The sequence below is a fragment of the Rhodanobacter sp. C01 genome, assembly GCF_002001045.1.
Classification (GTDB): domain Bacteria; phylum Pseudomonadota; class Gammaproteobacteria; order Xanthomonadales; family Rhodanobacteraceae; genus Rhodanobacter.
In genome coordinates this window covers 230,687-346,029 of the sequence record NZ_MUNR01000011.1, presented here as the reverse complement: position 1 = coordinate 346,029, position 115,343 = coordinate 230,687, and the positions used below count along the sequence as shown (strand labels likewise).

The following is a 115,343-nucleotide window of genomic DNA, read 5'->3' as shown; positions in this document are numbered from 1 at the left end:
CACCCACAAGCCCAGCCAGATGCTTGGGGCGGTCTCCAGATGCTGCATGTCGGACCCCGGCCCGTACGACATGACCGTGCTCGGCGTCATGCCGTCGGCGCGCGCGCTGAGCAAGGGCATGAACACCGCGTCGCCCATGCCGTAATTGCGCCCGCTCAGATGTAGCGCATAGAAGCGCGGCTGCGGCGCCCACGGCCGCAGCACGCCGATGATGCGGAAATCACGATCGTCGATGTGGATCGTACGCCCCACGCTGTTCGCTCCTCCGAACAGCTTGTCGTTGAGGAAACCTGCGATTACCACTACCTGCTCACGGCTTTCATCGTCCGCCGAAGCCCAGCCGGCGCCGTACTGGAATGGCGCGTCGAACATCGGAAAGAAGTCGGCCGTGGTCATCACGCCATGTGCATAAAACGGCTTCCCGTCCTGTGCCTGCGGCGTCACCTTGACCTCCGACATCGCCATCACCGCCTGCCGCTCCGCCTTGCGGGCATGCAGCAGATTCATGGCATCGACGTAGCTCATGAGCCACGGCAACTTTTTTCCGCTGCGCGAGAAAGGCTGGTCCTTCGGATAGGGATCGAGCTGCGGATAGAACAATTGCGTGCTCTTCTGCGGCAGCGGATCGCCCGACAGCAGCTTGAGCACGGTCAGCGTGGTTATCGTGGCGCCTATGCCAAGTGCCAGCGCCAGCACCATCAATGTGGTGAGCACCTTGTTGCGCCTGAGGCTGTGCAGGGCTAGATCGAGATAGTAGGCGAACATGGTTGATCCTATGCGTTGTAGCGCAGGCTCTTCCCAAGCGCCGGGAGGAGCAATATTTCAAACATCACACCGACCGCGTTGCCACTACCGGCGGCACCGCCGCCGCACGCAGCGCCGGACCGAGCACGGCCAGCTGACCCAGTCCCCACAAGATCAAGGCACCGATCGGCAGGTAATACAGCGGCAGCCGCGGCAATTCGTAGTGCTTCATCAACAGCAGGTTCAGCGCGAACGCCAGCAACATGCCCAGCACGATGCCGAATGTGACGATCAGGAAATTCTCGGTCTGGAAATAATTCAGGATGTCGGCGCGGGTGGCGCCAATCGCGCGACGGATGCCGATCTGCTTGCGTCGCTGCGCCACCCAGAAGCTGACCAGGCCCACGATGCCCAGTGCCGTCACCAGCAGCAACGCGATGATCACCCCCACCAGCATGCCGACCATGGCGCGATCCTGGCGAAAACTGTCTGTGCGAAGGTCACTCAGAGTTTTGCTGCCCTCCTCGTCGAATACGGCATCCGGGGCGATCTTCGCAATGGTCGTGCGGGCATCGCGCAATACGCGGGATATGTCCTTCGGATCGGCGCGCAACAGATAACTGCCGGCGAGGTATTTGCCGGGAAGTGCCGGCACGAAGATCGACCAATCCTTGCTGTCTCCCTGCCAGTTGGATGGGTCTGGCCGGACCAGATGATCGATGACGCCCACCACGCGGTAATGCCACTTGTCCAGCCAGAAGTCCTTGCCCAGTGGATCGGTACCCGGCCATAAATGCTCAGCGAGTGAACGGGTGATCTGTACGGATGCATCGGTCGGCATCAGGCCTTCGAAAGTCCGAAAATCATCCACTTGGGGGGCACGACCCGACGTCACATGCAGGCCCAAAGCCTGCATGCTGCCCGGACCACCGACGTAGAACTCGACCACCCCGCCAAAGTGCTGGCCCGCCATATCCAGCGTGATACCCGCGGTACCTCGGCGTGCACCGAACGGGATGGAGTTCAACACGCTAACCGACTGCATGCCGGGAATACTGCGCAGGCCAGCCAGAACACGCGCATTCAGATCGACTGCATGACTGTCCTCATAACCAGTCAACTGCACCGTTGCCAGTGCGGTTTCGTCCACGCCGCTCACCACGTGCAGCAGCGCGACCCTGTTGGCAATCAGGAAGCAGGCGTTGCACAGCACTGCACAGGCAAGTGCGATTTCCAGCGCAACCAGCATGGTGGCAAGACGATGGCGTCGCAATGCAGCAAGAATGGGGCGAATTTGCATGCTCGTGCTCCCTTACAGTGTCTTCAACTGCAGCGCGGGCGCAATGCGACTCGCTCGCAGCGCCGGCAATGCACCAGCCAGCAGGCTGACCATGATGGCCAGCACGAACGTGGCGAAAAACATCGGAGCATCCAGATGCGCGAGATCCGCATACGCGGATGGTTGCCGACGCACCAGCCACAGCCCGGTCAGCGTGAGCAACCACCCACCGATGCCGCCGAGCAGACCGATCAGGCCAGCTTCGACCAGACATTGCGCGAATACCGCCCTGCGGCTGGCGCCCAGCGCCCGACGCACACCGATCTCACCGCTGCGACGAAGAAATTTCGCCAGCAACAGGCCGACCGTGTTGAACAAACAGATGGCCAGAAAGGCGAATGCCAACCAGGTTTGCAGGTGCACGTCACTGGGCACGACATGATTGAAGTCCAGCCATTGCATCAGCGAGCGCAGGCGGGTGTTGTCGGCATGGGTGATACGACCTAGCGCCTTCTGCTGCGCGGCATAACCCGCCAGGAAGCTGCGATAGTCAGCTACCTTCGCGGCACCGCCCAGTTCAACCCACAGCCTGATCCATACGCATGGCGCATTCTGCAGATGCCCCGGCGTGTCAGGCATATGCCAGCAGGTGAATTGCCAGAAGTTGCCATCGTTGATCTCGAGACCACTGGTGAAGGGCGTAAACACATCCTCCGGCTTGGTATAGAAATCGTCCGTCTGGCCGTTTGCGAAGCGTCCGCCCGCCACCATGTAGAACTGCGGCGAGGGTCGCCATGGCTTCAGTACGCCAACGATGCGCACGTCGGTATCGCGCAGGCGAAGCGTGTGTCCCACACTGTTCGTGCCGCCGAACAATTTGTTGTTGAGATCGGCCGAGATCACGGCCACGCGCGCGTGCTTCGCATCGTCATCCGCACTCCAGCCGCTGCCGTACTGAAATGGCACGTCGAACATCGGGAAGAAATCCGATGTAGTGGAAAGCATCATCTCCATCAGCGGCGGCAAGTTCACTTCCGGCGCATGCACCTTGAGCTTGCTATCCACGACGAGTGTCTGCCGATCCGCGCGATGCGCACTCCAGAGATCCACTGCCGAGCGATAGTCCATCACGTCCAGTGGCTCGGCGTGGCTGTAATCGTTGGTCGGATCAGCATCCACCTGTGGATAGAACAACGTACCGCTCCTGCCCGGCAGCGGATCACCAGACAGCAGATGCATCACCGTCAACGTGGTCATGCTGGCACCGATGCCGACCGCAATGGCAAGCACCATCAGTGCCGTAAGCACCTTGTTGCGCTTCAGGCTGCGCACCGCCAGATCCAGGTAATAGGCAAACATGCATCAAGCTCCCTTCACGGAATGCATCACACTGACCTTGTCGCCACCACCGGTGGCACCGCCGCAGCGCGCAGCGCAGGGCCTAGTACGGCGAGCTGGCCGATCAGCCACAGCAGTACCGCGCCCACCGGGAAATAGATGCCCGGCAGCCGCGGCAATTCGTAGTGGCTCATCAGGAACAGGTTGACGCCGTAGGCCAGCACCATGCCCAGCGCGATACCGAACGTGGCCAGCACGAAATTCTCGGTCTGGAAGTAGTGCAGGATGTTGCCGCGGGTGGCGCCCAGCGCGCGGCGCACGCCGATAGTTCGGCGGCGCTGCGCCACCCAGAAACTGGCCAGCCCGACGATGCCCAGTGCGGTGACGATCAGCAGCGCCACGATCACCCCGACCAGCATGCCGGCCATCGCACGGTCGTCCTGGAAAAACTTCCGGCGTACTTCGTCGAAGCTGCGCTGCATGGTCACCACACGCTGCGGGTCGACTTTCTTCAGTGCGACCAGCGCGGCGGCCAGCACGTTCGCGCGATCTTCCGGTCGCGCGCGGATCAGGTAGCTCAGATCCTTGTCCGCCCCCATGCGCAACGGCACGACCATGCTGTATTGCGCCTTGGCCTGGTCGTAGGCATTGGGCCGCGCCAGGCTGTCCAGCACACCAACCACGCGCAGGCCCACCGTGGGCGTGAGATAGATGATGCGGCCCAGCGGGTTCTGTCCCGGCCACAGCCGTTCGGCCAGAGTCTGGGTGATCAAGGTCACATGCGGCAGGCTCTTGCTGTCACCTGTACTGAGCCCCTTCAATGCCGCCTCCACATCGACAAAGTCATCGGACTGCAGATCGCGCCCGGACACCAGCCGCGGACCCAATGTCTGCACCAGGTTTTCACCGAAGTAGGTGGTGGCGTTGAGCGTGCGTTCGGGTTGCGCCGGATCCAGCCGGATATTGCCGTTCGACGACGAGTTGCCAAACGGCACTTCGTTGGACGAAGCCACCGAGAGCACGCCAGGCACCTGCCTGAGTGCTGCCATATCCTCTGCCAGGCGGGCATAGGGATTGGATGGTGAGGTCACATCGGCCACCTGGATCTGCAGTAGTTCGTGTTCGGCCACGCCACTTGGCATGTCCATGCGCTGCAGGCGCTGGCCGATCAGGAACACCGCATTGCAGACGATGGCGCAGGTCAGCGCGATTTCTAGGATCAGCAGCCAGGAAGTCAGCTTGTGTCGGCGCAGCGTGGAAAGGATCGGAAGAATGTCCATGGCTCGCCTCAGTTGCTCTTCAGTTGCAGGGCAGGCGCAATCTGGCAGGCGCGCCAGGCGGGCAGCAGGCCGGCCAGCAGCGTGGCGCATACTGCCAGCACGAAGGTGATGAACAACATGCTCAGGTCCAGGTGCGCCAGCGCGGCATAGTCCGAAGGCCGCTGCCGCACCAGCCACAAGCCGAACATCGCCAGCAGCAAACCACCGCAGCCACCGACCAGACCGACCACGCCGGATTCGATCAGCAACTGCGCGAACAGCGCTCGCCGCGACGCCCCCAGCGCGCGACGTACACCCAACTCGGCCGCACGGCGCATGAACTTGGCCAGCATCAGTCCCACCGTGTTGACCAGGCACACCAGCAGGAAGCCGAACGCCAGCCCGTTCTGCAGGCGCACGTCGTCGGGCACGACCATCTGGTAGTCGAGCCACTGCATCACGTTACGCAGGCGCACGTTCGGTGCACGCTGGAAACGGCCCAGCGTCTTCTGATCCTGTGAGTAGTGCGTCAGGAATTCCTTGTACGCGACTGCTTTCGCGGGACTGTCCAGTTGCACCCAGAACTGCAGCCACACGCACTCATCCGATGGCAGGATGTTGTCAGTACCGCCACCACCGTTCCCCCAGCAATCATTGGAGCCGCTGCGACTCAGGTGCAGATCAAGCATCGTCTGCAACGGCACGAACACCTGCTCGCTGTAGGCGTAGGAACCCGTGTTGAGATCATAGAAATGCGGGTTCGGCTGCCAGCTGTCCAGTACGCCCACGATGCGGAAAGAGGTACCCGCCATGCGCAGTGTGCGACCCACGCTGTTCTCTCCGGCAAACAGCTTGTCGTTGAGCGCTTTTGCAATCACCACCTGGCGCGCCTTGGCGTCGCCATCCGCTTCGGTCCAGCCGCGGCCGTACAGGAACGGTGCGTCGAACATCACGAAGAAATCCGCCGTGGTGTAACGCGCGTCGACGTAGAACGGATCAAGCGAAGACTGTTCGGGCTGGAGTGGCACCGATCCGCCGGCCATCAGCGCCTGATGATCCGCGCGCACGGCATGCAGCAGGTTCAGACCATCGATCAGGGTGACCTGATCCGGCGGCTCCTTGCTTGGGGACATGCCCTTGATGTCCTGTGGGTCGACCTGCGGGTAGTACAGCTGCGCGCTCTTGCCCGGCAACGGATCGCCGGACAGCACATGCAGCACGGTCAGCGTGGTCATGCTGGCGCCGATGCCCAGCGCGATCGCCAGCACCATCAGCGCCGTGAGCGCCTTGTTGCGCCTGAGACTGCGCAGAGCCAGATCCAGATAGTAGATAAACATGCTCGGACTCCCCTTGCATCCCGCCTCCCGCAAAAGGAGGCGGGTCCAAAATCAAACTGCCCGTGTCGCCACCACCGGCGGCACGTTGGAAGCGCGCCGGGCTGGTACGAACACCGCAGCCTGCCCCAATGCCAGTACCGCCAGCACGCCGACAAGCACATAGATCACCGGCATGCGGTCCATCTCGAAGTGGGTGATCAACCACAGATTGAGACCGATCGCGAGCAGGATGCCGATCACGGCGCCAATGCCGGCAATCAGCAGGTTCTCGAGCTGGAAGTAATGCAGGATGTCGATCTTGCGTGCACCCAATGCGCGCCGCACGCCGATCTGCCGCTGTCGCTGACCGACCCAGAAGCTGGTAAGACCAACAATGCCGGCGGCCGTGATGCTGAGCAGAATCAGGCAGACCACGCTCATCAGTATCGCCATCCCCAGGTCGGCTCGATAAGCATCGGCACGGATATCCACGAAAGAGCGCACACCTTGCTCATCATCGATCACGCGCATGGGATTGACCGCATACAGTGCGGGCCGTACGGCGCGCATCGCCGCTTCCAGTCGCCCCGGTTTTGCACGCACCACGGTGCGCGAGAAATTCGCATCCTGCCGGACCGGGAACAGGGCCGAATACCAAGTGAGGCTGCTGCCTGCGGTATCGACTGCGCTCTGCAGTCGCGCGACCACGCCGACAACGGTGGTTGGCGTGCCGCTGCTGTCGAGATAGATCACCTTGCCGACGGCGTCGCCCTGCGGAAACAGTTTGTCTGCCACCGGTTTGGTGACGATCGCGAGCACTGGCTCGCCCTGGTCGCGCATTGGCTTGTGCTGGACATCGGCGGCGGTAAATGCACGACCCGCGACCAGCTTGAGGCCGAGGGTCGACAACGCCTGCTCGTCGCCATAGTAGTAATTCGCGTCTATGGTGTCCTTTTGCTGCAGGGGCTTCAGCCCGATCCCTCCGACCGAGCCGGAACGAAGCAATGGCAGCGAACGGATCGGCGCCGCCGAAGCCACGTCCGGCAGGTTGCGCAAGGTGGCCAGATCCGTTTGCTGCATGCTGTCGAGCTTTTCCAGGCCACCCGGATCATCGGCACTGGGCGCACTCACCCACTGCTGTGTGATCAGGAACAGGTCGTTCTCTTCGTGCATGCCAGTGGGCTGGCTCACCCGCTCGATACGCTGGCCGATGATGAAGATCGCATTGCAGATGATCGCAAGGGTCAGCGCGATCTGCAGCGCGATCAGCACCACGCCAGCCTTGTGCTTGTGCAAGGCCGCGATGATCGGATGCACGGTCATGCCGTGCACCGTGGAGCCTGTTCAAGGAAATAACCGTACATGCATCCATTACTCCTGCACATGAAACCCACTTCTGTCAGTGACAGAAGAGAGAAGGGTTGTCATCAAACTGCCCGTGTCGCCACCACCGGCGGCACGTTGGAAGCGCGCCGGGCCGGCACGAAGACCGCGGCCTGCCCGATCGCCAGCATCGCGAGCACGCCGGTCAGCACATACAACGCCGGAATGCGCGTCATTTCGTAATGCGTCATCAGCCAGATGTTGAGACCCACAGCGAGCAGCACGCCCAGCACCACGCCGACGCCGGCAATCAGCAGATTCTCGATCTGGAAGTAGTGCAGGATGTCGATCTTGCGGGCGCCGAGGGCACGCCGCACGCCGATCTGCCGATGGCGCTGGCCGACCCAGAAACTGGTGAGCCCGACGATGCCGGCTGCGGTGACGCAGAGCAGGATCAGGCAGACCACGCCCATCAGGATCGCCATGCCGACATCGGCCCGGTAGGCACTGGCGCGGATGTCGGCGAAGGACTTGACGCTGTCGTCGTCGAGCACGCGCATCGGGTTCACCCCATACAGTGTGGCCGGCACGGCACGCATCGCGGCATCGAGCCGGCCGGGCTTGGCCCGCACCACGTATCGCGCGAAGTTCGAATCCAGTCGCGTCGGCACCAGGGTCGAATACCAGGTGAAATCATTGCCCCAGCTGCCGCTGGCTGGTATCTGCATGCGCTCGACCACGCCGATGATGGTGCTCGGCGAGCTGCTGCCATCCGAGTAGATCACCTTGCCTACCGCGCTGCCCTGCGGGAACAGCTTGTCGGCAAGCGCCTTGGTGACGATGATGACTGGACGGTCGCGCTGATCGCGGGCGCCCTGGTGCTGCACGTCTGCGGCAGTAAACGCGCGTCCGGCGACCAGGCGCAAACCCAGCGCGGGGAACACCTGATCGTCTGTGAAGTAATACGCCGTACGCGTGCCGCTCTTGTCGCCTAGTTGCTGCCCGGGCTTGATCGACACCGAGCCCGTCCACGAGGAATTGAGCAACGGTATCGAATTGCTCGGCGCCACCGAGGCCACGTCGGGCAGGTTGCGCAATGCGGCGAGGTCTTCGCGCTGCATCACGTCGAGTTTTTCCACGCCAGCAGGATCGTCCCCGCCGGGCGCACCCACCCATTGCTGGGAGATCAGGAACAGATTGTTTTCGTCGAGGCCGGTCGGCCGGTTCACTCGTTCGATACGCTGGCCGATGATGAACACCGCATTGCAGACGATCGCCAGGGTCAGCGCGATCTGCAGCGAGATGAGGACGACACCGGCCTTGTGCTTGCGCAATGCCGCAAGAATGGGATGCATTGTCATGAGGGTTTCCTCAATTACTCTTGAGCTGCCACGCGGGTTGCACACGTGAAGCACGGAAAGTGGGATAGAGCCCGGCCAGCGTGGTCGCGATGACAGCCACCAGCAAGGTGATCAGCAGCAGTGAGATGTCCACCCGTGCCAGCGCGGCGATGTCCTTCGGCAATACCCAACCCACGCTGGCCACACCGACACCGGTCAGCAACAGGCCCAGCACGCCGCCGGCCAGGCCGATCATGCCGGCCTCGACAAGGAACTGCGCATAGATCGCCATGCGCGGCGCCCCGAGTGCGCGCCGCACGCCGATCTCGCTGCTGCGACGCAGGAATTTCGCAAGCAGCAGGCCCGCGGTATTGACCAGGCATGCGAGCAGCAAGCCCAGTGCCACCAGCAGCGACACCTTGGTATCACTGGGCACCACGTGCTGGTTGTCCAGCCACGCCGGCAGGTCGCGTAGACGGTTATTCGGCGCCCAGCCAAAGCGACCGGACTGCTGCGCGTCGTGCGCATAGCCATCGAGATACTGCTTGTAGGCGATTACCGCCGCCGCGTCGTCCAGCTCGGCCATGTAGGCGATCCACACGCAGGCGGAATGTTGCAGGCCGACGAAGCCCGATTCAGTCGGTACCGCGTTGCAATTGGTATTGCCGTCGTTGGGAATGCCTACCGAGATGGCCCGCTGGAACGGCAGGAACACATCCTCGACACCGGTGGAGAACCCACCGCTGTTGACCACATCGAAGAAACGCGGCTGCGGATTCCAGTCGTTCAGCACGCCAACCACACGATAATCCTTGCCCTCGACGTTGACGGTCTTGCCCACGCTGTTGCTGCCGCCGAACAGCTTCTGGTTGAGCTTGCTGCTGATCACCACCACCGCGGCGCGCTGTGTGTCGTCGTCGGTGCTCCAGCCGCTGCCGTACAGGAACGGCACATCCAGCATCGGGAAGAACTCGCTGTACACCGCGTGGCCGCTGACATTGATCGGATGCTTGCTGGCATCCGCCGGCACGATCGACGGGGAAATCTGGTACATCGCCGACTGCAGCCTGGCACGGTGATCACGCATCAGGGTGACCGCATCGTTGTAGTCCATCGCATCCGGTGGCTCGCCATCGCTGCCGCGCCCGTTCGGCCCCCACATGTCGATCTGCGGCACGAACAGCTTCGACGACTTCCACGGAATCGGATCCCCGGATACCGCACGGAACACCGAGTATGTGGTCATCGATGCCGCCACGCCGAACGCGATCGTCAGCACCATCAGTGCGGTCAGTCCGGGGCTGCGCTTCAGGCTGCGCAGGGCCAGTTCCAGGTAGTAGGTGAACATATCAAGGAGCTCCATCGATTGAACCGACTGACACTCTCAGCGGTGATTTCTTTTGTCGTCATTCCGGCACGAACCGGAATGACATCGCTTTTTCTTCAGACGCTCACACCGAACGCGTTGCCTCCACCGGCGACACATGCGAGGCGCGCAACGCCGGCGCCAGCACCGCGCCCTGACCGAGCAGCAGGAGCATGACCACACCAGCCAGCACATAGGCCAGCGGCAGCCGCGACATCTCGACGTGCGCGATCATCCAGAGGTTGATGACCAGTGCCAGCACCGCGCCGATCAGCACACCCATCGCCCCGATCAGCAGGTTCTCGGTGAGGAAATAGTTGAGGATGTCGTTACGCGTCGCGCCCAGCGCACGGCGAATGCCGATCTGCCTGCGCCGCTGACCAACCCAGAAGCTGGTGAGGCCCACGATGCCCGCGGCGGTGATCGCCAGCAGCACCACGCTGATGATGCCCATCAGGATCGCCATGCCGCGGTCGCTGTCATAGGCACGTTCGCGCACCTGGGCAAAGCTCAGTACGCCATTCTTGGGGTCGATGATGCGCATGCGGTTCTGCGTGTACAGCGCCGCGGGTGCCTCGCGCATCGCGGCAGCCAGCTGGCCCGGTTTGGCACGCACGATGTAGATGATGCCTCGTGGCATGTCCAGGCGTTGCGGCCACAGCATCGACTGATAGGCATAACTGTCAGACCAGGCATCGATGCCTTGCCGCTGCAAACGATCAACTACACCGATAATGGTGCTGGGCGTCGATGTCATCGCATAGAGCGGCTTGCCCAGTGCCGAACCGTCCGGATACAGACGTTCGGCCAGCGCCCTGGTCACGATGACCACCGGCGAAACCGAGTACTGATGCAGTCCGACGCTGTTGACTTCGTCAGCCCTGAAATTACGCCCGGCGACCAGCTGCAGACCCAGCGTGTCGATCAGATGCTCGTCACCCAGATAGACGGCCGCATCTGTGGTCTTCTCCGTCTGATCCGGTGTCAGCGTGATGAAGTCGTCCCAGCCGCTGCCCTCCAAAGGGTAGGCATTGGAAGGCGACGCATCCCGCACACCGGGCAATTGCCGCAATGCGACGAGGTCAGCCCGGATCTGCGCATCGATCTGCGGGTTGGACGTCTGGCCTGCCCACTGGTTCTCGATCACGAACAAGTTGGCTTCATCGACGCCGGTGGGTTCGGACAGATGTGCCAGTCGCTGGTGAATGATGAACAGCGCGTTGCACACGATCGCCAGGGTCAGCGCGATCTGCAGCGCGATCAGCACGGTGCCGGCCTTGTGACGGCGCAGTGCGGCGAGGATGGGTTTGATATGCATGTTCAGGGCCCTCCTCTAGTTGGACTTCAGTTGCCAGGCTGGCTGAACCTTCGCAGCACGCCAGGCGGGATAGAACGCCGCTGCCACGGTGGCGAGGATGGCCACGACCAGGGTCAGTCCCACCAGCGAGAGGTCCAGATGCGCCAGCCGCGCGATCTCAGGGGGGAACAACAGGCCCACGCCGGACACACCCAACGCGGTGAACAACAGGCCCAGCACGCCGCCGGCGAGACCTACCGTGGCCGCTTCGATCAGGTATTGCGTGTAGATCTCCCGGCGCGAGGCGCCCAGCGCGCGACGCACACCGATCTCGTTCGCGCGGCGCAGGAACTTGGCCAGCAACAGACCGATGGTGTTGACCAGGCAGATCGCGAAGAATCCAAGCGAGACCAGCAGCGCGATGCTGCTCTCCGACGGCACCACGTGTTCGTAGTCGAGCCACTGCATCACGTCGCGCAGACGCACGTTGGGCGCCCAGGCAAAGCGCCCGGCCCGCTGCTGGTCGGCGGCATAGGCTTCGAGGAAACTGCGGTAGCGGGCAACCTCCGCCGCACTGTCCAGTTCCACCCACGGGCTGACCCAGACGCAATTGCTCTGCAGCCAGTCGTTGCGGTTCGTGAAGGTCAGCGAGCCGCGGCAGCTGTTGTTGCCTGCCGTATCAATCTGCAGATCCAGCGCACGGGTAAACGGCAGGTAGAAATCGGTGGGATCGGAGAACGGGCCGCTGCCGCCGAACAACGCGAAGAAGCGCGGCCGCGGGTTCCAGTGTCCGGTCACGCCGACGACACGGTAATCGTGTCCTTCCAGGGTAACTTCACGCCCCACGCTATTGGCACCGTCAAACAGCTTCTGATTGAACTCCGCACTGAGCACCACCACCGCTTCGCGTCCCTGGTCGTCGGCCGTGTTCCAGCCGCTGCCATACAGGAACGGCACCTCGAACATCGGAAAGAAGTCGCCATACACTGCATAGCCGTTCGCCGCGATCGGCAGACTGCGGTCACCACCAGGCAATACCGACAGTTGCACCGGATACAGCAGCGTCTGTCGCTTCGCCTCGTGCGTGCGCATCAGGGCCATGGCGTCAACATAGTTCAGCGCTTCGGGCGGCTCGCCCTTGAGGTTCTGCTGCGGTCCCCAGCTGTCAACCTGCGGCGTGAACAGCTGCGCGGACTTGTCCGGAATCGGGTTGCCCGACACCGCCCTGAACACCGACCAGGTGATCATCGACGCAGCCACGCCGAAACCGATCGCCATCACCATCAGTGCGGTGAGCGCAGGATTGCGCCGCAGGCTGCGCAGACCCAGTTCAAGGTAGTAGCCAAACATGGCTCATGCCTCCGCGTGGGTGCCGATATTCAGCGCGCAATGCGTTGCTGGATGGACTGGTCTTCATTGCAGCAACCGGTTGATGTCTTCCAGGTCGTGGATGTCCACACTGCCCGCCACCTGCTTGAGCAGCAGCTTGTTGAGGATGAACTGGTGACGCACGACGATGTATTCGGTCTGCACGTTCGCCAGCTGCTCGATCGCGAACACCACGTTGGTGAGGCTCTGCGTGCCGATCTCGTAGCCGGCGCGCATTGACGCCAGCGACTTGCGGCCCGCTTCCACCGACGTGCGCGCCGCTTCCACCTGTTCGATGCCGTCCATCACCAGGTTGTAGTAGTTGCTGGCATCACGCGCGGCCTGCCGGCGCTGACTCTCCAGCGTGCCCTGGTCCTCGTCGCGCTGGGCAATCGCCTGGCGCACCTGCGACTGGGTAAGGCCACCACTGAAGATCGGCACATTCAGCGTCAGCCCGATGGTGGTCACGCCCGGTCCGTAGGAGGCCGCACCCGGCACCGCGCTGGACCAGGTGCCGAATTTTCCGTATTGCACGGTGGCGTTTAGCGTGGGCAGGTGTCCGGCGCGTGCCGCCGAAACCTTGTGTTCGTCGGCCGTCACTGTGTAGCGCGCGGCAAGGATGGTGGGATTGCTCTCCATCGCGGCGTCGACCCAGGCTTTGGCGTCGGCCGGCACAGGCGCCTGCATGGGCAGGTCTTCGCGCAGCTTCTTCAAGGTGCCGGTCGGCTTGCCGGTGATCTGCTCCAGGCCGTGCTGCGCATCCTTCAAGATGTCCTGCGCGGTGATCCGCTCGGATTTGATATAGAGGTAGTAAGCCTGCGACTGGCTCACGTCGGCCGCCATGGCCAGACCATTCTTGAAGCGCGTGCTGGACTGGTCGAACTCCTGCTTGTAGGCGTCCTCGTAGGAGCGATAGACATCCAGGTTGTCCTGTGCGACCAGCACATTGAAGTAGGCCGTGCAGACACGCGCGTAGAGGTTCTGCAACGCCGCCTGGTAGGTCTGGTCGCCCGAATCCCTGGTGGCCCGTGCCGCCTGGAGGCTGGCGATGGCGGACAGGTTGATGATGGGCTGGCTGAGCGTGCCGCTGAGGTCACGCTCGCGCGTGTAGCCGGTCGCGCCGGTGTCCACGATATTGCCATTGGAGCTTGTCACGGAGCCGTTTCCACCGCGGATCTGCTCCAGCCCCAGGCCCACCGACAGCTGCGGCAGCAGGGCCGAGCGCGCCTGTGGCACGTTCTCGGCCACCACCAGGCGCGCCGCATCGGCGGTACTCAGCACCGGATCATTCGCGATGGCCTGCTGGTAGGCATCCATCAGGTCCTCGGCATGGCCCGGCAACGGCGCCAGGACCATGCAAAGCAGCAGTGGCAACAACTTCACTCGCATGAAAGGTTCTCGCAGTCGATGAGTGGCTCGGCGTACACGGTTGCCTCAGCCCGAATGGGCTTCGCTGTGCAACTGCGCGGCGGCGTGGAAACGCGGGTCTTCGGACAGCTCCACCACCTGGCCGTCGATGATGTGCACGTTGCGCTGGGCGCGTGCGGCCAGTTCCGGATCGTGCGTGACCATCACGATGGTGGCGCCTTCGCGATGGATGTCCTCGAGCAGTTCGAGCACGCTGCGCGCCATCTGCGTATCCAGGTTGCCGGTCGGTTCATCCGCCAGCAGCAGGCGCGGCGAACCGGCCAGCGCACGGGCAATCGCCACGCGCTGTTGCTGACCACCGGACAGTTCGGCCGGGTAATGCTTGGCGCGCGACGCGAGACCGACGCGCTCGAGCGACTCCATGATGCGCTGCTTGCGCTCGGCGGCCTTCATGCCGCGATAGCGCAACGGCACTTCGATGTTGTCGAACACGTTGAGGTCGGGAATCAGGTTGAAGGCCTGGAAGATGAAGCCGATCTTCTCGTTGCGGATCTTCGAGCGGGCGTTGTCATTGAGGTTGCTCACCTCGATGCCGTCGAGGTGGTACTCGCCACCGCTGAAGGTTTCCAGCAGACCGGCGATGGTCAGGAAAGTGGTCTTGCCGGAACCGGACGGACCGGTGACGGCGACGAACTCGCCTTCCTTCACGTCGATGTTGAAATCGCGCAGCGCATAGGTCTCCACCACTTCAGTGCGGTAGACCTTGGACAGGTGGGTCATCTTCAGCATGGTTGTTCCTCGGTGGTTGGAATCGGAAATCGGGAAAACGCCGATCTGGTGTCACTGCACAAATCAGTTGCTGATCGCGACCGTCTGTGCGTTCTTGAAGCTGTCAGTACCCGAGATGACGATGCGGTCGCCTTCCTTCAGGCCATCGAGAATCTCCACCTTGTCGATGCTGCTGGCACCGACGCGGATCGGGGTCTTGGTGGCGATGCCGTTGCGCACCACGTAGGCATAGCTGCCGCCGGATTCGTCGACGAACGAGCCGCGCTGCACGGTCAGCACGTTGTCGCGCTTGTCCAGCAGCACGCGCACGGACAGGCGCTGGTTCTGGCGCAACTGCTTCGGGGTCTGGCCGTCGAAGCGCAGCCGCGCCGCCACTTCGCCATTGACGACTTCGGGCGAGATTGCGCTGACCAGACCCTTCCAGACATTGCCGTTGCCGCTGATCTCGCCGGACATGCCGATGCCGAGGTCGCGGGCGAAGCTCTCGGGCACCTGCATCTCCACCTGCAGCGCGGACAGGTCGATCACGCTGAGCAACTGGGCATCCTTCGCGACGGTGGCGCGTTCGGCGATGAACAGCTGGCCGACCTGGCCATCCACCGGCGACTTCACGTTGAGGTCGTCGACCTGGCGTTGCAGGTCCTGCACCACCAGCATCTGGTTGTCATGGGCCAGTTTCTTCGACTGGATGTTGAACTTCAGGCTGTCGTTGTTCATGCCCAGATCGGACTGGGCATGCGCCAGCGTGATGCGCGCCTTTTCCAGCACATCCTTGGCCTGGTCGACCTCGATGCCCTTGGCCGCGCCTGCGGCGAACGCCTTCTGCGTGCGGTCCAGCGTGGTTGCCGCACTCTTCTCGTCGATCTGCGCGTTGTCGTACGCCTTCTGCAGATCGCTGCGCTTGGTGCGTGCATCGACCTGCGCCTGCAGATAGTCGACCTGCATCGCATCGGCCTTGGACTGCTCCTGTGCCAGCTTGTTGTGCAGCTCCGGGCTGTCGACCACGGCGAGCACCTGCCCCTTCTTCACCGTGTCGCCTGCATGCACCTGCAGCGTCACTGCGCCACCGTAGGTGGCGTACAAGGTGGGACTGACCGCCGCAACCACCTTGCCTTCGGCAGCGATGTCGCGCACGAACGGACCACGTTCAACGGTGGCAAACGCCAGCCGAGAACTGCTGACCGAAGCGGATGCGGAAAACAGCCTGCCAATGCCCGGGGCCAGCCATGCCAGCAGTCCCAGCACGGCAATGCCGACGCCCAGCAGGATCAGCCGGCGCTTGCGGTTGGGTTTGACCTCGACTATGCGGTCTTGTGCAGAAGTATCGCGAATCATCATGCCGTTCCTGGCCGCGGACAGCGCGGTTGCACAGAGGTCTTTGCAATCCGTATGCCAGCCATGAATCATCGTGGATATCACAATATTTTCAATAACTTGACCTGACTGTCTCAAGCAGATCGAGTGTCCGCGGACAATCCACGGACAAACGGACAGGACACCGCAGGCGGTCACGACCGCTGGTCCGGAAATCGCCGCATGGCAGGCGTCCTTGCCAGCCACACATATCCGCGCTTAACGTTCCGCAAGTTCAATGACTGGACGCTCCATCGTGCGCAACTCATGGATTACCCGCCGCCGCTCGCTGATGCTGCTTTTGATGACCTTGTCGCTCCTGCTCGGCAGCGCATGCAGCGCACAGGCCACGGATGCCTTCGTGGTGATTTCCGGGGGAGGCAATCCGGCCAGCAACCACTATTCGCAATATCTGCAGGCACGCGCCTATGTGACTTATCTGCGTGCGCACTATCCGCACAAGTCGATCTGGACGTTCTTTGGTGCGGGCAACCAGAGCGGGAAGCCCCCTGTGCTGTTTGATGTCGAGCAGACCGGCAAGGACGAGAAAGGCCGCGACATCACCACCTGGATGGCCGGCGCGCTACCGGACAATCGGCCTGCCCGGCACGATGAGATCGCACGCGCCTTCCGCGACGAGATTCTTCCCGCGGTCAAGCAGGGCGGCACGCTTTATCTGTTCGTCGGCGACCACGGCGGCCCCTCGGCAGACTCGCCCGGCGAAAGCATCATCAGCTTGTGGGGCTGGAACCGTGATCCGACCATTCCCTACGGCTGGCGCGACTACCGCTACTCGGAAACCCTGGGCGTCGCCGAACTTCGCCGCTGGCTGTCTGCGGGCCTCGGCCGAGGATGGGTGGTATTCGTCATGAGCCAGTGCTTCTCGGGTGGCTTCCACTACCTGGGTCTGCCACGCGAAGAAGCCGCCGACCCGGCGTGGTTCGCCAAGCCGCCCGGCTGGGCCCGCCCGGTCAGCCATCCCTCGAGGTTGCCAACCACCGCAGGCTTCACCGCGACGGACGATCAATCCTTCGCCTCGGGCTGTACGTCCGATGTGTCGGCGGATCGATGGGCAGGCTATGAGCGTTACATGCCGGAAAACCTGACCGGCCTGGACGTATTCACCCTCAAGCCCGGCAAGCTGCCGATGCGTGCATCGTTTTACGACGCTCACGTACAGGCCGTACAGGTCGATCAGACAATCGACAAACCACGCTCGACCTCGGAGCAATACCTTGCGGACTGGGCGCAGACGATCGAACGCATGGAGCGTGCGCCCGACGTTGCCGCCACGGTCAAGCCAGCGCTGGCGCATTTCCGACAGGCGATGGACGGTGCAGCTCCGCAGATCGCCGATGCGGCGCTGCAGGCGCGCGCCGAGGAATTTCGCCACTACGCGGAACGCATGATGCAGGCCAATCCGAACCTGAAAGATCTGCTCCATGCCCCGCAGAGTGGACTCGAATCAGCGATACGACCGCAGCCAACGCGCTCACCCAGTAGTCGTGCACGTAGATATCCCGACGGCGATACCAACGCGGAGATGAACGATCAGATGCTGATTGGCAGTCTCTGGGGCAAGACGATCGAGCCGGCATGGCAGCACGCGCTCAGCATAGGCGAGTTGTCGAAACTGCCCGCGCCAGTGCAGGCGTACGAGCGCGACCTGGCGAATTTCCGGGAAGCAGCCACAGCAGCGCGGAGCATGGGCGATGAGTCCGCGACCAACCCGGCCAGCGCGATCGATCCGGATTTGTTCGCCTACTACGAAAGCGGCTATGCCGACCCGGCGACCTTCGATCCGGCGCGGGCAAAAGTTATCGCCAGCTGGGACGGCCGTCGCTATCAGGCGATCCTGGCCTGGGCGAAAAAATCCGCCGACGAAAAAGTCAGAGCCGCCGCCATCGTCGTGCTGGGTTTGATGCCAGACTCCTCATCCGATAGCGATGAAGATGAAACAGCACCCGCGCAGGCAGGCAAGCAGCCACCGCCGAAACCGCCAAGGCCCGGCCGCGACATTGCGGCGGCGCGCCTGCTGCTGTATCGGCGGGTATTGGCAAGCTGGCAGTTTTTGCTGGAAATGAAGCATAAGCCTGCACTGGAGCAACTTGCCGCGCTCATCGAACTCGAGCGCACGCCGTTGCCTGCACCCGCACCATAAGGCCCGGCATGCCGATTGCTGCTGCGTCGCCCGATCCGGCGCCGCGCCGGATCGGGCGAGGCGCCATCATTACGCTGCTCCCTGCAACACGATCGCTTCGGCCTGAGCAATCCTTTTCGCCATCTGCCGTCCCAGATTTGAAATTGCCTGCGGTTGCGCTGCTTCCAGCACGCTCAAGCCGGCCAGTTCACGATGACGGAAGGAAACCAGACGTGCCTCGCCCGGTTGGAAGCTGCGATACCCATGCAGCAGCATGGTCGGCGCTTCCATGTCGGCCAATTGCAGCAAGGCGTCCCATGCCAGGTAGTCCGTGTCGGGCAGCAAATGCAGGCGCGCATGCAGCTGGCCCTGGTCGTCCATACATTCCAGCCATTCGCGCGGGCCATCCTCGGTAATCGCGCTGGCCGCGGCAAGCGAACGGGTTAACAGCAAGGGCGCCAGCTCACGATGTGCCAGCAGAACACCGCTGATGCAGGACTCCGTGGCCAGCGCGGTCGGTCGCCTGGGCACGTAAAGCACGCAACCGAGCAAGGGCAACTGGCGTACCAACCGCTCTGGCGACATGCACAACCACCGGCGCTGTGCTGGCACAGCGCGGCAGGAATGGCAGATCAGCGACGACGTTGAAGTGAACCAACCAAACACAGGCACCTCCGAGACGGAGCCCGGCTGGCGCCCGTCAGGCAGCGCTGGCGAAAGGCAGTAGGGAAAGCACAAGCAAGACGGACATCTATCGCGCATGCGACCTCTTTAGTCCGCCCGCATGGCGCATTTACTTGGTCAGGATCAGCTTGTCGTTGCGGGTCAGCCGCAGGTGGTACTCGCCACCCTGGTGCTGGATCACCAGCTCGCGGCCACCAGCCAGCAGCGACTGGCTGGTGACATGCCGCGTGGCCGCTGCGATGCCCGGCGCGGATGCGGACCGGCGCCGTGCTGCCAGAGCTTGCAATGATGGGGTCAGCGAGAGAACAGACGTCGACATGGCGGATTCCGCAGGAAGTGGGCGACGTTCAAATAATAATGATTCTCATTTAACTGTCAACCATCCCGTGCGATGCCCTGCTCCAGCCGCTCAATCCGCAGCGCCGACCACCTGCAGGATGCGCCGCGCGATGCCGGCGTCCAGCCGTGGCAAAAGATCCAGCGCCGCCAGGTTCTGCTCCAGTTGTTCGCGCCGGCTGGCCCCGAGCATCACCGTCGAAACATGCTCGTTGAGCAGGCACCAGGCAATCGCCAGCTGCGCCATGCTGACGCCGAGCTCGTCGGCGATCAGCTGCAGGGCACGCACCTTGTCGATGCGTTCGCTGCCATGACCCAGCACACTTTCGCGCAGCCATTCGTAGCCCGGCTGGGTCAACCGCGAATCGGCCGGCACGCCGTCGTTGTACTTGCCGCTGAGCAAGCCCGACGCCAGCGGCGACCAGATCGTGGTGCCCATGCCATAGGCGGCATACAGCGGTGCATATTCCACTTCGACCCGCGAGCGATGCAGCAGGTTGTACTCCGGCTGTTCCATCACCGGCGCGTACAGGTGATTCTCCCGGGCGATCCGATGCGCCTCGTGTATTGCCTCGGCTGGCCATTCGCTGGTGCCCCAGTACAGCACCTTGCCCTGACGAATCAGCGTATCCATCGCCGCCACGGTTTCCTCGATCGGCGTATCCGGATCGGGACGATGACAGAAATACAGATCCAGATAGTCGACACGCAAACGTTGCAATGCCTGCGTACAGGCCTCCATCACGTGCTTGCGCGACAGCCCGCGCTGGGTCGGCAGCGGTTTGTCGTACGCGCCGAAGAACACCTTGCTGGAGACACAGTAACTGTCGCGCGGAAAACGCAGATCGGCCAGCACATCGCCCATCACCTGTTCGGCCACGCCGTTGTTGTAGGTCTCGGCATTGTCGAAGAAGTTCACCCCGCGATCATGCGCCAGCGCGAGCAGGTCGCGTGCCTGGCTGCGTCCTACCTGCTTGCCGAAGGTGACCCAGGCGCCAAACGACAACGCGGAAAGTTGCAGGCCGCTACGGCCAAGACGACGGTAAAGCATGGGGCTGCTCCGATGACGGGGAAGACAGCCAGCATGCCAACAGTTGCGTCGCCACGTCCAATCCTTGCGCTGAAGGCAGCTGTCGCTGCCTACGCATCGGCGTAGTCTTGGGTTTTCTCTCGCGCCGGAGTCCGTCATGTCCTCGATCAAAGGCTGGGCCGTCAGCGCCGCCGGTCGACCCCTCGCACTGACCACGTTCGACGTGGGTCCGCTCGGGGCCGAGGAAGTCGAAGTGGCGGTGGACTACTGCGGTATCTGTCATTCTGACCTGTCGATGATCCACAACGAATGGGGCAATGCACGCTACCCGTTCATTCCCGGCCATGAGGCGATCGGCCGGGTCACCGCGCTGGGCGCACAGGCGAAGGGATTGAGCATCGGCCAGCGCGTCGGCATCGGCTGGACTGCCGAGAGCTGCATGCACTGTCGCCAGTGCCTGTCCGGCGACCAGAACCTGTGCGCATCGTCGGTCGCCACGATCGGCGGCCACCATGGCGGTTTCGCCGACAAGATGCGTGCGCACTGGGCGTGGACGATTCCGCTCCCCGACGGCATCGACCTGGCCAGCGCCGGTCCGTTACTGTGCGGCGGCATCACCGTGTTCAAGCCCTTCCTTGCTTACGACATCAAGCCCACGGCACGGGTCGGCGTGGTCGGCATCGGCGGCCTCGGCCACATGGCCATCAAGTTCGCCGCGGCATGGGGTTGCGAGGTCACGGCATTCACTTCCACCGCCGCCAAGGCCGACGAGGCACGCGGCTTCGGTGCGCATCACGTCGTGGCCAGCCGCGACTCAGCCGCAATCAAGGCGATCGCCGGCACGCTCGACCTGCTGTTGGTGACTGTGAACGTACCGATGGATTGGAACGCGCTGCTCGCCACGCTGGCGCCAAAGGGCCGCATGCATGTGGTCGGCGCCGTGCTGGAACCGATCCCGGTGCCCGCGTTCTCGCTGATCGTCGGCCAGCGCGACATCTCCGGCTCACCCACCGGCTCGCCGGTGGATATCGCCACCATGCTGGCCTTCGCTGCCCGTCATGACATCCGCCCACAGGTGGAAATGTTCCCGATGGCCAAGGTCAACGAGGCACTGGCCCATCTGGAAGCCGGCAAAGCGCGTTACCGCATCGTGCTGGACGCTGCTCGCTGAGCGCAGCGAGCAGCGCCTCTTCGTGCAGAAAACATTGCGCCCGCTACGAAACGGAGCGCAACCATTGATTGAAAAAGCCAGAAGCCAAGTCTCGTATTCCTTGCTGCTGTATCGATAAAGATCGACGCGCTTCGCTCCATGGATGATCTATCGTAATGCCGAGGTGCGGCCTGCCCGTACTGGCCAGCAACGCCGCCAATCAACGCTCCAATGCGCCGGCATGAAGTTGTCGCGCCCCCATTCCGAGAACTTTCCACGAACTTTCGAGTCGATACACACCGTATGCCCGCTAGCTCTCGCCGAGCGGGGTCCGCCAAGGGGAGAACGATCTTGAACAGAAAGTCCTGTGACGTAGGTCGTGCCGCCATGTTCGCGGCATTGATCAGTGTTGTTTCGATGGCTGCCGCTGGCGACGTGGTGCCTCCGCAGCGCATCCCCGACAGCTACGCGCAACCGGGCACACTGGTGCCACTCGCCCGGGGGCGTCAGCTCAATCTTCGTTGCACCGGTAGCGGCCCGCGGACGGTGATGCTGGAAGCCGGCTCGCATACCGACTCGACCACCTGGTTCCGACTGCAGCCGCTGCTCGCGGCTTCCGCCAAAGTGTGTTCGTACGATCGGGCCGGTTACGGTTTCAGCAGCGCAGGCCCCCTGCCGCGCGATCTCGACGCCGACGTATCCGACCTGCATGACCTTGTACACCACGCGGGCTTGAAGACACCCCTGGTCCTGGTGGGTCAGTCGCTGGGCAGCAATATCGCTCGCCGCTATGCCCAACAGTATCCGGCGGACATCAGCGGCCTGGTGCTGATCGATCCGCCCGCGCAGGACATCGCCGCGTTCGCACCCGATTGGGCCAGGGACGAAACGGCGATGAATGCGCGGCGCTTCGATTTCATCCGGCAATGCGAGGCCGGCGCCGAGAAGCATGCCCTGGCATCACCGCCACCCGAACTCAGAAGCTGTGTGGCAGGCGGCAATCCGCTCGCCAGCGACAAGGTCAATGCCGCGACCGCCGACTACAAGTCCAAGCCGGCGTTCTGGCGTACCTTGCTGTCCGAGCTGCAAGACAATGACGTGGCGTTTGGCCAGCCCGTATCGCCCGATGAAAAGCATGGCTCGTTACCCTTGGTCGTGCTGACCGCGGCCAATACCTACGCCGAGGCTCCCCAGGCGGTACGCAAGTCACTGGAGGCTGCTCGCAACCTGACCCAGGCGAAGATCGTTGCCACGTCCACGCGCGGCGAACGGCTGTCAGTGGACAACACTTCCCACGATATCCAGTTGGACCAACCGCAGATGGTCGCGGAAGCTGTCATCAAGGTGTTGCACCAGACAGGGACGGTGACCACCAGGTAAACGCGGAGCGGATCTGCCTCAGTGTGTCAACGACAGCGTCAGCCACAGCACGACAGCAGCAAAGACACCGGCGACCACATCGTCCACCATCACGCCCATGCCACCCTTCAGATGCCGATCCAGCCAGCTGATCGGCCACGGCTTCCACACGTCGAACAGGCGAAACAGCACGAAACCGGCCAGCAGCATCCACCACGAGAATCCGCTGGCCGGCAGCAGCGCAGGCAGCAACAGCGGGATCAGCGCGATCCACTGGCCGATGAATTCGTCCCACACCAGGCTGCGGTGATCGTCGACGCCGAGCGCACGACCAGCCACGTTGCAGGTCCACACGCCGATGGCAAAACCGAGCAGCAGCACAGCCAGATAGATCGGCAGCGGCAGTTCGCGCAGCAGCAGCCATGGCAGCAACGCCGCCAGCGAACCGAACGTACCCTGCGCCACTGGCGTCAGACCCGAACCGAAACCGCAGGCCAGCCAACCCGCTGGCGTAGCCAGCAACGCGCGGCGCTGTTCACCGCTGAGAGTCTTCTTGGCACTCAAGCGAAATGCTCCCAGCCGGATCGATCCATGTTCAACCAATCGCCGTCCGAGCCACGCACACGCACACCGCTGCCGTCCACGATGCGGCCAATCCGTGTCACGCCACAACCGAGCCGTGAGAGATCCGCCTGCACGTCGGCCAGTCGCTGCGCCGGCACGGTGAAGCACAATTCGTAATCGTCGCCACCGCTGAGTGCGAAGTGCAACGCCGTCGCGTCATCGTGCAGGTCCAGCAACGCCGACGAGCGCGGCAACAACACCGCCTCAATCTCCGCGCCGACACCACTGGCCGTGCAGATATGGCCGAGATCGGCGAGCAGGCCATCGGAGATATCGGCGCAGGCACTCGCCTGCCCGCGCAACGCGGCACCGGCAGCCAGTCGCGGCACGGGACGATTGAGCCGTTCGATCAGGAATTCGCGCAGGTTACTGCGCGGATCGTCATCGCGCCACGGATGCTGCAGGGCGTGCAGCCCGGCGGCGGCATCACCCAGCGTGCCGGTAACCAGCACCGCGTCACCCACGCGCGCACCGGCACGCGTGAGCGCCTTGGCCGGCGGCACGAAGCCGTGTACCGCCACGCTGATGCATAGGGGGCCGCGGGTGGTGTCGCCGCCAACCAGGGCAAGCCGGTGCGGCTGTGCCAGCTGAGCGAAGCCGTCGGCAAAGCCTTCGACGAAAGCGGCATCGGCCGCGGGCAGCGTCAGCGCCAGCAGCGCCCAGGCCGGGCTCGCACCCATTGCAGCAAGATCAGACAGGTTCACGGCCAGCGCCTTCCAGCCGATATCGGCAGCAGCCGTACCGCACGGGAAATGCACGCCTTCGACCAAGGTGTCGATCGCCACCGCCAGCTCCTGTCCGGCTGGCATCGCGAGCACCGCCGCGTCGTCGCCGATACCTAGCCGCACATCGTCACGCGGTTGCGCCGTGCGGCGACGGATCAGTTCAATCAGATCGAATTCCATCAACGGATCGCCCGATGAGATGCTGGCTAGCGGGTAAAAACGAGGGTGGGACTGTCGTGGTAGACGGTCTGCTGCCACAACCGGAACCCGGCTTTTTCGGCGACCCGGATCGATGGCAGGTTCTCGGGCGAGATGATGCACACCACGCGCAGCTCGGGGCGATGCGCCTGACTCCAGGCCGTGATCGCCGCCACCGCCTCGCTCGCATAGCCGTTGCCATGCGTCTGCGGCGCCAGCACCCAGCCGAATTCCAGCATGCCCTGCAGCGACGGCTGCATGTCACGCCGAAAATCGGCAAAGCCAATATCGCCGATATAGCGACCGTTGTGCTTTTCCTCGACCGCCCAGTAGCCGTAACCGAGCAGGCTCCACAGCCCGACGTACTGCAGCAGACGCTTCCACACTTCCTCGGCCGTGGACGGGCGGCCACCGATGTAACGGACCACCTCGGGATCGGACCAGATCGCTGTACAAGCAGCATGATCTTCCGCGCGATGCGCGCGCAGCCGCAGCCGCTCGGTCTCGATCACCGGCACCAGTCCAACCGACAGTGAGCCGGCCACGGCCGAAGACATCAGCCCCGCTTCTCGACGGTACGCAACTCGGCGGCCAGCTTGTCCAGCACGCCGTTGACGTAGCTGTGGCCGTGGTCGGCGCCGAAGCGCTTGGTGACCTCGATCGCCTCGTTGATGATCACGCGGTACGGCACGTCCGGACGGAACTTCAGCTCATACGTGGCCAGGCGCAGTGCCGCGCGCTCGATCGGATCGATCTGCGCCACTTCACGGTCGATGTGCGGGCGCAAGCTGGCGTCGAGCGCATCAACGTTGCGCTCCACGCCGTGCAACAGGTCCTCGAAGTATTCGAGGTCGGCCACTTCCATGTCCTGCTCGTGGCGGAACTGATCGATCACCGCGTTCATGTGGCTGCCGCTCAGCTGCCACGCGTACAGCGCCTGCAGCGCGCGGCGACGGGCGCGCGAACGCGCGGCGAGGTCGATCCCTTCGGGACGCTGGTTCATCACAGCTTCCCGTACAGGTTGACCATTTCCAGCGCAGCGATCGCCGCGTCGGCACCCTTGTTGCCGGCCTTGGTGCCCGAGCGCTCGATCGCCTGCTCGATGCTGTCGGTGGTCAGCACGCCGAACGCCACCGGTACGCCGGAGCTGTACGCAGCCTGGGCCAGGCCCTTGGCGCACTCGCCGGCGACATAGTCGAAATGCGGGGTGGAGCCGCGGATCACCGCGCCGAGCCCGATCACCGCGGCGTACTTGCCGGAGTTCGCCAGCTTGTGTGCGGCCAGCGCGATCTCCCACGCGCCCGGCACGCGGATCAGATCGATCGCGTCATCCTTCACGCCATGACGCACCAGGGCGTCGCGGGCGCCGGCCACCAGCGGCTCGACGACGAAGCCGTTGAAACGGCCGGCGACGATGGCAAAACGGCCTTTCGGCGTGGCGAAATCGCCTTCGATGATCTTCATGGATTGCAGTTCCTGTGGGCGCAAGCCCATGCGGGCCAGCTATTTTACGGGTTTTCGAGCGGGCTGGCCGGCACCGGTCGGTCGAGATGGGGATAACCATGGAAATCCAGCCGGGCCTGACCACCGGATACGCGCAAGCGCGCCGGCACGCCAAACGGCAACGTGAACTTGTCCGGCTCGTGGCCAAACGGCAGGTTGGCGATCACCGGTACCCGGGTCAGCTGACTGATCTGGGCAAACCCGGCGGCGAGGTCGTAACCGTTGTCGTAGGTACTGGGTCGGCACGCGCTGAAGTCGCCCAGCAGCAGGGCGCGCTGCCGATCCAGCACGCCGGACAGGTGCAGCTGGTACAGCAGCCGCTCGATCCGGTACGGCGGTTCGCCGACGTCCTCGACGAACAGGATGCCGCCGTCGATCTTCGGAAAATACGGCGTGCCAAGCAGGCTGCAAAGCATCGCGAGGTTGCCGCCCCACAGCGGTCCTTCGACATCCAGTTCCGCCTCGCCGCCCGCGTTCCAGCTTGCCGTGGCTTGCGACGTGGTAACCGTGCGCCAGAAGTGCTGCCAGGTGAAATCGCTGAAGGCCGCGGCGCCGAAGTCCGGCCCCAGCATTGGGCCGCCAAAGGTGACCAGCCCACTTTGTGCGTACAGTGCCATCTGCAGCGCGGTGAAATCACTGTGGCCGACCAGCACAGTATTCGTGCCGCTGAGGCACTCGTGCAAGGCAGCGTAATCGATGTACTCCAGCAGCCGCGTGGCGCCGTAACCGCCGCGTATCGACAACGCGATATCCGGCAACTGCTCACAGGTCGCCAGTGCATTGAGATCGGCGACACGCTGTGCGTCACCACCGGCATAGCGAAGCTCGGTGCGTTCGAGCACATCGAGTCCACTCACGGCACAACCTGCCGCCTGCAGCCGCTCGACGCCGCGCATCATTGCAGCGCGGTCGTGCGGGTAGCCGGAAGGAGCGATCAGGCGAATGGCGATATCGGACATGGCGCGTCGTCAGTGATGGGAAAGCGTGAGTATGGATGGCCGTAGTGGCTTGGCCGTGGCAAGGCCATGTTCGACACGAGGCTACACGTACTCGACCACTTCCAGATCGAACCCGGCCAGACCCACCAGTTTGCGCGGTGTACCCAGCACGCGCAGCTTGTGCACGCCCAGGTCGGCCAGCATCTGCGCGCCGAGACCGAGCTGACGCCACTCCTGTTGCTGCGCCTCTTCCGGCGCCTGCGTGCTGGGCTGGCGGTTCAACCGGGCCAGCAAGGCTTCCGACGTATCCTCGCCGGACAGCACCAGCAGCACGCCGCGATCCTCGTCAGCGATGCGACGCAGCGCCGAGGTCACGGTGAGGCCGAGGTCATCGCGCTTGAGATGCAGCACGTCGGACAACGTATTGCGCACATGCACGCGCGACAGCACCGGCGCACCATCATTCACCTTGCCGCGCACCAGCGCGTAATGCAGTCCATAGCGGATCGCATCGCGATAGGCGATCAGGCGGAACGGGCCGAACTCGGTTTCCACCTGTTCCTCGTGGACGCGCTGCACGGTCTTCTCGGTTTCCAGCCGGTAGCGGATCAGGTCGGCGATCGAACCGATCTTCAGGCCATGCTTGGCCGCAAAGATTTCCAGCTCGGGACGGCGTGCCATCGAGCCATCCTCGTGCAGCACTTCGATCAGCACCGCCGCCGGCTCCAGCCCGGCCAGTGCGGCCAGGTCGCAACCCGCCTCGGTATGCCCGGCGCGGGTCAGCACACCGCCCGGCTGCGCCGTGAGCGGGAAGATATGGCCGGGCTGGGACAGATCCTGCGGCTTCGCATCGGCCTTCACCGCTACCTGGATCGTGCGCGCGCGGTCATGCGCCGAGATGCCGGTGGTGACGCCCTCGGCCGCCTCGATCGAGACGGTGAAGTTGGTGTGGTAGGCCGAGGTGTTGTCGCTGACCATCGGGCGCAGACCCAGCTGGCGCGTGCGCTGCTCGGTCAGCGTGAGGCAGACCAGTCCGCGCGCCTCGCGCACCATGAAGTTGATGTCTTCCGGTCGCACCATCTGTGCGGCCATGATCAGATCGCCCTCGTTCTCGCGATCCTCGTCGTCGAGGATCACCACCATGCGACCGGCGCGGATGTCTTCGAGAATTTCGGGAATGGTGTTGAAGCTCATGGGCAAGGTCCAGGAAACGGGGGAATAGGGGAAATCGTCATTCCGGCGAAAGCCGGAATCCAGTGACTCCGGCACATCGACCAAGGCACTGGATTCCAGCTTTCGCTGGAATGACGGTAGAGGAGTTCACGCGAAGCCGTGCTGCTTCAGAAATGCCTCGTCCAGCCGCGGCGTCTCGCCGCTGGAAAGCAGCCGTTCGATATAGCGCGCCACCACATCCACCTCGATGTTCACTGCATCACCGACGCGGCGCACATGGAACGCAGTGTGTTCGACCGTATGCGGAATCAGGTTGACGCCGAAGCGATGACCCGCAACTTCGTTGACAGTGAGGCTGGTGCCGTCGATGCAGACCGAGCCCTTGGCGGCGATGTAGCGCGAGATCGACGCGGGCACCTCGAACGTCCAGCGCTGCGAGCGGCCATCCGGGGTGATCGACACCACCTTGCCGAGACCGTCGACATGACCCGACACCAGATGGCCACCGAGACGATCAGCCAGGCGCAGCGCCTTCTCCAGGTTCACCGGGTCACCAGCCTTCAGCTTGCCCAGCGAGGTCAGCGACAGCGTCTCGTTGGAGACGTCCGCACTAAAGCCGCGCGGCTCCAGCGTGACCGCGGTGAGGCAGACGCCGGATACCGCGATCGAATCGCCGAGCTGCACATCGGTGAGATCAAGGTCGGCCGTATCGACGGCCAGACGCACATCGCCGCCACGCGGCTCGAGGCGCGCAATGCGACCCACGGACTGGATGATGCCGGTAAACATCAGCACGCCTCCGGCAGGAGGGCGATGTTCCGCATGAACAAGCTCGATTTCATGAAACGTTTCCCGCGTTGAACAACAAGCGAAAAACGCCCCAAGGCATGAGGCCGGCGCGCAGCCGCAAAGCCACGCATCCGACCGTCTTCTCTTTATCCGGACTGTGAGGAAACTGTAGCCAGCTTCCAACCGTCGGCTCCGGCATCTGACCGGATCTGCTGACCCTTGGCCCCTGCTCCATGACGGATCGTTCATTATGGGCCGGACCAAGGCGCTCGCGGGCTCGTTGTCGGGGATGAACCCTTCAACCTACCGCCGGTGGGGAATTTCGCCCCGCCCTGAAGACGCTATGTGGTGTTTGCCGGTTTGGCCGGCTGACGCAGTCTAGCACCGACGCACGAGCTGGCTGGCGACGTACACCGAAATGCAGCGTTCACCGCCGCATACAGTCGGCGCTCAGAGCGGGCGCAGGCGCAGGCGCCAGTCGTGGTCAAGCTGACGCTGCTCGACCGGCTGCAGTTGCCAGCAGCTCGCCATGTCACTGAGCGTGGGCAGCTGCAGCAACGGGCGGGCGCTGTCGCCCAGCAGCAGGGGTGCCACATACAACAGCAGCTCATCCGCCAGACCGGCGGCAAACAATGCACCGCAAAGTGTGGGGCCGGCCTCGACATGCACTTCGTTGCAGCCGCGTCCGGCCAGCAGCGCCAGTACGGCACGCAGATCGAGCACCTCACCGGACGCAGGTACCGCCAGGCACTCGACACGTTCGAAGCGTCGGTCCGCACAAAATGCCGCCGCAGCATGCAGCACCAGCGTGGGTGCCGAGCCATCCAGCACGTGGTGACCCGCCGGAGTGCGCAGGCCACGGTCCAGAATCACGCGCAGTGGCGGCATGAACTCCTCGTCACCGGACAGGCGCACGGTGAGTCGCGGGTCGTCGGCCAGTACCGTGCCGCTGCCGCTGAGGATCGCCGAGCTGCGTGCACGCCAGCGCTGCACATCAGCGCGCGCCGCTTCACCGGTGAGCCACTTCGATTCGCCATTGGCCAATGCCGTGCGGCCGTCCAGGCTCATCGCCAGTTTCAGCCGCACCCACGGCCGTGCACGCTCGATCCGGCTGAAGAAGCCGATATTCAGCTCACGCGCCGCTTCGTGCATCAGGCCAACGTCGACCACGATGCCGGCCGCACGCAGTTTGTCGATGCCACGCCCTGCCACCTGGGGGAACGGATCATCGACGGCGACTACCACCCGCCTCACACCAGCAGCGATCAGGGCATCGGCACACGGCGGCGTGCGCCCGTGATGCGCGCACGGCTCGAGTGTCACGTAGGCGGTCGCACCGCGCGCGCGATCACCCGCCACACGCAGCGCGAACACTTCCGCATGTGGCTCGCCGGCACGCTGGTGCCAGCCTTCGCCGACGATTTTCGCGCCATGTGCAATCACGCAACCCACGCGCGGATTGGGCTGGGTGGTGAACAGGCCGCGTTCGGCCAGCCGCAGTGCCTGCGCCATATGCGCGTGATCAAGCGCCGAGAAGGCGGCCACGTTCATGTGCCGGATTCCAGCTCAAGATGAATCTTCTTAGGCGTGACACGCCGCCATGCATCGCGCAACAACTGATTCACCCAGACCTCTTCCATCGCGGCGATACGTACATGCGTCCAGCCATGCTTGCCCCAGCTCGGGTCGGGCTCGAACAGATCGCCGGCCGACATGCGCAGCACATCGAGTTCGTCGAGGGAAAATTTGAAAATGGCGCGATCATCGCGACGGGAAAACTGCGCGAAGATCTTGCCGCGTACACGGAACGATGGCGTGCCGAAGTGATCGACTTCCTCCGCCTGCGGCAGCTGCATGGCAAGTTCGCGGAAGCGATCCAGCGTCACCATGCGCAGTCAGCCCGCGCTCACTTGTCGCGCCTGCCGCCACCCAGCAGCGGCAACTGCATCTCGTCCAGTCCCGGCAGGTCGCGCTCCAGCTTCTCGATCTCCTCGCGGAACGCATGCACGTCCTCGAACTTGCGGTAGACCGAGGCGAAGCGCACATAGGCGACCTGATCGAGATTCTTCAGCTCGCGCATTACCAGCTCACCGAGCTGGCGCGATGGTATCTCGCGTTCACTGCTGCGACGCAGGTCGTTGATGATGGTACGCACCGAGGTATCCACGTCATGACTGGCCACCGGCCGCTTCTGCAACGCGCGCTCGAAGCTCACGCGCAGCTTGCGCTCGTCGAACGCTTCGCGCCGCTCGCCGCTCTTCACGATCGTCGGCAGCTTCAGCTCGGCCGTCTCGAACGTGTTGAAGCGCTCGCTGCACTGCGGACACTCGCGCCGACGGCGCACGGTGCTGCCGTCCTCGGTCAGTCGCGAATCAATCACGCGGGTGTCTTCGTGCTGGCAGAAGGGGCAATGCATGCTCAGTAAGTGTCGATCATCGTCTGCACGAAAGCACGCACCAGCGGCGGCAATCGGCCGTGCAGCGCGCCGCGCTCGTGCTGGAACAGGGTGGCGACGAAGAAAGGGTGACCGTCCAGCTCGATGCCACGCACGTCGCCGGCATCATCCACGGCGTTGATATGCAGCGGGCCATTGGCAAGCGCTTGACGAAAATCAGGGCTCAGGCCGTAGTTGCAGTGATAACCCTCGACGATCGAGATTGCTCCATAGGCCTGCGCCAGCCGCGAACCGGCGACCAGCTGCACCGCATCGGTCACCTCGACCAGCGAACACAGCAGCGGCACGATCACCTGGCGTTCCGCCTGCGGCGCCGTTTCAGCGTGCTCGGCATCGGTCCAGCCCAGCGCATTGCGCGCATATTCGATCACCGCATGCTGGAAGCCGCCGCAGGTGCCCAGGAACGGAACATGCCGCTCACGCGCCACGCGGATCGCGGTGAGCGCACCCTCCATGCTGCAATAAGGGCTGGCCGGCACGCACCAGAGGCCATCGAACTCGGCCAACGCCGCACCGTCACCGACCTGATCGGTCGGCACCCAGGTCGGCTCGATCTCCACGCCGCAGGCATCGGCCGTCATCCCCAAAGCCAGCGGAATGGCGCGATGGGCGACCACATCATCGTTGCGGTCGCCGATCAGTCCGATCTGCAAGGCATGCATGCCGATGGGCTCAGCCGTACACCGGGTACTTCTTGCACTGCGCCGTGACGTTTGCACGCACTTTGGCGATCACCGCTTCGTCGCCCGGCGCATCCAGCACGTCGCAGATCCAGTTCGTCAGCTCGATGCAGTCCGCTTCCAGATAGCCGCGAGTAGTGACGGCCGGCGTACCTACGCGCAGGCCGGAGGTGACGAAGGGCTTGCGCGGATCGTTCGGCACGGCGTTCTTGTTGACCGTGATATGCGCTTTGCCCAGTGCTTCTTCCGCGTCCTTGCCGGTGACGTCCTTGCCGATCATGTCGACCAGCATCAGGTGGTTCTCGGTGCCGCCGGAGACGATCTTGTAGCCACGCTCGATGAAGGTCTTGGCCATCGCCTTGGCGTTCTTCACTACCTGGGTCTGGTAAGCCTTGAACTCGGGCTCCAGCGCTTCCTTGAACGCCACCGCCTTGGCGGCGATCACGTGCATCAGCGGGCCGCCCTGGATGCCGGGGAACACGATCGATTGCAGCTTCTTCTCAATTTCTTCGCCGGCGTCCTTGGCCACGATGATGCCGCCGCGCGGACCGCGCAGGGTCTTGTGGGTGGTCGAGGTAACTACGTGCGCATGCGGCAACGGGCTCGGGTACACGCCAGCGGCGATCAGACCGGCGACGTGCGCCATGTCGACGAAGAACAGTGCGCCGACCGAATCGGCGATCTGGCGCATGCGCGCCCAGTCGACCACCTGCGAATAGGCGCTGAAGCCGCCGACCAGCATCTTCGGCTTGTGCTCCGTGGCTAGGCGCTGCACCTCGTCATAGTCGATCCGGCCATCGGCATCGACACCGTACTGCACCGCGTTGAACAGCTTGCCCGAGATATTGACCTTGGCGCCGTGGGTGAGATGGCCGCCATGCGCCAGGCTCATGCCGAGGATCGTGTCGCCCGGATTGAGTAGCGCGAAGTACACCGCCTGGTTCGCCTGCGAGCCGGAATGCGGCTGCACGTTGGCGTAGGTGGCGCCAAACAGCTGCTTCAGACGTTCGATCGCCAGCTTCTCGGCGATATCGACGTACTCGCAGCCACCGTAATAGCGCTTGCCCGGGTAACCCTCGGCGTACTTGTTGGTGAGCTTGGAACCCTGCGCTTCCATCACGCGCGGGCTGGCGTAGTTTTCCGAAGCAATCAGTTCGACGTGGTCTTCCTGACGCTGACCTTCGTCGGCGATGGCCTTGGCCAGTTCATCGTCATAACCGGCGATCGTGCAGTTCTTCGGAAACATTCGGGCCTCTGCGGGTAACAAGCGGGATGGAGCCGGAAAGTGTAGCTCCGGCGGGTGTTTGCAGCCACCGGCCCGATCCGGGCGTCGATCTCGACCATTATCGAATGACATAATTTGAAATCTGTCATTCCAAGATCTAACATGCCAACTCCCGCACTCCAAGCCCATACCCCAGGACGACTTCGATGAAGCACCGCACCCTTGGCCACAACGGCCCGCGCGTTTCCGCCCTCGGCCTCGGCTGCATGGCCATGTCGGACATGTACGGCATGACCGATCGCAATGAAAGCATCACCACCGTGCACGCTGCGCTGGACACCGGCATCACCCTGCTCGACACGGGCGACTTCTACGGCATGGGTCACAACGAAATGCTGCTTGGCGAGGCGCTTGCCGGGCGGCCGCGCGACAGCTACCAGCTCAGTGTGAAGTTCGGCGCCCAACGCGGCCCCGACGGTGCGTGGCTGGGTTACGACGCCCGCCCCGCCGCGGTGAAGACTGCACTGGCCTACACGCTCAAACGCCTGCGCATTGACTACATCGACGTGTATCGCCCGGCCCGTCTCGATCCCAACGTACCGATCGAGGACACCGTCGGCGCCATCGCCGAACTGGTGCAGGCCGGTTACGTGCGCCACCTCGGCCTGTCCGAGGTGGGCGCGGCGACCATCCGCCGCGCACATGCGGTCATGCCGGTGGCCGACCTGCAGATCGAGTACTCGCTGATCTCGCGCGGCATCGAGGACACCATTCTGTCCACCTGCCGCGAACTCGGCATCGGCGTCACCGCCTACGGCGTACTCTCACGCGGCCTGATCAGCGGCCACTGGTCGAAGGAACGCTCTACCCATGCCGGCGATTTCCGCACGCACTCGCCACGCTTCCAGGGCGAGAACCTGGAACACAACCTGCAGCTGGTCGACGTGCTGCGTGGACTGGCCGAGGCTCGCGGCGTCAGCGTGGCCCAGCTCGCAATCGCCTGGGTGCTGGCGCGTGGCGAAGACATCGTGCCGCTGGTGGGCGCGCGCAGCCGCGAACGCCTGAACGAAGCGCTGGGCGCGCTGCAGGTAACACTCGGCACAGATGACCTCGCCGCGATCGAGCGTGCCGTGCCACCCGGCTCTGCTGCGGGCGACCGCTACGCCGCCGCACAGATGGCGATGCTCGACAGCGAGCGCGACGCGCGCTGAAGCACGCCCCTCCTTTCCGTCACCACCCGAGGAACATCACATGCACGTCATGGCATCACAAGACATGTACGCAATCATGGGCATCAGCGGCCAGGTCGGCAGCGCCGTCGCCAGGCACCTGCTGGACCGCGGCCAGCATGTCCGCGCGATCGTGCGCGACAGGGCGAAGGCGGCGGCCTGGGAAGCACAGGGCGCTGAAATTGCCATTGCCGACTGGTCCGATGCGGGCGCACTGGCTACTGCATTCAACAACGTCGGCGGCGTGTTTGCCATGCTGCCGGCCAACTTCGCGCCCAGCCCCGATTTCGCCGAGTCGCGCGCCCTGCTGCAGACACTCACCACCGCCTTGCTCCGGGCGTTGCCGCCCAAGGTCGTCGCACTATCCTCGATCGGCGCCCAGCACCAGCGTGATCTTGGCCTCATCACCCAGCTGCACCTGCTGGAAGATGCACTCGACGCGCTGCCCATGCCGCACGCGCATGTGCGCGCCGCGTGGTTCATGGAAAACCTGCGCTGGGACGTGGCGCTGGCACAACGCGAGGGACGCCTCGTCAGCTGCCTGCACCCGCTCGATCGCGCGATACCGATGGTCGCCACCGACGACATTGGCCGCAGCATCGCAACCACGCTCACCGAGACATGGCATGGTCGCCGGCTGATCGAGCTGGAAGGCCCCCGGCGTTACAGCCCGCTGGACATGGCACAGGCGCTGGCCGCGGTGCTCGAGCGTGATGTCGAGGCGACCGCGCTGCCGCGTACGCAATGGGCGGCGCGCTTCGAGGCCGAGGGCATGCCGGCCAGTCGTACGGGTCCGCGCATCGCCATGCTGGATGGCTTCAACAATGGCTGGATCGACTTCGAAGGCGGCGCAGTGGAGCACAGGCACGGTCACATCCCGCTGGGCTACGTGGTCGACGAACTCGTCAACGCCAGCCGCGACGTGGTTGAATCCGTGGCATGAACGACTCCGCACTGACCCCTGAACGCATCCTCGCCGCCGCCGAGAATGTGTTGCGACGCTACGGCCCCGGCAAAGCCACCGTGGTCGATGTGGCGCAAGCCTTGGGGGTCAGCCACGGCAGCGTGTACCGCCATTTCGCCAGCAAGGCGGCGCTGCGCGATGCCGTGCTGCGCGGATGGCTGGAGCGCGTCACCGCCCCGCTGCAGGCGATCGCCGCCAGCCGTGCTGCGCCGCCTGCACGGCTGCGCCAGTGGCTGGGCGCGCTGCGCGAGATCAAGCGCGACAAGGTGCTGGGCGACCCCGAATTGTTTGCCACTTACGGTGCGCTGGCCGCCGATGCACGCGAGGTGATCGGCGAGCACGTCGAGCACCTCCAGCAGCAGATCATCTCGATCATCGCCGCCGGCGTAGCCAGCGGCGATTTCCGCAAGGTGGATGCCAGGGCCACTGCGTTGGCGATCTTCGATGCCACCTCGCGTTTCCACTACCCCGGCATGGCCCACCTGTGGAGCGGCCCGGGCGAGGACGCAGCCTTCGCGCAACTGCTCGATCTGCTGCTGGCAGGCCTGGCGCTGGCGCCAGCGCCAGCCAGGCGTCGCAAACCTACCGCCTGAGCTTCGCACAGTCGCTATGATGCCGGCTTTATGCGGCTGCCCAACGGGCGGCTGACGCGACCCATCTTCGAGGAGGTGACCGCATGACGCTGGCTAGTTTGCACCCCACCCGCCGCCGCTGGCGCTGGCTCGCACTGTCCCTGCTGCTCCTGCCCTTTGCCCTCCTCGCCGGAACCGTCACCGGCGTCGGATTCCAGGCTATCCGCATCCACGATCCAGTCAGCGGCGGCTCGATGCCTGGCTACGTGTTCTACCCATCGACCCAGGCCACAGGCACGACCGACGTCGGCCCCTACCACGTCGCCGCCAGCCGCGACGCGCCGGCGATTCCCGGCACCAAGCCGCTGGTGGTGATTTCGCACGGCAACGGCGGTTCCGATCTGGGTCATCACGACCTGGCGACCTACCTGGCGAGCCATGGCTTCGTCGTCGCCACGCTCGAGCATCCCAAGGACAATTTCCACGACACCAGCGGCGTCGGGCATGCGCCAATCCTGGTCGGTCGACCGATCCAGGTGAAGGCCACCATCAGTACCCTGCTTGCGGACTCACGCTGGAAAAGCCTGATCGACGCGAATCGCATAGGCGTTGCCGGCTTCTCGGCGGGCGGCTACACCAGCCTGCTGCTGGTGGGTGCTGTGCCGCAGTTCAAGCGCTTTCTAGACTACTGCCACCGTTATCCGGACGACCCGAACATCTGCGGCGACATGAAGCAGCTCACCGCCGAGGCCGCCAGCCACGGCCAGACCATCGGGCAGTACGCAGCTGCGCTGCAAGACAGTCTCACCCGCTGGGGCAGCACCGCTGATCCACGCATCAAGGCAGCCTTCGTGATGGCACCGCTGAGCCTGGTCTTCGGCCAAGCCGGCGCTGCGGCGATCGACCGGCCGGTCTTCCTCTACTACGGGCAGGATGACCATGTGCTGCTGCCGCCGGAGAATGCCGCACACCTGCGTCCACTGATCCCCACGCTGGCGGGCGTCAGGGTCGTAGCAAAGGCGGATCACTGGGTGTTCCTAAGCCCGTGCTCGCCCGAGCTGGCAAAGGACGCACGGGTCATCTGCAGCGACCCGCCCGGCGTCAACCGCGTTGCGGTACATGCGCAGATCCAGGCCGATGCACTGGCGTTTTTCCGCAAGACGCTGAACGTGCAGACGCCCTGAGCGGAGGCCGCGTAGCGGGCCTTAAGCGGAAGCAGCCACGGCTGACGACCAAACGGGCACAAAAAGTGACGAACGCATGGCGATCAACTCGAAATAATGCAGCCAGTCGTCCGAAAGCCGTCACCGGGGCTAGGCCGTAACCCTCTATAATGCCGGGTTTGATACCCACGCCCTGCGCGTGGCCGCCCACTCGGGCCGGCCACGCGCATGCCCACGGAGCCAGCATGCAATACATCTACACCATGAATGGGGTCAGCAAGATCGTCCCGCCGAAGCGCCAGATCATCAAGGACATTTCGCTGAGCTTCTTCCCCGGCGCGAAGATCGGCCTGCTCGGCCTGAACGGCGCGGGCAAGTCGACCGTGCTGAAGATCATGGCTGGCGTGGATACCGACTTCCAGGGTGAGGCGCGTGCTGCCCCGGGCATCAAGGTCGGCTATCTGGCGCAGGAGCCGCATCTGGATCCGGAAAAGACCGTGCGCGAAGCGGTCGAGGAAGGCGTCTCGGTCATCCTCGACGCGCAGAAGCGCCTCGACGAAGTCTATGCCGCCTACGCCGAGGAGGGCGCTGATTTCGACAAGCTGGCGAAAGAGCAAGGGGAACTGGAGAACCTTCTCGCCGCCAACGACGCGCACGCTCTTGAGCGCCAGCTGGAAGTGGCGGCTGATGCGCTGCGCCTGCCGCCGTGGGAAACGAAGATCGGCCCGCTGTCCGGTGGCGAAAAGCGCCGCGTCGCGCTGTGCCGCCTGCTGCTGTCCAAGCCGGACATGCTGCTGCTCGACGAACCGACCAACCATCTGGACGCCGAGTCAGTGGACTGGCTGGAGCAGTTCCTGCAGAACTATCCCGGCACCGTGGTGGCAGTTACCCATGACCGCTATTTCCTCGAGCACGCCGCCGAGTGGATTCTCGAACTCGATCGCGGCCGCGGCATTCCGTGGAAGGGCAACTACACCGACTGGCTGGAGCAGAAGAGCGAGCGTCTTGCCCGCGAAGAAGCCGCCGAAAAGGGCCGCCAGAAAGCCCTCGCACGCGAGCTGGAGTGGGTGCGATCGGCCGCCAAAGGTCGCCAGTCCAAGGGCAAGGCGCGTATCAACCGTTTCGAGGAACTGAACTCGGTCGAATACCAGAAGCGCAACGAGACCAACGAACTGTATATCCCGCCGGGCGAGCGCCTGGGCCAGGAGGTGATCGAGTTCAAGAACGTCAGCAAGTCGTTCGGCGATCGCCTGCTGATCGACGACCTCTCGTTCAAGGTGCCGCCGGGTGCCATCGTTGGCGTGATGGGTGCCAACGGTGCCGGCAAGTCCACCCTGTTCAAGCTGATCACCGGCAAGGAAGCACCGGACAGCGGCGAGGTGAAGCTCGGCCACACCGTGCAGCTGGCCTATGTGGACCAGTCGCGCGACTCGCTCGATCCGAACAAGAACGTCTGGCAGGAAGTGTCCGACGGTGCCGACATCATCACCATAGGCAAGTACGAGTTGCAGTCGCGCGCGTACATCGGCCGCTTCAACTTCAAGGGCGTCGACCAGCAGAAGATGGTCGGCACGCTCTCCGGTGGTGAGCGCGGTCGTCTGCATCTGGCCAAGACCCTGATGCAGGGCGGCAACGTGCTGCTGCTCGATGAGCCGTCCAACGATCTGGACGTCGAGACGCTGCGCGCACTGGAAGACGCAATGCTGGAGTTCCCCGGCTGTGCAATGGTGATCTCGCATGACCGCTGGTTCCTCGACCGCATCGCCACCCACATCATCGCGTTCGAAGGCGATTCGCACGTCGAGTTCTTCCCCGGCAACTACAACGAGTACGAGGCCGACAAGAAGCGTCGTCTCGGCGATGAAGGCGCCAAGCCGCATCGGGTGAAGTACAAGAAGCTGGCTTGAGAGCAGGAGTGAGGGAAGCGGAATGAGAAGCAAGAGAAGGCGACAGCTTGCAAGCTCTCTCTCACTCCTTTTTCCTCGCTTCTCGACCGGAGATCACGATGCACTTCATGCAGTCATTGCAGCAAGCCTGGAAGAACCACGACTCACTGGTCTGCGTCGGTCTCGATCCGGAACCCTCCAAATTCCCCGCGCATCTGCGCGGCGATCCAGATGCGGTTTTCGAATTCTGCCGCGCCATCGTCGATGCCACCGCCGATCTGGTCTGCACCTACAAGCCGCAGATCGCCCACTTCGCCGCGCTGCGTGCGGAAGACGCGCTGGAACGGCTGATCGCGCATATCCACCAGAAGCATCCGGGCGTACCGGTGATCCTCGACGCCAAGCGCGGCGATATCGGCAGCACCGCACAGCACTACGTCAGCGAGGCATTCGACCGCTATCGGGCCGATGCGGTCACGTTGAACCCATACCTCGGTCGTGACTCGGTGCAGCCGTTCCTCGATCGCGCCGACAAGGGCGTGATCCTGCTCTGTCATACCTCCAACCCCGGCGCCGCCGACCTGCAGGATCTCGACGTGGGCGGCATGCCGCTGTACCAGCACGTGGCTCGGATCATCGCGCGCGACTGGAACAGCCACGGCAACTGCGCCCTGGTCACCGGCGCCACCTGGCCGGAGCAGCTCGGCGAAGTACGCGCGCTGGTCGGCGACATGCCGCTGCTGGTGCCCGGCATTGGCGCGCAGGGTGGCGATGTGGAAGCGGTGGTGCGCAACGGCCGCACGCCTGACGGCAATGGCCTGCTGATCAGCTCATCACGCGCGATTCTCTACGCCGGCAACGGCGAGGACTACGCACAGGCCGCGCGTGCCGCGACACAGGAATTGCGCGACACGATCAATCGCTATCGCGGCTGACTACGGCTTTACTCACCCTGTCGATCGCGACATAGTCGACCCTCGGATCCCCGAGGGCGATGCATGCGCACTCCCGTAAAAAGCGACAGCCCGATCGATCACGCGCGTCGCCGCTTGCTGCACGCAACGGGCGTGTCACTGGCGGCGCTCGCCTGCCCCTTCCCGTTGTTCGCACGCGCCAGCGCCCCCGCTGCGCGCTCGCGCCTGATCCTGCTTGGCACAGCCGGTGGCCCGACGCCCAAAGCGGACCGCTCCGCGCCGGCGAATGCCATCGTGGTCGATGGCGTGATCTACGTGATCGACTGTGGCAACGGCGTCGCACGACAGATGGTGAAAGCGGGGCTCGATCTCGGCGCGACCCGCAACGTGTTCATCACACACCAGCACTCCGACCACAACGCCGACTACGGCAACCTGTTGCTGCTGGCCTGGGCGGGACCGCTGCACAGCCGGGTCGATACCTGGGGACCGCCGCCGCTCAAGGAGATGACGCGGTTGTTCCTGGAAATGAACGACTACGACATCCGCATTCGAATGGCTGACGAGGGTCGGCCACCCCTGGCGCCGTTGATCGTGCCGCATGAACTGGCCACCGCGGGCGTGGTGATGCAGGATGCGCGGGTGAAGGTCACCGCTGCACTGGTGCAGCATCCACCGGTCACGCCCGCCTTCGCCTATCGCTTCGACTGCCCGGATCGCTCCATCGTGTTCTCCGGCGACACGCGGCCATCCGAAAACCTGGTGGCGCTCGCGCGCGGCGCCGATGTGCTGGTGCATGAGGCGATGTACCTGCCAGCACTGGACAAGCTGATCGCCACCGAGCAGAACGCAAGCCGCCTGCGCGAACATCTGCTGGCCAGCCACACCACCACCGAACAGGTGGGCCGCATTGCTACTGAGGCCGGGGTGAAGACCCTGGTGTTGTCGCACTTCGTGCCCGGCGGTTCTCCGCCGATTCCAGATGAGGTGTGGCGTGATGCCGTGACGCCCCACTTCAAGGGGCGCCTGATCGTGGGGCACGACCTGCTGGAAATCTGAAGCTACGCGACTGCAGTCGCCGGATCACTGCGCGAATGTGTTCTGTTTCATATCAGGCATACGGGCATATCCGTCATCCTGTCGCGGTCTTGGCCGCCTGCAGCATCTTCGTCTTCAGATCCAGCGCATCGGCCGCATCCAGCAACGCACGCGCAAAGCTGCGCACCTCGGCCGGGCGCAAGGCATACCAGTTCCCGGTCTTGCTGTCTTCGGCCACGTTGCGACCCGTGCGCGATACGCAGTGGGGCCGGAAGATCACCATCCCGGTCAGCGATTCCGAACTGATATCCGCAGAGACAATCTGCATGTGCGTTTCATCTTCTTTCTTCACCGAACTTCTCCCGGGCGTATAGCCGCCCTTCTGCAGCTTACGCTACCGGGAGTTCCACCGTTGTTGGAGGCGTTGCCGGCGGCTCGGTGTGTGGCTGTTTGGCCAGCTTGCGACGCAGCCAACGCTCGCATGGTGTCGACAGCCAGCGTTCCACTGCCACACCCAGCAGCCAGCACAGGGGCAATACCAGCAGATACCACAGCAAGCCATACCGGTAGTCCGCACCGCTAAGCCTGAACAGCCATACCGCCGGCGTCACCACGAACATGTGCGTGAGATAGATCTCGTAGCTGAGCCGCCCCCACGATCGCAGCCAGTCCAGCGCCCGCCATGGGCGCCAGTCTCCGTGCCGCTGGCGTTGCTCGCAGGCCAGCAGCAGACACAGCGCAGAGAGTGCCAGCAGCAGCATGTAGCCGTCGCGCAGCAGATGCCACATCAACGCCCCGTCGATCGTCGTCGCCACCAGACCGATTGCACCCAGCCATCCCAGCAAGGCGGCAGCGCGCGCTGGCAGCGTGCCGGAGCGCGCTGCCAGCAACGCACCAAGCACGCCGATCGCAATCGCCGACATGCCCGGCAGGTACGCCTTCTCCTGCCAGATCTCGTTGCCGCGCAAGGCGGCATGCGTCCATGGCATCGACAGTGCAAGCAGCCCCAGCAGAGGTACCAGCACCCAGCGCCGACGCGTCAGCAGGGACACCAGCGGAAAGCCGATGTAGAACACTTCCTCGATCGACAATGACCACAGCACGTCCCAGTTGCCTGGCAAGTAGCCGGTGCGCCCTTCGTACCAGTTCAGATGCAGCCCGAGCGCTGCCCAGAGCGCACCCGGCAGCGACTGACCCGGGCGACTGATGGTGTAGTCCGGTACCGCCAGCAGATGCAATACGGCGAGCACGGCAAGCAGCATCAGCAGGCAGGGCACGATGCGGGCGAAGCGACGCGCGTAGAACGCACGCAGGTCGATCCGTTCCAGATCACCCCAGCGTTGCAGCGCATTGCCGGCGATCAGGAAACCGGAGATCACGAAGAACACGAACACGGCTTCATAGCCGTTGTAGTTGAGTCGGCTCAGGAACCAGGGCGGCAGCACATCGGCCAGCGCGGTTTTCTTCAGCGGAATGCGCAGGCCGAGGTGATTGAGGATGACAAAGAGGATGGAAATCCCGCGCAGCAGGTCGATGCCGGGATTGCGGCGCGCCTGCGGGGGCTGCGCGTGTGCCCCGTCAGTCATCGATGGCAGCACGGATTCAATCGGTGACATCGGCCACTCTGTCGTCAAAGAGCAGCATCATCCATGCATCGATGGCCTCGTATCAACGCCTGCGCGCGCGAATCACGCGGTGACTTCCACCCCACGCCAGAAGGCCACGCGGCCCTTGATCTCGCGGGCGGCCTCCTTCGGTGTCGGGTAATACCATGCGGCATTGGCATTCACTTCGCCATCCACGATCACGTCGTAATAGCTGGCCGTGCCTTTCCACGGGCAGATGCTCTGATGATCCGTGGCGCGAAAATACTGCTGACTCAGCGCGTCAGCTGGAAAATAGTGATTGCCTTCGACAACGACAGTGTCATGGCTTTCAGCCAGCACGGTGCCTTTCCAGATCGCTCGCATATCAGTCGTCTCCGATGTCCTGCCCCGGAAACAGCACGTCGGGATAGCCGAACTTGCTGAAATCGGTGATGCGCGAGGGATACAGCCGTCCGATCAGATGATCACACTCATGCTGCACCACACGGGCATGAAAGCCTTCGGCGGTACGCTCGATACGCTCACCCTGCGGATCGATACCTTCGTAGCGGATCAGCGAGTAACGGCTCACCGCGCCACGCAGGCCGGGCACGGACAGGCAGCCTTCCCAGCCCTCTTCCATGTCCTGCGACAGCGGGGTGATCACCGGGTTGAGCAGGATCGTGCGCGGCACCGCCGGCGCATCGGGATAACGTTCGTTGCTGTCGAAGCCGAAGATCACCAGCTGCAGGTCGATGCCGATCTGCGGCGCGGCAAGGCCGACGCCATCGGCAGCATGCATGGTGTCGAACATGTCGGCGATCAGCGCGTCGAGTTCCGCGCTGCCCAGCATCGCATCGGGTACCGGCGGGGCGATGCGCAGCAGGCGCGGGTCGCCCATTTTCAGGATGTCGCGGATCATCGGAACCTCAGCATCGGATAACGTCCATTCTCCTGAATGTGGCTTTCACAGCGTGAATGCAAGCCTTGCGTGTGTCCCCCTCATTCCCGTCTGTGCCGGAATGAGGGGGCAGGGGCAATCCGGCGCTCAGCCGCCGAAGACCTTCTTCAGCAGATCGGTGCTGCGTGCAGCCGGGTTGTGGCGGATCGACTGTTCCTCCTCGCCGATCATGGTGAACAGACCATCGATCGTCTTGCCGGTCACATAGTTGTCCAGATCGATCGGGCTACCACCGCTGCCCGACTTGTGACCGCCACCAAGCGAACCCAGTGAACCGAGTGCCCCGCCGATGCCACCACCGCTGCCGGCGGTGAACTCCTTATATTTCTCGGTGACGCCGACGCTGGCCGTGGCATTGGCCACGATCGGATGGATGCGTGCGGTCAGTGCATCACCGGCGACACGCCTGAAGAAATCGGTGGCCGCATGGTCGCCGCCGGTGAGGATGCTGTGTGCATCACTCAAGGTCATCTTGCGGATCGCATCGCCGAAGATGTCCGCCACCTGCGGCACAGCCTTCTCCGCCGCACGATTCAGGCTCAGCTCGAACGCGTCGACCCTGGCACCCTGTCCCATCTTGCGCGCCAGATTGCCGGCCTGTTCCAGCTTGCCAGGCAATGGGATGCGCACCTTGGCGTTCTTCCAGAAGCCATCGTTGCGGCCGAGGCTGTTGATCGCGTTGGTGGTGCCCTTGGCCAGCGCCTCCTTGAGGCCGGAAGCGATGTCGCTGTTGGGCAGGCCGCTGCCAAGCTGCGAGGAGCTGGACGTCGACTGCCTGGCCTTGTTCAACAGATCCTTGAACTGGCCGGATCCGGCGGCACTGACCGGCAGCGTGGCGGCGACGAGAGCGAAACCGAGCAGACCGTAGCGTACCGTGATGCGCATAGCGAACTCCTTGTACTCGACAGGGAGGGCAGTGTACCCCCGCCGCACTCCGCAGAAATGACAGCTCGCACCGGCCTATTCGACCAATGGCTAATGCCCCGCCGGCCGTTTCGGCATTGACCCTCGTGGCGGACCGGACGACTCTTGCCATATACGTTCGAGGAGAAGCCACCGATGCAAGCCACCATTCCGAAGCCGAGCCCGGCCAGCAAGATCATGTGGGTCGCTCTCGCCATCGTCGGCGCGTTCTGCCTGGGCGTGATTGCGTTGCGCCGCGGCGAACCGATCAACGCGATCTGGCTGGTGGCAGCCTCGATCGCGATCTTCGTGATCGGCTATCGCTTCTATGGCAAGTTCATCGAACACTCGGTGCTGCAGCTGGATCCCTCACGCGCACCGCCGTCGGTGCTTCGCAACGACGGCCTCGACTACGTACCTACCGACAAATGGGTGGTGTTCGGCCACCATTTCGCCGCGATCGCCGGTGCCGGCCCGCTGGTCGGTCCGGTGCTAGCCGCGCAGATGGGTTACCTGCCAGGCACGCTGTGGATCCTGTTCGGCGTGGTATTCGCCGGTGCGGTGCAGGACTTCATGATCCTCGGCCTGTCGCTGCGTCGCGACGCTCGCTCGCTCGGCCACATGCTGCGCGAGGAACTGGGCCCTGTCCCGGGCGTGGTGGCCATGTTCGGCGTGCTGGTGCTGATGATGATCGTGCTGGCCGTGCTGGCGCTGGTGGTGGTCAAGGCGCTAACGCACAGCCCGTGGGGCACCTTCACCGTGGCCGCCACGATCCCGATCGCACTGCTGATGGGCGTGTACCTGCGATGGTTCCGCCCGGGCAGGATCCTGGAGGTGTCGATCATCGGCCTGGTTCTTCTATTAGCCTCGATCTGGTTCGGCAAGACCGTGGCCGATTCGGCCACGCTGGCACCGCTGTTCGACTTCGATGCGAAAGCCCTGGCCTGGCTGCTGATCGCCTACGGCTTCTGCGCCTCGGTGCTGCCGGTATGGCTGCTGCTGGCACCACGCGACTATCTGTCCACCTTCCTCAAGATCGGCACGATCCTGCTGCTTACGCTGGCGATCTTCCTTGCCGCGCCGACCTTGCAGATGCCGGCGGTGACCAAATTCATCGATGGCACCGGTCCGGTCTTCCAGGGCAACCTGTTCCCGTTCCTGTTCATCACCATTGCCTGTGGTGCGGTCTCCGGCTGGCATTCGATCATCGCCTCCGGCACCACGCCCAAGCTGCTCGCCAACGAGAGTCAGGCGCGACTGGTCGGCTACGGTGGCATGCTGATGGAGGCATTCGTGGCGATCATGGCGCTGATCGCCGCCGCGTCGCTGCATCCGGGCGTGTACTTCGCGATGAACTCGCCCGGTGCGCTGGTAGGCACCACCGTCGAACAGGCCGCCAGCACGATCAGCCAGTGGGGCTTCGTGGTGACACCAGACGAATTGCTGCAGACCGCCAGGAACATCGGCGAGAGCACCGTGCTCGGTCGTGCGGGCGGCGCACCGACGCTGGCGGTGGGCATGGCGCAACTGCTGCACAACATCATCCCCGGCGAAAGCATGATGGCATTCTGGTACCACTACGCGATCCTGTTCGAAGCCCTGTTCATCCTCACCACGGTCGATGCCGGTACCCGTGTCGGCCGCTTCATGATCCAGGAGATCGCCGGGCTGATCCACAAGCCGTTGCAGGCCACCGAGTCGTGGGCCGGCAACCTGCTCGCCACCGCGATCTGCGTGGGCCTGTGGGGCTACTTCCTGTACCAGGGCGCGGTTGATCCACTCGGCGGCATCAACACGCTGTGGCCGCTGTTCGGCATCGCCAACCAGATGCTTGCCGCGATCGCGCTGATGCTCGCCACCGTGGTGGTGGTGAAACTCAAGCGTGAGCGCTACGTGTGGGTGCCGGGCATCCCGGCGATCTGGTTGATCGTCTGCACGCTCACCGCCGGCTACGAAAAGCTGGTCGGCCCGATCAGCTTCACCACGGCCGCCAACAAGTATTCGGCCGCGCTGCAGCAGGGCCAGTTGCTGGCCCCGGCCAAGACACCGGCCGCCATGCAGCAGATCATCACCAACAACTACGTAGACATGGCGCTGACTGGCCTGTTCATGGCGCTGATCGTGGCAATGCTGCTGTTCTGCCTGCGTGCTCTGATCCAGGCCTGGCAGACCAGCCACCCGACCGCGCACGAAGAGCCCTACGTGGCACTGGGCAGCGTGGCCGGCTGAGCATGACGTGATGAACGCGACCTTTCAGTCCGTGCGCAAGTGGGCGGTGCAAACCGCCCGCCTGTGCTGCGGCATACCCGACTACGACGCCTACGTGAAGCACCTGCGCGAGCACCATCCCGAACGCAAGGTGCCGAGCTACAAGGAGTTCTTCCGCGAGCGGCAGGAAGCTCGCTACAAGGGCGCCGGCGGGCGTTGCTGCTGATATCCGCGGAATCACCGGCTTGCCCTTGGCGGAGGCGTGGGCTCCGCACACGCAGATCCGCCACGCATTGGCCATTCGCGCGTGGGCGCGCACAATAGGCAGCTTGCCTGCCTGCCCATCCCCCATGTCCGAATCCGACAGCATCACCGCCAGCCTCCCTGTCACCCCGAACACCCTGCCTGCGCAGCGCCATCCCGGGCTGCGCATCATCGCGGTGTACGAGATGATCAAGACCCTGTGCCTGGTGCTGGTCGCCGTCGCGGCGTTTCACCTGGATCACCAGCAGAATTTCGAGCGGCTGGTGCACTGGCTGGAACATCTTTCCCTGGCCGACAGCAACGGCTTGCGCTGGAAACTGGTCGGCCTGTTGCAGGATTTCGGCCCGAGCAAGTTCGTCGCCATCGGCCTGGTCGCGCTGGGTTATGCCGTGCTGTTCGCCATCGAAGGAATCGGCCTGTGGCTGGGCAAGCACTGGGCGGAATGGTTCACGGTGATCGCCACCGGTTCGCTGATTCCATTGGAACTCTACGAGACGCTGCACCGCTTCGGCTGGCTGAAGCTGGCCACTCTGGTCGGCAACGTGGCGATCATCATCTACCTGGTGCGCATCGCGCTGCAGCCACGCGCCGATCGCTGACACGGGTTTAGCCCGTGGCAATGCATCGAACATTCACGGGTCGCAGGCAATCATCGGCTGCACGGTCTCCCGGATCCGCGACGATGCCCAGCACTACCACCAGCACATCCCGAATCGAGCCGCCCGCGAAAAGCACGCGCACGCATGCTGTCGGCTTGCGTGCCATCGCGATCTACAAGGGGGCCAAGTCCGTCGGATTGCTGCTGGTGGCCATCGCCGCGTTTCATCTGGATCACCAGCAGAATTTCGAGCGCATGGTGCACTGGCTGGAGCATCTTTCGCTGGCCGACAGCAACCAACTGCGCTGGCGACTGGTCGACTTGCTGACCGCGATGGGTCCCCGCAAGTTCGTCGCGGTCGGCATCGTGGCACTGGCCTATGCCGCATTATTCGCCATCGAAGGCACCGGCCTGTGGCTGCGCATGCGCTGGGCGCAATGGTTCACTGCGCTCGTGACCGGCTCGCTGGTACCGCTGGAGCTCTACGAGGTCATGCTTCGCTTCAGCGGAATCCGACTGGTCGTGCTGGCGACCAATATCGCTGTCGTCATCTATCTGCTGTACAGCGTCCTGCAATCCGGCGCAACGACGCCCGAGACAGACTGAATGCAGGAGTTCTGCCAGATCGAGCGGTCTCACACTTCGTGATGCACCGCCTCGGCGGATAACGCGACACGCTGCGGCATCAATTCCACCAGATACATCGCCGCGAGAATCAGGCCGCCGCCGAGCAGCATGCGCCAGCTCAGCACGTCACTGCCGAGCATCACCGCAAACACGGCGGCAAATACCGGCTCGGTGGTCATCACGATCGCCGCGCGGGTGGCCGGCAGGTGCGATTGCGCCCATGTCTGCATCAGCATCGCACCGGCGCCGGCGACCAGTGCCATATACAAGACGCCGAACCACGCGTTGCGATCCGGTGGCAACATGGGTCCGTGTGGTGCGGTGGCGAGCAGGCAGACCACGGCAATCGCCACCATCTGCACCGCCGACATGCCGAACGCCTCGCCCTTGCGCGACCACTGACCGAGCCCGACGATGTGCAGGCCGTACAGCGCGGCCGAGGCCAGCGTCAGCCACACCCCGAAATTGACCGAGACGCCATTGAGCGAGAGCAGCGCCAGTCCGGCAGTGGACAACAGCACCGCCAGCCACACCACACCAGCCATGCGTTGACGCAGCAGCAACATCGCCAGGATCGGCGTGAACACCACATACATGCCGGTGGCGAAACCGCTGACACTGGGCGCGATCAGCGACAACCCCCATGTCTGCAGCAGCTGGCCGATGCCGTACACCAGACCCAGCAGCAGGCCACGCGCGATCTGGCGATGACCAAGTCGCAGCACCGGGCGGCCGAACAGCGCCAGCATCGCCAACGCGGCGATCGAGAAACGCACGGCCAGGAAATCCGCCACCGTCATGCGCGTGACCACGTCCTTGATAAGCACGAAGGTCGAGCCCCATACCGCGGTCATCGCCAGCAGACCGATCGTCGCCAGCACGGTGATCCGACGCGACGCCGTCATCGGCGCAGCAACCGCCGCCACAACTGACCGGGAATCTGCAGCAGGAAATGCGCCCAGATCCCCAGCCATACCGCAGCGGCCACCAGTGGATTGCGTGCGGCCGGATCATGCTTGCGAAACCAGCGCCACATGCCGCGGTGCTTGTGCCGGCTGACGAACACCGGGCGGTGCCGGCTAGAACTGCCCTTGCCGTGATGCACACGGACGTCACCGGCCAGCAATACCTGATAGCCGATGTCGCGTACGCGACGGCACAGGTCCAGATCCTCGCAGTGCAGAAAATACGCCTCGTCGAAACCGCCCAGCCGCTGGAACATCGCCAGCGGCAGCAGCATCAAGGCACCCGAGACCGCCTCGGTTTCGATCACTTCGGCAGGAATCTCCTGCTCCATGTTGACCGTCTCGCCAGAGCGGCCGAGCAGGCTGTTGAGCGAGCGTCGCAGCAGCGGATCGCGCCGCCAGGAAGCGGGATCGGGACGGCCATCGGCATCGCACACCACCGCGCCGATCAGGCCGGCCTTCGGTCTCGCCGCAAGCAGGCCCAGCAACCGCTGCAGATCGCTTTCCTGCAGCACGCAATCGGGATTGAGCACCAGCAATGCCTGACCACTTGCCTGCCTGGCGGCGAGATTCACTGCCGGGCCGAAGCCGATATTCCGATGGTTGTAGAGCACCTTGAGCCGCGCGTCATGCGCATGGGCCCGCTCGATCGCGGACGGCACGCCATCCCGCGAGTTGTTGTCGACCAGGATCAACTCCAGCGACTGGCTGCTGGCCAGCAGCTGGCGCACGCACTCGCGCAATGCCGGTCCACTGTCGGCGGATACCACAATGACACTGAGCGCCAACGAGAACGGAGAGCGCGGGTTGGCGGAAATATCCATCGCGCAAGTATGCGCGGAGACGCGTGGCGGGAAAACAGTTCGGCAACAAAAGTCCGGAAAACTTTGTCGACATGGCAGTGATCGTCAGCCTTGCGACAATCGATTCTCATCGTCGTGTCCCAGCACGGCCGAGAGCGCCAGCGGCATCTCGCCATCGCGTCGTGCCAACCACGGTTGTTCGCGATACCAGCCACACAACTGCCAGCCTTCCAGGTGATGCTGCCGGTCGCGCTCGCGATCCCACAGCACGACACCGCGATCATGAGCCATCCGCGCGACAAACCAGCGTCCCGCCGGACTAAAGGCGACATGTGGGCCGACACCATCAATCACGCGATCACCGGCAAAACGATAGCCGCCTGCTTGATGGCAGACGCTGCTGCCGTCGCACGGATCGGTCAGTCCGGCATCACCCGGCTGCCACGCGGGCAACTGCAGTTCGATGATGTCAGCAGTCGGCCCGATCGATGCCAGCGCCAGCTCAGGCCATTCGGCCGAAGTGGATGCCGAAGTCACCGGCACATGGCCATGCCCCCGATCCAGCCATGCCTCCAGGCCGGCCAGCAGGGTATAACCGACCAGTGCACCGAGCAGCGCAGCGCCCCATGCAAAGGCATCACCACCCAGTGCCCGCTGCAGTCCAAAGAGCACGCCAGGCAACCCCCAGCGCAGGCTGCGGCGGATCATTGGCACGTGCTCGATCAAGCGCTGCGGCAGCACAAGCAGGACTGCCGCCAGCGCAAGCAGCAGCGGCAGACCGAGCCACCAGGGCAGCGAGGCCAGCAACACGGTCCATGCCAGCATCGGCCATGACAAGTTCCACGCTTGCCACGGGCGCCGGGCCATCGCTCAGCGCCGCATCACGCGAGTGACGATCAACCGCACCACACGCGGGCGTTGCGGAACATGCGCATCCACGGCGAGTCCTCGCCCCAGTTGTCCGGATGCCAGCTCAGTTGCACGCTGCGGAACACGCGTTCGGGGTGCGGCATCATGATCGTCACGCGGCCATCGGCAGCGGTGAAGCCGGCCAGGCCACCGGGCGAGCCGTTGGTGTTGAGCGGGAAGTTCTCGGTCGGCTTGCCGCGGTTGTCGACGAAGCGCACCGCAGCGTTCGACTTGGACGGACTGCATGCCTGCGGGAAGCTGACCCGGCCTTCGCCGTGTGCCACTGCCACAGGAATCCGCGAGCCGGCCATGCCCTTGAAGAAGATGCTTGGCGAATCGAGCACTTCAAGCGTGACCAGGCGCGATTCGTACTGCTCCGACGCGTTGCGCAGGAACTTCGGCCAGTGCTGCGCGCCGGGGATGATCTCCTTCAGCTGCGCCATCATCTGGCAACCGTTGCACACACCGAGAGCGAACTTCGTCTCGTCCGCGAAGAACGCCGCGAACTGCGCGCGCAGCATCTCGTTGTACAGGATCGAAGTGGCCCAGCCGCGACCGGCGCCGAGCACATCACCGTAGGAGAAACCGCCGCAGGCAGCGAAGCCACGGAAATCGGCCAGCTTGTGACGGCCACTGGCCAGATCGGACATGTGCACGTCGACCGCATCGAAACCGGCGCGGGTGAACGCCGCCGCCATCTCGACCTGACCGTTGACGCCCTGCTCGCGCAGCACCGCGATGCGCGGACGCGCACCACCGGTGATGTATGGCGCCGCGATGTCCTCGGCCGGGTTGAAGCTGAGTTTCGGCGTGATGCCCGGATCGGCATCGTCGAGCCGCCATTGCTGCTCGGCATCGGCACTGAGCGGATTGTCGCGCAGACGCTGCATCGCATGACTGGTCTCGTTCCACGCCTTGAACAGCGTGACCCAGTTCCACTTGAACAAGGTGTCGCCACCAAGGAACAGCTTGATGCCGAGCTTCTCCTTCGGCCGGCCGATGCGATGGCTCATGCCAGCCAGCTCGTACTTGACCAGCAAGGCCTCGAACGCCTCGCGGTTCGCCTCGGCCACCTGCATCACCGCGCCGAGCTCCTCGTTGAACAGCGCACGCAGCGCCGCCTCGGCCCAGCCGTCCAGGTGAATCTCCAGACCACAGTGGCCGGCGAATGCCATCTCCAGCAGGGTGGTGATGACACCACCGTCGGAACGGTCGTGGTAGGCCAGCAACAAGCCGCCCGCATTTGCTTCCTGCACCAGTTCGAACAGCGCTCTCAGCCGCTTCGCATCGTCCAGGTCCGGCGGGACGCCACCGCTGCGATTGAACACCTGGCTCAGCGAGGAGCCGCCGAGACGGTCGCGCCCGGCACCCAGGTCGATCAGCCACAGCTCGGAGTTGCCGCGATCGAGCCGCAGCTGCGGAGTGAGCGTGCGGCGTACGTCGGTGACGCGCGCGAAGCCGGTGATCACCAGCGAGACCGGCGAAACTGTACGTTGTGCGGTCGCGCCGTCCTGCCACACGGTCTGCATCGACAGCGAGTCCTTGCCGACCGGAATCGAGATGTCCAGTTGCGGACACAGCTCCATGCCGATCGCCTTCACCGCATCGAACAGCGCAGCGTCCTCACCCGGATGATTGACGGCCGCCATCCAGTTTGCCGACAGCCGGATCTCGCCGAGGCTGGCAATCTGCGCTGCAGCCAGGTTGGTGATCGCCTCGCCAACCGCCAGCCGTGCTGCGTCGGCGCTGTTGAGCAGCGCTACCGGCGCGCGCTCGGCCATCGCCATCGCCTCGCCGGCGTAGCCGCTGAAGTCGGCGATGGTCACCGCGCAATCGGCCACCGGCACCTGCCACGGACCGACCATCGGGTCGCGATGATTCAGGCCACCGACGGTGCGATCGCCGATCGTGATCAGGAAATTCTTGCTGCCCACGGTGGGCAGGCGCAGCACGCGCAACAATGCCTCGTCCATGCCGATGCCAGACAGATCCGGCAGCAGGTCGACGCGCGGCTTGATCCGCTTCGCATCGCGATGCATCCGCGGCGGCTTGCCGAACAGCACGTCCATCGGCAGGTCGATCACGGTCAGCTCGCGACGCGGATCGGTCAGCAGCAACCGACGTTCGACGGTGGCGTCACCGACCACGGCGTACGGGCAGCGCTCGCGCACGCACATCGCCTCGAACCCGGCGAGATCCGCCGGGTCGATCGCCAGCACGTAGCGTTCCTGCGACTCGTTGCTCCATACCTGCATCGGCGACAGCGACGGGTCGTCGCAGGGAATCTTCGACAGATCGATCACGCCGCCGACGCCGGCGTCGTTGAGCAGTTCGGGGATCGCGTTGGACAGGCCGCCGGCACCGACGTCATGCACACTGACGATCGGATTGTCGTCGCCAAGACGCCAGCAGGCATCGATCACCTCCTGGCAACGCCGTTCCATCTCGGCGTTGTCGCGCTGCACCGAGGCGAAATCGAGCTCGGCACTGGATGCGCCACCGGCGACCGACGAGGCCGCACCACCACCGAGACCGATCAGCATCGCCGGGCCACCGAGCACGATCACCTTGTTGCCCGGCTGCACCGCACGCTTCAGCACATCGCCGGCGCGCAGGTTGGCCAGGCCACCAGCGAGCATGATCGGCTTGTCGTAACCGCGGCGCAGGCCGGCTTCACCGGTCTCGTGCTCGTAGCTGCGGAAATAGCCGCCCAGACAGGGCCGGCCGAATTCGTTGTTGAATGCGGCGGCGCCGAGCGGGCCGTCGCGCATGATCTCGAATGCGCTGGCCATGCGTGGCGGCAGCGGACGCTCCACTTCCCACGGCTGCGGATGGCCGGGGATGCGCAGGTCGGAGACCGAGAAACCGGTGAGGCCGGCCTTCGGCTTGCCGCCACGACCGGTTGCGCCCTCGTCGCGGATCTCGCCGCCGGCGCCGGTGGCTGCACCCGGCCACGGAGCGATCGCGGTGGGATGGTTGTGCGTCTCCACCTTGATCGCGTAGTCGACGCGTTCCTCGTGGCCGCGAAACACGCCATCGGCCGGATCGGCGAAGAAACGCTTGCCGACGCTGCCCTCGATCACCGCTGCGTTGTCCGAATAAGCGGACAACGTATGCGCCGGCGAGTGCTGGTGGGTGTGCTTGATCATGCCGAACAGGCTCTTGTCCTGTTCGGCGCCGTCGACCGTCCAGCTGGCGTTGAACACCTTGTGCCGGCAATGCTCGGAGTTCGCCTGCGCGAACATGAAGAGTTCGGCATCGGTAGGGTCGCGTCCCAACTCGGCGTAACGATCGACCAGGTACTCGATCTCGTCCTCGGCCAGCGCCAGACCAAGCCGGACATTCGCCTCGGCCAGCGCAGCGCGCGGATCGGCGCCGAGAGCGACATGGACCAGGTCACCGGGCGACCCGGCCAGGAACAGCCCCTGCGCATCCTCGATGCGGTTCAGTACCGATTGCGTCATCGCATCATGCAATACCGCCATGATCGCATCGTGGTCCCGGGCGCCGGCATCGGGCAGACCGGAGACCTGCCAGGCCAGCCCGCGTTCCACCCGGCGGATGTCGGAACCCGGCACGCCGAAGCCGGCACCATGCAGAATGTCGGTGGCCTTGCTCGACCACGGCGAGATCGTGCCCAGTCGCGGCACCACCCACAGCGTGGCCGGCTCCGGTGCGCTGTCCTTCGCCTCCAGCACGGCCAGCAGGCGCTGGCGCAGCGCGCCTTCCGGCACGCTGTCGGTGTCGATGAAATAGACGAACCACGACGCCTGCACGCGCACGCCACGATGCAGGGCATCCAGGCGGGCATTGAGACGTTCGAGGCGGAACGGCGAGAGGGCGTTCTGCCCGTCGAGTGCGATCATGCGGGGAACGGCGCTATGCGATGGAAACGCCTATTCTAACCGATGCTGCAATACGGCATAGCCGTCCACCGAAAGCCGCAACGAAATGGCTTCAGCCCGCGGTCTGCAAGGCCTGCAGCAGCTGTTCCGGGGTGACGTAACCGCCAAGCACGCGGCCATCGGGGCCATAGATCGTGGGCGTGCCGTCGACGCCCAGCTTCACGCCCAGGTTGAATTCGTCCTTGACCGGATTGACGCAACTGGCTGCCTTCGGCTTGACGCCCTCCTTCGCCGCCGTGAACGCCGCGTTGCGGTCGGCCGCGCACCATACCGACACCATCTCGGTATAGGTCGGCGTCGGCTTGCCGGAAGTGGAAGTCACGCCTTCGCGCGGCCACGCCAGGTATTCCACGGCGATGCCCGCCTTGTTGAACCCGGCCATCTGTTCGTGCAGGGCCCGGCAGAAACCGCAGTTGACGTCGGTGAACACGGTCACCGTGTACTTCGGATGCGGCGGTGCGAACACGATGCGCTCGGAAGCCGGCACCTTGGCCAGCTCGGCCTGGCGGAAGCGCGCCCAGGCTGCATCGCTGGCGTTCGTGCGCTGACCCAAGTCCACCAGATTGCCGTCGAACATGTAGCGGCCATCGGCGCTGACGTAGACCATCCTGCCGGAAGCGATCACCTGATAGAAACCGGGCATCGGTGCCGGCTCGATCGAGTCGACCGTCACCTTCGACGACAGCTTGCCAATCGCCTGCCGCACCATCTGCTCTGCCGCTGGCGTGACGGTCGGGGCGGCAGCTGCAGGCGCCGCGGGCGCGGGCGCGGCATTTTCGGCCGAGCAGGCACTCAGCGAAAACCCGCCTACGCACAACGCCAGCAACAGTCTCTTCAACATCGGCAACCTCATTCCTTCATTCCGCGCACATCGGCAGAACATTCATCCCATTGTCGCATAGCCGGCCGATCGAACCCTGACCGGGAGCACTCTCAACCGCGTGGATGATGCTGCGCATGCAAGCGTTTCAGCCCTTCTTTCGCCACCAGCGTATAAATCTGCGTGGTGCTGAGCGAGCTGTGGCCGAGCAGCATCTGCAAGGCGCGCAAGTCGGCACCGTGATTCAACAGATGGGTGGCAAACGAATGCCGCAGCACATGCGGCGAGATGCGTTTGGCATGGATGCCGACGGTCTGTGCATGGCGTTTCACCAGCGTCCAGAACATCTGCCGGGTCATCCCCTCGCCACGCCTGCTGAGGAACAGCGCGGCCGGCTGGCGGCCCTTCGCCAACTCCGGCCGCGCACTGGCCAGGTACGTGCCGATGTGTTCCAGCGCCAGTTCGCCCACCGGCACCAGCCGGTCCTTGCCACCCTTGCCGGTGACCCGCAGCACGCCCTGGCGTGCATTCAGTGCCGCCAGCGGCAACTCGACCAGCTCGGACACGCGCAAACCGGAGGCATACATCAGCTCCAGCATCGCGCGGTCGCGCAGGCCGAGCGCGGTCGTCATATCCGGCGCATTCAGCAGGGCTTCGATTTCGCGTTCGGCCAGCGCCTTGGGCAGGCTGCGCGGCATTTTCGGGCGCTCGATCAGCAGGGTCGGATCGACAAAGTCCGGTTCGCTGCGTGCGAGGAACGCGTAGTAGCGACGGAACGCGGACTGCTGTCGCGCAATCGAGCGCACCGCCACCGACGGCATGCCGTGATAGGCGGAAATATCCTCGCGCCGTGCCGTGTGCAGGCCGCGCCCACGCGCGGCAAGCCAGCGCGCCAGCGCCTCAAGGTCGCGTCGGTAGGCTTCCAGGGTGCGATCAGCCAGGCCGTCCTCCGACCACACCCGTTCGAGAAACGTGCTGATGCTCAGCCGGTCCGCTTCGGCGATACTGGTACGGCTTTCTTCCTTCTTCATGCGCACGATGCTGGGCATTGCGCGCGCACTACGCAAGCGAACGCGTCCGATGCCCACCACGCTGCATGTCACCAACCTGCCCTGCCCCTTGTGGCGCCGCCTGCTTGCACTGGTCTATGACCTGCTGATCGTGGTGGCGATCGTGATGGTGGTCGGCCTGCTCTGCCAGCTGGCCACCCACGGCCAGCTGATCCGCACCGGCACCACGACCGTGATTCCGGCCTGGTACCAGCTGTTGCAGGGGTTGGTACTGGCCGCCTACTTCGTCAGCTCGTGGCGGCGCGGCGGACAGACGGTAGGCATGCGCCCATGGCGCATCCAGGTCACCCGCGACGATGGTGGTACGCCGTCGCTGCAGCAGGTGTTGATCCGCCTGCTGGTGGCGGCAGCGCCGCTGATCCTGCTGATGCTGGAGCCGGTGATCGGCTTGTCGCCAACGCTGTGGGCCCTGCTGATCGTGTGGACGACATGGTTCGCGGTGGCGCTGTTCGATCCGCGCCGACGGGCGCTGCATGACCTTGCAGCACATACCGAGATCCGTCAGCTGGGATGACCGAGGGATGCGGCCTGTGCATGCCTCTGACATTCCGCCAGCTTCACGTTTCGCTCAGCACGCAACGTATTCAATCCGGTGATGCCCGGCACGCGCCCCAACGAAAACCGCAGCGAGAGTGAGCTGATCCGCACCAACCGCGGCTTCTACGAATCGCTGTGGGCACAGGCGAAGCTGATAGGACCGGAGCGTTTCAACACCTGGCCGCTGCTGCGCGAACTGGCCGATGCCGCACCGCGACGGCTTGAAGTGGCACCCGGTCTGCGCCCACGCCTGCCATTGGACGGCACCTGCTTCGTCGACCTCAGCCATGCCGCGTTGCAGCGCCTGCGCGAGCATGGCGCCAATGGCGTGCATGGGATGATCGGCGCGCTGCCCTGCATGGATGCCAGCTTCGACCTTATCTGCGCCTTCGACATCCTGGAGCACGTCGCCGACGATCACAATGCGCTGGCCGAGCTGAGCCGCGTGGCGGCACCCGGCGCGAAGCTGCTGCTGTCGGTACCGCTGCACCCGGAGGCATGGACTGCATTCGATGATTTCGTCGGTCATTGCCGCCGCTACGAACCGGACCGGATTGTCGCCCGGCTCGCACGATACGGTTTCACCGTCGAACACAGCGCGGTCTATGGCATGCAGCCGAAATCCTCGCGCCTGCTCGACCTCGGCCAGTGGTATCTCACCCATCGCCGCGAACGTGCGATGTGGTGGTACAACCGGGTGTTCATGCCGATCGGGTTGTACTTCCAGAAACCGCTGAAATGGCGCGCCGGGCTGGGCGATGCGCGAGGGGTCGATGAGGTGCTGTTGCACTGCCGATACCGCCCTGCCTCCGGCCAAGTTACTGATTGATCTGGCGCAAGCGTTTGCGGCGGCGCACCACAGGCAGGTCAAACGGCGCTAAGATGGAAGCGTTTTCGTACCCGGCTATTCCCCACGATGCTTTATCAAATCCACGAATGGCAGCGCGCCTTCCTTGGCCCGCTGAGCTACTTCGCGCAAGCCAACGCAAGCATGCTCAACGACAACAGCAGCCCGTTCGCGCAACTGCCGGGCTCACAGAGGATGGCTGCCGGTTACGAACTGATCCATCGGCTGGGCAAGGACTACGAGAAGCCTGAATTCGATATCCACATCGCCACGGCGCATGACCACGAGATCGCGGTGATTGAGCGTATCGCGCTGGCCAAGCCGTTCTGCCAGCTGAAGCGCTTCAAGCGCTTCAGCGACGATCCGGGCACCATCGAGAAGATGAAGACCGATCCGGTGGTGCTGGTGGTGGCGCCGCTGTCCGGTCATCACGCCACCCTGCTGCGCGATACCGTGCGCACACTGTTGCGCGACCACAAGGTCTACATCACCGACTGGGTCGACGCACGCATGGTGCCGACGGCCGAGGGTACCTTCGGCCTGGACGACTACATCGCTTACGTCGAGGAATTCATCCGGCATATCGGCGCAGGCTCATTGCATGTGATCTCGGTATGCCAGCCCACCGTGCCGGTACTGGCGGCGGTGTCGCTGATGGCCGCGCGCGGCGAAGACACACCGCGCAGCCTGACCATGATGGGCGGCCCTATCGATACGCGACGCAGCCCCACCAGCGTCGACAATCTGGCCACCAACCAGCCGCTGTCGTGGTTCAAGGGCAACGTGATCCACACCGTGCCGCCGAACTACCCCGGCCGCGGTCGCGAGGTGTATCCGGGCTTCCTGCAGCACGCCGGATTCATTGCGATGAACCCGGGACGTCACCTCAACTCGCATTGGGATTTCTACCAGGATCTGGTGCGCGGCGATCTCGACGATGCCGAATCACACCGCAAGTTCTACGACGAATACAACGCCGTGCTCGACATGCCGGCCGAGTTCTATCTCGACACCATCGAGAAGGTGTTCCAGCAGTTCCTGCTGCCACGCGGACTGTGGGATGTTGCCGGCGAACGGGTGAACCCGGCAGCGATCAAGCGCAGTGCGCTGCTGACCATCGAGGGCGAGCTGGATGACATCTCCGGTCTCGGCCAGACCCAGGCCGCGCACGATCTGTGCAGCGGCATCCCGGCCACGCGGCGCGCACATCAGGTGATCGCAGGTGCTGGCCACTACGGCATCTTCAGCGGCCGCCGCTGGCGCGAGACGGTCTATCCGCAGGTGCGTGACTTCATCCGCAAGTTCGACCGCGCCGCCAAATAGGCACGATGTGGCATGACGAAAACGGTCCGCGATGCGGCCTGTTTCTGGTTTAGGCGGAAGCCCGCGTGTCCAGCTGGATATGCCGTGCGCGCCTGCCCGTCCATGCCCATGTCAGGCCTCGTCGGCCTGACCCTACTCATCAGATGTCATGGCGCCTTGGCCGGATCGGCGTGACGCGAGGCCAAGGTGGCCTTCTGCTGCTTGCCGTTCCGCCGATGCTGGGTGGCGAGTCGAGTGCTCGCGCCGCGTGCCGGATGGTGTGCCTGATCACGACGGGGACAATTGACACCCTTATGCGGAGTGCAGCTGCCGCTGGCCGCGACTGTGCGCTTGCCACGTCGATGCTGACGCTGCCGCACCGGCACCGTTTCGGCCTCGGCGCTCCCGATGGGTGACAGCGCAGCCAGCATCCGGCGCGTCATGCTGGGACCGACACCAGCGGCCTGGGCGACCAGGATCGCCGGGGTCTGCTGATGATCGAAGCTGTCATCCAGCAATCGGGCCATCAATTGATCGCGGGCGCCTGCGGTATGCCCTCCCATGACCACGCCGAACAGGCGTTGGCCATCCCTGACCGCAGTCGAGGCCAGATTGAAGCCGGACGCATCGGTGAAGCCGGTCTTCAGCCCGTCCATGCCCGGATAACGGTCCATCAGGCGGTTGTGGCCACGCACCAGACGTCCGCGGAACATGAATTCCTTCGCCGCGAAATAGTGCGTGTACTGCGGGTAGTCGTGATAAAGCGCCATCGCCAGCGTCACCATGTCACGTGCCGTCGTCACGCTGGCCGGATCGGGCAGCCCGGAAGCATTGTCGAAATGGGTATGGGTCATGCCGAGGCGAGCAGCCTGGGCATTCATCATGTCGGCGAAGTGACCTTCGGAGCCGCCAAGGCCTTCGGCCACCACCGTCGCCGCATCATTGGCTGATTTCGTGATCATGCCCAGGATGCAGTCGCCCACCGAAATGGTCTGGCCACGGCGCAGGCCGAGCTTGGTCGGCGCCTTGGCTGCGGCCCAGGCCGATACCGGCAGCTGCTGGTCGACCTTCAGCTTGCCGCTCTGCAGCGACTGCAAAGTGAGGTAGAGCGTCATCATCTTGGCGAGCGAGGCCGGGTAGTTCTGCTCGTCCGGGTTGACCGCGTTCAGAACCTGGCCAGTGGCCGGATCGACGACAATAGCGGCGTAGCCGGCGTGGGCCACCCCGGCAAAGCCGCCCAAACCGCACAGGAACAGCGCCGCAAACATGCCACGAAGCCGGTCCAGCCACCACGCCGGTTTTTTGAACTCGATTGCCAACCCGGTTTCCTCACAACTATTGAACCGCAGCATCACCCCGCGTGGGCGCTACCTTAATACGTAATCGGCGAAATATACATAGAGAATGCACGAATTATTCAGGCCAAACGCATGTTTTTCAATGAATTGTCTAACATGTAATTAACGGCAGCGCCGCCGCGCCCCCTGAAAGCGGTCATTCAGGTCGCGGCGGCTTTCAGCAAGCCAGCCGCTACAATGGGCGGATGTCCCTTATCCAATTGCAAAGCGTCGACTTCAGTATCGGCGGCCCCCTCCTGCTCGAACATGTCGATCTGTCGATCGAACGCAATGAGCGTGTGTGCATCGTCGGTCGCAATGGCGAAGGCAAGTCCACCCTGATGAAGCTGATCGCCGGCGAGCTGCATGCCGACGACGGTGAGGTACGGGTGCAGAACGGCATCGTGGTGGCGCGAATGGCGCAGGAGGTACCGCAAGGTACCGAAGGCACCGTATTCGACGTCGTATCCGAGGGCCTTGGCGATCTCGGCCATTTGCTTGCCCGCTACCACCACCTGCTGCACGAGGGCGACTTCGATGCGCTGGGCGATGTGCAGCACCAGATCGAGGCGCAGCACGGCTGGGACCTGGATCGCCGTGTCACCGAGGTTTTGACCAAGCTGGAACTGCCCGCCGACACCGACTTCGCTGCCCTGTCCGGCGGCATGAAGCGTCGCGTGCTGCTGGCGCAGGCGCTGGTTCGCAAGCCCGACGTATTGCTGCTGGACGAGCCGACCAACCATCTGGACATCGAGGCGATCGGCTGGCTGGAGAACTTTCTCAAGCAGTTCGACGGCAGCATCCTGTTCGTCACACATGACCGCAGCTTTCTCCGTGCGCTGGCCACACGCATCGTCGAGATCGACCGCGGCGCGCTGACCGACTGGCCCGGCGACTACGACAACTACCTGCGTCGCCGCGAGGAGCGGCTGCACGCCGAATCGCAGGCCAACGCGCTGTTCGACAAGAAGCTGGCGCAGGAGGAAGTGTGGATCCGCCAGGGCATCAAGGCCCGGCGCACGCGCAACGAGGGCCGCGTGCGCGCGCTGAAGGCATTGCGCGTGGAACGCGCCGAGCGGCGCAACCTCAATGGCAACGTCAAGATGACCGCGGCCAATGCGCAGGCCTCGGGCAAGAAGGTGATCGATCTCGAGCACGTGCACCAGGCCTACGACGGCCGTGTGCTGATCGACGATCTCACCACCACGATCATGCGCGGCGACCGCATCGGCATCATCGGCCCGAACGGCGCCGGCAAGAGCACCCTGCTCAAGATCATGCTCGGCGAGCTGCAGCCGCAGCGCGGCACTGCGGAACTGGGCACCGGCATCCAGATCGCCTACTTCGACCAGCACCGCCTGCAGCTCAACGACAAGCTCAATGCGCTGGACAACGTGGCCGAAGGCCGCGAGTTCATCGAGTTGAACGGCCAGCGCAAGCACATCATCGGCTACCTGCAGGACTTCCTGTTCTCGCCCGAGCGTGCCCGCGCACCGATTACTCGCCTGTCCGGCGGCGAACGCAACCGCCTGCTGCTGGCCAAGCTGTTCGCGCAGCCGTCCAACTTGCTGGTGATGGACGAACCGACCAACGATCTGGACGTGGAAACGCTGGAACTGCTGGAAGAACTGCTGACCGACTACCAGGGTACCCTGCTGCTGGTCTCGCACGACCGCGCGTTCCTCGACAACGTGGTCTCCAGCACCTTGGTGCTGGAAGGCAACGGCCAGATCGGCGAATACGTCGGTGGCTACAGCGACTGGCTGCGCCAGCGGCCGGCTGCCGCCACCGCAGTTGCTGCGGCTGCCGCCAAACCGGGACTGGTTCGCAACGAACCAGCACAGGCACCGGCGGCAGCAGCGCCCAAGCGCAAACTCAGCTTCAAGGATCAGCGCGAACTGGAACTGCTGCCCAAGCGCATCGAGCAGCTCGAGACCGAGATCGCCGCGCATGGCGAAGCGATGACTTCGCCGGGGTTCTTCAAGCAGGACAGTGCAACGATCACCAAGGCGAATGAAGCCGTGGCGAAATTGCAGGCTGAGCTGGAAGTCTCCTACGCCCGCTGGGCTGAGCTCGACGCCTGATCCAGGCGCGCATTGCTCAACCGGTGTTCTGCAGCCCTTGCGACACACCGTTGACGCAGGCGACCAACGCCTGCAGCAGTGCATCGTCCTTGCCGTCACCGGCACGCCAGCGATGCAGCAGGTCGACCTGCATGAGGCTCATCGGATCAACATAGGGATTGCGCAGGCGGATCGAGGCAGCAAGACGCGGATCACCCTGCAGCAGGGCGTTGCTGTTCTTGAGTCGCAGCACCCAGTATTGGGTTCGTTCGAACTCGCTGCGGATCAGGTCGAAGAACTCATCGTGCAACGAGCCTGACAGTTTCGAGAATGCCTCGGCAATATCGAGATCGCACTTGGCCAGCACCATCTCGACGTCATCGAGCATATTGCTGAAGAACGGCCAGTCACGCGCCATCTCGGCCAGTTCCGCCTCGCCGAATTCGGCGGCACCCTGCTCCAGCGCCGTGCCCAGACCGTACCAGCCGGTGATGATCGAGCGGCACTGGGTCCACGCGAATACCCACGGGATCGCGCGTAGATCCTCGACGCCGCGCATGCTGCGCCGGCTGGCCGGACGCGAGCCCAACGTCATCCGCTCGATCACGTCGATCGGCGTGGCGTGCCGGAAGTAGTCGACGAAATGTTCGCGCTCGACGAAGGCGCGGTAGGCCTGCCGGCTGTTCACCGACAACCGGTTCATCTGTTCGCGCCAGCGCTCCTCGCGTGACTCGGTCTCGCGTGGACGCAGGGATGCGTGAAGCACCGCACCGACGGTCTGTTCCAGGTTGCGCAACGCCAGCGCGCGAATGCCGTACTTGCGATGGATCACCTCGCCCTGTTCGGTCACCCGCAATACGCCCGCCACCGCACCGCGCGGCGACGACATCAAGGCTGGTGTGATACGCGCACCGCCACGGCTGGCCGAGCCACCGCGGCCATGGAAGAACGCCAGCTGGATGCCCGCCTCACTGGCCACCTCCAGCAATTCCACCTGTGCGCGCTGCAGACCCCAGCGCGAAGCCAGGGTGCCGCCATCCTTGCCACTATCCGAGTAACCGAGCATCACCCACTGCTGGTCGTTGCGTGCGGCCAGATGCTGCCGATAGACCGGATCGGCAAGCAGCGCGCGCAAGGTGGTCGGTGCATTCTTCAGGTCGTCGACGGTCTCGAACAACGGAGCGATGTTGAGAGGAACGCTGCCGTTCTCGACCAGGCCGCCGTAACGCGCCAGTGCCAATACCGCCAGTACATCCGCGGCCGAGCGCGTCATGCTGATGATGTACAGGCCGAGTGCCTCCCTGCCATAGCGACGTCGGGCATCACCCAGGGTGGCGAACACATCGTAGAGCGAAGTGACTACGGCGGAACGGCTGATCGGAAAACGATCATTGCCGCTGGCGTAGCCGCGCAGCTGCTGCGTGCGTGCGTCGGACGCAAGCTGCGGCCATTCCGCATTCTCCAGCAGCGCCGCCAGTGCATCGTCATGTACCCGCGAATCCTGCCGCACGTCCAGCCGCGCCAGGTGCAGACCGAACGTGCGCACGCGCCGGATCAGGCGCTGCACGGCATAGGCGCCGGCATGCAGGCCATGATGATCGACCAGGCTGCTGACGATCAGCTGCAGATCATCGAGCAGCTCCGAAACAGCCGTATAGCCTTCCGGATGATCGTCGGCATGGGTCGCTTCCAGGCGCGCACCGATCACCGTGAGCAGGCTGCGATAAGGCATGTCGGCATGTCGCGGCCGCACTTTCTGTGCAGCCACTGGAAAACGTGTGCGGTAATCGTCAAGCCGCTGCTGCAGGCGCGGATCGACCGCCACGCGGCCTTCGGTCTGGCTGAGCAACCGTGCCAGTCCCGCCACATCAGCCATGTAGTGCTCGATCACGTGGGCACGCTGGGTCGCCAGGCTGGCAGCGATGGTGTCGGCACCGACATTGGGATTGCCGTCCATGTCGCCGCCGACCCAGGTCGCGAAGCCGAGCAGCTGCGGAAGCTTCGCCGCCACGCCATAGACCGCCTGCAGCGATTCCGCCAACGACTCGTAGAACGCCGGCACGATGCGGTAGATCGGGTTGGCCAGGTAGAACCCGACGTGGTGGTGTTCGTCCTGCACACTCGGCCGCACCGGCGATGCCTCGGCGGTCTGCCAGCCGGAGGACAGCGCCATGTAGATGCGGTCGTCGTCCTCCTTGCGCTCCTGCGGCGTGCGGTTCTGGTCGAAACCGTCGATCAGCGAGCGCACGATCGCCTGCTCCTTCTCCAGCAGCGAACGACGCACCGCCTCGGTCGGGTGCGCAGTGAACACCGGTTCGATCCACAGCCGATCCAGCCAGCCGATCAGCTCATCCGCGCTGACACCCTGCGCCTTCAGCCGGGCCAGCACGTCCAGCAACGATTCCGGTTGCGCTGCACTGCCCTCACGCTGGTAATCCCGACGGCGGCGGATGCGATGTACCCGCTCGGCCGTATTCACCGCCTGGAAATAAGTGGCGAAGGCACGCGCCAGCGCTTCGGCATCTTCGGCCTGCAGGCCGGCCAGCGAATCAGCCAGCTCGTTGACTGTGGCACCTTCACGACGCCGGCGGATCGCCGCGATACGCACCTGCTCGACCCGCTCGAAGAAAGCCGTGCCGCCCTGCTCGGCCAGCATGCGCCCGACCATGGTGCCAAGCCGGCTGACATCCTCGCGCAGGGGGCCGTCGTGCGACAGGAATTCGGATTCGCGACTTTCTTCTTCCACGCGGTGACTCCAGTGCAAGGTGAACGGCCAGCCTACCCAATCCGGGCGCAGGAGGCATCAAACGGCATCTGCCGCTACAATAACCGGCTTGTACTGCCCGCCGAGGGGCGCTGCGACCGTTCGACTGCGGATCCATCCGTAGTAGGCGGCCAGGCTCGGCGCGGCACGTTCCACAACGGCGCCCGGTTGATTTGTATGCGAGTCCTTAGGGCCTCGCACTAACCGGAGACATCCATGAACGCCGTTACCAAAGAAGCACACCACGACTACAAGATCCGCGACCTCTCGCTCGCTGACTGGGGCCGCAAGGAACTGGACATCGCCGAGCACGAGATGCCGGGCCTGATGTCGATCCGCAAGAAGCACGCCGCCACCCTGCCGCTGAAGGGCGTGCGTGTGACCGGCTCGCTGCACATGACGATCCAGACCGCCGTGCTGATCGAGACGCTGAAGGACATCGGTGCCGACGTGCGCTGGGCCTCGTGCAACATCTTCTCGACCCAGGACCACGCCGCTGCCGCGATCGCCGCGACCGGCACGCCCGTGTTCGCCTGGAAGGGCGAAACGCTTGAGGAGTACTGGGATTGCACGCTGGACGCGCTGTCGTTCCCCGATGGCAAGGGCGGCTTCCTTGGCCCGCAGCTGGTGGTCGACGACGGCGGCGACGTGACGTTGTTGATCCACAAGGGCTACGAGCTGGAGAACGGTTCGACGTGGGTCGACGAAAAGGCTTCCTCGCACGAGGAGCAGGTGATCAAGAACCTGCTCAAGCGCGTGCACAAGGAGCGTCCGGGTTACTGGCACACCGTGGTCAAGGACTGGAAGGGCGTCTCCGAGGAAACCACCACCGGCGTGCATCGCCTGTACCAGCTTGCCGAGGCGAAGTCGCTGCTGATCCCGGCGATCAACGTCAACGACTCGGTCACCAAGAGCAAGTTCGACAACCTGTACGGCTGCCGCGAATCGCTGGCCGATGGCCTCAAGCGCGCGATGGACGTGATGCTGGCCGGCAAGGTCGCCGTGGTCTGCGGCTATGGCGATGTCGGCAAGGGTTGCGCGCATTCGCTGCGTGCCTACGGCTCACGCGTGGTGGTCACCGAGATCGATCCGATCAACGCTCTGCAGGCGGCGATGGAAGGCTTCGAGGTCAATACTGTCGAGAGCACGCTGGGTCGCGGCGACATCTACGTCACCACCACCGGCAACAAGGACGTGCTGACGCTGGAGCACCTGAAGTCGATGAAGGACCAGGCCATCGTCTGCAACATCGGCCACTTCGACAACGAAATCCAGGTCGATGCACTGAACGCGATGGCCGGCGTCGAGAAGATCAACATCAAGCCGCAAGTCGACAAGTACGTGTTCAAGGACGGCCGTGCGATCTTCCTGCTGGCCGAAGGTCGCCTGGTGAACCTTGGCTGCGCCACCGGCCATCCGAGCTTCGTGATGTCCAACTCGTTCTCGAACCAGACGCTGGCGCAGATCGACCTGTGGGCGAACAAGGACACCTACGAGCCGAAGGTCTACATCCTGCCGAAGAAGCTGGACGAGGAAGTCGCGCGCCTGCATCTGGAGAAGATCGGCGTCAAGCTGACCACGCTCAGTGCCGAACAGGCCGCCTATCTTGGCGTGGCCGTGGAAGGTCCGTACAAGCCGGATCACTACCGCTACTGAGTCCTGTCCCTGCCATCGGATGTGGCAAGGGATCATCAAGAAGCGCGCGGCCTCGGGCCGCGCGCTTTTTTTGCCTTTGACATCCATCACTGCGACGCCGAATTCGTTCTGGCCATTCCAATGACTCGATGTCTTCCTGCAAAGGCATTCATGTCTGTCAGCGGCAGTCAGCGGACCGTCCAGAATCCGAGATAGCTTGCGAATGCAACGCAATTTAAGGGTGCATGACCATCGACTCGCGCTGATTCTTGCGTCGTGTTTTTTCGCTTTGTTTACAAATACTTGGGTCCATTTTCAAGCATCGGCTTGTAGCGTATACATGATGCCTGTTTCTACCATCGGGATGGGAAAATGGGGGCTCCTGATCATCGCCGCGTGCCCGCGATCGTGCTGGGCCGCGGCCCGACTGCGCTGGGAATTTTGCGTTGCCTGCACATGGCTGGCGTGCCCGCGTATGTGGCCTGCCCACCGGGCGACCATGTAACGCGCTCACGTTGGTACCGCCCCACACCTGGACCGAGGGCATGGAATGGCTCGCTCGGTCCAGATGCAAATGACGCATTGCGCGAGATGCCGCTCGCAGAAGCGGTCCTGATCCCGGGCGCCGACGATGCGGCCTTGTGGCTGGCCGACTTGCCGCAAACCGAATTGGGCGCACGCTTCCGGGTGAGCACCAGCTCACGCCTGTCGCAGGAAATCCTGCAGGACAAGTCGCGCTTCGCGGCGTTGCTGGACAGCACGGACATTCCGCATCCACCCACGTTCCGCATCGACTCCGCCGCCGATATCGACGCGATTCCGTTCGACTCGCTCGACCGGGTATTCATCAAGCCGGTCAACTCGCAGAAGTTCAGCGATGTCACCGGCGTCAAGGGCATTTGGGTCAAGCGAAAAGATGACCTTTACGCGGCCTGGCAGAAGCTGCACGACCAAGGCTTCATGCTGATGGCACAGGAATACGTACCGGGCTCATCCGCCGATCACTATTTCGTCGACGGCTTCCGTGATGCGAGTGGCGCGTTGACCGGCCTGTTCGCACGTCGGCGAATTCGCATATCTCCGCCCGATTTCGGCAACAGCTCCTACTGCCAGAGCATCCCGATCGATCACCTGCAAGCACCGGTCGACAACATGGCCTCACTGCTCGCCAGGCTGGATTACCGCGGTATCTTCAGCGCGGAATTCAAACGCGATGCAAGGGACGGCCAGTTCCGCATCCTCGAAGTCAACACGCGCGCCTGGACCTATGTCGAATTCGCTGCTTGCTGTGGCGTCAATGTCTGCGAGATGGCTTATCAGGATGCGCTGGGGCTGCCGGTGACGGTTGCGTCCAGAAATTATGCGGCCGGCGCCGGTTGCGTCGACCTGCACAGGGACATCGGTACGGTATGGGCACAGGACGCAGCAGCCCGTGGGCCCATGTCCAGGATTCTGCTGCAGTGGGCGCGCGCTCACTACCATTCCTTTCGCTTCGACGATCCCAGCCCGGGCCTGTCCGTTGTCGGGCAGTTATTGGCGCATCGTCTAAGGCGGCGTTTCGGAAACCAGGAGTGATCGCTCCGCATTATTATATCGCTTCATCGCGAGATAGAGATATATACTGATCAACATCGTTCACCAGGAACCCGCGTGATGCCGGCGATCAGCTTCGAATTCTTCCCACCCAAGACCGATGAGCAGCGTACCCAACTCGATCGGGCCGCACAGGCACTGAAGTCGTACCAGCCGGAATACGCCTCGGTCACCTTCGGCGCCGGCGGCTCCACACTCAGCTATACCGGCGACACCGTGGCGCGATTGCACCAGCAGCACGGACTGAACGTGGCACCGCACCTGTCCTGCATGGGTGGTACACGGGCGGAGATCACCGAACTGCTTGATGGTTACCGCACTGCTGGTTATCGACGCATCGTCGCCCTGCGCGGCGATCTTCCTTCCGGCATGGCCACGGCGGGCGACTTCCGCTATGCCTCCGAGCTGGTGGCCTTCATCCGTGAGCACAGCGGCGAGCACTTCCACATCGAGGTGGCCGCTTACCCGGAAACCCACCCGCAGGCCGACGATGCACTGCGCGACCTGCAGCATTTCAAGGCGAAGATCGATGCCGGCGCGAATGGCGCCATCACCCAGTACTTCTTCAATCCAGATGCGTATTTCCGCTTTGTCGACGACGTGCGCAGGCTCGGCGTGAACGTCCCGATCGTGCCGGGCATCATGCCGATCGCCAACTACAGCCAGCTGAAACGCTTCTCCGACATGTGCGGCGCGGAGATTCCACGCTGGATCGCCAAGCGCATGCAGGCGCATGGCGACGATGCCGAATCGGTGCGTGCACTCGGTGCTGAGGTGGTGGCTCAGTTGTGCCGCCGCCTGCTTGACGGTGGTGCGCCGGGTCTGCATTTCTACACGCTCAACCGTGCCAGGGCGACGCAGTCGGTGCTGCAACAACTTTCCTGAGTTGGCGGGCAGGTATGCTGGTGCGATGCGCCTGCCGTCTCTCCTGCTAAGCCTCACCCTGCTCGCCTGGGCCGTGCCCGGGATGACGCAGAACCCGATCCATCGCTGCATCGGTGCGGATGGCAATCCGCTGTTCACGGACCAGCCCTGCAGCGCATTGCAAGGCACGCCCGTCAGCCCCCCGGCGGCGGCCAGCAGTACCACGGCGGCCCAGCCATTGCCCGTCCTTTGCGCAGCCAATCTCGATGAATTGCGGCAAAGCGTGATCAATGCGTTCGCCAGTCGCGACGCGAACCGGATGGCGGGCCTGATGCTATGGAGCGGCTATGGCCGCGGCGCGGTGATTGCGGACATCCGATCGCTCGGTTCGGCGATGAGGCAACCACTGCTCGATGTCAGTCCTGCCGAGAACCCGGGATCCGATAACGGCGACCGCGGCGACCCGCCTCCGGACAGCAGCAGTACCGCCCCGTTTGCCTCCAATCCACCCGCCAACTCCTCACCCAACAACAATCAGTTGGTGCTGCACACGGCTGGCATGGATGACAGCGGCAACCCGCATGAATTGCGTTTCGACATCGTGCGCCATGCCGGCTGCCTGTGGCTGCGCAGTGCAGATTGACGCCGGCTCGACCTCCAGCGGCTATCATAGGCGGTCCCCATTGGAGAACCGACATGGCGCAGCAATACCCCGAGTGGATCTGGCAGAACGGCCACATCAAGCCGTGGGCCGAGGCCACTGCACACGTGATGTCGCACGCGCTGCATTACGGCTCGTCGGTATTCGAAGGTATCCGCAGCTATGCCACACCGGATGGCGCAGCGATCTTCCGGCTTACCGATCACCTGAATCGGCTCTATCAGTCCGCCAAGATTTACGACATGGTGCTGCCATATTCGGCCGATGAACTCGCGGCTGCCTGCCGCGAGGTGATCCAGAAGAACGGCCTCGGCGCCGCTTATCTGCGCCCGGTCGCGTATCGTGGACTCGGTGGTTTCGGGCTCTCCGCCGAAACGCCGATCGACGTTGCCGTGGCAGCGTGGCCGATGGGCCCGTACCTCGGGCCGGAGGCGCTGGAGAACGGCATCACCGCCTGCGTTTCCAGCTGGCAGCGCTTCGCGCCGAACACCATCCCGGCCGGCGCCAAGGCCGGCGGCAACTATCTCTCCGGCCAGCTTATCGCGCGCGAGGCGCGCCGCCTCGGCTTCGGCGAAGGCATCGCGCTGGCCTCAAGCGGCCTGCTCAGCGAGGGTGCAGGCGAGAACCTGTTCCTGGTATTCGACGGTGTGCTGCACACCACGCCTGCCAGCGCCTCGATCCTCACCGGCATCACCCGCGACACGCTGAAGACGCTGGCACGCGAAGATGGCATCGAAGTGATCGAGCGCGACCTGCCACGCGAATACCTGTATCTGGCCGACGAGATCCTGATGTGCGGCACCGCCGCCGAAGTCACCCCGATCCGATCGGTCGACGGCAAGCAGATCGGCAACGGCACGGCCGGCCGGGTGACGCGCCGTCTGCAGGAGCTGTTCTTCGGCCTGTTCGATGGTCGCACCCACGACAAGTGGGGTTGGCTGGAATCTGTCTGAAACCAGGGTGATCGCAACGAAAATGCCCCGCAAAGCGGGGCATTTTCGTTCAGGGTTTACGGATCAGCATCAATTGAACACGATGCTGGCGATCGCGCCATTCGCATCGCTGCGTGGGCGCATCGAGACATCCCAACCGTACAGCTCGCACAATCGACGCACGATCGCCAGGCCAAGGCCGGCACCGCTGCCACCCGCACCCTCGCCGCGCACGCCACGCTGGAACAGGCGCTCGGCATCCTCCGGCTTGATGCCAGGGCCAGTATCGATCACCTCGATGCGTCCGCTGCCGACTTCGACCCGCACATTGCCCTCGAGTGTGTACTTGATTGCGTTGCCGATCAGGTTGGTCAACGCCACCGACAGCACCGAAGCTGGGGCATTGATGCTGACCGGTTCGCTAACAGCGAGGTCGATGGTCAGCGGTTTGCCACGCATCTGCGGACGCTGGCTTTCGATCACGTCTGCGGCAACCTTGCCGACCTCCGTCGTTTCGCCGCGAGTCGGGCCCCGCCGCTCCGCGCGCGACAGCAGCAGCAGCGCCTCGATCAGCTCGGTGGCCTGGCGTGAGGCTCGTTCGATGCGCTTCAATCGCTCGCTCAGTTTCTCGCTGAGATCAGGCGAGCCCTGCAACAATTCGGTGGTGCTGGCGATCACCGCCAGTGGCGTGCGCAATTCATGGCTCACGTCGGAGTTGAACTCGCGATCGCGCTCGACCATCGCGGTGAGCCGCTCCGAATATTCATCCAGCGCATACGCCAGCTCGCCTACTTCATCATCGGCGAAATGCGGTGCCAGCGGCTCGGCCTTGCCCGCCTTGCGGAAATCACGCAGACGATTGGCCAACTCCGTGACTGGCTTCAACACCTTGCGCGAGAGCCACAAGCCGATCGCCAGCGAAAGCAGGCCGAATACGCAAACGGCGCCGATCACGCTGATCACCAGCTGGCGCTTGCCAAGCTCCTCGCGCGAGACGTCGTAACGAACAAAACTGATGATGCCGTTTTCGCGGAACACCGCCAGCTTGTAGTGATGGGGAGTACCGTCATCACCCATCTCGATGATCGAATGAACGCCAGTGTCGAGGTTCTGCCAATCGAGCGGAGCCTTGTACAATGTACGCTCGCTCTTGGTCATTCCGATCAGCAGACGTGAACCGACCCCCGGACCTTCGGGATGCTTCTGTGCATATCGGTTCGCGTACTGCGCATCATCGAGGAGGCTGGCATTGACCAACTGATCCTCCACCCGGGAACGGATGTTCAACGCAGCCACGGCAAACAGCGCGCTGAGGCCGAAGCCGAACAGCGCGAAGGAGACGATCAATCGAAAACGAAGCTTACGCCTGGACTGCATCCGGCTCGACCATTCGATAGCCAATGCCGTGCCGCGTGTGAATCAGCGGCTTCTCGAACGGTTTGTCGATCGCCGCGCGCAGGCCGTGGATATGCACGCGCAACGAATCGCTGTCCGGCAGTTCCTCGCCCCACACGCGCTGCTCCAGGTCCTGCCGGGTGACCACCGACGGACTCGCTTCCATCAGCGCCTGCAGCAGCTTCAGGCCGATCGGGTTCAACTGGATCGACTTGCCTTCGCGGTTCACCGTCAGCGTATCCAGATTGAAGGTGAGGTCAGCCACCTTCAGCACGCGGCTCTGCGGACCCTTGCCTCGGCGCGCCAGCACTTCCAGCCGCGCGGACAACTCCTGCAGCGCGAACGGTTTGGTCATGTAGTCATCCGCACCGGATTCGAAGCCGGTCAGCTTCTGCTCCAGCGCATCGCGCGCGGTCAGCATCAGGATCGGCGTCTGCTTGTGCGCCTCGTGACGCAACTTGCGCGCCACCTCCAGACCATCCATGCCGGGCAGCGTCAGATCCAGCACGATCACGTCGAAATCGTGCACCACGGCCAGATGCAGGCCGGTCACGCCATCACCCGCGAAATCCACCACGTGGCCACGATCTTCCAGATAATCGCCGATGTTGGTCGCGATATCGCTGTTGTCTTCGATCACCAGTACGCGCATGTGTTACTCCTGCGCAGCCGACACACGGGACGGCCGAAGATGCAAGCTTAACAAGCTTGCGTGAATGAAGCGCGTCGCCGGCGGAACAAAACTGAACGCGCCATCATGCGGGCAAGAAAAAGGCCCAGATGCACGACTCGCCGTCGTCGCATCTGGGCCCAAGCTACTGCCCCGATACCATCATCTGCCGTCACCCGCCTGCAGCGGTTGAAGTGCCGTGCAAAAAACAGTACCTGCTTTATAGGGGACACCGGGTTATGGTGCAGTTAACCGGCACTCACTTCGCCGTTAAGCACTTCGGACGATCCCGGTTCAGAAGCCAACCGCCCTGTCGACTACCGAACTGGCACGAACTCCCGCTGCGTCGGGCTCGCGACAAATGTGCGTTCCGGTAACGACTTGGCAATAGGGCTGCGGCTGAATCTTCCTGTCGGCCCGCAACCCTGAATTCGTACTACCTGGGTTACCCGCATTCAATGTGAATGCAATGGCTTGACGATACCGCCGGGACGTAGCAGCTGTCCCCGGCAATGCATATTTCCATGCGCGCAGTGCGTCAATCGCGGCCTGGTCGAATACACCTGCCGGCTGGGCGCTGACCACCCGGGGATCCTCCACATCTCCATCGGCAGAGAGACCGAATTCGATCACCACCTGCCCCTCGATGCCGCCCACAAGCGCCACATTCGGATAAACCGGCTGTCGAATCCTGATGGGTATGGGTGCCTGCCCGGCAGAAACATCCGGCTCAGCGGCGGCTGCCACTACCGGTCTGGCCTGCTGTACCGGCGCAAGATCCGCAATCCGCAGTGACGGCAACCGCGATGGCAATACGGCAGTCGGCATGGCCGGCGGCAACACGATGCCGATGTCCGTGCTATCCGGCATGACTTGCGCGCCATCCAGTGGCCGTAGCGCTTCGGCGTGCCTCAACGCAAGATCGGTCGGATGCCAGTGGCTATCGACATGGGCCAGCGACAGATCGTGCGACATCCACGCAGATTGAAATTGCGTCACTGCATTCGCCAGGTTCCGTTGCAGGTAACTCTGTTTCCACTCGAGTTGCAGGGTCAGCGCCACCAGTGCGACGCCAAGCAGCATGGCCACAAAGCGCGCCGGCGTGCGTATCGGTGCACTCTTGCGCTCCGGCAGCACCATGTGCTGAACGCGGTCCAGCAATACACCGCCACTGGCTGCAAGCAGCAGTGAAGCATGTCGCTCGCGCAATTCACCGAGCTCGGCCAGCGCCGTCACGAATTCGCGTCGACTACCGCCACTGATCGAAAGCGCCAGCTCGTCGCAGCAGATCTCGCGTTCATTGCGTACTTCGCGCGATACCCAGTGCACCACCGGATGATAGAAGCACAATGTCTCGAGTACGACCTGGAACAGGTTGGCCAACGGATCCCATCGCCGCAAATGTGCCAGCTCATGGGCAAGGATCAACTCGATCTGCGTCGCCGGGAAATTGCACACGACAGCCAACGGCAACAGGATCACCGGACGCACCCAGCCAACCACTGCTGGCGTGCCTATGACCTTGCTGCACAATACCGTGACATGCCTGCGCAGCCCGAAGCGCGCTGCCATCGCGACGCCACGGGCTTGCCACTCCGGTATCAGCCCGGCCATGCGCACGAGTGCCTTCAACCCCCGCCATTGCCTCCATGCCCGCAGCGACAACAACAGCACACCGCATGACCATGCCAGTACCAGCCACGGCAGTACGGCATCCAGACTCCCCCCCCATGCCCGCCGAGTCGTGCCGTGCATGACATTGGCGCCATCCATCGCAGAGTTCACCATAACCGCGGGTATCGACGTGATCGACGGCACCGCCTCCAGCAGCCGCCACAGGGTCAGCAGCGGACACATGGCAAGTGCAAGCAAGATACCCATGCCGAAACGGTAACGCGCTTCGCCCCGAGGCAGCAGGCTGCGCACCAATGCGTACAGCAGCCCTAGCAACGCACCCTGCCAGACCGAGTGAAGCAACGTCCAGCCGACCACCCGGACACTGGCAAGCATTACCTGCAGCGCGTCCATCACGATGCATCCTTGTCAAGCTTGTTCAACAGGCTGCGGATCTCACGCAACTCCTGGCGACTGGCATGCTGACTGCCAAGCGCATGCAACACCAGTTGCGATGACGATCCCTCGAATACCCGCTGTACCATGTCCAGCAGAAACCGCTTCTGGGTGCGCTCCTTGCTGACCGCTGCACGATATACATGCGCGCGCTGCGCGTCATCGCGCTCGACCAGTCCCTTGGCATGCATCACCTGCAGCAGCTTCAGTGTCGTGGTATAGCCCGTGCCGATATCGGGACGAAGTACATCGTGCACTTCGCGCACGGTACACGCATCGTGGGTCCACAAGACATGCAGGATCTCGAGTTCACCCTCGGTAGGTCTGGGACTGGTTGAGGATTGCATCTTCACGCCGACACCTCGGTTCTCTGATGTCATGGTCTGCCATCACGACGATGACAGACCACATACGTTCAACCCTTGCCACCTCTGGGGGTGTTCACCTGCAGCATTTGCTGCTGCATTTGCTGGGTTTGGCTACGCTCCAATTCGATCTCGCGATAAGTGCGGCAGGTCGTCCTCGGTATATGGGAACCGATGGGTGCCACTGACTCGCATACCAGCCGCTTGTCGTCACGGCGGGTCAGAATCGCGTTGACTGCCTCCTGGTCGTTGAACAGCTGGACTTTCGTGTTCTGATCCATCTGCGCAACGGTACCGTATTTGTCGAACAGCGACTGCATGTCGGCGAAGCTCGCATCGATCTTCTGGCGCTCATTCTGATCGACGAATTCATAGCGTCCACCGGACTGCATCTGCTGATGCACGGCCGCCACAACCGCAGTGAAATCGTCCTTGTTCTCCGCCTTGACGACGACTTCCGTCTTGTAGGCGTAAACAGCACTCGCCTGCAGCAGCGCCATACCTGTTACCACACCCACCAGCCAGAACCTCAATTTCATGCCCCACTCTCCCTGGATCGGGCCGCGTTCCTGCGGAACACCCACACCCGATCATCCTGCAGCGGATGCTAGGTCAGCTGGCCGAGAACTGTCAACGAAGATGTTCGTACTAATTGCTTCGTAATGTATTGCGCCGACTGACATGCCCATGGCGCGTCCGTGCGGTCCACCATCTTGAAGCCTGTTCAACAAGCTGCAGGATGTTTCGCAGCGTGCGACGAGCACCTGGAATGCTTCACCTGAAAAAGTCTCAGCGTGCGGTGTAACCGCGGCAGACATCGGGGCGATATGCTTACAAACTTTTCGACACGCAGGATCTCCAGTTCGCCATCATTGGTGCGGGCCAGGCCGGATCAGGCCGTCATGCCGACGGCCCTGCATTGAGATGCCAGCGTATTGAACTGCTCGTCATGCGATGACGAATGGATCCCCGCTCAACCATTTCTCGGTTTACCCCTCAGTGCCGGCACCTGCAACATTTGCATCTTCAAATTTTGGGTATCGCGACGCTCTATCTCTATTTCGCGGTAAGTGCGGCAGCTCGTCCTCGATATATGGGACCCCAAGGGAGGTACCGACTCACATACCAAACGTTCGTCGTCTCTCCGCGTCAGAATGGCGTTGACGACTTCCTGATCGTTGAAAAGCTGTATTTTCGTGTTCATATCCATCTGCGCAACTGTGCCGTATTTATCCAGCAACGATTGCATGGCAGCCAGATTCGTCTCGACCGTCTCGCGCTCATGTGCGTCGACAAATTCGTAGCGCCCCCCAGGCTGCATCTGTTGACGCACGGCCACAACCAGTGTCGCGAAGTCGTCCTTGTTATCCGCCTTTACGAGGACTTCTGTCTTGTAAGCGCAAACCGCATTCGCCTGCAGCAGCGCTGCCGCCACAACTACACCCATCAACCAAGGCTTCCATTTCATGCCTCACCCTCCCCCGGTCAGGCCGTGTCCCGGCGGGGAACACCCGACGCCCGATCATCCTGCGGTGGATGCTAGGTCAGCTAACGGAACAATGTCAACGAAGATCTTCGTACTAAACGTTTCGTAATGCGCTCCGGCGCATACGCGTACCTGGCGCCGTGTCACCAGCCTGCGCCTGCAGCAGATCCATGATCGCGCCAGCCACGTCAATACCCGTGGCGGCCTCGATCCCTTCCAGACCGGGCGAGGAATTCACCTCAAGCAGCAGCGGCCCGCGATTGGAGCGCAACAGATCGACGCCAGCGATACCCAGTCCCAGCGCTCCGGCCGCGCGTATTGCGATGCGTTTTTCCTCTGCGCTTAGCGTCGCGGTCATCGCCGTGCCGCCGCGATGCAGATTGGCGCGGAACTCGCCCGGGCTCGCGTCGCGCTGCATCGCCGCCACCACCTTCTTGCCGACCACGAAACAGCGCAGGTCGCTGCCTTTCGCCTCGGCGATGAACTCCTGCACGAGGAAGTTCGCGTACAAGCCGCGGAACGCCTCGATCACACTCTGCGACGCACTACGCTTCTCGGCCAGCACCACACCGGTGCCCTGGCTGCCCTCGTTGAGCTTGATGACATGCGGCGGATCGCCAAGCAGGGCCAGCACGTCAGCGGTGTCGTCCGGGTTGTCGCCGAACACCGTAACCGGCATGTCAATGCCCTGTGCGGCGAGGATCTGCAGGCAGCGCAGTTTGTCGCGCGCGCGCAATACGGCGTCGGAGGGATTCGGCGTGTACACGCCCATCATTTCCAGCTGCCGCAGCACGGCAGTGCCATAGAACGTGCTGGTGGTGCCGATGCGAGGGATCACTGCATCGATGTCACGGACTTCCTTGCCCTTGTAGCGGATCGCCACCGCACCCGGCGCGATGCGCACATAGCAACGCAGAGGGTCGAGTACGCGCACCACATGGCCGCGCTCGCGCCCCGCCTCGACCAGCCGCTTGGTTGAATAGAGGCGCGTGTTGCGCGACAGGATCGCTATCTTCATACAGGGGCCATCATGGAAGGTCGCTGGCCACCGTCTGTGGTCGCGACTGGGTATAGGAACGTGCCGGGTCGACTGCAAAGCGCCCGCTCAGGGCGCTGCGCCCGAGCAGGAACGGAAACAGCATATGCCGCCGATTGGTCAGGTTGATGTCGGTGCTGAAGCGCTGCCCGGCCAACTGCACCTCGCTGCGGATGAACCATCGTTCGGTGCGGCGGCCGCCGGTATCAGTCACCGCGCGTCGATCCAGCGCTGGCGCCTCGCAACTCATATGCACCGGCTGGCGCCGACCAACATGCATGGTGAAGCGCAGCCAGGTCACGCCGTCGCGCTGGAACTCCTCAAGGGTATCGACATGCAACGAACTGCTGCGCGCGCCGGTATCGAGCTTGGCCTTGAGCAGATTGATGCCAAGTTGCGGAAGCGCCAGCCGCTCGCGCCAACCCAAGGTGACCAGATCCGTGGTGATCAGATCCGCCATAGGGTTCGGAATTGCTCAGTGGAGATCGCGGAGTGGAGCGGGTGAAGGGAATCGAACCCTCGTCAGTAGCTTGGGAAGCTACAGCTCTACCATTGAGCTACACCCGCTTGGGTCTGTGGATGGTAACCCGGGATTCGCGTGGTTGGAACTGCTTGACTACTCCCTCGCCGGACACGACGGCACCGAATGCTGCTGTCACCAGCCTAGCGCCGGATGAATCAAAGCCGGAAGAATAAAGCTTGGCAACCCGCTGCCCGCGGCGGCAGCCAGCCCAAGGCCGACCGGAATGTTCGCGCAGGCACCCGGCACTCCCAATCGGTACTCACCGCCACAGCCGCTACAATGCGCGGATGCACATCACGCTCAATGGCCAGCCGCGAGACTGCGCCCCCGCCACCACCGTTGCCATGCTGCTGGAGCAAGCCGGCTACGCAGGTCGCCGTGTGGCGGTGGAACTCAACCATGAAATCGTGCCGCGCAGCCTGCATGCCAGCCACATCCTGACCGATGGCGACCAGCTCGAAATCGTCCACGCCATCGGCGGCGGCTGAGCATTCGTCGTCCCGCATCACCGTCCTATCACCACGCACGCCCGCATCCAAGGCATCGCCATGAATCGCAAGACCCACGACATCGCCGATCCGCTGATCATCGCCGGCAGGAACTATGGCTCACGCCTGCTCACCGGTACCGGCAAGTACAAGGATTTCGACGAAACCCGCGCGGCCTCACTGGCCGCCGGCGCCGAGATCGTCACGGTGGCGATCCGTCGCGTGAACATCGGCCAGGATGCAGGCCAGCCGAACCTGCTCGATGCGCTGCCGCCGGACCAGTTCACGCTGCTGCCGAACACCGCCGGCTGCTACAACGCGGTCGACGCGGTGCGCACCTGCAAGTTGGCACGCGAGCTGCTCGATGGACATCAGCTGGTGAAGCTCGAGGTGCTGGGCGACCAGCGCACGCTGTTCCCCGACGTGGTGGAGACACTGAAGGCGGCCGAGATCCTGGTTGCCGACGGCTTCGAGGTGATGGTCTACACCAGCGACGACCCGATCCTGGCCAAGCGCCTCGAGGACATCGGCTGCGTCGCGGTGATGCCGCTGGCCGCGCCGATCGGCTCGGGCCTTGGCATCCAGAACCGCTACAACCTGCTGGAGATCATCGAGCATGCCAAGGTGCCAATCATCGTCGACGCCGGCGTGGGCACGGCCTCCGACGCGGCGATCGCGATGGAACTGGGCTGCGACGGCGTACTGATGAACACCGCGATCGCCGGCGCGAAGGATCCAGTGCTGATGGCGCATGCGATGAAGCTGGCGATCCAGGCCGGCCGCGCCGCGTTCCGCGCCGGACGCATTCCACGCAAGCGCTATGCCTCGGCGTCCAGCCCCATCGACGGCACGATCGGCTGAGCGGACATGAGCGAACATCACGACCACGACGACAGCGCACCGGAATACATGCGCCGCATCCGCAGCTTCGTGCTGCGCGAGGGCCGCATGACGCCGGCGCAGCAGCGTGCGTTCGACACGCTGTGGTCGCGCTTCGGCATCGACTATCGCGGCACGCCGCACGACTTCCTTGCGAACTTCGGCCGCCACGCGCCGCTGGTGATGGAGATCGGTTTCGGCAACGGCGAGGCGCTGGCCTGGGCCAGCGAGCACGACCTGGCGCGCGACTTTCTCGGCATCGAGGTGCATGGCCCCGGTGTCGGCCGCCTGATGAATGCGCTGGCCGCACGCGACGCCGGCAACGTACGGCTGTACAAGCACGACGCGGTGGAAGTGCTCGAACACGAGATCGCACCGGGCGCGCTGGCCGAAGCGCGCATCTGGTTCCCCGACCCGTGGCACAAGAAACGCCACAACAAGCGCCGGCTGATCCAGCCGGAGTTCATCGCCCTGCTCGCCTCGCGCATGGCACCGGACGGCCTGCTGCATCTGGCCACGGACTGGCAGCCGTATGCCGAACACATGCTCGAGGTGATGGAGGCCGCACCGGACTGGCGCAACGCGATCGGCCCTGGCCAGTATGCCGAGAAGCCTGCATGGCGCATCGAGACACACTTCGAGCGACGCGGCCTGAAGCTCGGTCATGGCGTGTGGGATCTGCTTTATTGCAAGACCTGAGAGACCTGAGCAAGTCGTCATCCGGTCGAACATGCAGTCGAGGTTCACCAGCAACCGCATCGGCGCGCTTATACTGCGGCAATCCACACAGGGACGAATCGACGCAGCGTGAAGCTTCCACTGCCCCGCCGTATCCGCCATAGCCAGCTGCCCTTGCGGGACGTCAGCTAGTGGGACTCTCGCTCACCCCCGAAATGATCCTGGTACTCGGGCTGGTGGGTTTCACCATGCTGATGCTGGTGCTGGAATGGATTCGCGCCGACATGGTGGCGCTGCTGGTGGTGGTGGCGATCGGCCTCACCGGGCTGATCCCGTCCGACCGCGTGTTCAATGGCTTCGCCGGCAACGCGGTGATCGCGATCATCGCGATCATGATCATGGGCGAGGGCCTCGACCGCGCCGGCGTGCTCAACCTCACCGCGCGCTTCGTGATGCGCATGGCGCGCGGCGTGGAATCGCGCCTGGGCCTGGTGATCAACCTGGTCGCCAGCCTGTTCAGCGCGGTGATCCCGAGCCAGGCGCTGGCCGCACTGATGATCCCGGTCAGCAGCCGCTTGTCCGCGCGTACCGGTGTGCCGCTGTCGCGACTGTTGTTGCCGATGGCGTTCTGCATCCTCACCGCGACCAACACCACGCTGATCGCGAACTCGCCACTGATCGTGCTGAACGACCTGATTGCCAGCGCCAACGTGAACCTGCCACCGGGCGCGCACACGATCCCGAAGTTTGGCCTGTTCAGCGTCACTCCGGTCGGCCTGGCGCTGGCATTGGTCGGCGTGGCGTATTTCTACTTCTTTGGCCGCAAGCTGCTGCCCGGCCACGAGGACGAACGGTTGAAGGTGACACCCGGGCGCACCGAGAGCTATTTCGCCGAGACCTACGGCATCGGTGGTGAAACTGCCGAACTCACCGTCACCGCGGAAAGCCCGCTGGTCGGCATGAGCATCGGCGAAGTAGAGCAGCTGCACGGTGCACCGCTGATTCTGGCCATCAAGAGCGGCAATGATGCGCGCATGGCCCCTCCGGCCGATCACGTGATCTGGGTCGGTTCGGTGCTCGGTGTGCTCGGCCCACGCGACCAGCTGAATCAGTTTGCCAACAACCAGCTGTGTCGGTTGTCGACCCGCATGCGCCAGCTTAGCGAGCTGTTCAACCCGACCCGCGCCGGCATTTCCGAAGTGGTGATTCCGCCGGTCTCGCGCTTCATCAAGCAGACCGTGGGCGATCTGCGCCTGCGCAAGCGCTTCGGCATTTCGGTGCTGGCAGTGACCCGTGGCGAGCAGGTGTTCCGCGACGATGTGCGCGCGGTGACTCTGCGTGCCGGCGACACCGTGGTGCTACACAGCAACTGGCGCGATCTTTCGCTGGCGGCCGAGGACAAGGATCTGGTCGTCGTCACCGACATCCCGAAGGAGGAGCAGCGCCCCGGCAAGATCTGGCAGGCGGTGGGCTTCTTCGTGCTGGCCAAGTGCCTGGCGCTGTTCACCAACCTCGACCTGTCGGTGGCAATGATGACCGGCGCGATCGGCATGCTGCTGACCGGCGTGCTGAACATGGACGAGGCCTACAAGGCGGTCAACTGGAAGACGATCTTCGTGACTGCCTGCCTGATTCCGCTGGGCTGGTCGATGGATTCCACCGGCACCGCCGCATGGATCGCCCAGGAAGTGCTGCAGCATCTGGGTGGCCATTCGCACTGGCTGCTGCAGTTGTGCCTGGCCATCCTCACCCTGCTGTTCTCGCAGGTGATGTCGAATGTCGGCGCCACCGTGATGATGGTGCCGATCGCGATCAGCGTGGCGGTCGCCACCGGCGGCAATCCATCGGCGTATGCACTGATCGTGGCGGTGTCCTCGTCCAACACCTTCCTGCTCAGCTCCGGCCATCCTGCGCTGATGATGGTCACCGGCCCCGGCGGCTACAAGGGCAAGGATTTCCTGCGTGTCGGCGCCCCGCTGACCCTGCTGGTGCTCGTCGTCACCCTGATCGCGATCAACCTGCTGTTCCATTGAGCGCGGCGATCCGATGCATTGCCTGGCAGCCGCCTAGTGCTGCCTGAAGAATGCCGCGAATGCATCGGCCGTGCGCTCGATGCCGGCATCGTCGACATCCAGATGCGTCACCAGCCGCAGCGTGGGCAGATAACCGATACTGATGCGGATGCCTGCTTCCTTCAGATGAGCGTCCAGCTCGCGCAGACGCGCAGCCGGCACATCGATGAAGACCATGTTGGTGTATTGACCGAGCAGGTTGATGCCGCCGATCTCGCGCAGGCGACCAGCCAGGTACGCTGCGCGGTGGTGGTCCTCGGCCAGTCGTGCCACGTGGTGATCCAGCGCGTGCAGACAACCGGCAGCAAGGATGCCCGCCTGGCGCCAGCCACCGCCGGTCACCTTGCGCCAGCGCCGTGCCTTGTCGATCAGCGCATGCGAGCCAACCAGCACCGAGCCGACTGGCGCACCCAGGCCCTTCGACAGGCAGATCGACACCGTATCGAAATGCCGTGCGATCTCGCGGGCCGGTACGCCGCAGGCCACCGCGGCGTTGTACAGGCGCGCACCGTCCAGATGCAGGCCAAGTCCATGCGAGCGCGCCACGTCATGCGCGGCAGTCAGGTAGTCAAGCGGCAGCGTGCGGCCGTGCCAGGTGTTTTCCAGCGCCAGCACGCGGGTACGTGCGAAATGCGGATCGACCGGCTTGATCGCCGCCTCGATGCGCTCCAGCGGCAGGCTGCCGTCCGCTGCCTGCATGATCGGCTGCGGCTGGATCGAGCCCAGCACGGCTGCACCGCCACCCTCGAACTTGTAGGTGTGCGCATCCATGCCGACCAGGTATTCGTCACCACGCTCGCAATGCGCCAGCAACGCCAGCAGATTGGATTGCGTGCCGCTGGGCACGAACAACCCGGCGTCGAAGCCAAGATCATCGGCCAACCGCTGTTGCAACGCATTGACCGTGGGGTCTTCACCGTAGACGTCGTCACCGACCTCGGCGGCCAGCATCGCCGCACGCATCGCGGTGGTGGGACGGGTCACGGTGTCGCTGCGAAGGTCGATCACATCCACGGCAAAGCCTCTCGATCGGGGAACCACGCCAGCTTGATCGGTCGCGCGCACGTGAGCAACCCGGCGTCGCCGTAAACACCCAACCGGCGATCCGATCCGGCCTTGAACTCGCCGGCCGAATTCAAGTAGTAGCATGGCGAGGTCCGCGATAATGAAATCAGGCACCCAGGGGTTCTGCCAACGTGTCGATCCTGCGTCTCTACATGCGTGTGCTTGGCCTGCTCGCACCCGAACGCAAGCTGGCGATCACGCTGGCGCTGGCCAATCTCGCACTGGCTGGCGTGTACTTCCTCGAACCGATGCTGTTCGGCCGCGTGGTCGACGCGCTGGCGGCACCGGACTCCAGCCACGCACCGCGGTTGATCGCATTGTGGGCACTGGCCGGTTTCGGCGGCGTGCTGGCCAGTGTGTGGGTATCACTGCATGCCGATCGCCTCGCGCACCGGCGCCGGCTGGCCGCGATCGCTGCGTTCTTCGAGCATGCCGCGGCGCTGCCGCTGGCGTTCCATGGCGAGCACCATACCGGGCGGCTCGCGCGAATCATGAACAACGGCGTCAGCAACCTGTTTAACCTCTGGCTGAGCTTCTTCCGCGAGCACCTCGCCACCCTGCTGTCGATCTTCGTGATGATCCCGGTCGCACTGGCGATGAACTGGAAACTGGCGCTGCTGATGATCGCGCTGATGATCAGCTTCGCGGTCTCCAACGCGATCGCGGTGCAGCGCACGCACAAGGCGCAGGGTGAAGTCGAGGAACTGCACCACGAGATCGCCACCCGCGCCGGCGACGTATTCGGCAATGTCACCGTGGTGCAGAGCTTCACCCGGCTCAGCGCCGAAGCCGCTGCGCTGAAGGAGATGATGACGCGCGTGCTGGCGGCGCAGTATCCCGTGCTGCGCGGCTGGGCGATCCTGTCGGTACTGAACCGGGCGGCCAGCACGCTGACCATCGTGGCGATCTTCGCACTCGGCACGTCGCTGCATGCGCGCGGCGAGGTGAGCGTCGGCAGCATTGTCAGCTTTGTCGGTTTTTCGCTGATGCTGATCGGTCGGCTGGAGCAGTTCGCCAGTTTCATCTCCGGCCTGTTTTTCCAGACCCAGTCGTTGCAGGACTACTTCTTCGTGCTCGACCAGCGCCCGGCGATCGTCGAGGCGGCCGATGCGATCGAATTGCCGCGCGTGCGCGGCGAGGTGGTGTTCGATCAGGTCAGTTTCGGCTACGACCCGGTGCAGCCGGCACTGCACGAGCTGAGTTTCCATGCCGCGGCCGGCAGCACGATCGCCCTGGTCGGCCCCACCGGCGCCGGCAAGACCACCGCGCTCAGCCTGCTCTACCGTGCCTACGATCCGTCCGGCGGACATATCACCATCGACGGCCACGACATCCGCGCGGTCACGCTCGATTCGCTGCGCCGGAATATCGGCGTGGTGTTTCAGGACCCAGGCATGTTCTACCGCTCGATCCTCGACAACCTGCGCGTGGGCAAACCCGACGCCGACCTCGCCGAGATCGAGAAGGCAGTTGCTGCAGCGGAAGCGGCAACCTTCATCGCGCACAAGCCGGAAGGTCTGGAGACCCTGGTAGCGGAACGCGGCCGATCCCTGTCCGGCGGCGAGCGCCAGCGCCTGGCGATTGCCCGCGCGATGCTGAAGGACGCGCCGATCCTGGTGCTCGACGAAGCCACCAGCGCGCTCGACAATGCCACCGAAGCCCGTATCCAGCGTGCACTTGATGCGCTAACCCAAGGCCGCACCACCTTCGTGATCGCGCATCGGCTTTCCACCGTGCGCAACGCCGACCTGATCCTGGTGCTGGATCAGGGCCGGCTGGTAGAACAGGGGCGCTTCGACGAACTGGTGCGACAGGGCGGCCTGTTCGCACGACTGGCTGAGGGGGGCACATTCGCGCCGGATGCGCCTGCAGCCGCCAATGTCACCATGGAAACTGCCGAATCGCTGGCCATGCTGGATTGAGTGGCTGCCATGGCAACTCGACCATGGCAGCGACGCTCAACCGTTCCTGCGGAAATACAGCCACGCGGCAAGCGCAAGCACGACCGCCGGCAACAGGTTGGCAAGCAACGGCGGAATGCCATAGACCGTGCCGAAGCTGACCATGGCCTTCTGCAGGAAGTACCAGCCGATCGCCAGCAGCATGCCGATGAAGATGCGCTTGCCGAGGCCACCCGAGCGCAGCGCGCCGAACGCGAACGGCATCGCGCACAGCACCAGCACCAGCACATTGAGCGGATACAACGCACGACCCCAGAACGCGATCGCATACACGCCCGGGTTCTCGCCGTTGCTTTCCATGTAGCGCATGTTGCTGCGCAGGTCGCGCATCGGCAGGTACTGCGGCTGGATCAGTGACTGTTGCAGCACGTGGGGATCGAGCCGCGAATCCCAGCGCTCGCTGGCCGCGGTGGTGGTATGCACGCCCTGCGCATCCAGGGTGCTGCTGCGCACCTGGTCGAGTACCCATTGCTTGCCGTCATGCTCGGCGGTCTTTGCCCAGTCGAAACGGCTGAGCTGGCCATCGGCGGTCAAGGTGAACACGCGCACATCGATCAACTGCACCGCGTCGTGGCCAGCCACCTGCCGCAGGATGCTGCCCTTGGCATTGATGATGCGATCGCCATCACGCGCCCACAGACCGCTGTTGGCGGTCATGCCCATGTTGCCGGAGCGCAACCGCAACTGCATCGCCTGCGCCTGCTGGTCACCCCATGGCGCAGCTGTCTCGCCGAGGATCACCACGCCGATCATCAGCAGCGTGACCACACCCACAGCGGACGTCGCAATGCGCAGCTTGGACATGCCGGTCGCGCGCAGCGCGGTCAGCTCGCCGGTGGCAGCCAGGCCACCCAGGCTGAGCAGGCCACCGATGAGGGCCGCATTGCCGAACATCTCGTACAGCCGGCGCGGCGTCGTCACCAGCACGTAGACCACCGCATTGGTGAGCGTGTAGCCATTCTTGCCGATGTTGCCGAGCTGGCGCAGGAACTGCACGACCGCATCGAATCCGGTCAATACCAGCCATACCACCATCAGCGAGCTGAGCACGGTGATGCCCACCAGCCAATCGACCCGCTTGATCCGCAAGGCGGCCATCATGCAGCTACCTTGCGCGGCTTGCGCGCGACGTAATGACTGCGGAACATCCAGGCGGCAAGCGCGAACACCAGCACACTCAGCAGCCACATCGGCGTCGAGTGATGCCAGTGGCCCTTGGCGATCTGGGCGCGGCACAATTCCAGCAGCAGGAAGTACATGTAGAAACCGAGCACGGCCAGCAGGAGCCGGCCGAAGCGCGGTTCACGCGGACTTTGCCGAGAGAGCGGAAGAGCCAGCATCAGCAGCACCAGGCTCATCACCGGTGCGATGGTGCGCCAGGCGAACTCGGCGCGCGCATCGGCGGTGTCGATATGCAGCAGGGCGAGCGTGTCCAGGCCTGCTGCAGGATCCTCGGTGTTGTCGTTGGACTGCACATTGGACAGTGAGCTGTCATTGCGCTCGTACTGCATCTTTCGCCAGTTGTCGGCCCCCAGCGGAACCTCGTATTGCCAGCCGTCGTATATCGCCAGGAACCGGTCCTCGCCATTGCTTTCCTGATACATCCGGCCATGCTTGCCGGTGATCAGCTTGAGCTGGCGACTGCCGTCCTTGTTCACGCGCTCGGTGGCGATGAAGGTGTTGCCCAGCACGCTGCCGTCACGGCTCAGCGTGTCGACGAAGATGATGCCGCCCTTGCCCGAAAGCTCGGTGAAACGGCCTGCGTCGAGGCCGGCGGCGATCACCGAACGGTTCGCGGCAGCCACCAGGTCGTCTGAAGTGCGCGAAGCCCACGGTCCCAGCCACAGCGACACCACCCCCACCAGCACGGCAAGCACCAGCGCCAGCAGCGCCATTGGCCGCAGCAACCCACGCGCATCCATGCCGGAGGAGGCCAGTACATGCATCTCGCTTTCGCGGTACATGCGGCCAAGTCCGTACAGGACACCGAGGAAGGCCGACAGCGGCAGCAGCGTAGGCAGGCCCTCGATCATCTGCAGGCCCAGCACCTGGAACATCACGCTGGCCGGAAAACTGCCGTTGGCCACCTGTTTCAGCACCTGCGCGAACGTGGTGCCGGCCATGATGGTCAGCAGCACGACCGCAGTAGCGACTACGGTTTGCCCCAGCTCGCGCAGGAAATAGCGGTCGAGAATGCTCAGCATGCGATAAACTTGTCCGCTTGACCCATTCGGCCTATCGGGCCGACAAACTACAAGTCTAGCCTGTCCGGCCATGGTCGGGCTCATGCAGGAACCACCCCGATGACACTTCAGTTCAGCCTCGGCACCGCCGCCCCCGAAACCGTTGATGCCGCCTGCGTACTGGTTGGCGTATACGAACACGGCATGCTGACCAGCGCTGCCGCACGGGTGGACAGCGCCACCGGCGGCCTGATCAAGCGCCAGGTGGAAAGCGGTGACATCAGCGGCAAGGCCGGCAGCACCACCGTGCTGTTCGCGCCGGCCGGCGTGACCGCTAGGCGCGTGCTGGTGGTCGGGCTGGGTTCGCAGAAATCATTCGACGCGGCCCGCTTCCAGAAGATCTGCATCGAAGCGGCGCGCGCCGTGAGCAAGCTGCCACTTGGCGATGCCGTGTCTTACCTGACCGACGTGGATGTGCCCGGCCACGACAGCGCCTGGCGCGTACGCGTCGCCGCACTGGCGAGCGACTACGCCAGCTATCGCTACACCGCCACGTTCAAGCCGCGCGACAAGAGCAAGCAGCCGGAACTCGGCTCGCTCGCCTTTGCCGCTGGCGAGGAAGCACAAGGCGGTCTCGAGCAGGCTCGCGCGATTGCCGAAGGCGTGCGGTTCGCCCGCGACCTGGCCAACCTGCCGCCGAACATCTGCAACCCGAGCTATATCGCCGGGCAGGCACAGGCCTTCACCGAAGGCAGGGACAAGACCAGCTGCAAGGTGCTCGACGAGGTCGAGATGGAAAGGCTAGGCTTCGGCTCCCTGCTGGCGGTAGGCCGTGGTTCGGTCAACAAACCGCGGCTGATCGTGCTGGAGTACAAGGGCGGCCATGAAGGCGACAAGCCCTACGCCTTCGTCGGCAAGGGCGTCACCTTCGACTCCGGCGGCATCAGCCTCAAGCCAGGTGCCGGCATGGAGGAGATGAAGTTCGACATGGGTGGCGCCGCCGGCGTGCTCGGTGCATTTGTCGCCGCCGTGAAGATGGGCCTCAAGCTCAACCTGGTCTGCGTGGTGCCGAGCGTGGAGAACATGCCGGACGGCGACAGCTACCGCCCCAGCGACGTGCTGACCAGCCTGTCCGGCCTCACCATCGAAGTGCTCAACACCGATGCCGAAGGTCGCCTGATCCTGTGCGACGCGCTGACGTATACCGCGCAAACGTTCCAGCCGCATACCCTGATCGATGCCGCCACGCTCACCGGCGCCTGCGTGATTGCTCTCGGCAAGCACGCCACCGGCCTGATGAGCAAGCATGACGATCTCGCTGCCGAACTGCTCGCTGCCGGCGAGGAGACGCTCGACCGCGCCTGGCGCCTGCCGCTGTGGGACGACTACCAGGCCCAGCTCGACTCCGGCTTCGCCGACGTCGCCAACATCGGCGGCAAGAGTGCCGGCGCGATCACTGCTGCCTGCTTCCTGTCGCGCTTCACCGACGGCCAGCGCTGGGCGCACCTGGACATCGCCGGCACCGCCTGGGACGAAGGTCGCAAGGGTCTGGCCACCGGCCGACCGGTGGCGTTGCTGGCGCAGTGGCTGATCGATCGCGCCGGCTGAGCAGCATCACCCGATGCCACGCGCCGACTTCTACCTGATCGACAAGCCGCGCTTTCGCGAGCAGCCCCTGCTGCTGGTCTGCGAACTGGCGAAGAAGGCCTTCGCATCGCAGCAGCCCACGCTGATCCTGACCCGCGACCATGCGCAAGCCGAGGCGCTTGATGAGCTGCTGTGGGCATTCGACGACGATGCGTTGATACCGCATCAGCTTGCCGGCGACGACGACGATGCCGACACCGCCGTACTGATCGTGCCGCCCGGCATCGACAGCGAGGATCGACCGCTGGTGATCAACCTGCGCGAGACCTGCCCCGGCGGTCGCTACCAGCGCGTGCTGGAAGTGGTGGCTGCCGATCCGGCCGAACGCGATGGCTCGCGCACACGCTGGCGCGAATACCAGCAGCGCGGCTTCGAACTGCACAAGAACGACATGTAGCTCAGGCGGAACGGGTGGCCGTCGATACGTCGGTCACCACGGCCTGGGCCAGGGCGTCGGCCAGCTGTTCGCCGGTCAATGGCTTGCGCAGGAAACCATCCATGCCCGCCGCGCGGGCATGCGCCTCGTCCTCACCGCCGATGCGCGCAGTCACCGCCACGATCGGCACACGGCGACCCACGTTCTCACGCTGACGGATCAGCCGGGCGATCTGGAAACCATCCACACCGGGAAGATCAAGATCCAGCAGGATCGCGTCGAATCGGTGCTGTTCCAGTTCGGCCAGTGCAGCCAGACCATTGATGACATGCACCACCACGTGCCTCTGTTGCTGCAGCAGACCGACGATGACGGCTGCGACGATCGCGTCATCCTCCACCAGCAGCAGCCGATAGTGGCGACCATCACCCACATGCACTGACTGTGGCGACGATGGAGCCGCCTGCATCGGCGATTGCAGCGGCAGTCGCACACGGAACGTGCTGCCGTGCGCAAGGCGTGATTCAAGCTCGATGCTGCCACCCATCATGTCGACCAGTTCGCGGCAGATCGCCAGCCCCAGACCGCTGCCGGCACGACGCTGCGGCCCGTCTTCCTGCTCGAAGCGCTGGAACAGGCGCGCCTGGCTGGCTTCGGGAATGCCCGGCCCGGTGTCGATGACACTGAACAACAGGCCATCCGCCACCCGTTGTGCATGTAGCGTCACGCTGCCGCGCTCGGTGAACTTCAGCGCGTTGCTGGCGAGGTTGAGCAGCACCTGCTTGATCCGCACTGCATCGCCGATCACCCGTCCAGGCAAATCATCATCCACCTGCAGCACGAAGCGGATGCCCTTGGCATGCGCTATCCCCTGCTCCAGCTGTGCGACATCCTCGAGCAACTGGCGTGGGTCGAACGGCGCCGGCTCAAGCTCCAGCTTGCCGGCCTCGATGCGCGCCAGGTCGAGTGCATCGTTGAGCAGCTTCAACAGCATGCTGCCGGAGCGCTGCATGGTGTCGGTGTACTCTAGCTGCTGCGGACTCAGCGGCGTGCTCTGCAACAGCTCGGCCATGCCCATCACGCCAGTCATCGGCGTGCGGATCTCGTGGCTGAGCGTGGCCAGGAACTGGGTCTTGGCCGCACTGGCCTGTTCGGCCAGGCTGCGGCGCTGCTCGGCCAGCTGGATCTGGTGACGCTGTGCCAGACGGCGACGCCACGCCAGCAGCACCAGCCATGCCAGCAGCGCCACCAGCACGGCATAGATCATCCACGCCCACCAGCGCGCCCACGGCGGGGCCTGCACATGTATGCGCAGTTGCGTGGCACGATGCGTCCACGTGCCGCGCGCACCGGATGCCATCACCTCCAGCGTGTAGTCACCGGCACCGAGACCGGTGAAATCGCGCTCACCACGTTCCCCGGTATCGACCCAGCCGTTCTCGAAACCCCTCAAGCGAAACCGGTAATGATTGGCTGATGGATCGACGTACGAGAACACCCGCGCCTCGACCTTGAGCTGACTGTCATGCCAGCCGATGTCCAGCGGCTTGTCGCTGACCGGCAGCACCTGCGTCACGCCGTTGTGACGCACGCTGACCTGGGTGATCGCCAACTGCGGCTCGTCAGCCTGCGGACTCACCCAGTCAGGATCGAAGGCCGCCACGCCACCCAGGGTGGCAGCATAGATATAGCCACTGGGCATGGCGGCGAAGCCACGCGAGAACTCGCCATTGGTCAGGCCATCCTGCAGCCCGAACGAGCGGAATCGCCCCGTGTGCGGATCGAAATACCACAAACCATCATGACCGAAGATCCACACGCGGCCGAACGTATCCACCCGCAGATCTGTCACGTTGACCGAGGGCCAGCCGCCCGCCGCATCAATCCGTCGATCCAGCACCACTCCCTGCCCGCGAAAACGGTAGAACGCGAGCTCGTCGGCATTGGCCATCCACAGGCCATCCTTGCCGAAATCGAACGCGTCAATGGATTCCCCGGGCGGCGCGCCCGGAACCATCTCGAAGCGGTCATGCGCCGCATTCAACCGCATCATGCCGCCATCACTGGCGTACCAGAAAACCCCGTCACGCAGAGTCATCTGACTGCCCCATCGAACCTTGTCACTCGGCCCATCCATCGGCACCGGGGTCACCGCCAGCGACTCCGGGTCGACTCGGAACACGCCCTGGGCAAACGTGCGCACATACATCTGGCCATCCGGACCGGGCTCGACCTCCAGTGGCCGTTTCATCAGCCCTCTTTCAGAGTCGACCTGCTCCGGCTTCCCGTCCGTGAGTCGATACACGGCCCCATGCACCGCCACCCACAAGCGGTGCTTGGTGTCCTCGGTCATGCCCACCACATCGCCACGCAGACCGGACAACACATGTTCGACCTGGCCCGTCACCGGATCGAGCCGGTCAATCCGGCCATCACGTTCGCCGACCCAGACATGACGACCATCCTTGCCGCGCGCCATCGTGGTGGCGACCGAATCGCGCAGGCTGGACGGATCGTCAGGAATATGGGTAAACCGGCTGAACCGGCTCCAGCCCGGCGCCAGATAAGCCACGCCGCCGTCATACAGGGCCACCCATAGGCCTCCCTCCCGATCGACCATCAGCTGCCATACCCAGGTACCTGGTAGGTTGCCGTAGAGCACCGGTCGATCGCTCATCGCAGTCGTCGGACCACCTGCCTGGGACTGCAGGAACAACCCTTTCTTGGTACCGACCCACAACCGGCCAGCGTTGTCGCGCACGCTGCTCATCACATCGGTGGCGGGAATCACCGATGCGGCGAAACGACGGGCCACACCGTCCTTGCCGACGATCATCAGGCCACTGGTGGTCGCAATGCGTACCTCATCGCCATCGCCGTCGATGCGCCAGACATCCATGGTCCGTCCGGGTTCGTCCGACAACACGGGCCGGATCTGCCCGTCAGCCCCGCGCACGAACACACCATGGTCGCTGCCGATCCACAGCCGCTGCTGCGGATCGACATACAGCGCCCCGACCGTGCCGAAATCCTCGGGCTTTGGTCCCAGCAACGGATTGGCCACATGTTCAAAACCGCGCTCGTCCGGCTGCATGCGATCCAGGCCACTCTCACTGCCGACCCACAGGCTGCCATCGGCAGTCTGCGCGATCGACCACACACGATCACTGGCAAGGCTGGTGGGGTCAGCCGGATCGTGCCCCCAGTGCAGGAACCGATCAGTGGCAGGGACATAACGATTCAGACCCGCATTCAGGCCCGCGGCCCACAAACGCCCCTGGCGGTCGATCAGCAGCGTCGCAATGCCGTTGTTGAACAGCGAGCCTGGATCGTTCTCGGCATGGCGGAACACCTTGAACTCGACCCCGTCGAAACGCGCCAGTCCGCTCTTGGTGCCAAACCAGATCGCACCATCACGATCCTGCGCCACCGCATAGACATTGGTGCTGGGCAGGCCATCGACCACGGTGTAACGCCGGAACTGTGGCGTCGACAGCGGACTGGACTGCACCTGGGGGGCTGCAACCGCTGGCGAGGCCGGCAACGGCATCGCGGGCACCGCCGCCGCAGTCGCAGAGCTCCCCAGCAACACGAGCATACCCAGCAGAAAAGCCGTCGCCATGAGTCCCCTTCATGCTCCCGCCCGGATGCCAGAATCCGTCGGAATCGGGCGCGAATTCCGGCCCGTCCACCCGATCATGCCAAAACAGGCTGCCCGCGGCGAGCGCGGCAACCCACCCGCTACACTGGCTGGCATGTCCCGTCGTCCGCGCCTGCTGTTTACCGCACTGGCTTTGACCGCCCTGCTGTGGCTGCTGTTCGCCACGGCCGAGCGCGCACTGGCGCTGGCACAGCGTTTCCTGGCGCTGCCAGCGTGGCTGCAATGGACCCTCGGCGGGGTGCTTGCATTGTTCGCCGCCGCCGGCCTGATGGTGCTGTGGTGGCTGCTGCGCCCACGGCGCAGACGGCCCATACCGGCACCCGATCGCGGCAGCCTCGAGCTGCGGATCGATCGGCTGCGCGAGCGTGGTGCAGACACCGGCGCACTGGCGTCCGAACTTGGCGAACTCGACCGCCGCCGTGCCAGCACCCGCATCTATATCGCGCTGTTCGGAGAAATCTCCACCGGCAAATCGAGCCTGATCCGCGCACTGGCACCGCACGCCCAGGTCGCCAGTGATGCCCGCGGCGGCACCACCCGCGAAGTCGACCACTACGATGGCTCATTGCCGGACGGTCGCACGCTGGTGCTCGCGGATGTGCCGGGCAGCCGCGAGGCGGGTGGCGAGACGCGTGAGATCCTGGCACGCGAGGAGGCCCTGCGTGCCCATGCCGTCGTCTACCTGTGCGCCGGGGACCTCAACCGCAGCCAGGCCGACGAGATGCACTGGCTTGCCGATTTCGGGAAGCCGCTGTTGTTGGTGCTGAACAAGGCCGACCAGTGGACATCGACTGAACGCGAGCAACTGCTGGCTCGCCTGAGGCAGCACTCACGCGGGATCGCCAGTGCGGTACTGGCGATCAGCGCCGGCGGCAGCGAGCGTTACCAGCGCCAACTCGCTGACGGCAGCACCGAATCAGTCGAGCGACTGCGCAAGCCAGCGGTCGAACCGTTGCTCCAGGCTCTCGACCGGCTCGTCGCATCCGGCGCCGAAGGGCTGGAAGATCTGCGCGAGCACTCCGTACTGGCCGGCCTGCACGAACGCACTGGCATGCTGGAGACTCAGACCCGGGCCGATGAGGCCCAACGCATCGTGCGCAAGTACGCCCGTCGCGCCATCGTCGGCGCACTTGCCGCCATCGCGCCGGGCAGCGACCTGGTGATCCAGGGCGTGCTGGCCGCCGGCCTTACACGCGCCCTTGCCGAGTTGTACGGCGTGAAGGTCAGCGATGTGCAGATCGAGGACTTCGTGCAGCAGGCCAGGCTGACCGTGCGCACCGGCAGCTCGATCGTGCTGGCCGTCGCCGGCAACGCGCTGAAGGCTTTCCCGGGCCTGGGCACACTCGGCGGCGGCGTGCTGCACGCGTTCGCCTATGCGTTGATCTTCGATTCGATGGGTCAGGCCCTGGCTGCCTCGCTCGCCGAACGCCACACGCTGGATCAGCACGATGCCGGTGCCCGCCTGAAAGAGCTGCTCGCCGACACCGGCAGCACGCGGCTGCGCCAGCTCGCCTCGCAGACGATGGAAGCCGTGCGCGAACACGACAGGGTGGAATGAGCCACCCCGCGCAAGCGCAAGCGAGAGGTTACGGCGTACCGGCAAACGCGGCGCGCAACCAGTCGTGCATCAGGCGGTAGCTGCGCGTGGTGGCGCGTTCGTCGTAACGGCAGCCGGCGGAGTTCTCACCGACCTCGGTGAAGCAGTGCACGGCATGACCGATCACCACGAACTGCCAGTCGGCCGGGCTGGCGCGCATCTCGTCCATGAACTTGTCCGCGTCCGGCATGGTGCCGTTGTCGTCGGCGCCGTTCATCGCCAGCACGTGTGCCTTGATGTTCTTCGCCAGCGCCGGATTGTCGGTGGTCAGGCCGCCGTGGAACGACACCACCGCGGCCACGTCGGCGCCACTGCGCGCGAGATCCAGCACCGCCGAGCCGCCGAAGCAGAAACCGATCGCGGCGAGTTTGCCAGCGTCGATCGGTGCGCTGCCCACCTGTGCCTTCAGCTGGGCCAGCGCTTCGTCGATCCGCTTGCGCATCAGCGCACGATCGCCGTACAGCGGTTTCACCGCCGCCTGCGCTTGGTCTGCGTTGCCCTGCTGCGGGCGCACGTTGGCGCCGTACATGTCGGTGAGCAGGATCACGTAGTCCTTGCCGGCGATCATCTCGGCCTTCTGCACCGCGGCCTCGTTGATGCCGTACCAGTTCGGCACCATCACCAGGCCTGGTCGCTTCGCCGTGCTTGCATCGTCGTAGACAAGCACGCTGTGGAAGCGCGTACCGTCGAGCGTCCATTCGACCGGGCGCTGCACCATCTTCGCCTGCACAGCAAAGCTTGAACCAGCCAGCAACAGCAGACAGCAAAGTCGGGCGATGCGCATGACGGCTTCCTCCAGATTGTGGTTTTACCCGCGCCGCGGGGAAGGGAAACTCAGAGTCCGGCGGCGTGTTCCGCGATGCGCCGCTTCAATGGAGCCAGGTGATCGAGCACACGCACACCCAGTCCGCGCGCGGCCACCAGTGGTGGTGACTGCCACGCATAGATGCGCGCCAGTGCATCGAAGCCCAATGCATCGAGCGTATCGGCACTGCGGCGGCGGCGTGCGTAACGACGCAGCACGTGTTCGGCGCCGATATCGCGCCCGGCAGTACGTGCAGCGACCAGCGTATTGCGCAGCTCGGCCACGTCACGCAAGCCCAGATTGACGCCCTGCCCGGCCAACGGATGCACTGCATGCGCAGCATCACCCAGCAGCACGAAGCGGTCAGCCTGGTAGCGTTCGGCCAGCTGCAGCCTCAGCGGAAACGCCGCCCGTTTTGTGCTCTGGACGATCCGGCCCAGCCGAAAATCGCTGGCCATGCCAAGTTCGTCCAGAAAAGCCTGATCGCCCAGCGCCAGCACACGCTGCGCCTCGGCCTCGGGCAACGACCACACGATCGAACTGCGACCATCCGCCAGCGGCAGCAAGGCCAGCGGTCCGCTGGGCAGGAAGCGTTGCCAGGCGGTGTTCTCGTGCGGCCGCTCCATGCGGACATGGGCCACCACCGCACGCTGCGCATAGTCACGCCCGTGCGTACCAATGCCGGCCAGCTGGCGCAGCGGTGAAGCGGTACCGTCGGCAGCTACCAGCAATCCCGCAGCCAGCGTTTCACCATTCGCCAGTTCCAGCTGGATGCGATCCTCGCGCGCCTCAAAACCCTTCACCTCAGCCGGGCACAGGCGGCGAACGCCGGCGGCTTCGAGGGCCTGCCACAGCGTCCACTGCACCAGGTTGTTCTCGACGATATAGCCGAGCAGGTCGCGCCCCTCACTGGTCGCATCGAAATCGATCGCCGCACCGCTCTCGGCATCCCATACATGCATGCGTGCATACGGGCTGACACGTGCTTCGCGTATGGACGTCCAGACGCCAAGATCCTCCAGCAATGCCAGCGAGGATGGGGCCAGGCCCACCACACGCAGATCCACTTCGTCGTCCGCACTCCACGCCGTCGGCGCACGAGCCTCCAGCAGCGCGGTGCTGAAGCCGGCGCGCGCCAGTGCCAGCGCAGTGGCGGCACCGACCATGCCACCACCGACGACGGCGACGTCGAGTGCCGGTGCGCGGCGGCGCATCGAAACCTCTTGTCCTGGCGTACTCATGGAAGCCTCTCCAGCACGGCCAACGGTGATTCACCTCGAAACCCCATGCCTCGTCGTGCCAGCGCACGTTGCAGTGGTGGCACCCGATCGCAGGCCAGCAAGGCCAGCGATCGCAACGGCGCCAGCAACGGTTGCGGCAAGCAAGCCAGTCGTACCAGGCCATGGCTCATCGCCATCGTTCCGTCGCGATCCGGTGCACGCCGCGCGGCATATCGCTCCAGCAGATCGGCAGCGCCCGGATCCGGAGCCGCCGCCACCAGCTCGGCCAAGGTCAGCGCGTCACGCAGACCCAGATTGAAACCCTGTGCACCGATCGGATGGACAGTCTGCGCGGCATTGCCGACCAGCACCGCACGCGGCCCGACCAACTTCGCCGCAGCAACGCGATGGATCGGATATGGATGACGCCGACCAGGCCGCGTCAAGCGACCAAGGCGCCAGCCGAATCGGCGCTGTGCCAGTTCGATGAAGCCCGCGTCATCGAGTGCGGCGACCGCATCCGCCTCGTCGGCAGCGACAGTCAGCACCAGCCCGCAACGACGTTCGGCCAACGGCAGCAGCGCGATCGGACCGTCATCGGCGAAGCGCTCGTAAGCACGATTGGCATGCTCGCGCTCCGGCGTGACCGTGCAAACAAACAGCGTCTGTCGATAGTCATGCCGCTCGGCGTCGATACCGAGCTGCGCACGTACGAACGAGTGTGTGCCGTCGGCGCCGACCAGCAGCGACGTGTCGAGGCTGCGCATGCCGTCGGCGGTACTGATCTGCGCACGCCAGCCAGCGGCCAGCGGCTGCAGCGCGGACAAGGTCGCAGGGGCAAGCCGGGTCAGGCGCGTGCATTCGTCCAGACGCTGCAGCAGGGCTGCGCCGAGTTCGCGCGCCGGCAAGGTCCAACCCAATGCATCGACACCTTGCCGCTCCGCGTCGATGCGTGCGCTGCCGAATTCGCCGGATCGGCTGACGTGGATATGCCGGATCGGCGTGGCGCGGGCCGCAGCGTGGCGCCACACGCCGATCGCATCGAGTCCGTTCACGGTGGCCCGGGCCAGCGCCAGGTTGCGCTCGTCGTAGCTGGGCTGGGCGTCGGCGCGCGGCGCGGCGGTTTCGACCAGGGTGGTGGCGACACCTGCGGCATCCAGCGCAATCGCCAGGCTGGCGCCAACCAGGCCACCACCGATGATCAGGACGCCAGGCTCGTTCATGGCGGGAGAGACGAGGTCATTCATGGGTCGATGATACGCGGTGAGAATGCCTGCGTCCTCGTGCATTCGGCTAGACTAGCGGTCTATTCAGACGCCTATACGGAGCACCTCCATGGTCAAGACACTGACCCAACGCCTCGGCATTCTGCTGGTGCTCGCCCTGGTGATGGCGGTCACCCGGGTGCATCACTCCTTCCTGCATCACTTCGATGCGCTGCCGGACGCCTCGTGGGGCATTTTCTTCCTGGCCGGCTTCTGGCTGCGTGGCGCCGGGCGTTGGGCATTCCCGTTACTGATGGTCGAAGCGGTGCTGATCGACTACCTGGTGATCACCAACCAGGGCATCGATTTCTGGAGCCACTACTGCGTGTCGGCAGCCTACTGGTTCCTGATCCCGTCGTATTTCAGCCTGTGGCTGGGTGGCAGCTGGCTGGCACGCCACCAGATCGGCCTGCGCCTGCAGACCCTGGGCATGGCCGCCGTGGCTCTGCTGGTCAGCTGGGCGGCGTGCTACCTGTTGTCCAATGGCAGCTTCTACTGGCTCAGCAACAGCGTGCCGCTGCCACGCAGCTTTGCGGCATGGTTCGCCAATCTGGGGGACTGGTATCTGCCGTTCCTGCAGACCACCGCCCTGTATGTCGGCGTCGGTGCCTTCCTGCACGTTCTGGCAATCCAGCTGACGCGTGCACTGAAGCAGGCTGACCAGCCGAATCTGCCGCACTGAACCGGCGCGCCACATCGCCATGGGCAACCGCCTTTCGAAGATCTACACGCGCACCGGCGACGATGGCAGCACTGGCCTCGGCGACGGCTCACGCGTAGGCAAGGACTCGCTGCGGGTCAACGCCTACGGTACGGTGGACGAGCTCAACAGTGCCATCGGCATGGTGCTGGCGGCCGACGGCGTCGATGACGCGATAAGCGACGTACTCGGCCAGGTGCAGCATGCCCTGTTCGACCTCGGCGGCGAGTTGTGCATCCCCGGCATGGCGATGATCGAGGATGCCGACATCGAACGGCTGGAACAGGTGCTCGATGGCTTCAACGATCCGCTGCCGCCGCTGAAGGATTTCATCCTGCCCGGCGGCGGCATGGCGGCGGCATGCTGTCACCTGGCGCGCACCGTGTGTCGCCGCGCCGAGCGCGAGGTGATCACCCTGGCCCGGGTCGAGACCGTGCGCCCGCAGGTACAGCGCTACCTCAACCGGCTGTCCGACCTGCTGTTCGTGATTTCGCGTGTGCTGGCCCGCGCCAGCGGGCATGGCGAGGTGCTGTGGCAGCACGAGCGTCGCCGCAAGCCCCGGCCTGCCGGGTAAGCCACATGCTGCGGCTGTACACCCACCCTGCCTGCCTGCTGCATGATCCCGGCCCGGGGCATGTCGAGCAGCCTGCGCGCCTGCGCGCCGTGCTGCAGGCGCTGGACCATGATCGCCATGCTGCGCTGGACCGCAATGAGGCACCCGAAGCCAGCCGCGAGCAGCTGCTGCGGGTGCACGGTGCCGCCCATGTCGACCGGATCCTGGCGGGCGCACCGCAACAGGGCACGCAATGGCTGGATGCGGACACCGCGATGTCGCCCGATTCGACTGAAGCGGCCTTGCGCGCTGCCGGCGCCATGGTGGCCGCCGTGGATGCCGTGCTGTCCGGCGCAACCCAGCGCGCATTCTGCGCCGTACGACCGCCCGGCCACCACGCCACGCGCGACCAGGCCATGGGCTTCTGCCTGTTCAACAACATCGCGGTGGCCGCCGCGCATGCACTGGACGTGCACGGCCTGAAGCGGGTCGCCATTGCCGACTTCGACGTGCACCACGGGAATGGCACGCAGGCGATCTTCGAGCGCGAGCCGCGCGTGCTGTTCGCCTCCAGCCATCAGTCACCGCTTTATCCGGGCAGCGGACACGAGGACGAGCGCGGTGTCGGCAACATCGTCAACGGCACACTGTCTCCCGGCGCCGGTTCGCACGAATTCCGCGAACTATGGGACAGCCTGCTGCTACCCCGCCTGCAGGCGTTCAGGCCGCAGCTGGTGCTGGTCTCGGCCGGCTTCGATGCGCACCGCAACGATCCGCTGTCGGATATCCGGCTGGGCCAAGAAGACTACGCCTGGATCACCGAGCGTCTGGTGGCCCTGGCCGACACGCATGCCGGCGGCCGGCTGGTTTCCACGCTGGAAGGCGGTTACGACCTTGCCGCACTGGCCGCCTGCACCAGCGCACATGTAGCCGCTCTCACGGGTTGAGCGGAGTAAGCCGCCCGGCGTGTGTGGTCAGCTCGACGCGCCATGCAGCCCGGTTCCGTTCAACTTGCACCCATTCATGCTGAATACCCGCACTGCCCGGACGAAGGTTTGCCTGCCGTCCACGGGGTCTTTCTGCTAGCTTAACGAGCCTTCAAAGCCGGCAGACTTCCAACGTGACGTCCAAGTTCCCTCCACGCCGCCTTTTGGCGGTTGCCGCAGCCCTCGCCCTGATCGGCGGCCAAGCCGACGCCAAGGGTAGCCAGCAGCCAAAGACCTCGCTGGACGGGTCCGAGGTAGTGTGCCCACTGGGTTCGTTCCACTGCGCCCCGCGGCCGTACAACTATGCGATGTGCCGTCCCAATGCCATGCTGGAGTTCTACGACCCGACGCTGCCGACGACCTCGGATCTGCGCGATGTAAGCACGGCCTACGGCCGGGCAACGCATGTGGACAGCTCCAACCAGACGGTCTATCGCCTGACCGGTAACGCCTGGCTCACGCGTGACGACCAGCGCGTGCAGGCTGACACGATCGACTATAACGACGACACCACCGACTACGATGCCCGCGGGAACGTCCGCTATCAGGAAGCCGGCCAGTTGATGGCAGGCACCCACATCCGCGGCAACACCAACGACAGCCGCGCCCTCGCGGACGATGTGCGCTACCAGATGCTCGATTCGCGCGGCAACGGCGTGGCCAAGCAGGGCCAGATGCTGGATGCCCAGCGCACCCGCTATTCGATGGCCACCTACTCCACCTGCGATCTCGGCCACCATATATGGGAGTTCAGCGGCAAGACGATCACGATCGACAAGGACACCGGCGTCGGCGTGGCGCGCGACGCCACCATACGGATCGGCAAGGTGCCCTTCCTTTACCTGCCATATTTCAGCTTTCCGGTCGGACACCAGCGCAAGAGCGGTTTCCTGTACCCGACCTTCGGACGCAGCAGCCGGGGTGGCTTCGAGATCAGCACGCCGTACTACTTCGACCTTGCGCCCAATTACGACGCCACGCTGGACCCGCGCGTGTATACCTCGCGCGGACCGATGCTGGCCGGCGAGTTCCGCTACCTGTTGCCAGGCACGACCGGCCAGCTCAACGTGGAATACGTGCCGAACGACCACGGCGAGAGTGACGGACTGGCCAGCACCCAAGGCACCTCCCGCTATCTCATCGATTACTCGGACCACACACAGCTATGGAAGGGCTGGGCATTCGTCACCTCGTACAACCATGCATCGGACAGCAGCTACCTGTACGACTACGGCAACATGTTTTCGCATACCGTGATCTACGCGCTCTCCTCGAATGCCGCGATCGTCGGCAGCGGCAAATGGTGGAATGCCTCGTTCGGCGGCACGGTCTACCAGAACACCAACCCGTTCGCGACCGATTCCTCGCTTCCCTACCAGCAGCTGCCCTACGCGAATTTCAGCATGAATGTGCCGCTGACGCGCTGGCTGCAGTTCGGCATGGACGATGGCGTGGCAGCATTCAGCAAGGATCAGAACGTCGGCGGCGAACGCCTTGATCTCTATCCGTATCTTGCCGGTGACTTCGGTACCTCGGCATGGTTCGTGCGACCGAAGCTGGCCTACCGCTATACCGCCTACCAACTGGACGGTAATTACCAGGATTACGGGTATTACGGACTGCTCGGCAGTGGCACCACCTCACCGTTCACGCAGCAGTCGCCCAGCCGTTCGCTGCCAATCGTCAGCTTGGACAGCGGGCTGGTGTTCGACCGCAGCACCTCGTTGTTCGGTGAAAGCTACACGCAGACCTTGGAGCCCAGGCTGTACTACCTGTACGTGCCGTACCGCAACCAGAACAATCTGCCGCTGTTCGACAGCGCCCTGATGTCATTCGACTACTGGCAACTGTTCTCGCCGAACCAGTTCTCCGGTGCCGATCGCCAGATGAACGCGAACGATCTCACCGGGGCAATCACCACCCGCCTACTGGATGACGAGGGCGTCGAGCGCCTGTCGGCCAGCTTCGGGCAGATTCGCTATTTCACGCCGCAACGGGTGCAACTGCCCAATGGATCGAACACGGTCCCCGCCGTCACCGACTGGTCCGGTTCGGACTATGTGGCCGAGCTCGACCTGCAACTCAGCGACCGCTGGCGCTTGAGCAGCGAGTACCAGTGGAATCCGAACACCCACGTCACCGACATGGGCTCGCTGGAACTGCAGCATCGCCTGGGCAACGACGGCATCATCAATTTCTCGTACCACTACCGCCGCGGCCTGATGGAACAATACAGCGCCTCGGCGGTCTATCCGCTATCCATCAGCTGGCGCCTGCTGGCGTCGTGGACCTATGCCGTTCCCATCAAGAACATGGTCGCAGCACCGACCGGCACGGTCGATGCGATGGCTGGCGTGGAATACGACAGCTGCTGCGTCACCTTGCGCCTGGTCGACCGCAATTACGTAAATCAGGCTTATTACGGAACGATCCCGCTTCCCGTCGGCAGCAATATCAACCGTCGCGACAACGCCATCATGTTCGAAGTGATCTTCAAGGGACTCGGTTCGTCAGGCGGCCAGATCGACTCCCTCTTGCGCCGTGATATTCTCGGCTATCAATAATCGCAGCAGTCACCGGCTTTCCCCTGATGAAGCAAACCATTGCACTTCTACTGTTCGCACTCGCGAGCATGCTCCCCGTCCATGCCCAGCTATTGACGCCGGCAGCCCCGGCCAGCCAGCCGCTGGACCGTATCGTGGCCGTTGTCAACGATGACGTGATCCTGCAGAGCGAGCTGGACAGCGCCGTGCGCTCGATCCAGCAGCAGTACGCCAACCAGCCCGGGCAGTTGCCGCCGATGAACGTGTTGCAGCAGCAGGTGCTCGACCGGCTGGTGCTGATGCGGTTGCAGTTGCAGAAAGCGGGAGACCAAGGCATCCGCATTTCCAACGATGATGTCGACCAGGCGGTTGCCAGCGTGGCCCAGCAGAACAAGATGACACCTGACCAGCTGCGTGCGGCGGTGGAACAAACCGGCGACAGCTTCGCGGCCTTCCGTGAACAGCTGGCCGACCAGATCACGGTGCAGCGCCTGCACCAGAGCGTGGTGCACGATTCGGTCTCGGTCACCGACAGCGAGATCGACAACCTGCTGAACAGCCCGACCTACAAGGCTGGTGAAGTGCATCTGGCACATATCCAGATCAGCATTCCCGGCGGCGCCGACGCCGCCGCGATCCAGGCCAGCCAGGCCAAGGCCGAGCAGGCACTTGCCGCGATCAAGGGTGGCATGGACTTCCATGCCGCGGCGATCCGCTATTCCGACGCAACGGATGCACTGGATGGTGGCGATCTGGGCTGGCGCAGGATGGACGAGATTCCGCCGGCCTTCGCCGACACCATCGAGTCGATGAAGCCCGGTGATGTCAGTGCAGCCCTGCGCGGTCCGACCGGCTTCCACATCATCAAGCTGATCGACCAGCGTCAGAACAACCGCACGATGGTCACCGAATTCCATGCACGGCAGATCCTGATCAAGCCGAGTGAACTGGTGACACCAGCACAGGCCGAGCAGCAGGCGAAGGACCTGTACAACCGCATCGTCAGCAAGCATGAGGATTTCGCCGCACTGGCCAAGGAATATTCAAAGGACGACACCACGGCCAACGTTGGTGGCGACATGGGCTGGTTCCCGCAAGACCAGTGGGGTTCGATCATCGCCAAGCAACTGGACGGACTGAAGGACAACCAGGTTTCACCGCCGTTCCAGAGCGAGGTCGGCTGGCACATCCTGCAGCGCCTGGGCAGCCGCCAGAGTGACCAGACCGTCCAGCTAGCACGCGACCAGGCACGCCAGGCGATCGGCAACCGCAAGTCCGAGCAGGCCTACGATGACTATCTGCGCGACCTGCGCGCCAATGCCTTCATCAACATCCTGGTGCCCGAGCTGCGTGACACCAGCGGCCAGGCCAGCGCCGACACTTCGCCGTAAGCCGGCGTGGACGCCTGCCTCCCCCGGCTCGCGGTCACTGCCGGTGAGCCGGCGGGCGTCGGCGCAGAACTGCTGATCCGTCTGGCCGCCAGCTCCCTCGCGGCCGATCTGGTCGCGGTCACCGATCGCGACCTGCTGGAGCGTGCGGCCGCACGCTGCGACACCCGCATCGAACTGGTCGACGACGATGGCAGCACGCAGTTGCACCGCCGCCCGGGCACGCTACGCCTACGCCAGGTACCGTTGGCGGTTGCCGAGGTACCCGGTCAACCCGACCCGCGCAACGCCCGGCATGTACTGGCCACGCTGACCGAGGCCGCCGACGGCTGCATGGCCGGGCGCTACGATGCCGTGGTCACCGCACCGCTGCAGAAGTCCGCAATCAATGATGCCGGCATCCGCTTCAGCGGCCATACCGAATTCTTCGCCGAACGCTCCCGCGCCGATGTGGTGATGATGCTGGCCAGCCCGGACTTGCGGGTGGCGCTGGCGACCACGCATCTGCCATTGGCGGCGGTATCCACGGCCATCACGCGCGAATTGCTGACCCGTACACTGCGCATCGTGCATGCCGAGCTGCGCCGCAAGTTCGGCATCGACGAGCCGCGCATTGCCGTGCTGGGCCTCAACCCGCACGCGGGCGAAAGTGGCCATCTCGGACGCGAGGAGATTGATACCCTGATTCCGGTAATGGATGCGTTGCGCGCGGAGGGCATGCTCCTGCTCGGCCCGCTGCCGGCTGACACCGCGTTCGTGCCTGCGCAACGCCCGCACTATGACGCGGTGCTGGCGATGTACCACGACCAGGCATTGCCGGTGCTGAAAAGCGAGGCTTTCGACCGCACCGTGAATCTCACCCTCGGCCTGCCGTTCATCCGCACCTCGGTCGACCACGGCACGGCGCTGGATCTGGCCGGCAGCGGCCGGGCCGACCCGGCCAGCCTGATCGCTGCAGCACGCATGGCGATGGAACTGGTCGCACGCAGGAAGTCAGTCATATGAACGCTCGTCCCAAGAAAAGCTTCGGCCAGCACTTCCTGCATGACCGTCGCTACATCGACCGCATCGTCAGTGCAGTCGCGCCACGAGCGGAGGATTTCGTGCTCGAGATCGGTCCCGGCGAAGGTGCTCTGACACTCCCGCTGCTGGCTGCCGCGGGCAAACTGACGGCGATCGAGCTGGACACCGACCTGATCCCGGGTTTGCAGGCACGGGCCGCCACCGCGGGCGAATTGCACATCATCCACGCCGACGTGCTGAAGGTGAACTTCACCGCACTGGCTCACAGCCACGGCGTGTCGCGACTGCGCATCGCCGGCAACCTGCCTTACTACATTTCCAGCCCAATCCTGTTCCATTGTGTCGAGCACACCGCGGCGATCCAGGACATGCACTTCATGCTGCAAAAGGAAGTGGTCGACCGGATGGCCGCCGAACCGGGCAGCAAGGTCTACGGACGATTGTCCGTCATGTTGCAGCTGGCTTGCCGGGTCGAGCCGCTGTTCGACGTGCCGCCTGAAGCCTTCCGCCCACCGCCAAAAGTGGAATCATCCGTGGTGCGGCTGGTGCCGTTGCCGGCGAACGAGCTGCATGATGCCCGTCCCGAACATGTTTATGCGGTGGTCAAGGCCGCATTCGGACAACGCCGAAAGACACTCGCCAACGCGCTCAAGCAGTTGCTGGACAGCGATGCGATCCGTCGCGCCGATGTCGACCCGAAGGCACGTGCGGAAACGCTTGCGCCAGCCGATTTCGTGCGACTGGCCAAGATCTACGGCGGCCTCGACACCTCCGACTGATTCGCCGCTGATGTCGGTCGCGTCACCCCATTCGCGACGACAGGCCTTACAATCCGGGCATGACTGAAAAACCTTCCTACACGATCGACGTGCAGGTCGAAACTCGCTTCGTTCCGGACCAGTCGAAGCCCGGTGACAATCGCTACGTTTTCGCCTACACCGTCACCTTGCGCAATGCCGGCGACATGCCGGCGCGCCTGCTGACCCGCCACTGGATGATCACCGACGCCAACGGCAAGGTGGAGGAAGTGCGCGGCGACGGCGTGGTTGGCGAGCAGCCGTGGATGCGCCCCGGCGACGATTATGAATACACTTCGGGCGCCGTATTGGAGACACCGGTAGGCACCATGGGCGGCAGCTACCAGATGCTGGCCGATGACGGCACGCAGTTTGATGCGCCGATCCCGACCTTCACCCTGTCCATTCCGCGCACGCTGCACTGATGGCCCTGCTCTGAGATGGCCACATATGCGATTGGTGACGTGCAGGGCTGTTACCCGGAACTGCAACGCCTGCTCGACAAGCTGCGTTTTGACACCGCGCAGGACCAGCTGTGGTTCTGCGGTGACCTGGTCAATCGCGGAGGCCAGTCGCTGGAGACGCTGCGGCTGATCCACGGCCTGCGCGAGCACAGCATCATCACGCTCGGCAACCACGATCTCAGCCTGCTGGCAATCGCCCAGCGTCGCCCGGATGCGCAGGCACGGGTGAACCCCGAGCTGCGCGAGGTGCTGTTTGCCGACGATGCGCCGGTGCTGTTCGAGTGGTTGCGTTCGCAGAAACTGCTGCACCATGACGAACAGCTCAACTGGACCATGGTGCATGCCGGGCTGGCCCCGATGTGGACGCTGCGGCAAGCTCAGCGCGCAGCGCAGGATGTGGAACGCGAACTGTCCAGCCCGCGTCATCCGCGCCTGCTGCGCAACCTGTTTGGCAATCGCCCAGCCGTATGGTCAAGCCGACTGCAGGGACTTGATCGTCAGCGCGCCACCATCAACACGATGACCCGGATGCGCTATTGCGACGTCAACGGTCGCATCGATTTCGAGGCCAAGGATATTCCCGGCACGCAGAAGCCCGGACTGTATCCGTGGTACGAGGTACCCGGCATGCGTCGGCGCGACACCCGCATCGTCTGCGGCCACTGGTCGGCGCTTGGCCGCTTCGCCGGACTGGGCGTATACGCAATCGACACCGGCTGTGTCTGGGGTGGCCAGCTCACCGCGTTGCGGCTGGATGGCGAAGAACCACAGTGCATCGCGGTCAACGCCGAGCCGCATCGCAAGCGGCCACCGGGCGTCGCGGACTGAGTCACCTGCGCTCATGAAAAACCCCGCCACAGCGGGGTTTTTCGCAAGTATCACACCACCTCAGGCCAGCTGGCCGTGACAGTGCTTGTACTTCTTGCCCGAGCCGCAAGGGCACGGGTCGTTGCGGCCGATCTTGGGGCCATCCTGCTGAGTCGGCCGCGGCTCTCCGGCCTGTCCCTCCAGCGGATCGCCAGCACCGAAAGCGTCCACCGGCGCACCACCGCCGCTGGCCAGCATCTGTTTCTGCAGGCGCTCGGCCAGCCGCTGCTGCTCGGCCTCCATCGCGGCAACTTCCTCCTCGCTGCGAATGCGGATCCGTGCCAGCATCTGCACTACCTCGGCCTTGATCCGGTCGAGCATTTCGGAGAACAACCGGAACGATTCACGCTTGAACGCCTGCTTCGGATCCTGCTGCGCGTAACCGACCAGGTAGATGCCCTGGCGCAGGTAGTCCATGTTGGACAGGTGATCCTTCCACGCGTTGTCGACCACCGTCAGCATGATGTGCTTTTCCAGCTGGCGCATGGTGTCGGCGCCAATCTGCGCTTCCTTGGCCTGGAACAGTCCGCTGACCACGCCGCTTGAGTGATCGAGGATCATCGCGGCATCGACCTCGTGCTGCTGTTCGACCCAGTGCTTGATATCGAACGATTGGCCGAACCCGCCTTCCAGTTCGCGATCAAGCCCGGCCAGGTCCCACTGTTCATCGATGCTGTCGGCCGGCACGTGCGCGCGCACCATCGACTGCACCACATCCTCGCGGATGTCGGCGACAGTGGCCGACACATCGTCGCCCTCGAGCAGTTCGTCGCGCTGGCGGTAGATCACCTTGCGCTGATCGTTGGCGACGTCATCGAATTCCAGCAGGTGCTTGCGGATGTCGAAGTTGTGCTGCTCGACCTTGCGCTGCGCCTTCTCGATCTGCCGGCTGATCATGCGATCTTCCAGCGCGTCGTCGTCCTTCATGCCGAACCGCTTCATCCAGCGGACTAGGCCCTCGCCGCCGAAGATGCGCAGCAGGTTGTCTTCCAGCGACAGGTAGAAGCGCGAGGAACCCGGGTCACCCTGGCGGCCGGAACGGCCACGCAGCTGGTTGTCGATGCGTCGCGACTCGTGTCGCTCGGTGCCGATGATGTGCAGGCCACCGGCGGCGAGCACCTGCTCGTGCAGCTTCTTCCATTCGGCCTTGACGCGCTGGCGCTCCATCTCGCTGGCGTCTTCCGGCAACGCTGCCATCGCGGCGTCGAGACTTCCACCGAGCACGATATCGGTGCCGCGACCGGCCATGTTGGTGGCAATCGTCACCTGACCCGGCGCACCGGCCTGCGCCACGATATGCGCCTCGCGCTCATGCTGCTTGGCGTTGAGTACCTCGTGGGGCACTCCGGCCTTCTTCAGCATGCCTGACAGCAGCTCGGACACTTCGATCGAGGTGGTGCCGACCAGCACCGGCTGGCCGCGCTTGTGGCAATCCTTGATGTCCTCGATCACCGAGCGGTATTTCGGATCCTGCGAGAGGAAGATCATGTCCGAGTTGTCCTTGCGGATCATCGGCTTGTGGGTGGGAATCACCACCACTTCCAGGCCGTAGATGCTCTGGAACTCGAACGCCTCGGTGTCGGCCGTGCCGGTCATGCCAGCCAGCTTCTTGTACATGCGGAACAGATTCTGGAACGTCACCGTGGCCAGCGTCTGGTTCTCGCGCTGGATCGGCACACCTTCCTTCGCCTCTACGGCCTGATGCAGGCCATCAGACCAGCGCCGGCCCGGCAACGTGCGACCGGTGAATTCATCGACGATGATCACCTCGCCGTCGCGCACGATGTAATCCACGTCGCGCTGGTAGATGCCGTTGGCGCGCAAGGCGGCATTGAGGTGATGCACTACCGCCAGATTCTTCGAGTCGTACAGGCCGCTGTCCTGCTCGATCACGCCGACTTCGCGCAGCAACTCGTCGGCATGCTGCATACCCGATTCGGACAGATGCACCTGCTTCTGCTTCTCGTCGACCCAGTAGTCGCCAGCGCCATCTTCCTCGGTCTGCCGAACCATCTTCGGCACAATCTTGTTCACCGCGAGATACAGCTGCGGGGAATCCTCGGCCGGTCCGGAGATGATCAGTGGCGTCCGCGCCTCATCGATCAGGATCGAGTCGACTTCGTCGACGATCGCGTAGTGCAGGCCGCGCTGATAGCGCTGTTCCTTGCTCAACGCCATATTGTCGCGCAGATAGTCGAAACCGAACTCGTTGTTGGTGCCATAGGTGATGTCGGCCGCATACGCCGCATGCTTGTCGGCGTGATCCATGCCCGGATACACCACACCCACGTTCAAACCGAGAAAGTTGTACAGCTTGCCCATCTGCGCGGAGTCGCGCCGGGCCAGATAATCGTTGACAGTGACCACGTGCACGCCCTTGCCGGCGAGCGCATTGAGGTACACCGGCAGCGTGCCGACCAAGGTCTTGCCCTCGCCGGTGCGCATCTCGGCGATCTTGCCTGAATGCAGCACCATGCCGCCGATCATCTGCACATCGTAGTGGCGCATGCCCAGCGTGCGCTTGGCCGCCTCGCGTACTACCGCAAATGCCTCCGGCAACAGCTTGTCCAGTGACTCGCCGTCGGCGACCCGCTGCTTGAACTCGGCGGTCTTGCCACGCAGGGCATCATCGCCGAGCTTCTCGAACTCGGCTTCCAGCGCGTTGATACGGGTAACGGATCGGGAAAGCTGACGCAGTACGCGATCGTTGCGGCTACCGAACAGGCTCGTCAGGGCACGATTAAACATCGATCTTCCGGATAGGGAAACAGGATGCCCGCTGCAATCGCGGGCCAATCGGGCATCTTACTACAGGCTCACGCCCGCCCACGCAGGACCTACCACCAGACCTGCCGGGAATACGAGCCATAGCCGTAATGGCGCTGGCCCCGATCGGATTCAAGGCACCGTAACCGGGGCGGATTATCGGTGATTGCGTACAAACGCCAGCGGATTGACCACGCGGCCGTCGTACCAGACCTCGAAATGCACATGCGATCCGGTCGAGCGTCCAGTGGAACCTGCCTGGGCGATCACGTCGCCCACCTGTACGTGCTGGCCGGGATGCACATCCAGTGCACTGTTGTGCGCATAGCGTGTCATGTAGCCATTGCCATGGTCGATTTCGACCACGTTGCCGTAGCCGCTGCGTACCCCGGCAAAGGTCACCATGCCCTCGGCCACGGCATGTACCGAAGTACCAAGCGGGGTGGCGATGTCGATGCCGGTATGCCGTGCCGAGCGACCATCGAACGGGTCCGCACGCACGCCGAAATAGGATGAAATGTAGCCCGGCACCGGCATCCCCGTCGGTTTCAGGTTCGACTCGATGCGCGCATCCAGCAGCAGGCTCTGCAGTGCCGACAACTGCGCCTGCTGGGTATCGAGCTGACTGGACAATTGGTTGATGCTGCTGTCGAGCGCGGGCGGCAGAGCATAGGCACTGCCACTGACATCCTCGACACCACCGATCGCCGGCGACTGGTCGAAATTGAATTCGCCATCATCCAGTTTGCCGACCTGGACCAGACGCTCGCCAAGCGCGTTCAACCGGGTCGACTGCGCCTGCAGCTGGCCCAGCTTGACCGCCAGCGCATCGAGCCCGCGTTGGGCATCCTCGCGCACCCCGCCCAACTGGGTGTTCTGCTGCCTGATCTGTTGCTGGAGATCGTGGATTTCCGTCAAGGCACGATCACGCGGACTGGCCACCGTCAGTGCCAGTACCACGCCAAGTCCGACAAAACCGAGTATCCCCACAGCCAATGCCGAAAACAGCTTCCAGCGCAGCCGCCGGTCAGCCAGATCAAGGGTTTTCGGCAATTTTCTGGCTCGTGATACGAGTATGATTTGCATGTCTTTCCAACATCGAATTCCGGCACCATGCAGCGCGCCGCTCCAGCCATTTCCCGCCGTACCAGCAACGGACCGAAGTCCCTCGCCGACTGCGGCTCCTTCGCGACACTGGCCCGAAAGGCCGGTGCGCTGGAAGCGCTGGACCGCGCACTGCGCCAGACGTTGCCATCGCCGTTGCGCGAGCAGGTGAGATTCGCCGACCTGCGCCACGACCGCCTCGTCTTTCTGGCGTCTTCACCGGCTTGGGCATCGCGTTTGCGTTTGATGCAAACACAGATCCTTGCCACCGCACGCGCCATCGGCACCTGCGCCAGTTCAGTCACCGTGAAAGTGGCCCCCCAACCACCGGCCACCATCGAGCCGGATCGGTCGAAACCGCTTTCGCCAGCGGCAGCCAGCCATCTTCGGGCCGCTGCCGCATCACTCACAGACCCCGAATTGCGAGTGCTGTTCCTGGAATTGGCGTCCCTCGCCGAAACCGCTGGTTCCCCCTGCCCGGACACGCACTGAATCGCACCGCCCGTTTTCCGGTCGTGGGTTTATAACATGCGGTTTGTTAAGGAATAGCCCCGAATGTCATGAGCGTGTGAAGCGCAAGGCAACAGGAATGTGATGCGCATCACAAAAAAAGCCCTGTCTCGTGACAGGGCTTTTTTGATGCTGTGTATATGGTGTGGCGGAAGAAGCCGCCGGGGGGTTCAGATCGCCTGGGCCGGATGAGCGTAGGAGATCGGCGACGTAGCCGGATCGTCCTGATAGCTGACCTCTTCCCACGCCGCGGCATCAGCCATCAGCGTGCGCAACAACTTGTTGTTCAGCTCATGGCCCGACTTGTGCGCGTGATAAGCACCAATCAGGCTGTGACCGAGCAGGTACAGGTCGCCGATCGCATCGAGAATCTTGTGCTTGACGAACTCGTCCTCGTAACGGAGTCCGTCTTCGTTCAGTACGCGGTAGTCATCCAGCACCACGGCGTTGTCCATTGAGCCGCCCAGCGCCAGATTCTGCTCGCGCATCGTCTCGATGTCGCGCATGAAGCCGAACGTGCGTGCGCGGCTCACTTCCTTGACGAAGGAGGTGGTGGAGAAATCGATCTCGGCGCTCGAGGTGCGCTTGCTGATGATCGGGTGATTGAAGTCGATCGAGAAACCGACCTTGAAGCCCTCGAATGGCTCGAAGCTGGCCCATTTGTCGCCATCCTGCACCTTCACCGGCTTCTTGATGCGGATGAAGCGCTTGGCGACGTTCTGCTCTTCAATACCGGCCGATTGCAGCAGGAACACGAACGGACCTGCGCTGCCGTCCATGATCGGCACTTCCGGTGCGGACAGGTCGACGTAGGCATTGTCGATGCCCAGACCGGCCATCGCGGAAAGCAGATGCTCGACCGTGGAAACACGTGCCTCGCCATTTACCAGCGTGGTCGACAAACGCGTGTCGCCAACATTGTCCTGACGTGCACGAATATCCACCGGCGGACTGAGATCCGTACGACGGAACACGATACCGGTATTGGGTGCAGCGGGACGCAGCGTCATGTACACCTTGTCACCGGTGTGCAAACCAACGCCGGTGGCCCGGATGATGTTTTTGAGCGTACGCTGCTTGATCATTTTTGTTGGTACCCGTGGAGGCAGCAGCCAATCAGGGGCGGATGCTAACACAGTTTTAACCTGTGGCAATAGCAAACCGCACCGTACAGTCTGGTTAAGCCTTCATGCTTCTTTCATATATTGAGCCAACGTCGACTTCCGGGACTGCTCCTGCCCCATCCAGTGGATAGACACGGCGCCCCTTGCCGGGGACGGGAGTCCGGCAAGGAGCGTCGAACCAGCCGACACGGGCAAGCCCGAGCAACGGGTCATGCGTCATCCGGGACGCATAGTCTTGCTGTCATCAACAACGAGCATCGATCCGAAGGCAGTCAACCCTCACCGCTCACCCATGACCAGAACAACCAGCCAGGGTGCCACCTGACCCATCTAGACCAGGCACGTTGGAGAACTGACACGCATAACGGACATTCGTTCAATTTTTTTGCATCGGCTTAACTTGAACGATTCAACCTCGATCGATCTGGTCTCAATCAGCCTGACGCCGCAAGAATGCCGGGATATCCAGGTAATCGAAACCCGGATCACTGCCCTTGCCCTGCGCCGCCGCTTCCGTACGGCCCGTATTGCTGATGGTCGTGGCCTCCGGATTCACATAGTCGACCACTTCGTTGCCGGTACCGGTACGCAACACCACCGGGCGTGGACGCATCTGCATCTGCTGCGTCTCGACCATGCGGATCGGCGACTGACGCGAGGCGACGGCACGGTTGAGGCCCGTAGCCACCACGGTCACACGCACGTCGTCCTTCATTTCCGGATCGAGCGAAGTACCGATCACCACGGTGGCATCCTCGCTGGCGAAGTCATGGATGATACGGCCAATCTCGTCGAATTCGCGCATGGTCAGGTTCGGACCTGCAGTGACATTGACCAGGATGCCGCAGGCACCGTTGAGATTGACGTCTTCCAGCAGCGGGTTCTTGATCGCCGCCTCGGCCGCAGCCTGGGCACGGTCGTCGCCGCGGGCGGTGCCCGAGCCCATCATCGCCAGACCCATTTCCGACATCACGGTGCGCACGTCGGCAAAGTCGACGTTGATCAGGCCGGGAGCGGTGATCAGATCGGCGATGCCCTGCACGGCGCCTTGCAGCACGTCGTTGGCGGCCTTGAACGCATTCAGCAGGGTGACATCGCGACCAAGCACGCTGAGCAGCTTCTCGTTCGGCACGGTGATCAGCGAGTCGACGTGCTGCGACAGGTCCTCGATGCCCTTCATGGCGACCTGCATGCGCCGGCGGCCCTCGAACGGGAACGGCTTGGTGACCACCGCCACGGTCAGGATGCCCTTCTCCTTGGCCAGCTGCGCCACCACCGGTGCCGCGCCGGTGCCGGTACCGCCGCCCATGCCGGCGGTGATGAACACCATGTCGGCACCTTCGAGCATCGCTTCGATGCGTTCACGATCTTCCAGTGCGGCCTGACGCCCCACTTCCGGATTGGCGCCGGCACCAAGGCCCTTGGTGACATTGCCACCGAGCTGCAGGTGGGTACGCGAGCCGCAGCTGGTCATCGCCTGGGCATCGGTGTTGGCGACGACGAACTCGACGCCTTCGATATTGGAATTGAGCATGTGTGCCACGGCATTGCCGCCGCCACCGCCCACGCCGATCACCTTGATGACTGCATTGGGTGCGAGTTTATCAATCAGTTCAAACATTTCCCGTCCTCCGTAGAGTTGTTGTCGTTGTAACCAGGGAGCGCGACTCCTGTCGGTCCATGGTGGTGGGCCTGGTCCTTCGGCCCGTGGCGACGCCTCCTGCGTCGCCTGAAAAATCAGTAGCCCGTGCTCAGAAGTTCCTGGTGATCCAGCCTCGCAACTTGTCGACGAGACCACCGACGCTGCCGCCAGACGGCCCGCTGGCGCGCATGCCACCGGCCCGTGCGCCATGCAGCAGCAAACCCACGCCAGTGGCATGCAACGGACTGGAGACGACTTCGCCGAGGCCCTCGATCTGCTGCGGCACGCCGATGCGCACCATCTTGTGGAAGATCTCCTCGGCCAACTCCAGCGCGCCTTCCATCTTCGAGGCGCCACCGGTCAGC

General features: G+C 63.9%; 103 protein-coding genes, 1 tRNA gene and 2 riboswitches (2 of these 106 running past the window's edge). Of the genes, 41 read left to right on the top strand and 63 right to left on the bottom strand.

The window, feature by feature from the left end; all coding sequences use genetic code 11:
* The 13 genes from B0E50_RS10755 to B0E50_RS10695 form a co-directional block, all read right to left on the bottom strand.
* On the bottom strand, window positions 1–765 hold the 5' portion of the coding sequence (locus B0E50_RS10755) for an ABC transporter permease (protein WP_077441187.1). The gene continues 543 nt to the left of window position 1, outside the view; the window shows 765 of its 1,308 coding nt (coding positions 1–765); its start codon is at window positions 763–765; its stop codon lies beyond the left edge, outside the window.
* A gap of 64 nt (window positions 766–829) precedes the next feature.
* Window positions 830–2,044, bottom strand: a complete 1,215-nt coding sequence (locus B0E50_RS10750; RefSeq protein WP_077441186.1) for an FtsX-like permease family protein — start codon at window positions 2,042–2,044, stop codon at window positions 830–832.
* 12 nt (window positions 2,045–2,056) lie between these two features.
* Complete coding sequence (locus B0E50_RS10745) at window positions 2,057–3,382, bottom strand: ABC transporter permease (protein WP_077441185.1); 1,326 nt, start codon at window positions 3,380–3,382, stop codon at window positions 2,057–2,059.
* Window positions 3,383–3,408: 26 nt separating this feature from the next.
* Window positions 3,409–4,641, bottom strand: a complete 1,233-nt coding sequence (locus tag B0E50_RS10740) for an FtsX-like permease family protein (protein WP_077441184.1) — start codon at window positions 4,639–4,641, stop codon at window positions 3,409–3,411.
* A gap of 8 nt (window positions 4,642–4,649) precedes the next feature.
* Window positions 4,650–5,957 carry an ABC transporter permease gene (locus B0E50_RS10735; protein ID WP_077441183.1) on the bottom strand — a complete coding sequence of 436 codons (1,308 nt, stop codon included), beginning with the start codon at window positions 5,955–5,957 and terminating at the stop codon, window positions 4,650–4,652.
* A gap of 51 nt (window positions 5,958–6,008) precedes the next feature.
* A complete protein-coding gene (locus B0E50_RS10730) occupies window positions 6,009–7,259 on the bottom strand; it encodes an ABC transporter permease (protein ID WP_077441182.1) in 1,251 nt (416 codons plus the stop codon).
* A 104-nt stretch (window positions 7,260–7,363) separates the two neighbouring features.
* Window positions 7,364–8,620 (bottom strand): ABC transporter permease, encoded by a 1,257-nt coding sequence (locus tag B0E50_RS10725; protein WP_077441181.1) that lies wholly within the window; start codon window positions 8,618–8,620, stop codon window positions 7,364–7,366.
* Window positions 8,621–8,630: 10 nt separating this feature from the next.
* Window positions 8,631–9,947 (bottom strand): ABC transporter permease, encoded by a 1,317-nt coding sequence (locus B0E50_RS10720; RefSeq protein WP_077441180.1) that lies wholly within the window; start codon window positions 9,945–9,947, stop codon window positions 8,631–8,633.
* Between the two features lie 103 nt (window positions 9,948–10,050).
* Entirely contained in the window at window positions 10,051–11,289 is a 1,239-nt protein-coding gene (locus tag B0E50_RS10715; protein ID WP_077441179.1) for an FtsX-like permease family protein, read from the bottom strand.
* A gap of 9 nt (window positions 11,290–11,298) precedes the next feature.
* Window positions 11,299–12,612 (bottom strand): ABC transporter permease, encoded by a 1,314-nt coding sequence (locus B0E50_RS10710; protein ID WP_077441178.1) that lies wholly within the window; start codon window positions 12,610–12,612, stop codon window positions 11,299–11,301.
* 63 nt (window positions 12,613–12,675) lie between these two features.
* Window positions 12,676–14,019, bottom strand: coding sequence for a TolC family outer membrane protein (locus B0E50_RS10705; protein WP_077441177.1), 1,344 nt, complete (start codon window positions 14,017–14,019; stop codon window positions 12,676–12,678).
* Between the two features lie 45 nt (window positions 14,020–14,064).
* Complete coding sequence (locus B0E50_RS10700; RefSeq protein ID WP_077441176.1) at window positions 14,065–14,787, bottom strand: ABC transporter ATP-binding protein; 723 nt, start codon at window positions 14,785–14,787, stop codon at window positions 14,065–14,067.
* Between the two features lie 63 nt (window positions 14,788–14,850).
* On the bottom strand, window positions 14,851–16,122 hold the full coding sequence (locus B0E50_RS10695; protein ID WP_077441366.1) for an efflux RND transporter periplasmic adaptor subunit: 1,272 nt from the start codon (window positions 16,120–16,122) through the stop codon (window positions 14,851–14,853).
* Window positions 16,123–16,378: 256 nt separating this feature from the next.
* On the opposite strand from B0E50_RS10695, the gene B0E50_RS10690 reads away from it, so the two are divergent.
* Window positions 16,379–18,301 carry a hypothetical protein gene (locus B0E50_RS10690; protein WP_139350836.1) on the top strand — a complete coding sequence of 641 codons (1,923 nt, stop codon included), beginning with the start codon at window positions 16,379–16,381 and terminating at the stop codon, window positions 18,299–18,301.
* A 69-nt stretch (window positions 18,302–18,370) separates the two neighbouring features.
* On the opposite strand, the gene B0E50_RS10685 is transcribed toward B0E50_RS10690, so the two are convergent.
* The 3 genes from B0E50_RS10685 to B0E50_RS10675 all read right to left on the bottom strand — a co-directional run bounded on the left by B0E50_RS10685 (window position 18,371) and on the right by B0E50_RS10675 (window position 20,351).
* Window positions 18,371–18,865: a hypothetical protein gene (locus tag B0E50_RS10685; RefSeq protein WP_139350835.1), complete on the bottom strand. Its 495-nt coding sequence runs from the start codon at window positions 18,863–18,865 to the stop codon at window positions 18,371–18,373.
* A 208-nt stretch (window positions 18,866–19,073) separates the two neighbouring features.
* Entirely contained in the window at window positions 19,074–19,283 is a 210-nt protein-coding gene (locus tag B0E50_RS10680) for a hemin uptake protein HemP (protein WP_077441173.1), read from the bottom strand.
* A gap of 90 nt (window positions 19,284–19,373) precedes the next feature.
* Entirely contained in the window at window positions 19,374–20,351 is a 978-nt protein-coding gene (locus tag B0E50_RS10675; protein WP_077441172.1) for an aldo/keto reductase, read from the bottom strand.
* Between the two features lie 136 nt (window positions 20,352–20,487).
* Between B0E50_RS10675 and B0E50_RS10670 the strand changes: the two genes are divergently transcribed.
* Window positions 20,488–21,501 carry an NAD(P)-dependent alcohol dehydrogenase gene (locus tag B0E50_RS10670; RefSeq protein WP_077441171.1) on the top strand — a complete coding sequence of 338 codons (1,014 nt, stop codon included), beginning with the start codon at window positions 20,488–20,490 and terminating at the stop codon, window positions 21,499–21,501.
* A 330-nt stretch (window positions 21,502–21,831) separates the two neighbouring features.
* Window positions 21,832–22,860 carry an alpha/beta hydrolase gene (locus B0E50_RS10665; RefSeq protein WP_254427249.1) on the top strand — a complete coding sequence of 343 codons (1,029 nt, stop codon included), beginning with the start codon at window positions 21,832–21,834 and terminating at the stop codon, window positions 22,858–22,860.
* Between the two features lie 18 nt (window positions 22,861–22,878).
* Here B0E50_RS10665 and B0E50_RS10660 read toward each other — a convergent pair whose 3' ends face one another.
* From B0E50_RS10660 to glyA, 13 genes are all read right to left on the bottom strand, one after another.
* A complete protein-coding gene (locus B0E50_RS10660) occupies window positions 22,879–23,403 on the bottom strand; it encodes a phosphatidylglycerophosphatase A (RefSeq protein WP_077441169.1) in 525 nt (174 codons plus the stop codon).
* A complete protein-coding gene (gene thiL, locus B0E50_RS10655; protein ID WP_077441168.1) occupies window positions 23,400–24,368 on the bottom strand; it encodes a thiamine-phosphate kinase in 969 nt (322 codons plus the stop codon). The genes B0E50_RS10660 and thiL overlap by 4 nt, the downstream gene beginning before the upstream one ends.
* Before the next feature lie 26 nt (window positions 24,369–24,394).
* Window positions 24,395–24,943 carry a GNAT family N-acetyltransferase gene (locus B0E50_RS10650; protein WP_077441167.1) on the bottom strand — a complete coding sequence of 183 codons (549 nt, stop codon included), beginning with the start codon at window positions 24,941–24,943 and terminating at the stop codon, window positions 24,395–24,397.
* Window positions 24,943–25,389 (bottom strand): transcription antitermination factor NusB, encoded by a 447-nt coding sequence (gene nusB, locus B0E50_RS10645; protein WP_077441166.1) that lies wholly within the window; start codon window positions 25,387–25,389, stop codon window positions 24,943–24,945. Before nusB ends, B0E50_RS10650 begins: the two co-directional genes overlap by 1 nt.
* Window positions 25,389–25,850, bottom strand: a complete 462-nt coding sequence (ribE, locus tag B0E50_RS10640; RefSeq protein ID WP_077441365.1) for a 6,7-dimethyl-8-ribityllumazine synthase — start codon at window positions 25,848–25,850, stop codon at window positions 25,389–25,391. Before ribE ends, nusB begins: the two co-directional genes overlap by 1 nt.
* 44 nt (window positions 25,851–25,894) lie before the next feature.
* Window positions 25,895–26,848, bottom strand: a complete 954-nt coding sequence (gene ldcA / locus B0E50_RS10635) for a muramoyltetrapeptide carboxypeptidase (protein ID WP_077441165.1) — start codon at window positions 26,846–26,848, stop codon at window positions 25,895–25,897.
* Between the two features lie 81 nt (window positions 26,849–26,929).
* The gene (gene ribBA / locus B0E50_RS10630) at window positions 26,930–28,021 is read right to left on the bottom strand and encodes a bifunctional 3,4-dihydroxy-2-butanone-4-phosphate synthase/GTP cyclohydrolase II (RefSeq protein WP_077441164.1); all 1,092 of its coding nucleotides are present in this window, start codon (window positions 28,019–28,021) and stop codon (window positions 26,930–26,932) included.
* A gap of 126 nt (window positions 28,022–28,147) precedes the next feature.
* Window positions 28,148–28,789 (bottom strand): riboflavin synthase, encoded by a 642-nt coding sequence (locus tag B0E50_RS10625; protein WP_077441364.1) that lies wholly within the window; start codon window positions 28,787–28,789, stop codon window positions 28,148–28,150.
* Window positions 28,790–28,922: 133 nt separating this feature from the next.
* Window positions 28,923–29,133: riboswitch (FMN riboswitch) on the bottom strand.
* 106 nt (window positions 29,134–29,239) lie between these two features.
* The gene (gene ribD, locus B0E50_RS10620; protein WP_077441363.1) at window positions 29,240–30,301 is read right to left on the bottom strand and encodes a bifunctional diaminohydroxyphosphoribosylaminopyrimidine deaminase/5-amino-6-(5-phosphoribosylamino)uracil reductase RibD; all 1,062 of its coding nucleotides are present in this window, start codon (window positions 30,299–30,301) and stop codon (window positions 29,240–29,242) included.
* Window positions 30,302–30,336: 35 nt separating this feature from the next.
* Entirely contained in the window at window positions 30,337–30,678 is a 342-nt protein-coding gene (locus B0E50_RS10615) for an MmcQ/YjbR family DNA-binding protein (protein WP_077441163.1), read from the bottom strand.
* Between the two features lie 17 nt (window positions 30,679–30,695).
* Complete coding sequence (gene nrdR / locus B0E50_RS10610; RefSeq protein WP_077441162.1) at window positions 30,696–31,205, bottom strand: transcriptional regulator NrdR; 510 nt, start codon at window positions 31,203–31,205, stop codon at window positions 30,696–30,698.
* 2 nt (window positions 31,206–31,207) lie between these two features.
* Entirely contained in the window at window positions 31,208–31,906 is a 699-nt protein-coding gene (locus tag B0E50_RS10605; RefSeq protein ID WP_077441161.1) for a CTP synthase, read from the bottom strand.
* Between the two features lie 10 nt (window positions 31,907–31,916).
* The gene (glyA, locus tag B0E50_RS10600) at window positions 31,917–33,170 is read right to left on the bottom strand and encodes a serine hydroxymethyltransferase (RefSeq protein WP_077441160.1); all 1,254 of its coding nucleotides are present in this window, start codon (window positions 33,168–33,170) and stop codon (window positions 31,917–31,919) included.
* A gap of 185 nt (window positions 33,171–33,355) precedes the next feature.
* On the opposite strand from glyA, the gene B0E50_RS10595 reads away from it, so the two are divergent.
* The 7 genes from B0E50_RS10595 to B0E50_RS10565 all read left to right on the top strand — a co-directional run bounded on the left by B0E50_RS10595 (window position 33,356) and on the right by B0E50_RS10565 (window position 40,936).
* On the top strand, window positions 33,356–34,360 hold the full coding sequence (locus B0E50_RS10595) for an aldo/keto reductase (protein ID WP_077441159.1): 1,005 nt from the start codon (window positions 33,356–33,358) through the stop codon (window positions 34,358–34,360).
* Window positions 34,361–34,400: 40 nt separating this feature from the next.
* Complete coding sequence (locus B0E50_RS10590; protein ID WP_254427248.1) at window positions 34,401–35,321, top strand: NmrA family NAD(P)-binding protein; 921 nt, start codon at window positions 34,401–34,403, stop codon at window positions 35,319–35,321.
* The gene (locus tag B0E50_RS10585) at window positions 35,318–35,935 is read left to right on the top strand and encodes a TetR family transcriptional regulator (RefSeq protein ID WP_077441157.1); all 618 of its coding nucleotides are present in this window, start codon (window positions 35,318–35,320) and stop codon (window positions 35,933–35,935) included. The genes B0E50_RS10590 and B0E50_RS10585 overlap by 4 nt, the downstream gene beginning before the upstream one ends.
* An 83-nt stretch (window positions 35,936–36,018) precedes the next feature.
* On the top strand, window positions 36,019–37,098 hold the full coding sequence (locus B0E50_RS10580) for a hypothetical protein (protein WP_077441156.1): 1,080 nt from the start codon (window positions 36,019–36,021) through the stop codon (window positions 37,096–37,098).
* Window positions 37,099–37,322: 224 nt separating this feature from the next.
* Window positions 37,323–38,984, top strand: a complete 1,662-nt coding sequence (ettA, locus tag B0E50_RS10575) for an energy-dependent translational throttle protein EttA (protein WP_077441155.1) — start codon at window positions 37,323–37,325, stop codon at window positions 38,982–38,984.
* A gap of 98 nt (window positions 38,985–39,082) precedes the next feature.
* Window positions 39,083–39,898, top strand: coding sequence for an orotidine-5'-phosphate decarboxylase (gene pyrF, locus B0E50_RS10570; protein WP_077441154.1), 816 nt, complete (start codon window positions 39,083–39,085; stop codon window positions 39,896–39,898).
* Window positions 39,899–39,961: 63 nt separating this feature from the next.
* Window positions 39,962–40,936, top strand: a complete 975-nt coding sequence (locus B0E50_RS10565; protein WP_077441153.1) for an MBL fold metallo-hydrolase — start codon at window positions 39,962–39,964, stop codon at window positions 40,934–40,936.
* 73 nt (window positions 40,937–41,009) lie between these two features.
* Here the strand turns inward: B0E50_RS10565 and B0E50_RS10560 are convergent, their stop codons facing one another.
* The 5 genes from B0E50_RS10560 to B0E50_RS10540 form a co-directional block, all read right to left on the bottom strand.
* Window positions 41,010–41,243, bottom strand: a complete 234-nt coding sequence (locus B0E50_RS10560; RefSeq protein WP_077441152.1) for a hypothetical protein — start codon at window positions 41,241–41,243, stop codon at window positions 41,010–41,012.
* Window positions 41,244–41,304: 61 nt separating this feature from the next.
* Complete coding sequence (locus B0E50_RS10555; protein ID WP_077441151.1) at window positions 41,305–42,531, bottom strand: acyltransferase; 1,227 nt, start codon at window positions 42,529–42,531, stop codon at window positions 41,305–41,307.
* 72 nt (window positions 42,532–42,603) lie between these two features.
* Window positions 42,604–42,885, bottom strand: a complete 282-nt coding sequence (locus B0E50_RS10550) for a DUF427 domain-containing protein (RefSeq protein ID WP_077441150.1) — start codon at window positions 42,883–42,885, stop codon at window positions 42,604–42,606.
* A gap of 1 nt (window position 42,886) precedes the next feature.
* Window positions 42,887–43,423 (bottom strand): peptide deformylase, encoded by a 537-nt coding sequence (gene def, locus B0E50_RS10545; protein WP_077441149.1) that lies wholly within the window; start codon window positions 43,421–43,423, stop codon window positions 42,887–42,889.
* 126 nt (window positions 43,424–43,549) lie between these two features.
* Complete coding sequence (locus tag B0E50_RS10540; RefSeq protein WP_077441148.1) at window positions 43,550–44,347, bottom strand: DUF4197 domain-containing protein; 798 nt, start codon at window positions 44,345–44,347, stop codon at window positions 43,550–43,552.
* A gap of 174 nt (window positions 44,348–44,521) precedes the next feature.
* Between B0E50_RS10540 and B0E50_RS10535 the strand changes: the two genes are divergently transcribed.
* The 4 genes from B0E50_RS10535 (at window position 44,522) to B0E50_RS10520 (ending at window position 48,041) form a co-directional block, all read left to right on the top strand.
* Window positions 44,522–46,594 carry a carbon starvation CstA family protein gene (locus tag B0E50_RS10535; protein ID WP_077441362.1) on the top strand — a complete coding sequence of 691 codons (2,073 nt, stop codon included), beginning with the start codon at window positions 44,522–44,524 and terminating at the stop codon, window positions 46,592–46,594.
* A 10-nt stretch (window positions 46,595–46,604) separates the two neighbouring features.
* On the top strand, window positions 46,605–46,799 hold the full coding sequence (locus B0E50_RS10530; protein ID WP_077441147.1) for a YbdD/YjiX family protein: 195 nt from the start codon (window positions 46,605–46,607) through the stop codon (window positions 46,797–46,799).
* Window positions 46,800–46,923: 124 nt separating this feature from the next.
* Window positions 46,924–47,436: a DUF2127 domain-containing protein gene (locus B0E50_RS10525; protein WP_077441146.1), complete on the top strand. Its 513-nt coding sequence runs from the start codon at window positions 46,924–46,926 to the stop codon at window positions 47,434–47,436.
* Between the two features lie 83 nt (window positions 47,437–47,519).
* Window positions 47,520–48,041, top strand: a complete 522-nt coding sequence (locus B0E50_RS10520; protein WP_139350834.1) for a DUF2127 domain-containing protein — start codon at window positions 47,520–47,522, stop codon at window positions 48,039–48,041.
* Between the two features lie 29 nt (window positions 48,042–48,070).
* Here B0E50_RS10520 and B0E50_RS10515 read toward each other — a convergent pair whose 3' ends face one another.
* The 6 genes from B0E50_RS10515 to xerD form a co-directional block, all read right to left on the bottom strand.
* On the bottom strand, window positions 48,071–48,967 hold the full coding sequence (locus B0E50_RS10515) for a DMT family transporter (protein WP_077441361.1): 897 nt from the start codon (window positions 48,965–48,967) through the stop codon (window positions 48,071–48,073).
* Window positions 48,964–49,851, bottom strand: coding sequence for a glycosyltransferase family 2 protein (locus tag B0E50_RS10510; protein ID WP_174575037.1), 888 nt, complete (start codon window positions 49,849–49,851; stop codon window positions 48,964–48,966). Before B0E50_RS10510 ends, B0E50_RS10515 begins: the two co-directional genes overlap by 4 nt.
* Window positions 49,852–49,935: 84 nt before the next feature.
* Window positions 49,936–50,655 carry a hypothetical protein gene (locus tag B0E50_RS10505; RefSeq protein ID WP_254427247.1) on the bottom strand — a complete coding sequence of 240 codons (720 nt, stop codon included), beginning with the start codon at window positions 50,653–50,655 and terminating at the stop codon, window positions 49,936–49,938.
* Window positions 50,656–50,726: 71 nt separating this feature from the next.
* Entirely contained in the window at window positions 50,727–54,605 is a 3,879-nt protein-coding gene (purL, locus tag B0E50_RS10500) for a phosphoribosylformylglycinamidine synthase (RefSeq protein ID WP_077441143.1), read from the bottom strand.
* 91 nt (window positions 54,606–54,696) lie between these two features.
* The gene (locus tag B0E50_RS10495) at window positions 54,697–55,485 is read right to left on the bottom strand and encodes a DsbC family protein (RefSeq protein ID WP_077441142.1); all 789 of its coding nucleotides are present in this window, start codon (window positions 55,483–55,485) and stop codon (window positions 54,697–54,699) included.
* A 92-nt stretch (window positions 55,486–55,577) separates the two neighbouring features.
* Window positions 55,578–56,495 (bottom strand): site-specific tyrosine recombinase XerD, encoded by a 918-nt coding sequence (xerD, locus tag B0E50_RS10490; RefSeq protein ID WP_077441358.1) that lies wholly within the window; start codon window positions 56,493–56,495, stop codon window positions 55,578–55,580.
* A gap of 49 nt (window positions 56,496–56,544) precedes the next feature.
* On the opposite strand from xerD, the gene B0E50_RS10485 reads away from it, so the two are divergent.
* The 3 genes from B0E50_RS10485 to phaZ all read left to right on the top strand — a co-directional run bounded on the left by B0E50_RS10485 (window position 56,545) and on the right by phaZ (window position 59,241).
* On the top strand, window positions 56,545–57,048 hold the full coding sequence (locus B0E50_RS10485; RefSeq protein WP_077441359.1) for an RDD family protein: 504 nt from the start codon (window positions 56,545–56,547) through the stop codon (window positions 57,046–57,048).
* A gap of 81 nt (window positions 57,049–57,129) precedes the next feature.
* Window positions 57,130–57,900: a methyltransferase domain-containing protein gene (locus tag B0E50_RS10480; protein WP_077441141.1), complete on the top strand. Its 771-nt coding sequence runs from the start codon at window positions 57,130–57,132 to the stop codon at window positions 57,898–57,900.
* An 87-nt stretch (window positions 57,901–57,987) separates the two neighbouring features.
* Window positions 57,988–59,241, top strand: a complete 1,254-nt coding sequence (gene phaZ / locus B0E50_RS10475) for a polyhydroxyalkanoate depolymerase (RefSeq protein ID WP_077441140.1) — start codon at window positions 57,988–57,990, stop codon at window positions 59,239–59,241.
* A 146-nt stretch (window positions 59,242–59,387) separates the two neighbouring features.
* On the opposite strand, the gene B0E50_RS10470 is transcribed toward phaZ, so the two are convergent.
* Window positions 59,388–60,539, bottom strand: coding sequence for a D-alanyl-D-alanine carboxypeptidase family protein (locus B0E50_RS10470; RefSeq protein WP_254427246.1), 1,152 nt, complete (start codon window positions 60,537–60,539; stop codon window positions 59,388–59,390).
* A gap of 224 nt (window positions 60,540–60,763) precedes the next feature.
* On the opposite strand from B0E50_RS10470, the gene B0E50_RS10465 reads away from it, so the two are divergent.
* Window positions 60,764–62,641 carry an ATP-binding cassette domain-containing protein gene (locus tag B0E50_RS10465; RefSeq protein ID WP_077441138.1) on the top strand — a complete coding sequence of 626 codons (1,878 nt, stop codon included), beginning with the start codon at window positions 60,764–60,766 and terminating at the stop codon, window positions 62,639–62,641.
* Between the two features lie 16 nt (window positions 62,642–62,657).
* On the opposite strand, the gene ppc is transcribed toward B0E50_RS10465, so the two are convergent.
* Window positions 62,658–65,366 carry a phosphoenolpyruvate carboxylase gene (gene ppc / locus B0E50_RS10460; RefSeq protein WP_077441137.1) on the bottom strand — a complete coding sequence of 903 codons (2,709 nt, stop codon included), beginning with the start codon at window positions 65,364–65,366 and terminating at the stop codon, window positions 62,658–62,660.
* Window positions 65,367–65,462: 96 nt separating this feature from the next.
* Window positions 65,463–65,557: riboswitch (S-adenosyl-L-homocysteine riboswitch) on the top strand.
* Window positions 65,558–65,600: 43 nt separating this feature from the next.
* Here ppc and ahcY point away from each other — a divergent pair.
* From ahcY to B0E50_RS10435, 5 genes are all read left to right on the top strand, one after another.
* Window positions 65,601–67,040, top strand: a complete 1,440-nt coding sequence (gene ahcY, locus B0E50_RS10455) for an adenosylhomocysteinase (RefSeq protein WP_077441136.1) — start codon at window positions 65,601–65,603, stop codon at window positions 67,038–67,040.
* A 570-nt stretch (window positions 67,041–67,610) separates the two neighbouring features.
* Window positions 67,611–68,594 carry a hypothetical protein gene (locus B0E50_RS10450; protein WP_077441135.1) on the top strand — a complete coding sequence of 328 codons (984 nt, stop codon included), beginning with the start codon at window positions 67,611–67,613 and terminating at the stop codon, window positions 68,592–68,594.
* A gap of 78 nt (window positions 68,595–68,672) precedes the next feature.
* Complete coding sequence (metF, locus tag B0E50_RS10445) at window positions 68,673–69,497, top strand: methylenetetrahydrofolate reductase [NAD(P)H] (protein WP_077441134.1); 825 nt, start codon at window positions 68,673–68,675, stop codon at window positions 69,495–69,497.
* Between the two features lie 25 nt (window positions 69,498–69,522).
* A complete protein-coding gene (locus B0E50_RS10440; protein WP_077441357.1) occupies window positions 69,523–70,119 on the top strand; it encodes a DUF4124 domain-containing protein in 597 nt (198 codons plus the stop codon).
* Between the two features lie 53 nt (window positions 70,120–70,172).
* The gene (locus B0E50_RS10435; RefSeq protein ID WP_077441133.1) at window positions 70,173–71,090 is read left to right on the top strand and encodes a branched-chain amino acid transaminase; all 918 of its coding nucleotides are present in this window, start codon (window positions 70,173–70,175) and stop codon (window positions 71,088–71,090) included.
* Between the two features lie 69 nt (window positions 71,091–71,159).
* On the opposite strand, the gene B0E50_RS10430 is transcribed toward B0E50_RS10435, so the two are convergent.
* From B0E50_RS10430 to B0E50_RS10390, 9 genes are all read right to left on the bottom strand, one after another.
* Window positions 71,160–72,446, bottom strand: a complete 1,287-nt coding sequence (locus B0E50_RS10430; RefSeq protein ID WP_077441132.1) for a HAMP domain-containing sensor histidine kinase — start codon at window positions 72,444–72,446, stop codon at window positions 71,160–71,162.
* A complete protein-coding gene (locus tag B0E50_RS10425) occupies window positions 72,430–73,116 on the bottom strand; it encodes a response regulator transcription factor (RefSeq protein WP_077441131.1) in 687 nt (228 codons plus the stop codon). Before B0E50_RS10425 ends, B0E50_RS10430 begins: the two co-directional genes overlap by 17 nt.
* Window positions 73,117–73,428: 312 nt before the next feature.
* A complete protein-coding gene (locus B0E50_RS10420) occupies window positions 73,429–75,162 on the bottom strand; it encodes a M56 family metallopeptidase (protein ID WP_077441130.1) in 1,734 nt (577 codons plus the stop codon).
* Window positions 75,162–75,551: a BlaI/MecI/CopY family transcriptional regulator gene (locus B0E50_RS10415; protein WP_139350847.1), complete on the bottom strand. Its 390-nt coding sequence runs from the start codon at window positions 75,549–75,551 to the stop codon at window positions 75,162–75,164. The genes B0E50_RS10420 and B0E50_RS10415 overlap by 1 nt, the downstream gene beginning before the upstream one ends.
* A 68-nt stretch (window positions 75,552–75,619) precedes the next feature.
* Window positions 75,620–76,153, bottom strand: coding sequence for a hypothetical protein (locus tag B0E50_RS10410; protein ID WP_139350832.1), 534 nt, complete (start codon window positions 76,151–76,153; stop codon window positions 75,620–75,622).
* A 389-nt stretch (window positions 76,154–76,542) separates the two neighbouring features.
* Complete coding sequence (locus tag B0E50_RS10405; RefSeq protein WP_139350831.1) at window positions 76,543–77,037, bottom strand: hypothetical protein; 495 nt, start codon at window positions 77,035–77,037, stop codon at window positions 76,543–76,545.
* A gap of 112 nt (window positions 77,038–77,149) precedes the next feature.
* Window positions 77,150–78,073 (bottom strand): 30S ribosomal protein S6--L-glutamate ligase, encoded by a 924-nt coding sequence (gene rimK / locus B0E50_RS10400; protein WP_077441126.1) that lies wholly within the window; start codon window positions 78,071–78,073, stop codon window positions 77,150–77,152.
* A 10-nt stretch (window positions 78,074–78,083) separates the two neighbouring features.
* Window positions 78,084–78,551, bottom strand: coding sequence for a RimK/LysX family protein (locus tag B0E50_RS10395; RefSeq protein WP_077441125.1), 468 nt, complete (start codon window positions 78,549–78,551; stop codon window positions 78,084–78,086).
* 33 nt (window positions 78,552–78,584) lie between these two features.
* A tRNA-Gly gene (locus B0E50_RS10390) sits at window positions 78,585–78,658 on the bottom strand.
* Between the two features lie 243 nt (window positions 78,659–78,901).
* On the opposite strand from B0E50_RS10390, the gene thiS reads away from it, so the two are divergent.
* From thiS to B0E50_RS10370, 4 genes are all read left to right on the top strand, one after another.
* A complete protein-coding gene (thiS, locus tag B0E50_RS18280) occupies window positions 78,902–79,102 on the top strand; it encodes a sulfur carrier protein ThiS (RefSeq protein ID WP_077441124.1) in 201 nt (66 codons plus the stop codon).
* Between the two features lie 60 nt (window positions 79,103–79,162).
* A complete protein-coding gene (locus B0E50_RS10380) occupies window positions 79,163–79,963 on the top strand; it encodes a thiazole synthase (protein WP_077441123.1) in 801 nt (266 codons plus the stop codon).
* Between the two features lie 6 nt (window positions 79,964–79,969).
* Complete coding sequence (gene trmB / locus B0E50_RS10375) at window positions 79,970–80,680, top strand: tRNA (guanosine(46)-N7)-methyltransferase TrmB (RefSeq protein WP_077441122.1); 711 nt, start codon at window positions 79,970–79,972, stop codon at window positions 80,678–80,680.
* Window positions 80,681–80,874: 194 nt separating this feature from the next.
* The gene (locus B0E50_RS10370) at window positions 80,875–82,692 is read left to right on the top strand and encodes an SLC13 family permease (RefSeq protein WP_077441121.1); all 1,818 of its coding nucleotides are present in this window, start codon (window positions 80,875–80,877) and stop codon (window positions 82,690–82,692) included.
* A gap of 33 nt (window positions 82,693–82,725) precedes the next feature.
* On the opposite strand, the gene ltaE is transcribed toward B0E50_RS10370, so the two are convergent.
* Window positions 82,726–83,745, bottom strand: coding sequence for a low-specificity L-threonine aldolase (gene ltaE / locus B0E50_RS10365; RefSeq protein WP_077441120.1), 1,020 nt, complete (start codon window positions 83,743–83,745; stop codon window positions 82,726–82,728).
* Between the two features lie 182 nt (window positions 83,746–83,927).
* On the opposite strand from ltaE, the gene B0E50_RS10360 reads away from it, so the two are divergent.
* Window positions 83,928–85,718, top strand: a complete 1,791-nt coding sequence (locus tag B0E50_RS10360) for a glucan ABC transporter ATP-binding protein/ permease (RefSeq protein WP_077441119.1) — start codon at window positions 83,928–83,930, stop codon at window positions 85,716–85,718.
* A gap of 36 nt (window positions 85,719–85,754) precedes the next feature.
* Here the strand turns inward: B0E50_RS10360 and lptG are convergent, their stop codons facing one another.
* Both lptG and lptF read right to left on the bottom strand, forming a co-directional pair.
* On the bottom strand, window positions 85,755–86,855 hold the full coding sequence (gene lptG, locus B0E50_RS10355; RefSeq protein WP_077441356.1) for an LPS export ABC transporter permease LptG: 1,101 nt from the start codon (window positions 86,853–86,855) through the stop codon (window positions 85,755–85,757).
* On the bottom strand, window positions 86,855–87,961 hold the full coding sequence (lptF, locus tag B0E50_RS10350; protein WP_077441118.1) for an LPS export ABC transporter permease LptF: 1,107 nt from the start codon (window positions 87,959–87,961) through the stop codon (window positions 86,855–86,857). Before lptF ends, lptG begins: the two co-directional genes overlap by 1 nt.
* Window positions 87,962–88,060: 99 nt before the next feature.
* Between lptF and B0E50_RS10345 the strand changes: the two genes are divergently transcribed.
* Window positions 88,061–89,548: a leucyl aminopeptidase gene (locus B0E50_RS10345; protein WP_077441117.1), complete on the top strand. Its 1,488-nt coding sequence runs from the start codon at window positions 88,061–88,063 to the stop codon at window positions 89,546–89,548.
* 13 nt (window positions 89,549–89,561) lie between these two features.
* Entirely contained in the window at window positions 89,562–89,984 is a 423-nt protein-coding gene (locus B0E50_RS10340) for a DNA polymerase III subunit chi (RefSeq protein WP_077441116.1), read from the top strand.
* A 1-nt stretch (window position 89,985) separates the two neighbouring features.
* On the opposite strand, the gene B0E50_RS10335 is transcribed toward B0E50_RS10340, so the two are convergent.
* Window positions 89,986–93,585 (bottom strand): hybrid sensor histidine kinase/response regulator, encoded by a 3,600-nt coding sequence (locus tag B0E50_RS10335; protein ID WP_077441115.1) that lies wholly within the window; start codon window positions 93,583–93,585, stop codon window positions 89,986–89,988.
* Between the two features lie 133 nt (window positions 93,586–93,718).
* On the opposite strand from B0E50_RS10335, the gene B0E50_RS10330 reads away from it, so the two are divergent.
* Window positions 93,719–95,182 carry a GTPase gene (locus B0E50_RS10330; protein WP_077441355.1) on the top strand — a complete coding sequence of 488 codons (1,464 nt, stop codon included), beginning with the start codon at window positions 93,719–93,721 and terminating at the stop codon, window positions 95,180–95,182.
* A 28-nt stretch (window positions 95,183–95,210) separates the two neighbouring features.
* Here the strand turns inward: B0E50_RS10330 and B0E50_RS10325 are convergent, their stop codons facing one another.
* From B0E50_RS10325 to ubiH, 3 genes are read right to left on the bottom strand one after another with little or no spacing between them, the layout of a single operon-like run.
* Window positions 95,211–96,005, bottom strand: coding sequence for a dienelactone hydrolase family protein (locus B0E50_RS10325; RefSeq protein WP_077441114.1), 795 nt, complete (start codon window positions 96,003–96,005; stop codon window positions 95,211–95,213).
* Between the two features lie 50 nt (window positions 96,006–96,055).
* Window positions 96,056–97,267 (bottom strand): UbiH/UbiF/VisC/COQ6 family ubiquinone biosynthesis hydroxylase, encoded by a 1,212-nt coding sequence (locus tag B0E50_RS10320; protein WP_077441113.1) that lies wholly within the window; start codon window positions 97,265–97,267, stop codon window positions 96,056–96,058.
* Window positions 97,264–98,493 (bottom strand): 2-octaprenyl-6-methoxyphenyl hydroxylase, encoded by a 1,230-nt coding sequence (ubiH, locus tag B0E50_RS10315; protein WP_077441112.1) that lies wholly within the window; start codon window positions 98,491–98,493, stop codon window positions 97,264–97,266. Before ubiH ends, B0E50_RS10320 begins: the two co-directional genes overlap by 4 nt.
* Window positions 98,494–98,581: 88 nt before the next feature.
* Between ubiH and B0E50_RS10310 the strand changes: the two genes are divergently transcribed.
* The 9 genes from B0E50_RS10310 (at window position 98,582) to B0E50_RS10270 (ending at window position 107,793) form a co-directional block, all read left to right on the top strand.
* Window positions 98,582–99,193 (top strand): hypothetical protein, encoded by a 612-nt coding sequence (locus B0E50_RS10310; protein ID WP_077441111.1) that lies wholly within the window; start codon window positions 98,582–98,584, stop codon window positions 99,191–99,193.
* 19 nt (window positions 99,194–99,212) lie between these two features.
* Window positions 99,213–99,785: a cob(I)yrinic acid a,c-diamide adenosyltransferase gene (locus B0E50_RS10305; RefSeq protein ID WP_077441110.1), complete on the top strand. Its 573-nt coding sequence runs from the start codon at window positions 99,213–99,215 to the stop codon at window positions 99,783–99,785.
* 5 nt (window positions 99,786–99,790) lie between these two features.
* Window positions 99,791–100,711 carry a histone deacetylase family protein gene (locus tag B0E50_RS10300; RefSeq protein ID WP_077441109.1) on the top strand — a complete coding sequence of 307 codons (921 nt, stop codon included), beginning with the start codon at window positions 99,791–99,793 and terminating at the stop codon, window positions 100,709–100,711.
* Between the two features lie 173 nt (window positions 100,712–100,884).
* Window positions 100,885–103,314 carry an LPS assembly protein LptD gene (gene lptD / locus B0E50_RS10295; protein ID WP_077441108.1) on the top strand — a complete coding sequence of 810 codons (2,430 nt, stop codon included), beginning with the start codon at window positions 100,885–100,887 and terminating at the stop codon, window positions 103,312–103,314.
* A gap of 26 nt (window positions 103,315–103,340) precedes the next feature.
* Window positions 103,341–104,684: a peptidylprolyl isomerase gene (locus B0E50_RS10290; protein ID WP_077441107.1), complete on the top strand. Its 1,344-nt coding sequence runs from the start codon at window positions 103,341–103,343 to the stop codon at window positions 104,682–104,684.
* A 6-nt stretch (window positions 104,685–104,690) separates the two neighbouring features.
* Window positions 104,691–105,686 (top strand): 4-hydroxythreonine-4-phosphate dehydrogenase PdxA, encoded by a 996-nt coding sequence (pdxA, locus tag B0E50_RS10285; protein ID WP_077441106.1) that lies wholly within the window; start codon window positions 104,691–104,693, stop codon window positions 105,684–105,686.
* Complete coding sequence (gene rsmA / locus B0E50_RS10280) at window positions 105,683–106,483, top strand: 16S rRNA (adenine(1518)-N(6)/adenine(1519)-N(6))-dimethyltransferase RsmA (RefSeq protein WP_077441105.1); 801 nt, start codon at window positions 105,683–105,685, stop codon at window positions 106,481–106,483. The genes pdxA and rsmA overlap by 4 nt, the downstream gene beginning before the upstream one ends.
* 59 nt (window positions 106,484–106,542) lie before the next feature.
* A complete protein-coding gene (gene apaG / locus B0E50_RS10275) occupies window positions 106,543–106,926 on the top strand; it encodes a Co2+/Mg2+ efflux protein ApaG (RefSeq protein ID WP_077441104.1) in 384 nt (127 codons plus the stop codon).
* 15 nt (window positions 106,927–106,941) lie between these two features.
* Window positions 106,942–107,793, top strand: coding sequence for a symmetrical bis(5'-nucleosyl)-tetraphosphatase (locus tag B0E50_RS10270; protein ID WP_077441103.1), 852 nt, complete (start codon window positions 106,942–106,944; stop codon window positions 107,791–107,793).
* Window positions 107,794–107,853: 60 nt separating this feature from the next.
* Here the strand turns inward: B0E50_RS10270 and secA are convergent, their stop codons facing one another.
* Entirely contained in the window at window positions 107,854–110,580 is a 2,727-nt protein-coding gene (gene secA / locus B0E50_RS10265; protein WP_077441102.1) for a preprotein translocase subunit SecA, read from the bottom strand.
* Window positions 110,581–110,754: 174 nt separating this feature from the next.
* Complete coding sequence (locus tag B0E50_RS10260) at window positions 110,755–111,684, bottom strand: M23 family metallopeptidase (RefSeq protein ID WP_077441101.1); 930 nt, start codon at window positions 111,682–111,684, stop codon at window positions 110,755–110,757.
* A gap of 27 nt (window positions 111,685–111,711) precedes the next feature.
* Between B0E50_RS10260 and B0E50_RS10255 the strand changes: the two genes are divergently transcribed.
* Entirely contained in the window at window positions 111,712–112,194 is a 483-nt protein-coding gene (locus B0E50_RS10255) for a DciA family protein (protein ID WP_077441100.1), read from the top strand.
* Window positions 112,195–112,382: 188 nt separating this feature from the next.
* On the opposite strand, the gene lpxC is transcribed toward B0E50_RS10255, so the two are convergent.
* The 3 genes from lpxC to ftsA all read right to left on the bottom strand — a co-directional run.
* Complete coding sequence (gene lpxC, locus B0E50_RS10250; protein ID WP_077441099.1) at window positions 112,383–113,297, bottom strand: UDP-3-O-acyl-N-acetylglucosamine deacetylase; 915 nt, start codon at window positions 113,295–113,297, stop codon at window positions 112,383–112,385.
* 469 nt (window positions 113,298–113,766) lie between these two features.
* Window positions 113,767–114,957, bottom strand: coding sequence for a cell division protein FtsZ (gene ftsZ, locus B0E50_RS10245; protein ID WP_077441098.1), 1,191 nt, complete (start codon window positions 114,955–114,957; stop codon window positions 113,767–113,769).
* A gap of 130 nt (window positions 114,958–115,087) precedes the next feature.
* Window positions 115,088–115,343: the final stretch of a cell division protein FtsA gene (ftsA, locus tag B0E50_RS10240; protein WP_077441097.1), read on the bottom strand. The gene runs 977 nt beyond the window's last position; the window shows 256 of its 1,233 coding nt (coding positions 978–1,233); its start codon lies off the right edge, out of view; its stop codon occupies window positions 115,088–115,090.

Coding starts and splice junctions, on each gene's coding strand:
- lpxC (WP_077441099.1), bottom strand. CDS start 113,297: ATGATCAAGCAGCGTACGCTCAAAAACATCATCCGGGCCACCGGCGTT.
- B0E50_RS10555 (WP_077441151.1), bottom strand. CDS start 42,531: ATGTCACCGATTGAATCCGTGCTGCCATCGATGACTGACGGGGCACAC.
- B0E50_RS10420 (WP_077441130.1), bottom strand. CDS start 75,162: ATGGACGCGCTGCAGGTAATGCTTGCCAGTGTCCGGGTGGTCGGCTGG.
- B0E50_RS10650 (WP_077441167.1), bottom strand. CDS start 24,943: ATGTCTTCGGCCGTGGCCGGCTCACTGTCGGTTGGACTGGTGCCGGTG.
- lptG (WP_077441356.1), bottom strand. CDS start 86,855: ATGGCCGCCTTGCGGATCAAGCGGGTCGATTGGCTGGTGGGCATCACC.
- B0E50_RS10290 (WP_077441107.1), top strand. CDS start 103,341: ATGAAGCAAACCATTGCACTTCTACTGTTCGCACTCGCGAGCATGCTC.
- B0E50_RS10690 (WP_139350836.1), top strand. CDS start 16,379: ATGACTGGACGCTCCATCGTGCGCAACTCATGGATTACCCGCCGCCGC.
- B0E50_RS10345 (WP_077441117.1), top strand. CDS start 88,061: ATGACACTTCAGTTCAGCCTCGGCACCGCCGCCCCCGAAACCGTTGAT.
- B0E50_RS10325 (WP_077441114.1), bottom strand. CDS start 96,005: ATGCGCATCGCCCGACTTTGCTGTCTGCTGTTGCTGGCTGGTTCAAGC.
- B0E50_RS10505 (WP_254427247.1), bottom strand. CDS start 50,655: ATGCTGGCATGGACCGTGTTGCTGGCCTCGCTGCCCTGGTGGCTCGGT.
- phaZ (WP_077441140.1), top strand. CDS start 57,988: ATGCTTTATCAAATCCACGAATGGCAGCGCGCCTTCCTTGGCCCGCTG.
- metF (WP_077441134.1), top strand. CDS start 68,673: ATGCCGGCGATCAGCTTCGAATTCTTCCCACCCAAGACCGATGAGCAG.
- B0E50_RS10310 (WP_077441111.1), top strand. CDS start 98,582: ATGGTCAAGACACTGACCCAACGCCTCGGCATTCTGCTGGTGCTCGCC.
- B0E50_RS10330 (WP_077441355.1), top strand. CDS start 93,719: ATGTCCCGTCGTCCGCGCCTGCTGTTTACCGCACTGGCTTTGACCGCC.
- ldcA (WP_077441165.1), bottom strand. CDS start 26,848: ATGTCCGATATCGCCATTCGCCTGATCGCTCCTTCCGGCTACCCGCAC.
- B0E50_RS10535 (WP_077441362.1), top strand. CDS start 44,522: ATGCAAGCCACCATTCCGAAGCCGAGCCCGGCCAGCAAGATCATGTGG.
- B0E50_RS10320 (WP_077441113.1), bottom strand. CDS start 97,267: ATGAGTACGCCAGGACAAGAGGTTTCGATGCGCCGCCGCGCACCGGCA.
- B0E50_RS10485 (WP_077441359.1), top strand. CDS start 56,545: ATGCCCACCACGCTGCATGTCACCAACCTGCCCTGCCCCTTGTGGCGC.
- nusB (WP_077441166.1), bottom strand. CDS start 25,389: ATGAACCAGCGTCCCGAAGGGATCGACCTCGCCGCGCGTTCGCGCGCC.
- B0E50_RS10430 (WP_077441132.1), bottom strand. CDS start 72,446: ATGCAGTCCAGGCGTAAGCTTCGTTTTCGATTGATCGTCTCCTTCGCG.
- B0E50_RS10615 (WP_077441163.1), bottom strand. CDS start 30,678: ATGGTGACGCTGGATCGCTTCCGCGAACTTGCCATGCAGCTGCCGCAG.
- thiS (WP_077441124.1), top strand. CDS start 78,902: ATGCACATCACGCTCAATGGCCAGCCGCGAGACTGCGCCCCCGCCACC.
- B0E50_RS10260 (WP_077441101.1), bottom strand. CDS start 111,684: ATGCAAATCATACTCGTATCACGAGCCAGAAAATTGCCGAAAACCCTT.
- B0E50_RS10305 (WP_077441110.1), top strand. CDS start 99,213: ATGGGCAACCGCCTTTCGAAGATCTACACGCGCACCGGCGACGATGGC.
- ettA (WP_077441155.1), top strand. CDS start 37,323: ATGCAATACATCTACACCATGAATGGGGTCAGCAAGATCGTCCCGCCG.
- B0E50_RS10525 (WP_077441146.1), top strand. CDS start 46,924: ATGTCCGAATCCGACAGCATCACCGCCAGCCTCCCTGTCACCCCGAAC.
- secA (WP_077441102.1), bottom strand. CDS start 110,580: ATGTTTAATCGTGCCCTGACGAGCCTGTTCGGTAGCCGCAACGATCGC.
- purL (WP_077441143.1), bottom strand. CDS start 54,605: ATGATCGCACTCGACGGGCAGAACGCCCTCTCGCCGTTCCGCCTCGAA.
- B0E50_RS10745 (WP_077441185.1), bottom strand. CDS start 3,382: ATGTTTGCCTATTACCTGGATCTGGCGGTGCGCAGCCTGAAGCGCAAC.
- rimK (WP_077441126.1), bottom strand. CDS start 78,073: ATGAAGATAGCGATCCTGTCGCGCAACACGCGCCTCTATTCAACCAAG.
- B0E50_RS10510 (WP_174575037.1), bottom strand. CDS start 49,851: ATGGATATTTCCGCCAACCCGCGCTCTCCGTTCTCGTTGGCGCTCAGT.
- B0E50_RS10300 (WP_077441109.1), top strand. CDS start 99,791: ATGCTGCGGCTGTACACCCACCCTGCCTGCCTGCTGCATGATCCCGGC.
- B0E50_RS10520 (WP_139350834.1), top strand. CDS start 47,520: ATGCCCAGCACTACCACCAGCACATCCCGAATCGAGCCGCCCGCGAAA.
- B0E50_RS10585 (WP_077441157.1), top strand. CDS start 35,318: ATGAACGACTCCGCACTGACCCCTGAACGCATCCTCGCCGCCGCCGAG.
- rsmA (WP_077441105.1), top strand. CDS start 105,683: ATGAACGCTCGTCCCAAGAAAAGCTTCGGCCAGCACTTCCTGCATGAC.
- B0E50_RS10720 (WP_077441180.1), bottom strand. CDS start 9,947: ATGTTCACCTACTACCTGGAACTGGCCCTGCGCAGCCTGAAGCGCAGC.
- B0E50_RS10695 (WP_077441366.1), bottom strand. CDS start 16,122: ATGATTCGCGATACTTCTGCACAAGACCGCATAGTCGAGGTCAAACCC.
- B0E50_RS10725 (WP_077441181.1), bottom strand. CDS start 8,620: ATGACAATGCATCCCATTCTTGCGGCATTGCGCAAGCACAAGGCCGGT.
- B0E50_RS10550 (WP_077441150.1), bottom strand. CDS start 42,885: ATGCGAGCGATCTGGAAAGGCACCGTGCTGGCTGAAAGCCATGACACT.
- ahcY (WP_077441136.1), top strand. CDS start 65,601: ATGAACGCCGTTACCAAAGAAGCACACCACGACTACAAGATCCGCGAC.
- B0E50_RS10680 (WP_077441173.1), bottom strand. CDS start 19,283: ATGTCGACGTCTGTTCTCTCGCTGACCCCATCATTGCAAGCTCTGGCA.
- trmB (WP_077441122.1), top strand. CDS start 79,970: ATGAGCGAACATCACGACCACGACGACAGCGCACCGGAATACATGCGC.
- xerD (WP_077441358.1), bottom strand. CDS start 56,495: ATGAAGAAGGAAGAAAGCCGTACCAGTATCGCCGAAGCGGACCGGCTG.
- B0E50_RS10480 (WP_077441141.1), top strand. CDS start 57,130: ATGCCCGGCACGCGCCCCAACGAAAACCGCAGCGAGAGTGAGCTGATC.
- B0E50_RS10675 (WP_077441172.1), bottom strand. CDS start 20,351: ATGCTTTACCGTCGTCTTGGCCGTAGCGGCCTGCAACTTTCCGCGTTG.
- B0E50_RS10370 (WP_077441121.1), top strand. CDS start 80,875: ATGATCCTGGTACTCGGGCTGGTGGGTTTCACCATGCTGATGCTGGTG.
- ubiH (WP_077441112.1), bottom strand. CDS start 98,493: ATGAATGACCTCGTCTCTCCCGCCATGAACGAGCCTGGCGTCCTGATC.
- B0E50_RS10740 (WP_077441184.1), bottom strand. CDS start 4,641: ATGGACATTCTTCCGATCCTTTCCACGCTGCGCCGACACAAGCTGACT.
- ribE (WP_077441365.1), bottom strand. CDS start 25,850: ATGAAGATCATCGAAGGCGATTTCGCCACGCCGAAAGGCCGTTTTGCC.
- thiL (WP_077441168.1), bottom strand. CDS start 24,368: ATGGAATTCGATCTGATTGAACTGATCCGTCGCCGCACGGCGCAACCG.
- B0E50_RS10700 (WP_077441176.1), bottom strand. CDS start 14,787: ATGCTGAAGATGACCCACCTGTCCAAGGTCTACCGCACTGAAGTGGTG.
- B0E50_RS10340 (WP_077441116.1), top strand. CDS start 89,562: ATGCCACGCGCCGACTTCTACCTGATCGACAAGCCGCGCTTTCGCGAG.
- nrdR (WP_077441162.1), bottom strand. CDS start 31,205: ATGCATTGCCCCTTCTGCCAGCACGAAGACACCCGCGTGATTGATTCG.
- B0E50_RS10405 (WP_139350831.1), bottom strand. CDS start 77,037: ATGAAATGGAAGCCTTGGTTGATGGGTGTAGTTGTGGCGGCAGCGCTG.
- def (WP_077441149.1), bottom strand. CDS start 43,423: ATGATCCGCGACATCCTGAAAATGGGCGACCCGCGCCTGCTGCGCATC.
- B0E50_RS10465 (WP_077441138.1), top strand. CDS start 60,764: ATGTCCCTTATCCAATTGCAAAGCGTCGACTTCAGTATCGGCGGCCCC.
- B0E50_RS10415 (WP_139350847.1), bottom strand. CDS start 75,551: ATGCAATCCTCAACCAGTCCCAGACCTACCGAGGGTGAACTCGAGATC.
- B0E50_RS10495 (WP_077441142.1), bottom strand. CDS start 55,485: ATGTTGAAGAGACTGTTGCTGGCGTTGTGCGTAGGCGGGTTTTCGCTG.
- B0E50_RS10710 (WP_077441178.1), bottom strand. CDS start 12,612: ATGTTTGGCTACTACCTTGAACTGGGTCTGCGCAGCCTGCGGCGCAAT.
- B0E50_RS10595 (WP_077441159.1), top strand. CDS start 33,356: ATGAAGCACCGCACCCTTGGCCACAACGGCCCGCGCGTTTCCGCCCTC.
- B0E50_RS10735 (WP_077441183.1), bottom strand. CDS start 5,957: ATGTTTATCTACTATCTGGATCTGGCTCTGCGCAGTCTCAGGCGCAAC.
- B0E50_RS10605 (WP_077441161.1), bottom strand. CDS start 31,906: ATGCATGCCTTGCAGATCGGACTGATCGGCGACCGCAACGATGATGTG.
- apaG (WP_077441104.1), top strand. CDS start 106,543: ATGACTGAAAAACCTTCCTACACGATCGACGTGCAGGTCGAAACTCGC.
- B0E50_RS10450 (WP_077441135.1), top strand. CDS start 67,611: ATGCCGCTCGCAGAAGCGGTCCTGATCCCGGGCGCCGACGATGCGGCC.
- B0E50_RS10270 (WP_077441103.1), top strand. CDS start 106,942: ATGGCCACATATGCGATTGGTGACGTGCAGGGCTGTTACCCGGAACTG.
- B0E50_RS10625 (WP_077441364.1), bottom strand. CDS start 28,789: ATGTTTACCGGCATCATCCAGTCCGTGGGTCGCATTGCGCGCCTCGAG.
- B0E50_RS10380 (WP_077441123.1), top strand. CDS start 79,163: ATGAATCGCAAGACCCACGACATCGCCGATCCGCTGATCATCGCCGGC.
- ribD (WP_077441363.1), bottom strand. CDS start 30,301: ATGGCGCAGGCACTGCGGCTGGCCGAACGCGGCCTGTTCACCACCCAG.
- ribBA (WP_077441164.1), bottom strand. CDS start 28,021: ATGAGCTTCAACACCATTCCCGAAATTCTCGAAGACATCCGCGCCGGT.
- B0E50_RS10565 (WP_077441153.1), top strand. CDS start 39,962: ATGCGCACTCCCGTAAAAAGCGACAGCCCGATCGATCACGCGCGTCGC.
- B0E50_RS10515 (WP_077441361.1), bottom strand. CDS start 48,967: ATGACGGCGTCGCGTCGGATCACCGTGCTGGCGACGATCGGTCTGCTG.
- B0E50_RS10750 (WP_077441186.1), bottom strand. CDS start 2,044: ATGCAAATTCGCCCCATTCTTGCTGCATTGCGACGCCATCGTCTTGCC.
- ftsZ (WP_077441098.1), bottom strand. CDS start 114,957: ATGTTTGAACTGATTGATAAACTCGCACCCAATGCAGTCATCAAGGTG.
- B0E50_RS10425 (WP_077441131.1), bottom strand. CDS start 73,116: ATGCGCGTACTGGTGATCGAAGACAACAGCGATATCGCGACCAACATC.
- pyrF (WP_077441154.1), top strand. CDS start 39,083: ATGCACTTCATGCAGTCATTGCAGCAAGCCTGGAAGAACCACGACTCA.
- B0E50_RS10540 (WP_077441148.1), bottom strand. CDS start 44,347: ATGCGCATCACGGTACGCTACGGTCTGCTCGGTTTCGCTCTCGTCGCC.
- B0E50_RS10730 (WP_077441182.1), bottom strand. CDS start 7,259: ATGACCGTGCATCCGATCATCGCGGCCTTGCACAAGCACAAGGCTGGC.
- lptF (WP_077441118.1), bottom strand. CDS start 87,961: ATGCTGAGCATTCTCGACCGCTATTTCCTGCGCGAGCTGGGGCAAACC.
- B0E50_RS10435 (WP_077441133.1), top strand. CDS start 70,173: ATGGCGCAGCAATACCCCGAGTGGATCTGGCAGAACGGCCACATCAAG.
- B0E50_RS10670 (WP_077441171.1), top strand. CDS start 20,488: ATGTCCTCGATCAAAGGCTGGGCCGTCAGCGCCGCCGGTCGACCCCTC.
- B0E50_RS10530 (WP_077441147.1), top strand. CDS start 46,605: ATGAACGCGACCTTTCAGTCCGTGCGCAAGTGGGCGGTGCAAACCGCC.
- B0E50_RS10335 (WP_077441115.1), bottom strand. CDS start 93,585: ATGGCGACGGCTTTTCTGCTGGGTATGCTCGTGTTGCTGGGGAGCTCT.
- B0E50_RS10580 (WP_077441156.1), top strand. CDS start 36,019: ATGACGCTGGCTAGTTTGCACCCCACCCGCCGCCGCTGGCGCTGGCTC.
- B0E50_RS10685 (WP_139350835.1), bottom strand. CDS start 18,865: ATGTCGCCAGAGCGGTTGGTACGCCAGTTGCCCTTGCTCGGTTGCGTG.
- B0E50_RS10705 (WP_077441177.1), bottom strand. CDS start 14,019: ATGCGAGTGAAGTTGTTGCCACTGCTGCTTTGCATGGTCCTGGCGCCG.
- B0E50_RS10560 (WP_077441152.1), bottom strand. CDS start 41,243: ATGCAGATTGTCTCTGCGGATATCAGTTCGGAATCGCTGACCGGGATG.
- B0E50_RS10440 (WP_077441357.1), top strand. CDS start 69,523: ATGCGCCTGCCGTCTCTCCTGCTAAGCCTCACCCTGCTCGCCTGGGCC.
- B0E50_RS10590 (WP_254427248.1), top strand. CDS start 34,401: ATGCACGTCATGGCATCACAAGACATGTACGCAATCATGGGCATCAGC.
- B0E50_RS10255 (WP_077441100.1), top strand. CDS start 111,712: ATGCAGCGCGCCGCTCCAGCCATTTCCCGCCGTACCAGCAACGGACCG.
- B0E50_RS10395 (WP_077441125.1), bottom strand. CDS start 78,551: ATGGCGGATCTGATCACCACGGATCTGGTCACCTTGGGTTGGCGCGAG.
- glyA (WP_077441160.1), bottom strand. CDS start 33,170: ATGTTTCCGAAGAACTGCACGATCGCCGGTTATGACGATGAACTGGCC.